Origin of the sequence: Ketobacter sp. (genome assembly GCF_003671495.1) — a bacterium.
Classification (GTDB): Bacteria; Pseudomonadota; Gammaproteobacteria; order Pseudomonadales; family Ketobacteraceae; genus Ketobacter.
Window position 1 is genome coordinate 57672 of the sequence record NZ_RCHN01000009.1, and the last position, 115343, is coordinate 173014.

Here is a 115343-nt window from a genome sequence, read left to right on the forward strand (position 1 = left end):
TGGGTTGCGACAAAATCTTCACAGCCTCTTTGCGGTTTTTGTTGTTCTCTTCATCCAGCCACTTGGCCGCGCGGATCATGGCTTTTACTACTGCCAGGTGTGTGTTGGGGTTGGCGTCAGCCCATTTCTTGGAAACACCGAACACTTTCTCGGGGTTGTCTTTCCAGATCTCATAGTCGGTGATGACCGGCACGCCAATGCCTTTAAATACTGCTTGCTGGTTCCAGGGCTCGCCTACGCAATAGCCGTAGATGGTGCCGGCTTCGAGGGTGGCTGGCATCTGGGGTGGCGGTGTAACCGACAACAGGGCGTCGGCTTGCAGGGTGCCGGACGTGTCGCCTTTGGTGGGGTTGTAATAGCCGGGATGAATACCGCCGGCCGCCAGCCAGTAACGCAGCTCATAGTTGTGAGTGGAAACCGGGAACACCATACCCATCTTGAAGGGTTTGCCTTCGGCTTTGTATTTTTCTACAACGGGTTTCAGGTAGTCGGCCTTGATGGGGTGGACGGGTTTGCCGTCCTTGTGGGGAACGTGCTTCTTCATTTCTTCCCACACGGCGTTGGACATGGTGATGCCGTTACCATTCAAGTCCATGCTGAAGGCGGTGATGATGTGCGCCTGGGTACCGAAACCGATGGTGGCGCCCAGCGGTTGGCCGGCCAGCATGTGGGCACCGTCCAGTTCGCCGGTGATCACGCGGTCCAGCAGAATTTTCCAGTTGGCCTGGGCTTCCAGAGTGACGTACAGGCCTTCGTCTTCGAAGTAACCTTTTTCATAGGCAATGGCCAGTGGTGCCATGTCGGTCAGTTTGATGAAACCGAATTTCAGATCTTCCTTTTCCAGTTCCAGCTCTTCTGCGTGAACCGGCGCGGTCATCATGCCGGTGGCGGCAGCCCCAATCAAAATGCTTTTGGCAATAGACTTCAGGGAAAATGCCTGCAGCCATGTCTTTCCTGATTTTCTCATTGCTAACTCCAATTGCGAAAATGGTCCGAATTAATGAAGTACCGAAGCTCCTGCATCTTGAGGTTTCAACTTGTATGCCAAGTTCGCTAAATGGTTGGAATGTGAGGGTTGGGTGGGGGGTATCCGGTTTTTTGATTCAAGATGGGGCGATTATTTTGGGGGTGTGCACCAATGGAAAGCTGCTTGCTGCGGTGTTACCAATTGGTGACGAAACAAAAATGGGCCACAATCAGGCCCATTTTTTGATTTGTGCTCTTTTATGGTACGAAAAGCCTCAGCCTGGGTGAATTTGGCATTCCAGCACCCGGACGATGCTGTTAATGGGGCTTTTTGCCGGGGGCAGGGGAATCGGGAGCTGGTCGCGGAATTGCTCCGGTTGATACACGGCCACTTCATGGAAGCCGCATTGGTGCATTCCCTGTTTGATGTCGGCCGGCCCATTGAAGTGCAGATTGACGCTGGCACGGGTAGCAAGGGACAGCATCTTGGTGGCGGCATTGACCAGGGTTTTGCCGGTGTAATCCGGCTTGGGCACCAAATCGGTGAGATACCAGGCTTTGGGAAAGACCTGGCCCAGGCTGGCCAATTGGCTCCAGACCTGGCTGATGTCCTGCAGACTGAAGTAGTTCACCAGCCCTTCGGTGATGATCAGGGTGGGGCGCTTTGGGTCCAGCACCTCTGTGAAAATGTAATCCAGGCCCAGCGGCTTGCCTTGGGCGAACACGTCGCAGGCAACCACCTGGTGTTGGGGCCCGAAGCCTCGGTGTTGTTGCAGCAAGGTGCGTTTGCGCAGTGCCATATGGGGTAAATCGGCTTCGACGTAGCTCAGCTGCGGATACTTGCGGGACAGTTTATAGCCGCGCGGGGAATAGCCGCAGGCGATCTCCAGAATTTGCGTGACGCCGTCCCGGGTTACCCGTTGCTGGATCAGGTGGTCGATAATGTGGTGCCGCTGCAGCAGCATGTCCTCCACCGTGATGCCCAGCAGTTTGCGCCCGGCCGCTTCCACCGGTTGGGCGGCACGGTGCAATAGCCGCCCTTTGGGGGAGGTGAAGAACCGGGCCGACATACCATGTTCGTACCAGACATGCCCGGTAAACAGGGCAGTGAAGCTGATTCCGGTGGAATCCATCGGGCATCTCCTTTAAGCGGGGCCTAGATCAGGCGAAGCGTATCGCCATCAATTTCAAAGGGGGCGGCGGTCAAGGCCTGTCCGCTGCAGGGGCCGGCAATGCAGTCACCGGTTTCGATTTCAAACAGGGCGCCGTGGTTGGCGCATTGGATAAAGCGTTTCTCCATATCCAGGAACTCATCTGGCTGGAACTCCAGGGGAATGCCGATGTGGGGGCAGGAATTAACGTAGACGTAAATCCGGCCGTCTTTTTTCACCGCCAATACGGATCGGCCATCCACATCAAAACCGCGGGCGGAATCCTCTTCTATTTCGTGTACCTGGCACAGGACTGTCATGGCTTACCTCTCTGTGTTTGTATCTGTATCTGAGTCTATGTTTGTCGATCGAACGGCGGTCAACTGGAAACGCCAAAGATGGGAAGCAAGATACCATAATGAGAGTAAACTATCTGTATACGATTTATTTTTCGAAAATGTGTTGCATTCGCAAATGATAATTATTATCATTGTTTCCGTGTTGTGAAGAACACGTTTGGATTGAATGGCTCAGCGCCTGTCATGGCCCCTCTCTCCTCTCTACACCTGAATGGTGCTGAAACTAAAAACACCAAACGGCCTTCACAACTGTTCGTGGTGCGATTACCGGGGGCTTCGGCCCCCGGTTTTTTATTCATGGCCCTGCGAATCCCGCCTCCTTATAATACCCAGCTCATTTTTGTACGTGACCTCGCTGCTATGTTCCAAACCAGGCCGCTGGCCTTCCACTGTCTGTTGCTGCTGTTGCTATTGGGAAGTTTCATCCTGTCGTTGTCCCTGGGTTCCATGACGGTGGCAACCGGTTCCCTGGTGGAGGTGCTGCTGGGGCGGTTGAGCGGAGACGTGGTGACTGGCACCGCCGACATGGTGATCTGGCAGATCCGGATGCCGAGGGTGTGCCTGAGCATCCTGGTGGGGGCCTGTCTTGCCATGTCCGGTGCCATGGTACAGGGGTTGTTCCGCAATCCATTGGCAGACCCCAGCTTGATCGGGGTGTCTGGCGGGGCTGCAGTGGGCGCGGCGCTGGCCATTGTTCTGGGTGGCTCCTGGAGTTGGTTTGCCCCGGATTGGAACCTGCCCCTGTTTGCCTTCATGGGGGGCGCCCTGGTGACGGCGCTGGTTTATCGCCTGGGGGTGGGCCCATTGGGGACCTCGGTGGCCACCATGTTGTTGGCCGGTGTGGCCATCAATGCCATGACCAGTGCCTGCATCAGTTACCTGGCCACCACCGCCGAGGACGTCCGCCTGCGTAATCTGGTGTACTGGCTGATGGGCAGCTTCAATGTGGCGTCCTGGCAGAAAGTGAGCTGGGTGGCGCCCTTTGCCCTCTTGTCCCTGCTGATGATTCCTTTTCTCTGGAAAGGCTTGAACGCGCTGTTGCTGGGAGAATCGGAGGCCCGTCACCTGGGGATTCAGGTGGAGCGACTGCGGCGGAGGGTCATCATCCTGGCGGCATTGGCCGTGGGGGTGTCGGTGGCCTCAGTGGGGGTGATTGGGTTTGTGGGCCTGGTGGTGCCGCATATTGTGCGTCTGATGCTGGGGCCGGACCATCGCTGGCTGCTGACCGGTTCGGCGTTGCTGGGGGCAGCGTTGCTGAGTCTGGCGGATCTGGCGGCGCGTTTGGTGGTGGAGCCCCTGGAGTTGCCGGTGGGGGTGTTGACCGCAGCTCTGGGTGCGCCTTTCTTCCTGTTCCTGGTGGTGCAGCGGCGCAGGGGGCAGATGTATGGGGTCTGAACCGGTGTTACAGATGACGGGCCTGAGTTTCCGAGCAGCCGGTCGCACCCTGTTGCAGCCGACCGACCTGCACGTACTGGAAGGGGAGTGCATGGCCGTGGTGGGGCCCAACGGGGCCGGCAAGAGCACCTTGTTTCGCCTGTTGTCCGGTGAATGGGCGCCCAGTGCCGGACAGGTGATGTTTGACGGCACGCCCCTGGCCAAATGGTCCCTCGCTCAACTGGCCCAGGTGCGTGCGGTCATGCCGCAGAGCTCCAGTCTGAGCTTTCCGTTTGCGGCCCGTGATGTGATTTTGATGGGGCGCATGCCCCACGCCACGGGGCGCGAAGTCGACGCCGCCATTGTGGAGGAGGTGATGACGGTCTGTGACGTGCAGCATCTGGCACAGCGCCACTACACCGCTCTGTCCGGAGGTGAGCGGCAGCGGGTGCAGTTGGCCAGGGTGCTGACGCAAATCTGGCAGCCGGTTGCCCTGGGGCGGCGTCTGCTGTTGCTGGATGAGCCGACTTCGGCATTGGATCTGGCGCACCAGTTGGATTTGATGCGCCTGATACGGGACGTTTGCGGTAAAGCCGTGACCGTGCTGGTAATCGTGCATGACCTGAATCTGGCAGCCCGTTTTGCCGACCGCATTATGATGCTGCACAACGGTCAGCCGGTGGCGGTGGGCAGCCCGGATGAGGTCATGCGCCCGGATTTGATTGAGTGTGTTTTTAATGTGAAGGCGCAGGTGATTGAGCATCCGTTGTATGGGTGTCCGTTGGTGGTGAGCTAGGATTCCATTGTTAGACCCGACCCTCACTGTGTATGCTTAAGCCCGGACAGACATAATAAAAAAAGAGGGACTCCATGCCTACCCAATCCAGCACTTTGCCTTCTGCACTCATCGTGTTCGGTGGCACCGGTTTTGTGGGCACGGCGGTGTTGGCGCAGGCCCTGTCGCGGGACCCGCACTGCCACCTTTTTGTGGTGAGCCGAACCGGAGTGGCACCGGCCTGGGTGCAATCCAATCCCACCTACCAAACCCCGCGTCTTCACTTTTTGCAGGGCGATCTGCTGGCACCGCACACGGTCCTGGAGGCGTTGCAGCCGGTGTCACAACACTATCGGATTCGTGCCTGTATCTCCTGCGTGGGTGCCATCACACCCTGGTCCAATCAGAACATGGTGCGCACCTGTGGTGATGCCAACATCCATGCCTACACCATCAGCAAGTCCATCGGCGCGGAAAAGTTCGTGGTGATGACCCGGGATCGCTCCAATATGGACGATTGGTGGTATCCGTTTCCGCGCCTGATTCCCGGTTACTACGAAGGGAAAAGCAGAATCGAAAGCTGCATTCAGGGGGATGCGGACAATCTGGGTAACGCTGTCTGCCTGCGGGCGGGGTTTGTGTCCGGTACCCGCAGGACGGTGCCCGGTTTACCCACCTGGCTGAAGATTTCTCTGCCGCTGCAACCCATGTATAAAGTGTTGCAGCAGGTCTGCCCGGTGATTGATGTGGAGGTGTTGGCCGCCGCTGCGGTGCGCTTTGCCTTGTCACCACACAAAGCGCCGCGGGTGCTGGTGACCAATGACGAGATTCCCACTTATTTTGACAGTGCGACACCGGCCTGACACCGGTCATGCAGCGGGGTTAAGGTGGCCTCCTCGACCCTTTCGATTTCCCTCCCTTGGTGTGTTGTACTATTTTTTGAATGACCGTGTGTTGGAGGGATCAGATTAATGGGAGAAAGTATGAGGTATCTGTCTGCATTACTGGTGTGGAGTGTGTGCAGTCTGGTGCTGCCGGCCATGGCAGGCACGCTGGATGAAAGCCTGCAGGTCGCCCGCGAGATCAACGACCAGGGTGCGGCTTCCCAGAAGACAGTAGACTCGCTGGCGGCCAAAACCCAGAGCCTGCTGGAGGAATACCAGCAGTTGATGCTGGACAGCGACTTCTACGCAACCCGCAAGCAGCAACTGTTACTGGCGTTGGAGCAGCAGCAGGGCAGGCAACAGCAATTGCAACAAACGCTGGATCAAATTCAGGTGACGGAAAAGCGACTCGCCCCCCTGCTGTTGAGCATGGTGCAGGCCCTGGAGCAGTTCGTGGTGGCGGATCTTCCGTTTCACCACCCGGAACGGATTGATGCGGTATTGGTGTTGCGGGAACGCATTCTCGATCCCGGTCTGTCATTGGCGGATCGTTTCCAGCTGTTGATGGAAGCCTTCCAGGTCGAACTGGATTACAGCTATAACCTGGAAGCCTATCGCACGCAGATTCAGTGGCAGGGGGAGACCCGCAGTGTGGAGTGCCTGCGGGTGGGGCGCCTGGCGCTTTACTTTGTGACCCCCGACGGTTCCGAGGCGGGGTTCTGGCATTCGCAGCAACAACAATGGCAGCCATTGCCACAAGAGATTGCACGCTCTGCCATGGCGGGCATCCTGGACGGCATTAAAGTGGCACAAGGGCGGGTGGCACCCGAGTTGTTGCCGCTGCCTTTGGTGACGGAGTGGCATCCATGATGGGGCCGTTAAACACCACGTTGCCGGGGCTGGCAATGGGATTATTGCTGAGCCTGTTGCTGAGTCTTTTGTTGTTAGCGCCGCGGCCTGTGGTGGCGAATACACAATCCGGCCAGCCTTCCTTGCAGCAACTGCTGGATCAGCTGAAGCAGGAGCGGGCCCAGCAGAGAGCACAGTGGCAGGCCCGCGAGCAGCGTTTCCTGGCGGAGCAGAAAGACCAGCAGCGCAAACTGGAACAGGCCCGCAGCGCAAAGCTGCAGCAGGAACAATCGCTGCAACCCCTGCAGGCGGAACTGGAGCGGGTGACGGCTGAGGTGCGCGCCCTGGAAGACGCCATCGCCCGGCAGGGGCAACAGTTGCGCGCGCTGCAGGGCACGTTTTCCCGCATCGCCGGTGAGACCGCCGCCAGTCTGCAACAATCGCCGGTGTCCCTGCAGTTTCCACAGCGGTCGGCACAATTGCAGCGGCTGGCGGCCCTGGCAGACCTGCCTACGGTGGAGGACCTGGAAGCCCTGTGGCTGATTACCCAGGAGGAAATGACCGCCGCGGGCAGGGTGGTACAGTTTGACGGCCAGTTTGTGGATGGTGCCGGTCGCGCCCAGACCGCCCCGCTGACCCGGGTGGGGACGTTCACGGTGTTTGCCGCGGAGGGTTTCCTGCAGTATCTGCCGGAAACGCAGGAATTGCTGCGCCCGGCCATGCAGCCGCCGGCGCGTTACCTGCGCACTGTGGAGGCCGCATCCCCTTCGGGCGCCCCCGGTATGGCCATCAGAACCTGGGTGGTGGACCCCACCCGCGGTGCCCTGATCCGCCAGTTGGGACACAGCCCGGCGCTGGCGGAGCGCGTCGCCCAGGCGGGCTGGATCGGTGTCATCATATTGGCCCTGGGGGGCGTGGGGGCCTTGCTCGCGCTGTGGCGCATCGGCTATCTGCTGTGGGTCACCGCCCGGGTCAACGCTCAGTTGAAACAACTGCACACGCCTTCCGCAGGCAATCCCCTGGGGCGGGTGTTGTTGCAGGCCGGACGCGTGCGCACCGCGAACCAGGAGAACTATCAGTTCAAACTGGACGAGATGGTGTTGGCGGAACTGCCGGCGCTGGAACGGGGCCAGAATTTTATCAAACTGCTGGCCGCCGTGGCGCCCCTGCTGGGATTGCTGGGTACGGTCACCGGCATGATCCTCACCTTTCAATCCATTAGCCTGTTTGGAAACGGCGACCCCAAACTGATGGCCGGCGGCATATCCCAGGCCCTGATGACCACCGTGCTGGGTTTGGTGGTGGCCATCCCGCTGCTGTTTTCCCACAGTTTTGTGGTGTCCCTGTCCCGCAACCTGGTGCAGCGGCTGGATGAGCAGTCGGCCGGATTGCTGGCGGCGCGCCTGGAGCGCACTGAGGCTCCCCATGAGTGAATTGTGGCGGGCGCTCACCGACTTTGCCCATCAGGGTGGTCCTGTGATCTGGCTATTGCTGCTGGTGTCGGTGTTGATGTGGACTCTGATCGGTGAACGGCTCCTGTATTTGTTGTGGGTGTCGCGCCGCCAGAGCGCGATGCTGAGGCAGCAATGGTTGCAGCGCGTGGATCGGCAATCCTGGTTTGCCCACCGGGTGCGGGAGGGGTTGATTGTGGAAATGGCCATTCGCCTGAATCAGTGTTTAGGGTTGCTGCGCACCCTGGTGCTGCTGTGTCCGCTGTTGGGCTTGCTGGGAACCGTAACCGGGATGGTGGCGGTGTTTGATGTGATCGCCTGGGAAGGCACCAGCGATGCCCAGGGTATGGCACGGGGTGTGTACCGCGCCACCTTGCCCACCATGGCAGGATTGGTGATCTCCATCAGTGGTCTGTACATGCTGGCCCAACTGCAGCGCTGGACCCGGCAGGGGCTGCAACGCTTTGCCGACAGCCTGACGCTCTCCGGCAGTGCTGGCTCTGGCAATGCAGTGCCCGGCAATTCAGTCTTCGGTCACGGGGGAGCAGGCCATGGCAACCCGTAGACATCGTGCGCCGGAGCAGGACACTGAGCTGGACTTGACGCCCATGCTGGATGTGGTGTTCATCATGCTGATCTTTTTCATTGTCACCACCTCGTTCGTGAAGGAATCCGGCATTGCCGTGAACACGCCTCAGGCGGACACCGCCCAGCGGCAGGAGAGCGCCAACATTCTCATCGCCATTCATGAATCCGGAGATATCTGGATCGATGGCCGGCCCATTGATGTGCGGGCGTTAAAAGCCAAGGTGGCGCGCATGCATGCAGAGAGTCCCCAGGGTACGGTGGTGGTGCAGTCCGATGAGCGGGCCGACACCGGCATCCTGGTCAAAGTAATGGACCAGATCCGGTTGGCGGGCATCGACCAAATTGCCATTGCGGCCAGGCCGGGTACACCGTGATTCCCCGTTTGTTGGCGGGCGCGCTGCTGGGTGTGGTGGTGTCGATGTTGTTGTTCGGCTTTATGCTGCAGCTGGTCCGTTCCGATCAGGTCGAGGTGTTGCTGGCGGAAGCCGTTACCGAACTGCGCATAGTGGACTTGCCGGCCGAGCCGCCCCCGGACACCGCAGTGGAAACCTCCACGGCTACAGAACCTCAGTCTGCACCGCCACAGGCCAGTGACCTGATCCCGGTGTTGGCGGCGCCCCTGCAGGCGCAGGCGGCGCCACTCCCGCTGCCCGCGGTGGCGGTTCCGTCGCTGCGGGATTTTGCCCCCACCATCGCCGCGCCGCACAGTGGCTGGTCAGCGCCCCTGTCGGGGGATGGCTTGCAGGAAGGCGAAAAGGGGCGGGGCTACATCGAAGTGGTGCCTCTGGCGACCCGTCGCCCCAATATTCCGGAGCGGGCCTGGCAGCATAAAATTGATGGCTGGGTACGGGTGGCCTTTCGCTTGACCCGGGAAGGTCGCACCGCCGATGTCAGAGTGCTGGACGCGCATCCCGGTGGGGTTTTTGAAGAAAACGTGGTGCGTGCGGTGGAGGACTGGCTGTACGACATGCGCGATCTGGACCACGCCGGCGAACTGATCCTGACCCAGAAAATCCAGTTGTTCTGGCGCGATTACCCGGACAACAGTCCGTATTTGGACTGACCCAGTTTGGAACGAACTCGTTTGGAATGAGCCAGTTTGATATCGAGGGGCAAAACGTTGTGAAAAAGGGGCTCGCCCGGTTAATCAGAATGCCGCGTCTCATGGCATCGACATGGCCCATCGCCGTGCTCGGTCTGATGTGCGCGTTCCCCTGTGCTGCAGAGCAGTATCGCAGCAAGCTGCTGCTGAATCCGCAGACCTCCTTAACCGAATCCGCCCGCCTCAGCATCAGCGAACTGGAGGCGGGTTTCAAATCCCTTTCCAGCGCTTACGCCAAGGCCAGCGTGGGTTCCCAGTTGGCCCGCCATTTTGTCCAGCAGGGGGATTACGAAAAGGCGATCGAATATTACCAGTCCGCATTGCAGGCGGATGCCCTGGCGCCGTTGGTGGCACTGGAGCTGCGGCGGGAACTGGCGGAGATATACCTGTTGGACGGGCAGCCCCGGCAGGCTCGCCTGGTGCTGCAAGTCCGGGGGCCAGTGAACACCCTGACCGATGCCAGCCTGGTTTTGACCCAGGCTCGGATTCAGTTTGCGCTGGGGGAGTATCTGCCGGTGGCGGACACTCTGGAGTACTTCATGCAGATTGCGCCTCTGGTGCAAGCCGCCACGGTGCCGCTGTACCAGCAGGTGGTGGCGCTGGCTTACGGTATCCAGGATTTTGCGCTCTGCAGCAGAGCCTTGAAGCTGCTGCTGGAGCACGATCCAGCCAATCCGGAGTACTGGTCGCAGATGGTGTCGCTGCAGTTGAAGCAACAGGACACCGCAGCCGCCCTGCAATACCTGATGTTGGCACGGCGGCAGGGGCTGTTGCGGGATGAGGCCAATGGCCTGTTGCTGAGCAGTCTGTATGTGTTGCAGGGCAATCCCTTCGCCGGTGCCCAACTGCTGCAACAGGAGATGGAGCAGGGTATCGTTGCCGCCAGCGGGGAGCATTACAAGCGCCTGTTCGAGTACTGGTGGCAGGCGCGGGAGCAGGGGCCTGCCCTGTCCGCACTGGCGCAGGCGGCACAACGCACCGGGGAGGCGCCCCTGTACCTGTTTTGGGCGCAAACCCTGATGCAGCAGTCCCGCTGGCCGGAGATGCAACAGGCGTTACTGCAACTGTGTCAGAAACCGGTGGCCGCGGAATACCTGTCCAGGGCCAACCTGTTGTTGGGCATCAGCCGCTATGAGCTGGACCAGCCTGAGTTGGCCTTCCAGGCCTTCGCCAGTGCCACCTTGACCGGTGGTGCCAACACTCAGGCCGGCCACTGGTTGCGTAAACTGGAAGCAGAAGGCGTCAACGGCAGCCTGCCTGCGCGCCCCAGCGGGCCTTGCCAACCCCGCTCTTGAGGCGGTTCACCCTATTTGAATGGTCAATCCGGCTGGGCTGGTCTTGGCAGTGAGCGGCCGCTGAGATAGCATCCTTATCCATTGTCTCCATCACGTTAGCCCTTTTCGGACTTGCGCCCTATGTCCATTGCCGCCGCTGCACCTGCACCTGTTTCCCGCGCCCTGTCGGTGAGCAGCGTTGGCCTGCTGTCGCTGTACCTGGTGATGCCGGCGTTGCTGCTGTGGGTGGGGATGGACGCGCTGTTCTGGCAACACCAATGGCGGGATCAGTGGTTGCCGCAGTATCCCGCCGAGCTGCTGATCTGGGCCATCGTCTTCAACTTCCCCCACATTGTGTCGTCGCTGGTGACCCTGGTGGACCAGGAATACTGGCAGTTCTATCGGTGTAAGCTGGTGTTGGGGCTGGCGGTGATCGTGACCCTGGTACTGGCGGTGAATGTTATGGTGCCGCTGGTGGCGTCTCGCCATGTGGCGGACCAGGTGTATCTGGCCTTTTTCCTGTTTTATTCCACCTACACCGTGTGGCATGTGCTGTCGCAGCAATTCGGCATCGGCCTGATGTTGATGCGGGTGACGCCCCGGGCGCTGGCCTTTTACCGTTGGCGGGGTCTGTCCACCCTGGCGGGGGCCTTGATGTATGTGAAGGTGTTCGGGGGTATGTATCTGCAGGGGGAGTATCTGTTCGGAATGGAGCTGGAACGCCTGGTGCTGGACGCTGCCCTGATCTCGGTGGTGCTGGCTACCCTGGCAGGCATTCCATTGTGGCGACAATCCCGGCGCGCACTGGGCACTTGGTACGGCTTGGGTAATCTGGCCATCCTGCCGGTGAGCTATGTCATGCTGGTGCTGGATTACAATGTGTTTGTGGTGATGATTCCCCGCTTTATCCACGACCTGACGGCGTTCCAGGTCTATGCGGTGCACGATCACAATCGCAACCGGGAGTGTCATCGCAACCTGGTGTACCGCTGGTTGCGTTTCATCCCGTTGACGCCACTGTTGTTATGCCCGTTGCTGGCCATCCTGCTGGCCAATTCCATTGAATGCGGCTCAATGCTGGTGGATACCCTGCTGGGAACCAGCAATCAACTGCCGCAGAAATGTTTTATGGACCCTGCTGCGCCGCTGTCATTTTCCCGGGATCTGCCGGGCACCCTGTCGCTGTGGCTGCAGGTGTTGTTTATCTGCGGCTTCTTCCACTATTTCATTGAAGGTTTTGTCTGGAAGCGGGAGTCCATTCACCGTCACAGTGTGGGCTTCAATTAGCGCCGGGTCAGCCACTTCCGTAACACGCCCACGCTCGGGTCCCGCTGGCGCACCTGCTGCAGTTTGTTCATTTCCGCTTCGATGGCCTGCATGGTCTGGTAGCGCAGCTGCCACTGCATTTCCTTATCGTTTTCCTGCCCGTGAAACGCACTGGTATCAATGGGCTTGCCGATGGAGAAATAGAATTTTTCCGGGCGCGGCAGGAGGGTGGGCCCAACGCCCTTGCAGAGGGGCATGACCAGCTCGCCACCGCGCAGGGTATTGTGGCGATCGTGATCCAGAATCCAGCGCCCCACGGGGTTTTGCATGAAGTCATAGGCATCCCAGACAATGTCCAGGGCATCGTCGGCACCGATGGCGGCGATGGGAATGATGGGGTACTGGTACTTCATGGCCATATAGGCGAAGCCGGTGCGGGTTTTCCAGGTGAGTTTGCCTTGCTCGCCTTTGCGCTTGGCCACCTCGCGGCCGCCGCCGGGATACACCAGGATGTGCTCGCCCTGTTCCATCAGCCGGGAACAGTTTTCTCGCGTGCCCTCTACGGTGCCGGAGCGCTTCAGCAGTGTGCCCCAGAGCGGCACTTTAAAATGAAAGCTGTCCCCCAGGGCCCGCAGTACGATGCCTTTCTCTTCGTACAGTTTTTCGTACAGCAGCGGGCCGTCCAGCATGCCGTACAGGGTGTGGTTGCAGACATAGAGCGCCGGTTTCAGTGGGTCCACATGCTCCAGCCCCTGGAATTGCGGGTTGAAATAGAATCGGGCCAGGCGGTTGGCGGACTTGACTTGATGCAAAGGCGGGGGCGTGAAGCGGGAGGCCCGCTCCAGGGATTTCACGTCGGCGTTCATGTTGACTTACTTCCTCTCCGTGTCGAGCTGAGTCGAACAGACTGCGTGGCCTGCTATGCGTTGTGGTTGGCGGTAATCTGTTGGTTCAGGGCGACGATCTGCCGCGCCATGTTCTCCATCAGGCTCATGCAGATGCGCGGATGAGTCTTGATCATGATTTCAAACTGATGCCGGGGTACCACCATCACCAGGCAGCGGCTATCGGCCACCACGCTGGCGGTGCGGGGGCTGTTGGTGAGCAGGGACATGGCGCCGAAGATTTCATCTTCCAGCACTTCGCCTACTTTGATGCCCCGTACAAACACTTCGGCGTGGCCTTCCACGATGGAGTACACGCTGTCGGATTCGGTGCCTTCCTCGATGATGGTTTCACCGGCGGCGTAGGTCTGGAAGCCCAGGGAGGCTTTGTCGGTGGGGGTGTCCAGGGAGGCGATCACGGCGGAGTGGCGGGCACATTCCGCCAACAGGTAATCGCCCCACTGGCGGGCTTTTTCGGTATTTTCCATGGCGGCCTGCCACAGGGCGTCCCGGTCATAGGGGCGCAGCACCACCGGGGATTCGGCGTAGAATTTGGGGCGGGGCATGCCTTCCACCAGCTCCAGGCCGATGATGTCCCCTTCGTCGTAGTGGAACAGGGTCTTGCCTTCCTGTTCGTGGCCCACGGCGCCCTGCTCAATGTAGAAGGCGCGGTTCTGGTTGCTCTCGGTGGCAAACAGGTCGTCAAAGGTTTCGTAAGACAGCGCTTCTCCCAACGCTGGTATGTTTTCCATGGCCAGGGAAAGTAATTCTTTACAGTGGTTGTCCGTCTTCTCAAACAGCTCGGTGAAATTGGACTCTAGGAACATGCAGGTGCCCGCTTCTGTCTACTCGTTAATAGCATGAATTATGCTGCCATCCGGATCTGCGTACGCTCGACTGATTCTTACTCTCGACACAACGCATCGCCATCGCGCCCGACTACTAGATTAAGTGTAGCCAAACTTGCGCCATGGCGATGGATTTCGGTCAAGAAATGCTTAAGTGCCTATCCCAAAAGCGGTTTGTGTTGATCCGGTTTCAGGCGGGGGCCGAACTGGGTCACTAACTGAGCAGCCGCTTTGGTGGCCAGGCGGCCCGCCTGCTCGAAACTGTAGCCGTGGGTGAGGCCGTAGAGGAAGGCCCCGGCGAACATGTCCCCGGCGCCGTTGGTGTCCACCGCCTGCACCGGGGTGGCGGGCACCTGCAGGGTGTCGCTGCCGTCAAACAGCAGGGCGCCCTGTTTGCCCAGGGTGATGGCGAAGCGCTTGCACACCGCTTTGAGGGCGTCGGCGGCGGTTTCGATGCTGTCTGTGTCGGCCCAGGTGAGGGCTTCCTCCTGGTTGCAGAACAGCAGGTCCACCCCGCCCCCCAGCATTTCCCCCAGGCCATCCTTGAAGAAACGGACCATGTTGGGGTCGGAGAAGGTGAGAGCGGTTTTGACCCCGGCCTGCTCGGCGATCTGGCGGGCCTGTATGGCGGCGGCACGGCCACTGGGGGAGGTCACCAGGTAGCCTTCCAGATACACGTAGTCCGATGCAGCGATGGCGTCCGGGTGCAGCTCTGCCGTGGACACGGTTTCGGAGATGCCCAGGTGGGTGTGCATGGTGCGCTCAGCATCCGGGGTAATCATGACGATGCATTTGCCGCTGACTCCGGCCTCGCGCTCCTGGTGCAGGTTGGTGTCCACGCCGGCCGCCACCAGGTCCTGCACATAAAAATCCCCGGCGGCATCGTTGGCGACTTTGCAGGAATAGAAGGTTTTGCCGCCAAAATGACTTACCGCAATGATGGTGTTGGCCGCAGAGCCGCCACTGGCCATTTTGCCGCTGTGACCGGCCAGGGCTTCGTACAGCGCCTGCTGCTGATCCGTATCCACCAGGGTCATCACCCCTTTGTCGATGTTCATCTGGTTCAGGAACGCATCCTCAATGGCGAATTCCATGTCCACCAGGGCGTTGCCGATGGCATATACGTTGTATTTATTCATGATTATGGCTACCTGTTAGCTGGGCTTCCTTTTACAAGAGCGTATACTACCGGCCTTTTCACAGAAAGCCAGTCGTTGCAAATCCGGTCTCCAGGGCCATAGAACGTTCTCCAGAGGTGAGTGCAGGTGCCAGCCAAGCGCAGTACGCCCCGTTCGGGCGGCAGCCCCAAATCGTCCGCAAAACGCAAGCCACGAAAGTCTCCAGCCCGCCCGGCTGCTACCAAAAAGCGTTCCCGTAGCACCGCGCCCCCCCGGCGTCGGTGGGGCGCGCTGGTGTGGAAGCTGGGGTTGGTGTTCGGCCTGTTGGGGCTGTTGGGTGTGATCTACCTGGACGCCGTGATCACCCATCACTTTGAGGGCAAGCGCTGGTCCATCCCCGCCAAAGTCTATGCCCGGCCCCTGGAATTGTACGACGGCATGCCGTTGACGGAGGCCCAGCTGGCCTTCGAGCTCAGCCTGCTGAATTACCGGCATGTATTTGATAGGCCTGTGTCCGGCACCTTTTCCACGGCGGCGGGCGGTTATGAGATTGTCAGTCGCGGCTTTGATTTCTGGGAGGGGGCGGAACCTTCCCAGCGGGTGCGGTTCCGGCTGCGGGGTGGCCGGGTCACGGATCTGGACAGCGGCAGTCAGAGCGCTGCCATCGTGCGTCTGGAACCGCCCTTGATCGGGGGGATTTATCCTGCCCACAACGAAGATCGGGTGCTGGTGAAACTGGATCAGGTGCCGCAGCAACTGCTGCAGGCCCTGCTGGCGGTGGAAGACCGGGATTTCTTCGAGCATTTCGGGCTGTCCTTCAAAGGCATCGCGCGGGCGTTTTACACCAATATCACCGCCGGCGAAGTGCGCCAGGGGGGCAGTACGCTCACCCAGCAACTGGTGAAGAACTTCTACCTGTCCAGCGAGCGCTCCCTGACCCGTAAAGGGATTGAGGCGGTGATGGCGGTGCTGCTGGATTTCCACTATGCGAAAACCGAGATCCTGGAGGCCTATCTCAATGAGGTCTACCTGGGGCAGGCGGGCAAACGGGCGATCCACGGGGTGGGTTTGGGCAGCCTGTACTATTTTGGCGTACCGCTGCGGGAATTGACCACGGAGCAGATTGCCCTGCTGGTGGGGGTCATCAAGGGCCCCAGCTGGTATGACCCCCGCCGCAATCCGGAGCGGGCGCTGGAGCGACGCAATCAGGTGTTGCAGATCATGCTGCAACAGGGCGTGCTGGATCAGCGGGCCTATGACCAGGTGATCAATAAGCCGCTGGGGGTGATCAAAAAACCGTTGTATGAAGATGCCCGCTACCCCGCGTTCCTGGAATTGATGAAGCGCCAGTTGCGCAAGGACTACCGGGATGAGGACCTGCGCAGCGAGGGCCTGCGCATCTTCACCACGCTGGACCCCTGGGCGCAGGAAAGCCTGGAGCAGGCAGCCCAGCAGCAGATCCGCAACCTGCAGTCGGGGTATGGCAAATCCCTGCAGGAGCTGGAAGTGGCGGGATTGTTCACCTCCAGCAACACCGGCGAAGTGGTGGCAGTGGTGGGCGGCAAGGCGGTGCGGTATGAGGGTTTCAACCGCGCCCTGGACGCCTATCGCCCTATCGGTTCGCTGGCCAAACCGGCAGTGTATCTGGCAGCGTTGGAGGGCGGTGCGCACCTGGGCACGCTGTTGCAGGATGAACCGCTGCAGCATGTATTGCCCAATGGCTCAGTGTGGTCGCCGAAAAACTTTGAGAAAGAGAGCCACGGTGAGGTGCCCATGGTGGTGGCGCTGGCGCAATCCTACAACCAGGCCACGGCCCGGCTGGCGCTGTCCGTGGGGATCGACAAGGTGGTGGATGTGATGGCGCGTTTGGGCCTGCAGGACAAACCCCTGCCCCGGGTGCCGGCCCTGTCCCTGGGGGCAGTAAGCCTGTCGCCCTATGAGGTAACCCGCATGTATCAGACCATCGCCACCGAAGGCTTCGCCACCCCCCTGCGCACCATCCGCTCGGTGCTCACCGCCGAGGGTGAACCACTGCAGCGCTATGAGTTTGAGGTGGAGCAGCGCTTTAACGCGGCGGACATCTATATGTTGACCTATGCCATGCAGGAAACCGTGCGCAGTGGCACCGGCAAAAGCACCCAGAAGTGGTTGTCACCGGATCTGCAACTGGCCGGCAAAACCGGCACCAGTGATGAGCAGCGGGACAGTTGGTTTGCCGGTTTCAGCGGCAACTACCTGGGGGTGGTGTGGATGGGCATCGACAGCAACCAGCCTACGCCACTGACCGGGGCCAGCGGTGCCTTGCCGGTGTGGGCTAACACCATGGCCTCCTTGCCCCAGGTTCCACTGCAGGCAGCGCAGCCAGAGAACGTGGAGTGGGTCTGGATCGACCCGACCCGCCAGGCCCGCACCTCGGCCCATTGCGACAATGCCTTGTATTTGCCCCTGCGGAGCGATACCGTGCCGGAGGATAAGGTCTCCTGCAATGCCGGGGGGCGGGTGTTGAACTGGTTTAAACGACTGATACGGTGATGCTGAGTATGAAAGCGTGGTGTGTGATGTTGCTGGTGTTGTGGGTGAGTGCCTGTGCTGTGCGACCGGTGGACACCGAGATCAGTGATCAGGACCTGATTGAGAGCGAATCCAGCCTGCTCACCGGGGTGCCCGCCGCCGATAACCTGCTGCAACAGGGAGAGAGCGCCCGCCAGCGGGGGGAATATGGCGTTGCCGTGAATCATCTGGAGCGGGGTATCCGCATGGCACCGCGCTCACCGGCACTGTATCTGGCCCTGGCCAAAACCCGTCTGGCCATGGGGGAGTACGGCAGCGCAGCGCAGATGGCCCAGCGCACAGTATCCCTGTTGCCGGCGGCGCCCCGGGGCGCGGAGCAGACGGCCAAGGCGGAGGCCTGGATCGTGATCGCCCAAAGCCGGGAGAAGCAGGGTGATACTGCCGGCGCCGCCAACGCCCGGGCCAACGCCCAGGCGGTTTGGTAGCAGGTCATGTAAGCAAGCCTCAGCGGATGGTGAAGCCGCTCTCCCGACTTGTGTCATAAGGGAACCACTGGGCTGCGTTATAGGCATCGAGGGCGGTCATCACCAGCCGTGCCGGTTGATCCGTAACCCAGGCGCCATAGTCGTAGGCCGGGGAATCGTTGTAGTTCCGAATGGGGAAATGGGACGGGTTGCCAGGCCCGGACAGCACCGGGTTGATGCCGTAGCGGTGATCGAAGGCCTCGGCATACAGATAGCCGGCCACCCCGCCGTGCAAGCCATCGCTGAACTCCGACAGCCCCATCAGTACATTCTTGTCCGCCATGTATTCCAGATGATTGATGGTATCGATGCGGTCGATCACCGTTTGCATCACACTCAGGGTGGGATCGTTCAGGTTCACCGGGAACTCCACCCCCAGCACCCATTCCAGCGCGTTCAGGGACTGCTCCGAGATATAGTCCTCCAGCAGGCCGGACACCAGATTGTTGATGTGCTGGATACTGGGGCGCGGCATCAGGTAAGTCACCAGATTGCGATTGTCCTGGTACAGGGTATTGGCGTTCACCGCCGCCATGGCCCCCAGGCTGATGCCGCTGAAAGTCAGCTGCTGCGGGTTGATGCGGGTGCGGTCACGGTAATCCTCTTCGCCCCGCTCGGCAAAAAGGTGGCTCAGCCGCGCACCGACGTAGTAGGCATAAATCATGTCGGAGGCATATTGCAGGTACTGCGGTTCCACCGCTTTCCAGTTCACCGGATTGAAGTCCCCCAGGCCGAAGATGATCCAGCTGGTTTCAATCCCCAGCAACTCTTCCAGCCATTTCAGGTTGGCCAGGCCGCCGTCGTAGACCCGGTCCTGGGTATAGGGCGCGGGCACATACAGTTTGATGGCATTGTGGTTGCGCTGGCTGATCAGCTCGTAATACATGTAGTCGAACAGCGTGCCGCCGGTCTCCAGGGCAGAGATCTCAATGGGGTAGCCGCCGGCCGGGGCCGGGTTGCAGGGCATCACCAGAATCATGGTGGCCTCGGTGCCCGCCGAGCTGGTTTGCAGCTGGCCGCTCTGGTCCAGGTTCAGGTCGCCACCGGTGAACAGAAAGGGCGGTTTGCCTTGCAGAAAAAACGGCAGGCGCACTTTCAGTTCAAACAGGTCCGCATACCGGGATGCATCATCAAACCGGGTGCAGTTGCTGGCCAGCAGGTCCACTTCCAGCACGGAGTCCAATACCGCATCGTTATCCCACTGGCGAATGAACTCCCTCACCCTGGTCAGGTTGGGGCTCTCTTCCTGGGTGGTGAAGACGGTGAAAGCGGCCACTTCTGAAGGGGCATGCCCGGTGTGTCGCGTCAGGTAATCGGAGATCAATTCCCAGTGCTCTTGCAGCCGCCCAGTGGCGTTGCCCTGGATGATCTGCTCCATGGCGGCACCTTTCTGCACAGGGTATTGAAGGCTGCCGAAGGGGGTTTCCAGCATGATCAGGCCATAGGTGGTGGCCGCCTCCAGGCTGTAACCATGATCCGGCGTGATGCGCAGCAGGGCGTCTTTCTGCAGTTGTTCATCCCGGTGCAACGTGCCCATCACGGGAATGGTCTCCAGGTATCGGGGGGAGTCCGGGCTCAGGTTCACCAGACTGAAACCGGGCCAGTACAGGGGGTCGTCTGCCGGGTACCAGACCAGGTCGGTGGCAATGGGAATGTAAATGGCATCGTTGCGCGAGAATCCGTTCATCTGGGCAGCGTCCCGTTTCACCGCCCGTTCAAACAGGGAATTCCTGAACGGGTAGCCCGCCATATTCAGGCGGCCATCGGCTTTACGTTTCAGGTCGGACGGCCAGGGCCCGCTGAAGAAAAAGGCGTCGCTGTAGTTCATCAGGGGAATGACCTGATGGCGGGATTTGAAGGTGGCCACCACGGTTTTCTGGCCCAGGGTGCGAACCGTGCAGGTGCCGAGCCCCTCACAGGCGCCAGCCCAGCCGGTAAACACAAAACCCTCAGCGGGAACCGCTTCCAGCTCCACCAGCCGGTTGTAGCCGCCCTCCAGGCATTGCTCACCAGGGCCGCAGGGTTCGGCATTGCTGCTCAGTACGGTTACCCGGCCCTGGCCAAGGGTGACCAGTTCAATATTGCAGGCGGAGAGAAAAAACAGACAGCAGGCCGCCAGGGCGGCTTTGGCAACGTTCCCCATGATGATCATCCTTGAAGCATTCATTGTTGTTATGCACAAGGTGCCATTATAGGAAGCCCCCTTGCGGGGGCAATGGGCTGGTGGCGCCGAATTGTTGTCCTATTGCGACTGATTGTTTTTTCAGGAGCGCTTGGCTTTCTTGCCTTTTGAGCTGCCCCTGAAGCCGCTTCTGTCGTCGGCAAATTTCTTGGCTTTGGCGGCGGCGGGTTTGCGGCCGGGCTTACCGCCTGATTTGCCACCCGGTTTGCCGCCTTCTTTGCCGCGGCCGGCATCCCGGAACTTGCGTTTGTTAGGCGCCGGGGTGGCGTCCGGGGCTTCTTTGCCATAGCGGGTGATGCGGATCGGTGTGCCGCGCACCCGGATCTTTTTCATCTGGTTAAACAGTTCTTTGGGCATGCCGGAAGGCAGGTCCACGGTGGAGAACTCATCCCGCAGGATAATGTCGCCGATAAAGGTGGATTCGATGCCCGCCTCGTTGGCAATGGCCCCCACGATATCCCGCGGCTTGACCCCGGAGCGGCGGCCCACTTCGATACGGAAACGTTCCATTTCCACGTCCGGGTAATCCGGCAGGGGATTGGGGGCGGTTTCGATGGGGGCTTCATCCTCCTGCAGTTCACCGCGACGGTTGGCGTTCTCCTCCCGGCTGCGTTCGCGGTTCTGCTTCATTTCCTCGGTGGGCTCCAGGGGGTGCTCGCTGTGCAGCATATTGATGAGCACGCCCGCCAGGTATTCCGGTTCGATCTCCAGATCATGGCAGCACTGCTCCACCACCGACTGGATCATGGCAGAGGGGGCTTTGGCGGACTGTTCTGCCACCTGTTGTTTGAAACGTTCCACCCGTTGCTGCAGCACCACATCGTTGTTGGGAATCTGGGCTCGGGTGATCTGTTGCTTGATGTGACGCTCGATGGTTTTCAGCAGTCGGGTTTCGCGCTGGGTGATGAAGAGCACGGCCTCACCATCCCGCCCGGCACGACCGGTACGACCGATGCGGTGCACATAGGATTCACTGTCATAGGGAATGTCGTAGTTCACCACGTGGCTGAAGCGATCCACGTCCAGACCCCGGGCCGCCACATCGGTGGCCACCAGAATGTCGAACTTGTTTTTCTTCAGGCCGTTGATGGTTTTTTCCCGTTGGTTCTGGCTGATGGCGCCATGAATGGCTTCTGCCCGGTAACCCCAGGCATTCACTTTTTCCGCCACTTCGCTGGCGCTTTCCCGGGTACGTACAAACACAATCATGGCGTCAAAGCTGCGGGTTTCCAGGTAACGGCGCAAGGCTTCCGGCTTCTGGCGACCGTCCACCAGCCAATAGCTCTGGTCAATGCGATCCACGGTGGCGGTCTTGGCCTGGATCACCACGTGCTGGGGATCGGTCAGGTACTTGTCCGCAATGCGTTTGATGGGGGCAGGCATGGTGGCGGAGAACAGCGCGGTCTGCTGTTCGCCGGAGCAGTGGCTGAGGATTTCTTCCACGTCTTCAATAAAGCCCATGCGCAGCATCTCATCGGCTTCGTCCAGCACCAGGGTTTTCACTTCGCTGATGTCCAGGCTGCCACGGCGCAGATGGTCCAGCAGTCGGCCGGGGGTGCCAACCACCACCTGCACGCCCTGCTTCAACAGTTTCAACTGGGGGCGAAAATCCTGGCCACCGTAGATCGGAGCGATGCGAAAACCTTTGCGATAGCGGGCATAGCGCTGAAACGCCTCCGCCACCTGAATGGCCAGCTCCCGGGTGGGGGCCATGATCAGGCCCTGGGGTTTGTGCAGGTCGTCTTCCAGTTTGGCCAGCAGGGGCAGGGCGAAGGCCGCCGTTTTGCCGGTGCCGGTCTGGGCCTGTCCGATCAGGTCTGCACCACTCATGAACACCGGAATACTGGCCGCCTGAATGGGGGAAGGGGACTCATAACCCAGTTCGCTCAGGGTTTTAAGGACGAACTCGGGCATTCCCAGAGCTTCAAAGCTGGTGGTGTGTTCGGTGTCGGACATGGGGTGGACCTATCGGTGGGGCGAATTTCAAAGAGGCGCGATTATACGCACATTAATCAAGGAACTGAAACGAATTCTAGATGATCTTGCAGGGATTTGCCGCCGGCCGCAGGAATCCCAATTTAAACAAGGACTTCTCTTGGGGAACCCGTTTCGGCGGGGCATCGTCTGGTCCCAATGGCGCCCCTTCTTGGCCAGTTCAGGGTGTAGCGCTATGAGATACTTGCGCAATCTGGTTGAGCAAATCCGTTGAAAAAGGTGGCCCCGTATGCAGCGAAACGTTCCATTGTCCCTACTGCCCTGGCTCCTGGTGGGAGCGGCATTGCTGTCCTGCCTGTGGTGGCTGATGGTTGCTGATCCAGTCCTGGAGTCTGCGCCGTCGCCCACCCAGGCAATCCCTGGCAAGGTGGCGGAATCTTCGGCCATTTCCTCTGTACTCGCCCCGCCCCCGTCCCCGTCCCCTTATATGCACATGCCCGGCACCATCGCCGCCTCATGGGATTGGTCAAACATCCAGGCGAACAGCACGGCCGCTGCGGCCCCCGTTTTCGATGTGGAGGCCATCTATCGCACCCTGCAGCGGGTCAGGCTGGATGAGAGCGGTCACCTTATACTGGACCCGGTGGCCCTCCAGGCTCTGAACCAGGCGCTGGACTACTCCGGTGTGGACTGGACCGAGGCAAATCTCAAAACCTTTCAGGACATTGTGCAGCAGGGTCTACCCGCCACCGCAGGGGAACAGGCGGTGCAATTGATCGGGGATTTTCACCAGTATCTCAACGCCAAACAGCAATGGCTTGAGCTGATGGGGGATGCGGATTCCATGGCCGATCACATGGCCGGCTTTGAGGCGTTGGTGGAGCTGCGGCGCACCTACCTGGGGGAGGAGGTGGCCCGTCAGCTGTTTGCCCAGGAAGAAGCCGAAGCCCGTTACATGATTCAGAGCATGGCCATGGCGAGCGATCTCGCCCTGTCGACAGAAGACAAGCGACGGCGTCAGCAATCGCTGCACCAGGCGTTGTCCGAGCGGGTACCGGCCATTCCCGATTGGGAGGCTCGATACCAGTATTACGCGGCGGAAAAGGCACGCCTGCTGCAATCCGGGCTGCCACCAGCGGACGTGCAGCAACAGATGAACGAACTGTTGGACCGCCATTTCACCCTGGCGGAACAGGCCCAGGCGGCCCACCTGAAACTGGATCAACTGCGCTGATGCCAATGGCCGGGCCAGGGGGGAGGTTACGCACGCTGGCCTGCGTCCTGCTGGCCGTTGCCATGCTGGGGCAGTGGGCGCACTGGAAAGAGCAGCGCCATAGTCGGAACTTTAGCTTTGCTGCATCGGCCCACCAGTGGGTACAGCCCGACAGACTGGGGGGGGCCTTCCCCCAGCTTATTGCTCCACAACGTTGGTCGCTGGACTATGCCCCCCTGGAAAGCCGGCTCTGGTCCCGGTCGGCTGATCTCTTGAACGAGTTTGCATCGAGCGGATCTGTGTCGAGCTGGTCTGTTTCGAAATGGTCCGTGCAGCTGGATGAATTGGATGCGCTGGTGGCGTTGTTGCCGGAAACCCTGACCCACGGGGAGGAGCGGCGCCTGCAATTCCTGTTGCGCCGGAGTGTGCCCGGGCCACAGGGGGAGGCGTGGGCTGAGCTGCTGCCCCGTTATGCACGCTATCGGGCGGCGCTACGGGCAGTGACCATGCCCCCCAAACCAGATGGTCGCCACAACCGGTCGGCACTCGACGTAGCTCAGGCGCGATTCCTGCGCACCCGTGAGTTGCGGCGCCGCTATCTGGGGGAAACCTGGCACCGGCGCCTGTTCGCCGGGCAGGAAGCCACCACCCGCGATCTGTTGCAGCGGATGCAGGCCCAGCGGGCATCCCGTTGAGGTCCGGCACTGACCTTGACCGGGCGCGCACTTGGCCATGGGCCTGGCCCTGGCGCGCGGCAGTATCGGTGGTGGCCGGAATCCTGTTGGCGCTGCCGTATCTGCACGCCGATTTATACCTGCTCAGTTGGGTGGCCTTTGTGCCCTGGTTGTGGGTGTGCCGTCAGCAGTCGTTGTGGCAGCGTTATGGGTTGGGATTGGCCTTTGGCCTGGGCTGTTATGTCACGGCCACCTATTGGGTGGTGGATTTCCTCATGCTGTTCAAGCAGTACGGTGGTCTGCGTGCAGTGCTGTGGAGCGCGCTGTTCTGGCTTTACAGCGCGCATTTGCCAGCGCTGTTGGCGGTGGCTTTGGGGTGGTTCGAGCAGCGTCAAGGCTTGTCTAACCAGGCTCTGTCCAATCAGGCTGTGTCTAATGCGCTCCGCTGCGAGCTGATGGTGTTTCCCCTGCTGGTTGTGCTGTTGTATGCCCATTTTCCCATGTTGTTTCCCAGCCAGCTGGGGGAGAGCCAGAGCCGGTTTCTGTTGGCGTTGCAGGGCGTGGATCGGTTCGGTGTCTACGGCCTGGACGCAATCATTGCGCTGGTGAATATGCTGCTGTTACGGGCCCTGTTGATGGGGCGCAGCGGGTATCGCGCGGCATCGAACTGGCTAGGCCTGATGGTGGTGTTGGCGTGGTTTGGTTACGGCGCGCTGGCGCTGCCGCATTGGCAACAGCAGGTGGCGTTGTGGCCGCGGCTGGCCGTGGGCCTGGTGCAGCCCAATGAGCCGCCTTCCGTTGTGCCACCACCACCCTATGCCGGCTACAGTCGGGCTTATCCCCCGGCCATGGAGATGAGCGGGCGCCTGGTGGCTGCGGGGGCAGAACTGGTGATCTGGCCGGAGTCCGCCTACAAAGGCTATTTTGATGAGCCCGCGGTGGCGACGGCTTTCCGCAGTGAGGTGCAGGCCTTGGGCATCCACCTCATGCTGCAGGACATTGAACGCAGCGCCGACGTTCAGTTCAACACGCTGACGCTGGTGAATGCCGCCGGCGTCGAGCGGGGCCGCTATCGCAAAATGAAGCGGGTGGCCTTCGGCGAGTACGTGCCCCTGGTCAGCGACGTGCCCTGGCTGCGGCAGCGGGTGGAGGAGTTCTTCGGTGCCTTTCTCAATGAAATTGCCGCCGGCAGCCAACGGGTTCAGTTCCAGATGGGGCAACTCACCCTGGTGCCCCTGATCTGCTATGAAACCCTGTTTCCGCAGTTTGTGGCGGACAGCCTGGCGGCGGTGGACACACCGGCAGTGTTGGTGGCGGTGTCCAGTAACGCCTGGTTTGGTGCCACCCGGCAGCCGTTTCAGCATGTGGGCTCGGCGGTGTTGCGGGCGGTGGAAAACCGGGTGTCCATGCTGCATGTGGTGAACAACGGCCCGTCCACCGCGGTGACGCCGGACGGTCGGGTGCTGCTGCAGACCGACTTTCGCCAGGCCGGAGGGTATCGGGTGGACCTGCCTTATGAGTCTCGAACTGCGGATTCCTCAGGTGCGTCTTCTGCCGGCCATGATGCGGTGGGGCGACCGGTTTGGCATCCCCGTTGGTTCCTGGTTTGCACCTATGGCCTGGCGGGCCTGTGCCTGCTGTTGGCGCTGGTGCGGCGGCCTTGTGTCCACCGGGGGCCTGTATAACAATAGCCCCTCATGTAGCAACCGGTGACAGCGTTTGAATCAGCAACATCGCCTTGCATTACCCGCGGGGAACACCATTCATTGGTATGAGATTGAATCGGTGTTGGGGAAAGGGGGATTCGGCATTACCTATCTGGCCAGGGATAAGAATCTGGATAAAGCCGTGGCCATCAAAGAATTCCTGCCCACTGAGTTCGCCACCCGTGATCCGGATCTGACGGTGCATCCGGACTCTGCCCAGAATCAGGAATTGTTTCGTTGGGGATTGACCCGCTTCATTGAAGAGGCGCGGGTGCTGTCCCGTTTTGAACACCCCAATATTGTTCGCGTGTTCACGGTGTTCGAAGAGAACAACACCGGCTACATGGTGATGGCCTATGAACAGGGTCGCAGTCTGAAGGCGCTACTGAATGCTGAGGGAACCTTGTCGCAGGAGCGTCTGCTGAGTGTGCTGATGCCCATCCTTGACGGGCTGCAGCGAGTGCACGCCAAGCAGTTTATCCACCGCGACATCAAGCCCGATAATATTTATCTGCGGGACGACGGCACGCCGGTGCTGCTGGACTTCGGCTCTGCCCGGCAGGCCATTGAAGGCGAAAGTCGTACCATGACCACCATGGTGTCACCGGGCTATGCGCCGTTTGAACAGTATCATGCCAAAGGCGAAGAGCAGGGGCCCTGGACCGACATTTACAGCCTGGGGGCAACCGCCTTTCGCGCCATCAGTGGCATCAATCCGGTGGACGCGGTGACCCGCAGCCGGGCGTTGCTGGAAGGCAAACCGGACCCGCAACCCCTGTTGCAGCCGCAACAGTATCCCGATTATGCGCCGGCGCTGCTGGCGGCCGTCAACCATGCCCTGTGCTTCCGCATGGCGGATCGCCCCCAGAACCTGGAGCAGTGGCGGCAGGAGATGCAGGCCGGTGATGACGCCACGGTGATGGTCGATCACGGCTTGCGCTCTGCACCCACTGCCTTGGCTTCCAGTCATTCTGCTGGCAACAGCCGTCCCCTGCGTCCAGTCCCATGGGTTGCGGGTGCCCTGCTGGTGTGTGCACTGGCCGGGTTGGGATACTACCAATGGTCATCCCCTGAGGGACGTGACGCAGCGACCGCCGGCAGTGTCGTGAATAATCCAGTGCAGGTCGAGTCAGGTCAAACTGAGTCGGGTCGAACTGAGCCAGGCCCTGGCGAGGCATTGCTTATCCCGGAACCACATCAGCAACAGGCCCTCCAGAAATCCGAGCCGCAAGCCAAGGCAGAAAAAGAAGCGGCAGAACGGCTGACAGAAGAGGCCCGCGAGCAAGCGGAATTGCGCCAGGCAGAGGCAGAACGCAAAGCACAGGAAGCGCGCCAGGCAGAAGCGGCCCGGCAAGTCGAATTGAAACGCCAGCAGGAATTGGAAGCACGGATTGCCCAGTCCAAAGCGGAATTTGCCAAACGACAGGGCAACAAATTCGATCCTTACAGTAGCAATGATTACCCCGTGGCCAAACCGCTCACCGGCAGCACCACCATCAAGGTGCCCGCCAGCACCAAAGCCTGGACCAGCTCCGGCGTTTTGATTGAACGTGGAAAAACCTACAGTATTTCCGCCCACGGCCAATGGAGCGTCGGCAAATCCTGCAAGAGCACCGACGCCAGTGGTGAAGGTGTTTATACCCTGGCCTGTTGGGATCTCGGTGGCCAGGTGGTGGCGGGCTTTAGCCACAGTGCATTGGTGGGCAAGATCGGCAAAGGTACGCTGCCGTTCTTTGTGGGGAACCGTTTTACCTTCACCGCAGAGCAGGACGGCGGTTTGTATTTCATGGTCAACGATGCGGCGGCGACGTTCAACGATAACAGCGGTGCGTTGGATGTGACCATCACGTACCAACATTAGACCCAGGTTAAAACAACGGTCAGAACAGGGATTACCGGCCCGCTGCCCGCACCTCCTTGATCAGCGCGTTGAAGGCGTCCGGGTCGTCCAGTTGCTGTGGAATCAATTGATAGCGGACTTCGCCCATAGCACCCGCCACCGTCACATCCAGAATCCGGTCCCCGGTGAGAATGGCCTTGAGGGGGCCCTGCAACGGCAGATCCTGCCCGCTGTAAATGCCCTTGGCTTCCTCCTGGAACGGGGTGATCACCACCATGCCCGGTTTGATCTTGAAAATCAGCAGATGATTCCAACCCTCGATGGCGTAAATGCGGCCGCGGTCAATGCGCACAATCTTGGCCAGCGATGAAATGGACCACAAGCCATCCACCGGGGTGACCTTGCCCGGTTTGACTTCCACAATGGACGGCAGAAACGCACCCACTTCGGGGACTTGCATGGTTTGGGCGTGAGTCGTGCTGCCCAGCATCATGGTCAGGCAAAGGGTAAAGACGGTGATCAGCGGCAAGCGTGGCATGTGGTTTCCAATCAGGTTAATGCAAGGTTGCGGATTCAGTGTTGCCTAGAACCTAACCAGATGCCGGTGGGATTTCAAGCGCAAAGGCCCCCTGTGACACTATGCCCCAGGGGAGTTGTGAAAAATTACCGGGTTCACTCTTATAACTGTTTCATCACACCCCGTGCTGCTTCCAGGGTTTGTTCCAGCTCCAGATCCCCGTGGGCGGAGGACACAAAGCCCGCCTCATAGGCGCTGGGTGCCAGATACACACCCGCGTCCAGCATCAGGTGATAGAACTTCTGGAAGCGCTCCAGGTTGCACTGGGTGACTTGCGAGAAGCGACTGATGTTTTTATCTTCCGAGAAGAAAAAGCCGAACATGCCGCCCACCTGGTTGGTGGTAAAGGGAATGCCGGCTTCGTCTGCGGCGCTTTGCAGGCCCGCCATCAGGGTGGCCGCTTTCTGGCTCAAGGCTTTGTAGAAGCCCTCTTTGGACACCCCTTCCAGCATGGCGAGCCCGGCCGCCATGGCCACCGGGTTGCCGGATAACGTGCCCGCCTGATACACCGGTCCGGTGGGTGCGATGTAATCCATGATGTCTTTTTTGCCGCCGAAAGCGCCCACCGGCATGCCGCCTCCGATGACTTTGCCCAGGGTGGTCAGGTCCGGGATGATGCCGTAGTAGCCCTGGGCTCCCTGCAGGGATACCCGGAAGCCGGTCATCACTTCGTCCAGGATCAGCACTGCGCCGCTGGCGTCGCACACTTCCCGCAGGCATTCCAGAAAGCCGGGCACCGGCGGAATGCAGTTCATGTTGCCGGCTACGGGTTCCACGATGATGCAGGCAATCTGGTCGCCGATCTGGTTGAACACCTCGCGCACTTGCTCGCTGTTGTTGTATTCCAGGGTCAGGGTGTGTTCCGCCAGGCAGGCGGGGACGCCGGGGGAATTGGGCACGCCCAGGGTGAGGGCCCCGGAGCCCGCCTTCACCAGCAGGGAATCCGCGTGGCCGTGATAGCAGCCTTCGAATTTCACGATCTTGTCGCGGCCGGTATAGCCACGGGCCAGGCGGATGGCGGACATGGTGGCCTCAGTGCCGGAACTCACCATGCGCACCAGGTCCATCCCGGGAAAGGTTTCACAGACCTTGAACGCCATTTCCACCTCGATGGCGGTGGGGGCGCCAAAGCTCAAGCCGTGCTCGGCGGCTTCCTGCACCGCGCGAATGATGCCCGGGTGGCCGTGGCCCAGAATCATCGGCCCCCAGGAACCCACGTAATCGATGTACTGGCGATCGTCTTCATCAATCAAATAAGCGCCCTTACCGGACTTGAAGAAAATCGGCGTGCCACCCACGCCCTTGAATGCACGGACGGGGCTGTTTACACCACCGGGAATGTGGGTCTGGGCGGCGGCGAACAGGGTTTCAGATCGGCTCATATTGGATTTCCTGATGGCTATTGGCTTGCCCGTGGTGTTGGCAAACGTGACTCAAATCGACTGGTGAAAGCGGAAACTTCAAGCGGCTACCGGAACAGGTTGCTGTACTGCTGGCAATGTTGCTCGATGTCGTCACGGTCAAACACGTCGTTCACCGCCGCCACCATGGAGAAGCCGGCTTCAATCAGTTGGCCCGCATTATTCAGGGTTATGCCGCCGATGGCAACGGTGGGCAACGGGCACGCCTGGATGAAATCGCGCAGGCTCTCCAGGTCAGCGTGTTGCGCATCCGGCTTGGTGCGGGAGGGGAAAAAGCGCCCAAAGGCCAGGTAGTTTGCCCCCTGATCCATGGCGCTCTCGGCCAGCTCGCGGGAGCCGTGACAGGTGGCGCCGATGATGCGGGTTCGCCCCAGGCGCTGACGGGCTTCCCGTACCGGAGTGTCCTCCTGCCCCAGGTGCACACCATCGGCTTCACACTCCAGGCACAGGTTCACGTCATCGTTGATGATCAGCAACGCTCCCAGGTTGCGGGTCAGCTCCCGCAACTGTTGCGCCAATTGCTGGCGCAGGGGGGCGGGGCTCGTTTTGTCGCGGTACTGGATCACCCGGGCACCCCCGCGCAGGGCGGCCTGCACCTGGTGCAGCAGCGTGGGGGGAGGGGTCAGAACCGGGTCGGTGATGGCGTAAAGGCCTCGTAACATACGCTGTACTCCGCAATGAAAAGGGGTGAAAGGGTTTGGTCAAATCAGCGTTGTTGGCTGGTCCAGGACAATCGATCCGGAATCAGCTGGCCCATGCCAAGACGACGGGCATGGGCCACCGCCTTGGCGGTAAAGGATTGGGCATCCCGCACCGCCACCGGCATGCTGGCGCCGTGGGCCAGGTAGCCGGCGATGGCAGAAGCCAGGGTGCAGCCGGTGCCGTGGAAATCCCCCGGTTGGCGTTCCTGCTGATAGGATTCCAGAAAGCGGCGGTGCCCCCACAGGCGGTTTTCGATGTTGGCGCTGGCCTCGTGGCCGCCGGTGATCAGCACATACTCTGCGCCCTGGGCCATCAGCTGTTGGGCACAGGCCTCCAGGGTATCTGCATCACTGCACAGGGCCTTGGCCTCCAGGGTGTTGGGGGTGATGATGCTGGTGCAGGGCAGCAGCAGCTCGTGAAAGGCGTCGATCAGGTTATCCCGGGCCAGGGCGCCCCCGCCGCCGGCGGCCAGCACCGGGTCAAACACCACCGGAATATCGGCGTAATCCTGCAGCAGAGTATGGATGGCTTCGATGATGTCCTGGCTGGCGGTCATGCCGATTTTGAAGGCCGCCACGGGCATGTCCTCCAGCACCGCCCGCGCCTGTTCCACCAGAAACGTGGCGCTTGCCGGCTGGAAATCCTTGACCCCACTGGTGTCCTGGGCGGTCAAAGCCGTGATGATGGTGCAGGGGTGACAGCCCAGGCTGGTCAGGGTTTCGATATCAGCCTGAATGCCGGCGCCACCGCAGGGGTCGTGGCCGGCAAACACCATAACAATGGGTGCGCGCGCTGTGTTCATAGTCCCGTTTCCCTGATTGTTGTCCATTTTTCAGTACTATAGCGCGGATGGCCGGGGGCTTCACCTGCGCTGAATCCGGTCATCGGGAATCAGGGGGATTTTGCGGCAACAAAGAGGAAGTGGCGCCGATCTGGGTGTATAATTCACGGCACATTTATGATCAGGTTGTTTTTTGATCAATGGAAGTGCAAAGGAATTGATATAAAAAATGAATAAGCCAGATGCCATGTTCTCCCTGATGGTGAATCCGAGATTTTGTGACACGGACGCCATGGGGCACATCAACAATACGGTATTGCCCGTGTGGTTCCTGGAAGGCCGGGAATCCATTTTGCGTATTTTTAATCCCAATCTTTCAACCGAAGAAGTCAGCCTGGTGCTGGCCAAGATTGAACTGGAATACCTGGAAGAGACCTTCTTCGGCAAGCCGGTGGAGATCCGTACTTACGTCCTGCGCATCGGGACTTCCTCGGTGCTGGTGGGCCAGGAAGCCTGGCAGGAAGGTGAGCTGAAAGCCACCGGAACCGCCACCATGGTGAACTTCGACAAGCATACCCGAAAATCCGTGCCGATCCCGGCGGACGTCAAGAAACGCCTGGCAGAGCACTTGCTGGAGTCTGATCAGTGAGTACATTTGAAGTGGTCCACAAGCCGGAGCAGTGCAGCTTTGTGGCCGATTGCGGTGGCCAGCAGGCGCTGCTCACCTATCGACTGAAAGAGGGAACCCGGGTGGACTTCAACCACACCTTTGTTCCCAAGGTGGCCAGGGGCAGCGGTGTGGCGCTGAAACTGGTGAATACGGCGGCGGAATGGGCCCGCGGCCAGGGGCTCAGCATTGAAGCTTCCTGCTGGTATGCCCATAAAGTCCTCCGCCTCTAGCCTTCTATCCGCGCCACGCTCATTCCTCCGTCCAAGCCCTGCACTGCCCCTTAGACTAAAGTCTAAGCCCCTGTTTTCCCACCTGAATTTACAATGACTCCAGTTGAACTAAACTGGAGTTTATGGGGGTATCAGGCCACTGTATGCCCCCGTGTGCGCCAGGGCGGTGCAGTTTAAGTCCCCTGGTTTACAAAATGATGCAAATTACGCATAAAACGACATGATCTAAAGGGTGAAACCAAGCAGGATCAATGTTACACATAGGGGAATAATGAAAAGGGCTTAAACGCCTGAAATTTGTACATATTAGCTGTTTGTAGTACGGGGGAAGGTAGACACAATGAAGCGAGCTTTGAAAGCCTGTCTGGAAGCGATGGATCACGCTGAAGACTACCAAGCCTGGTGCGATGCCGCCCGGGAGTACGACCGTCTGGCTGGAAACGATGAATGGCGCGAAGAGGATGCTTCCCCCCATTACGATTACAAAATGATCCGGCTGCGCTACAACGAGCTGCGCACCGCCCGCCAACGGGGCGATGTTAACCAGCTGGTGTTCTACATCAACGAAGGCCTGCACGGCAACCTGGGCCGCATTGCCAACCCCATGCTCTATCAGCAGTGCTACTTCGGTACCAAAAAGCTGATTACCGATTACCTGGAAGAAGTCTGTACCTGCCTGCAGTGGATTTGCGAAACCGACTTCCCGAATTTCTCCCTGGTGCAAAAGCTGGATTTCCTGGAGCGCACCCATCAGGCGTTCGGTGAATCCGCCCTGATGCTGAGCGGCGGCGCCGCCCTCGGTATGTTCCACCTGGGTGTGTTGAAAGCCATGTGGGATAACGAACTGCTGCCCAGCATCATTTCCGGCTCCAGTGCCGGCTCCATCATGGCCTCGGTGGTGGGAACCCACTCCGACGAAGAACTGAAAGCCATGCTGGACCCGGAATACATCTATGCGGAAGCCTTCCGTGTGGTGGGGCTGCGGGGCACCCTGCGCGGCAAAGGCCTGCTGGACCCGGCCCAACTGGAGCTGTGCCTGGAGCGTAATGTTCAGGATCTCACCTTTGAAGAGGCCTACAAGCTCACCGGCCGCCGCATCAACATCACCGTGTCGCCGGCAGATCCCCATCAGGAATCCCGCCTGCTGAATGCGGTCACCTCACCTCACGTGTTGATCCGCAAGGCGTCCCTGGCCTCCTGCGCCATTCCCTACGTGTATCCACCGGTGATGCTGTGGGCCAAAAACATCAACGGCGAAAAGGTGCCATACATTCCGTCGCGCCAGTGGGTGGACGGTTCCATCAAGAACGACCTGCCGATTCAGCGCCTGGCCCGGATTTATGGGGTGAACCACTCCATTGTCAGCCAGACCAACCCCCATGTACTGCCGTTCCTGTCCCGGGCGGAAGCCGGTGAGAAAACCCTTGGTGCCTATGCCAAGGACATGCTGATCAGCAACGTGCGCTACAACGTGAATCAGGTGCTGGACTTCACCAAGAACAAGATCTCCAACCGCAGCCTGGCGCTGTTGGTGGACAAGGCCCATTCGGTGGTATCCCAGCGTTACCAGGGCGACATCAACATCGTGCCCCCGCGCCAGCCCATGAACGCGTTCCGGGTGCTCTCCAATGCCTCACCCCAGGATGTGGCCCGCTACATTCGCTCCGGTGAAACCAGTACCTGGCCCAAGCTGGAGATGATCCGCAATTCCACCCTGATCAGTCGCACCATCAACAGTTGTCTGACCACATTGAAGGTGGAAGAGGAGCGCGAACTGGAAGAATACTCCCAGAATCAGGCCACAGCCTGATATTGGGCGCCGGGCACACCAGTATGATTGTATAAATCGGGTTAGAATACTCGTTTGTTGTATGCGATCTGCTGGAGTAGCCAGGTGAGTGAGTCCAAACGTAAAACACCCTTGTCCAAGGCGTTGTCCGACAAATCTTTGCGCAGTCGGGCCACGCCATTGGACGCGTTCAATCTGGCGAAAAAGCACTGGCTGCTGACCCAGAAACTGAATGTGGGGGAGCTGGCGGAAGAACTGGGCGTGAGTCGCGCCACCCTGTTCCGCTGGATCGGAAACAAAGATCTGCTCATGGGCGAGATCATGTGGTCCCTCTACAAACCCACAGTCCTGAACGCCCGCAAAGTCTGTTCCGGGGAAGGGGTGGAATACGTGGTCAATGTATTCCGGGAAGTGAACACCCAGATCCTGAATTCCCAGCCCATGCGTACCTGGCTGCACTCTGACGGTCAGTACGCCGTCAGCATCCTTTCCTCCAAAAGCAGCCATTTCCATTCCCGCATGGTGGAGTTGAATTCGGAACTGCTGAAGCAGGAAACGGCCAAAGGCCTGATCCATCCCGCCATGACCATCGACAGCCTGTCCTATTTTATGTGCCGCATCGGCAACTCGTGCATTTTCAGCGAAATGATCCTGGGCCAGGAGCCGGACCTGAATCAGTTGGAAGAAGCCTGTACCGCTGTGCGCATATTGTTGGGAGGCCGCTGAAGCTGGCCCTGGTCAGTAGGGTTCCACCTTGTTACGGCGGCGGCGCGTCTTGGGCGGCTCCGCCAGGGGCTCATCCTTGGGGCCCTTGCCATTGGTGCCATTCAGAAACGGCAGGCGGCGGGTGATGCCGGCCACCGATTCCACACTTTCTGACAGGCCGGAAAAGCGCTTGGAGATCACCCGGATCTCTTCCATGTCTTCATAAATGTGGAACACCACCAGATAAAACTCCATCAAGGCCCGGGTGATGGTGGCCACCGTGATAAACCCCACCGGCCCTGCCACAAACAGATAGAACAAACCCCGCCACCAGGAGGTGAGAAACGCCTCCACCGTAAAGTAGACCACCCCGATCAGCGTCGAGGCCAGAATCACCCCGTACAGCACCGGGAACATCTGCACGGTGATGAACTTGGTGAAGGAAAAATCGAACAGGGCATTGAAGTAACCGTGGGCGGTGTTGCTGGCACGGTTGAAGCTGCGGCGACGATCCTCTCGCGACATCGGACTGATCCTGGGTTCTGGGCCTGCAGCCATTTTAATGAAGGCGCTGCGGCTTTAACAGCCATTGCTTAGCTGGATGTGGCTCTTTGGGACAGTTTCGGCAGGCGGTACGTCAACCACAGCACGGTGCCGATGCCCGCCAGCACGTTGGCCAGGGCAATGCCGCCGAACAGGCCGCGGTAATCAAACCAGAGTGTCCCCAGCCAGGCCAGGGGTACCGTGAGGGCAAACAAGCGCAGCACACTGATCAGGGTGCCAAACAGTGGCCGTTGCAGGGCATTGAGTGTGGAGCAGCTGAGGATCACCACACTTTGAAAGCCGTAGGAAACGGGCACCAGCAGCAGATACCAGATGATGGCCTGCTGCGTGTCGGCTTCGGTGGAAAATACCGACGCCACCGAATCCCCCGCCACAAACAACAGGGCGGCGATGCCCAGCTCCCAGAAAAAAGCGAAGGTCAGCGCCTTGCGCACCGCCTCCCGAATGCGTTGACTGTGATTGGCGCCGAAATTCTGGCCCACAAACGGGGTCAGGGCAGAGGAGAGGGCGATGATCATCACCAGGGCCAGGGCTTCAATACGGGTGCCCACACCAAATCCGGCCACGGCATGATGACCGTGGCGGGCCACCATGGCGGTGAGTACGGCGGCGGCCAGCGGGGTCATCAGGTTGGTGGTGGTGGCGGGGATGGCTACTCGCAAGATGGAGGCCCAGTGCTCACGCTTGGGGCCCAGCACATCCGCAAAACTCATCAGGCGCCGTTGCCGCACCAGCACCAGCAGCAGGGCGGCGGCTGCAAACACCCAGGACACTACGGTGGCAATGGCCGCGCCGCGAATGCCCAATTCCGGAAACGGGCCGATGCCAAAAATCAGCAGTGGGTCCAGAATGCCGTTCACCAGGCCGGCGATGGCCATAATGATGCTGGGGGTGCGGGTGTCACCGGTGGCCCGCAGGACGCTGTTGCCCACCATGGGGATCACCAACAGGAAGAAGCCCCCGTACCACAGAGTCATGTAGTCACGGATCAGGTCGATGGTCTGGTGATTGGCACCCAGCAGCAGGAACAGCGGGTCGAGGGTGAGATTTCCCAGGATACCAATGGGAATGGCAATGGTGACCGCCAGGGTCAGGGCGTGGGCGGCGGTGCGGCGGGCTTCCGTCAGGTTGCCCCGGCCAATGCGGGAGGCGATGTGGATGGCGGTGCCGATGCCGATGCCCATGGAAATGTTCATCAGCACGTTGGAGACCGGGAAGGTGAAACTGACCGCTGCCAGCTCGCGGGCGCCGATCAGCCCGATGAAATAGGTATCCACCAGATTGAACATCAGAATGGCCACGATCCCGAAAATGGTGGGGATGGTCATACTGGTGAGCGTGGGAACGATAGGAGCGTTCAGCAGGTCTCTGTGTCGGTGCCCGGACATGAAGCGTTCAATATTGGAGGTGGGCGCCGATTATGTCACAGCCGGGGCCACACTTCACCCGCTGGGCCCCCGCTGCGGGCGAATCCGGCTCAGTCCACAATGAAACTGGTGAACAGGATGTCCTCCACGTCTGCCGGTTCACCTTCCTCCTGGAGCGCGGCCACCACTTCAGACAGTGCGGTTTCTTTGAGCATTTCCTTGCCTTCCATACTGCTCAGGGCCTCTGCGGACTGGCTGCTGAACAGCATCACCAAGTGATGACGGATGGCGGGCTTGTGTCGATCCACGGCTTCGGCGGTTTGGCCACCTTTGACTTTGAGGGTGACATCGGCTTTCAGGTAACCCATTTTGCGGGATTGGTAATTGGTCACGAAAGAGGGCTTCAATTCCACGTAGACCACATCATTGCTGGGGGCAGCCCCCTCTTCAGCCTGTGCGCTGGCGACCATCAGAGCGGAAATCAACAGTACCATGTGCGTGATCAATTTCATGAGGCATTCCCCGTGCTAGTGTTGCGGATCTTCCTAAGCATAGACAGCCTTGGGCAGATTGCCGGGGTCGACGGCACTGAATTGTCAAAGTATGGTCGGGTTCGCACTCCGGCCTGTTATAGAATGAACACATTGAATCAAGGGCTTAGAGGTGTGACATGTTGTTTTCCTCGCATCTGACCGATGTCTTCGCCTTCCCGTTGTGGGCGGCAGCCTGTCTGGCGTTGCTGGGCCTGGCCCTGTGGCGGGCGCCCTGGCGTGCGGTGCTGACGGTGTCCGCCCGGCAGCATGCCTTGCTGGGGGGGCTGGTGGGGGTGTGCCTGATCTGGTCGTTTCGCTTCGAAGTGATCCCCGGGCTGCACTTTCACCCCTTCCTGATGACCACCGTCACACTGGTGTTCGGCTGGTGCTTCGCCCTGATTATGGCGGCGTTTGCCCTGCTGTTGTTGGTGCTGGTGGGTACGGTGGAGTGGCAGACCCTGCCCTGGAACTGGCTGTTCTCCGCTGTCCTGCCCGCGTCCATGGCCTATGGCCTGTTGCGGGTTATCGAGTGGTTCCCCACCCGAAACCTGTTTGTCTACATCCTGGGGTTGGGTTTTTTCGGTACCCTGCTGACCACCTTGTTGAACTGCCTGCTGTTGCTGGGGTTCTTCTGGTGGTGGTTACCGGACAAGGTGTTGCTGGCGCTGTGGGACAAGCGGGCCTTCGTGGTGCCGCTGTTGTATTCGGAAGGCTTCATCAATGGCATGCTGGTGACGTCGGTCACCGTGTTTTTCCCGGATCTGGTGAAAACCTTCGATGATGACCGGTTTTTGAAATCCGATTCCTAGAACCGGCTTCAACCCACCTGGGGAGCCGCCTTCTCCAGACATTCCACCCGGTTACGCCCATTGTGCTTGGCCGTGTAGACCGCGCTGTCAGCGTCGCTGAACAGGTCGTTGAAACTGTTGCGTCCGCCGGCCTGGCAGCAGGCCACACCGAAACTCCCGGTCACGGTCAGTTGGGCCGGGTTTAACTGCTCCAGCGCCAAGCGGATGGACTCCGCTTTGTCCAGAGCCTGCTGGCGGTCACAGTGGCTGAGCAGAATTACGAACTCCTCGCCACCGAAGCGGGCCACGATGTCCTCCCGTCGGCACTGGTTGCGCAGCAATTGGGCCGCTTCCTTCAGCACCGAGTCACCGGTGGCGTGGCCGTGCAGGTCGTTGATGTCCTTGAACTTGTCCAGATCCACAATCAGCAAGGCCACCGGAAAACGGTGGCGCTGGGCTTCGCTGAGCTTCTGGGGGGCGGCCTCAAACAGGTAGTGACGATTGTGCAGGCCGGTCAGCTGGTCAGTCATGGCCAGGTGCTGGAGTTTCTGCTGTTGATATTGCACCTGCTCAAACAGCCGCTTGGTCCGGATCAGGTTGTTGATGCGGGCGAGCATTTCATCCCGGCTGGCAACTTTCGACAGGTAATCGTTGGCGCCGGACCGCAGAATCTCCACCTTGATGTCCTCGCTTTCCTGTGCTGACAGCATCAGGATCGGCGTTTCGATGGGGCTGGCCCGGGTGCGCAGGGTCTTCACCAGTTCCAGGCCGGTCATGTCCCCCTCCAGAATGTAATCCACCAGCAACAGGTCGAATTTGTGCTGATCCATACATTCCAGGGCCGCCAGTCCGGTCCCCACCTGCTGCACTTTGTACCCGCTGTTTTTCAACAGCTCGCACACCAGCAGTGCCGTGGACTGGTTGTCCTCTACATAGAGGATGCTGCCGGAAGTTTGCTGCAGGCGGACTTTCTGGGACCAGGATGTGATGTGCTCCAGCACCGTATCCAGTTTCTGTTTGGGAAACAATTCGTTGACACCGGCTTTCATGGCCCGGCTCAGGATGTCGCGGCTTTCCTCAGTGGTGAGCATGACCACGTGGGTATTCTGCTGGTTTTCCAGCTTGCGCAGTGCCCTGACAAACTCGATCCCCTCCATATCCTCCAGGTACATGGCGGTGATGACCAGGTCGCAACGGGCCCGTTTCAGCATGTCGAGGGCTTCATCGCCCCGGGTCAGGGTAAGGGATTTGATTTGTTGCGATGCCAAATGCTGATTCAGCAAAACCGACAGGGATTTCGAAATGTCGATGATCATGGCCCGCATAGTGTGATTCCATTCCAGTGGATTCTATTCAGTGTAGCAGCAGTTGCGGCGGAGGCGCGCGCAGGGCGGGGGCTCTGTCATATTGTTGTTACATCCGGCTGATAAAAGGTTCAGTCAGGTATTTTGCATAAATGCAGGGTAAGAAACGTGCGCAACCAGGAACCATCAGCTACTTTTATGACTGACGTCTATAGCCGAATAGCCAGCAGCAAAGGAAATGTGGGTGTGCGTAAAGACCTGTCGCAAAGCAACCTGAAAGATACCTCCACCGTTGAAACCAATCTGGGCCCTTGTCTGCTGATGGGGCTGGCATCCTGGATTGTGTTGTACTCCCTCTACGGTTTGTTGTCCTGAGCCGCGGTTTTTCCCAATCCAAAATCGTTTGACGTCGATCATCGTATTGGCAATCATTGGGCTTATGATTAAAGCCGAACGAGTTCCAATCGAGAGTATTGCATGAGAACCATTCATAAATTCGAAGTCGCTATCTCCAAAGAAACCCAATCCATCGAGCTGCCTGAACAATCCAACATCATTCACGTTGAGTATCTGATGCCCCGTCGCACCATCTATATGTGGGCGGAAGTGCCGGCGGATATGACCGCCCCCAAGACCACCCGCCAATTCAGGGTCTTTTTCACCGGCGATGGCATTCCCAACAACGCCAGTTATCTGGGCACCACCATTGATCAGTATCTTCCGGAAGCCTATCACGTCTACGAATTGAAGGGCTGAGCGGCTGTCCATGAGCCAACCCCAAACACTCGGCAAGTACCAGATTCAGGGATTGCTCGGCAAAGGGGCTATGGGGGTGGTGTACAAGGGCTTTGACCCCAACATCGCCCGCCCGGTAGCCATCAAGACCATTCACGCTTCACTGCTGGACACGGAAATGGGGCGCGAGCTGCTGGACCGGTTCCGCAATGAGGCTCAGGCGGTGGGGCGCCTCAACCACGCCAACATTGTTTCCATCTATGAGTTTGATCAGGATAAAGGCACTCCCTATTTCGTCATGGAATACGTGGAAGGCCATGACCTCAAAACCCTGCTCAAGGACGGTCGCAAGTACAGTCCGGAGGAGGCCGTCCATATTGTGGCGGCCATCCTCAGTGCGCTGGAGTACACCCACAAGCTGGGGATCGTGCATCGGGACATCAAGCCGGCCAATGTGTTCATCACCCACAACGGCCAGATCAAGCTGGCGGATTTTGGCATTGCCCGGGTGGATAACGCGGAGCTGACCCAGATGGGCAGTGTCTTGGGAACGCCGTCCTACATGTCGCCGGAGCAATGCAAGGGGCAGCCGGTGGATGCGCGCAGCGACCTGTTCTCCACCGGTGTGGTGCTGTACGAGTTGTTGGTGGGCAAGAAGCCGTTCTCCGGGGATAACACCCACGCCATCATGCACAGTGTGTTGTCGGAAGATCCGGAACGCCCTACCAGTAAAAGCCAGGCGGTGCCGAAAGCATTTGATGCCATCGTTCGCAAGGCCCTGGCCAAGGACCTGAATCACCGTTATCAAACCGCAGCGGAGTTTCGTGACGACTTGCAGAAAGCCGTCGCCCCCAGCAGCACCCAGAGCAACAACCTGGTGATGATCGCTGTGGTGGCTGCGTTGGTACTGGCGTTGGCGGTGGCCGGCGGCATGTGGTTCAAGACTCAGCGGGATCAGCAGTTTGCCCAGCCTGGCGTGGAAACCACGGACGGCAAGTTGTCGGCGGAGGAACAGGCCAAGCTGGAGCGGCTGATCAAGGTGGCGGAAGCCCATTTCAAGGTGGGGCGGCTGGTGTCACCCCAGGGCAGCAATGCGTTCGAAGCCTACCAATTGGTACTGCAGGTGGACCCCCAGAACAGCGCGGCCCTGGAAGGCATCAATCGGGTGAAGAACCGGTTCTTCAAGCGCGCCCAGCTGTTGGCGCTGGAAGGCCGCCAGGAGGACGTTGAAAAACACCTGGAGCTGGCAGAAAGCCTGTTCCCCAATGATGATCGCATCATGTTGCTGCGCAATCGGGTTAACGAGCAGTAGCACTCAATACGTTGAAGGCCGCATCCAGCAACAATTGGGAGCGGTCCCATTCACCTTGTCCCTGAGCCCGTTTGCTGGCGTCCAGATAGGCATCTTTCAAAAGTTGCCGGGCTTCCAGTGTTTCCGTTGCTTGGGGGTGGTTGGCCAGCAGGTAATCCATCACTTCCTGGGCCTTGCCCGGTTGCTCCAGTGGCAGCAGTTCACCGGCGCTGATGCGGTCGATCAGCAGTGCCATGGCCTGCTGGGGTGACAGATCCGCCGGCAGCGGTTCCGCTGCGGCCGTGGCGGCAGGCTCGGCCTCCAGTGACCGGCTTTCCTGGGGTGCCGTTGTGGGCTCACCGATGACTGCCCTGGCCAGGGTTTCCACCGTAGCGGTGGGCGCGGGTGCCGCTGGGGGCATCACGGTTTCCTCCACCAGGGGGTGGGCATCCCAGGCGGATAAGCCCCAGTACCCTGCACCCAGGGCCAGAACCACTAACGCCAGGGACCCCCACAGCCAGATGGGCAGGCTGGTGCTGAAGGGGGCACTTGTGGATCGGCCGCTGCGAGGGGGCGTGGCGGTGCCCGCTGATTCCGGTGTGCCCCGTGGTCGGGTATCCACCAGGGAGGCATGGGTACCGCTGACCACGGTGGCGTCCTCCACGGCCGGGTCCGGGTTGGACGGTTGTGTTGGCGAGACTGACCGTGCAGGTGATGATTCGGGTGAAGATGCAGGAGGTTCCGGTGAAGCCCCGATCAGGGTCGCCGCGGCGTGCAGCCGGGCCATATCACTGGGCTGGCTGCCACTGGAAATTTCGGTGGCCTCGGGGTCCGCTTGCCGGGTGGCCACCAGGGTGGCCTCTTCGTTCCCCGCCACCAGCGTTTCTGCGTCGGGGCTGGTTTTGACCGGGCCTGGGGGCGGCACAATACGGGTTTGTTCGTCGTTGTCCAAGCTGGCCTCAATTTCCTTTCGCAGCAGAAGAAATTCCGTTACCGGAATCGGGTGCTCGTATTGTGCCTGATCCAGCCACCCCATGAAATGGCCCCGACGCAGAGGTTCTTTGCGAATGGCATCCTCCATGAACAGGCGCAGTTCTTCCCGTTGCCGTTTGCCTTTGCGAAAGTCGTCAAAGTAGGCGGAAAGAACGCGACTGGACATGAGTGATTGAAAGTCCCTCTAGCGGGTGGGTTCAGATGGTACTGCCGGAGCTGAAGAAGAATTCCCCGGCCTCGTGTCCGGCGTAGCGGGCTGGCGCATACTCCGGGATCTGTTGCACGTTGAGCGCCTTGGCCTTGGACTGTACCCGGCTCAACACTTCGCGATAGACGGAATGACCTTCGATGATGCCGTTGCTGCTGCGCAGGGTTTCAATGAAGGCACGGGAGAACACGGAATGGCCGTCACCGCCCCCATCCAGCACCGGAGCAATGCCACCGGAGGTCAGCACCGTGCGGGCGCGGGCCTGGGACATGGCCATGATCCATTCTTTCTGCAGGTCCTCGGGCATGGATTCGTCCACCCGCGGCATGGCGGCCACCGACAGGGTGCCGGCGTAGCAGGAGTCCGCCACCACCATCACGTGTTTGGCTTTGAGGGTGTTGAGAATGTCCGAGATGGCGGCGTTGGAGATCCAGTTACGGGGGTTGCCCTGTTCGGCGTCCACCGGCAGCCAGAAGCCTTTCTCGGTTTTATCATCCAGTTCCCCGTGGCCGGCATAGTAGATCAGCAGGTTGTCCTGCTCGGTCAGGGTTTCCCGCAGCTGGTTCATGGCCGCCAGGATTTCATAACGGGTGGCGTTCTTCAGCACCGTGGTTTTAAATCCGAATTTCTGCTCCAGCAGGGCAGCGGTTTCGCTGGCGTCGTTGACGGCGGTTTTCAGCTCGGGGTAGTTGCGGTATTCGTTGTTGCCGATCACCAGGGCATAGTAGCGGCCAAGATTGATGCCGGATTTCACCGCCAGCGGCGTGGGTTCAGCGGGCTTGGCCGTACTGCTCACGGCTGCCTGTTGATCCGGCACCACACTGAAGTTGAACGCCACCTTGTTGTTTTGCGCGTCCACGGCTTCCAGCTTGACGGTTTGACGGCCGCCGTCCAGGGGCACGTTGACCCAGAACAGGTTGTATTCGTCGATGGTCTGTTCCTTGCCGTTCACCTTGAAGCTCTTCAGGCCTTGGGGGGCTTTGATCTTGCCGACGATTTCTTTCTCTTTGCTGGAGGCCTTGACGGGGATGGTGGGCAGGCCCCGCATCAGGGTCATGGGGGGATCAATAATTTCGATGACCGGCATGCTGTCGGCGCTGGCGATCAGGGTTTCGGATTGCAGGATGCTGCTGTTGGTGGTGCTGACTTCGCTGTTGATCTGCTGCAGTTGCTGATTGGCCTGGGCCAGTTGCTGCTGCTGGCTGCTGACCTCCTGCTTGGCGCTGTCCAGCTCGGAACGCAGCTGTTTGATCAGGGCCTGACTTTGTTCATGAATGGCCTTGGACTCCTGGGCGAACAGGGCCAGCTCGGCATTTTTCTGGTTCTTCTCGGCGGCGGCCAGGGCCTGTTTGCGTTGGCCCAACTCTAGCTGCAGATTGGCCAGTTTGCCCTCGGCCGCCTGCAGTTGCTGGCTCTTGTACGCCACTTCGTCCTTCAGCCGGATCAATTCCTTCTGGTCCACGGCGCGCACTTCCACGGTGGAGGCATACAGCAGGTCGTCGCTCTGCAGTCCCGCCGCCTGGCGATACAGGTTAAGCGCCATGGCTTTGTCCTGGGCGACCCCCAGGCCCTTCTCATACAGGTTGCCCAGGTTGATCAGGGCGCGGGAGAAATTCTGCTTGGCGGCTTTTTCATACCAGATGGAGGCAGCTTGGTAATCCGGCTTCAGGCCCAGGCCTTTCTCATAGATTTCACCCACATAGGTTTGGGCTTCTGCATCGCCGGCCTGGGCCACCGGCAGCCAGATTTTGAGCGCGGTGGCGTAGTCGGCCCGGTCGAAGGCAACGTATTCCCCGCCGCGGATTTCGCAGTCGGTGGCGGTGGTTTTAATGGGGCGGCGGGCAGTGAGAAAGGTGGTCTGGGTGCCCAGCTTTTTCACCTGGCCGGGCAGCAGGCAGTCGATGATCAAGAGGTCATCCGCGTTCTTGGCTTCGGTGTCCGGTCCGCTGGAAGAGGGGGCGGGGTTGCTGGCGCAGGCACCGAGTATCACTGTGAAGAACCCGATGCAGACACCGCGGGCGGTCAACTGAAATCCGTTAGGAGCGCGCATTTTTCACCTCAAATAAATCCGTTATAAGCTTAAGTATACCCTCAGGGGCCGGGCTCTACCTCGATAGTTTCTCGTTACTATGTCACATCATGGAGTCTTAATAGTTGGTTCAAAACTGATCAGTGTCCACCAAAGTGGCCAACCCTGCCGATGACCGGTGCCCTGCAACAGCTGAAAGTGGGCATCGGGCTGCTGCCGGGCGTAGTGCTGAATCCAGCTGGGCAGCACTTCTTCATCCTGGGCACCGGCAAAGTGAAACTGTTGGATACCGGGCTCAAGGGGGGGCTCGGAACCCGGGTCCAGGGACAAAGTCAGTGGGCTGTAGTGGTGATGCCGGGTCCATTGCGCCACCTGCAGGTTACCCGCCAGTGTCACCACGCGGGTGACGTTGGTCAGTTGCGCTGCCAGCAACACCGCCAGGGTACCGCCGCCACTGTGGCCGATCAGCGTGAGGGTGGCGGTTGCGGGAATCTGCCGTCGGACCACCGCCGCCATGCTGTCCACCGTATCGCGGCTGTAGCGGCCCAGGGTCCAGTCCACCGGGCTGCAGTGGGCATCGGCGGTGTGAAAATAGCAAGGTCGCCCCAGATACAGGGCCGGAGCGGGGTCTTCCAGCACCATGGGCAGCAGCAGGGGCGTTCTGGGAGTGGGGTCCCGGCTCGGCCGGCCGTTTCCATCCACGGCGCGGCCATCCCCCTCAATATAGACATGCCAGTGCTCGGGCGCGGGGTGAGAGCGGCCTGCCGGGTTGATCAGCACCCGGTGTTGGTAGCGGGTGCCGGCGATCACCTGGTTGCTCAAGTCCCCCTGCTCGATCCAGCGCTGATAGGGGGTACAGGCACAGAGCAGGCACAGCACAAGCCCGCTGGCGACCCACTTTGCCACACTGTTTATTCCAGCCATGTCTATATGTCAGGTTTCAAAGGTTGAGAAATGGTATCCCATGAGTACACAGATTTCAGTGGGGCTGCACGGTAAATTGCCGCAGCAGGCGGATTTCGTCACCCGCCATCTACCCCTGTCCTTCACCACCGGCTGGGATGAGTGGATGCAGCGCGGCTTGCAGACGTCCCAGGAAGCACTGGGCAATCGCTGGCTGGAGGTCTACCTCACCAGCCCGGTGTGGCGCTTTGTGTTCAGCAGCAATATTGTGGATCAGCAGGTGTGGGCCGGGGTGATGGTGCCCAGTGTGGACAAGGTGGGTCGCTACTACCCACTGGTGCTGGCCCAGGCGCTGCCGGGGGATGCCCTGCCCACCGCCCCACTGCTGACCTCCTCGGACTGGTTCCAGTTGCTGGAAGCGCTGGCGATTCGGGCTTTGCAGGGGTCTTTACAGTGGCCTCTGCCCCTGGCCGAGCTGGAGCAGGAACTGGCCCGGTTACCGCCATTACAGGCGCCGCGCTCGGCAGCCAGTGGAAAATGGGAAGCGGGGCGTCCCCTTGCTCTGTTTCAGCAGCAGGATCTGAATCCCGTGCACGCCTATCCTTATCTGCTGCATGAGATGCTGGGTCAGCGCTATCCCGCTTACAGCCTCTGGAGCAGCGCCGGCTCCGAGCGCGTGTCGCCGGTTCACCTTATCAGTGGTTATTTGCCGTCCCCACAATGCTACACTTCCCTATTGGGGGGAGAGTGGTCCCAGCACGGATGGAGCACGCCGCTGGATGTGATCTCACCATTGGCCTTTTCTCTAAACACCTGTAACAATACACACGACATTCAGAACGAGTAAGAAACTGCATGGCGCAGACCCATTGGCTAAGCAGCGCGGCAACCCACTGCGGCGCCGTTCGAAACATGAATGAGGACGCGTTCCTCAACCGGAATAACGAAGGTTTGTGGGTGGTGGCCGACGGCATGGGTGGCCATGAAGCCGGTGAAGTGGCCAGTGAGATGATCACCACTGCCATGGGCGCGGCGGATCTCAACCAGCCCCTGGCGGAGGTGGTGGACAGTCTCGAGGACGCCCTGCTGGAAGTACACCACAAAATCCGCACCTATTCCCGCACCCACTGCGAAGGCCGAACCATGGGCAGTACCGTGGTATCCCTGTATATACGGGAGAGCGTGGGCATTTGCCTCTGGGCCGGCGATTCCCGCCTGTATCGCTATCGCGACCACACTCTGGAGCGTATCTCCGACGACCACAGCCAGGTTAATGAAATGCTGTCCCGCGGCATGATTTCACCTGCTGAGGCCATCAATCACCCGGCGTCCAATGTCATCACCCGCGCGGTGGGGGCCAGCGAAACCCTGTATGTGGACATCACCCTGGTGGAGCTGCGTCCCGGCGATTTGTATCTGCTGTGCAGCGACGGTTTGTATGGTGCTCTGGATGAGCCGGAAATTGCCCGCTACCTGACCAGCGACAACGTGGAAACGGTCACCCATGGGTTGATTGAGCGCTCCCTGGATGCCGGTGCCCGGGACAACGTGACGGTGATTGCGGTGAAAGTGCAATGATGACGCCTGAAAAAGAAAAGGAATTGGCGGCACAGATGCGCCTGGTGGCCCGCCAGTATTGTGATGGTGCCTTCAATAAAATTGAATATCGCCGGCGCCGCCGTGAGATCCTGGTGCAATGCGTCGATCAGGACGTCAGTCCCAACGAGCCCCCACCCATTCCAGCGGCGGAGGCTGCTCCACCACCCTCGGTGGCCAAAGCCTCCCTGCAGCAGCGGGACTGGGCACCTTACCTGATGGTGGGGGTGACCCTGGTGGTGTTGGGGGTGATGGGCTTTTTGTTGCTTTCGATGGCGTAGATTTTAGCGGGCAGGTGCTGGAACTCATGGATGAGCGTATACAGGTCTGGGTCGGCGACATCACCACACTCAAGGTGGATGCCATAGTAAATGCTGCCAATCGACAGTTGGCAGGGGGTGGCGGTGTTGACGGAGCCATTCACCGGGCTGCGGGTGTTGACGATCTGCAGGCCGCCTGCCGGCAGATCGGCGGCTGTGCCACTGGTCAGGCCGTGTTGACCCCCGGCTTCCGGTTACCGGCCCGTGCCATCATTCATACGGTAGGCCCCATCTGGCAGGGCGGTCAGCAGGGGGAGCCGGAGCAATTGCGTTCCTGTTATTCCGAAGTCATGACCCTGGCGGTACGGGAGGGCTTTCGCTGCATCGCATTCCCCGCCATCAGTTGCGGTGTTTACGGTTATCCCAAAGAGCAGGCGGTGTCCATAGCCGTGGAAGAGGTGGAACGCTGCCTGGAGACCTACCTGATGTTCAAAAAAGTCATCTTTGCCTGTTTTGATCAGGATATGGCACGCTTGTACCAGGCTGCGCTGGGCCGCGGTCAGGCCACCTGAATCTGTTCCCGGTGCAGTTGCAGATACTGGTGGCCCCAGAGTTTGATCGGCCGGCGCACCGGATAGTGGTCATAGTTCAGCGGTTTGCGTTTGGGCTGTTCCCGCACCTCCAGACACCACAATCCTTCCGGGAAAAAGGTGAACTCCAGGCGCTCCCCATAATGATGCTGAGGCTGATAGATGCCCGGGGTATAGGGCTGTGACAAATCCATCTCATCCAGAATATTCAGCTCCAGGTCCAGCAGGTAGATATGCAGCACTTCGTCAAATGGATTGTCGTCGGTGGTGATCAGCAGGTAGCGCTGCCCGGATGCATACTGATCCATCAGCTCCCGGCCCTTGAGGTGGCGACCGGTGGGATGGCCTTGTAACAGCAGCTGGATGTGAGGATGGTTGTCCAGCCGGTAGTGGCTAATGGAAGAGAACAGATTCACCTTTTTCATAAGCAGCCTGGGTCTTATGTTATTGAGTGGGGGCAGTCACTTGGGTTAGTTTAAAGGCGGCGTGGCTGTGGCGAAAACGGCACAGTGTGGCTTTCAAATCTGTAAAAATGCCAAAAATTATGAGGATCAGTACCCAAATGGAAAAACGTCAGCGCATACCGGTGGAAGTGAAACGTTTTGTGGGGGCCATGCTGGCCATCATTGTCTTCATAGCCCTGGCTGCGGTGGTGGTGGATTTGCTCTACGGTCAGTATTAGACCCACCGTTCGTAGTGGCGTATCCCCCTGAGGGCAACTATCCTTGCTGATAGACCCGGCGACGCGGGTCTGCCCATCTGCATGGCCGGGTGACCGGATGACGGAAGGATTCCGTCAGTTTCTTGGTTTCGAGGGATCGAATGCGCATCTTGTGTGTGGAAGGAAATAAAACGTTCCGTTCCATTCTTGAGCAACAAATGATGTTGGCCGGGTTGCATTGCCACTGTCTGCCCAAAGGGGAGGACGGCTTGGAGGCGGCCCGCCAGCTGGCCTTTGATTTCGTGTGCGTATCCATGTTCCCGGAGGATATGCAGGCCTCGTTCTTTATCACGGAATTGCGCAAGATCCCAACCTACAAGCACACCCCGGTGGTGTTGTTTACGTCGGAATACGACGAGCAATCCCTCACTGAAGTACTCAAGGCCGGTGCCACGGAAGTCTTCCATCGCCGTGACCTCGAAGAGCTGATTACGTTCGTCCGCCGTTATAACAGTCGCTATGAGCCCCTTACCGGTAACGTTTTATATGTGGAGGACTCCCTGGTGCAGCAGCAGGCCATTCGCCACATCCTGAAAAGTGTGGGGCTGGATGTGATGTGTGTGACCAGTGCCGAAGAAGGTTGGGAGCGGTTCCGGGAAAACACCTACGATTTGCTGATCGTGGATGTGGTGCTCACCGGCGACATGAGTGGCATTCGGCTGGTGAACAATGTCCGCCGCCAGTGTGGTGAACAGGGAGATGTGCCGATTCTGGCGGTCAGTGCCTATGATGAGCCCTCCCGCCGTATCGAGTTGCTCAATCGCGGCGCCAATGACTACATTTCCAAACCGGTTCTGCAGGATGAATTGATTGCCCGGGTGCGGGGCCTGATCGGGCAGCGGCGCCTGTTGGAGCAGGTGCGGGCTGAACAGGCAAGCACTTTGCACCGGTTTGAGTTCCTGGACAGCGCCACGGAACTGCCCAATCGCAAGATGCTGCTGCAGATACTGGAGCAGGAAATGGCCCGTGCCGTAAAGCATGGCTATTTCAGCGCGCTGTTGTACGTGGATCTGGACAGCTTTCGCGCCATTAACGATACCCTGGGTTATGACGTGGGGGATCAGTTGTTACGTCAGGTGGCGCTGCGGCTGGCACGCATCAAGCGCCGGGAGGACTGCCTGGCCTCCCTGGGGGGCGACGATTACGCCCTGGTGCTGTCTGAAGTGTCCGAGGATCGCAGTCTGGCCGCGGATCACTGCCGGGGGGTGGCGGACCAGATCCAGCGTGCGCTGTCCCGTCCTTTTGATATCGACGGCAAGCTGGTTCACACCGAAGTGACCATTGGCATGGTGCTGTTCCCGTGGCATCAAACCAGCAGCCTGGAAGTGTTGCGCCAGGGGGAGACCGCTTTTGAACAGGCCCGCTTGCAGTCCGCCAACCGGGTGTCGTTCTTTTCCATCGTGATGCAAAAGCAGGTGGAGCAGCGCTTTACCCTGCAAATGGCCCTGCGCCATGCCCTGCGTCAGGGGCAGCTGGAAGTCTATTATCAACCCATCTTCGGCCCGGACCGGCAACTGCTGAGTCTGGAGGCGCTCTCCCGCTGGCGCCACCAGGGGGAAATGATCGCCCCGGATTTGTTCATCAGTGTGGCGGAGGAGTGTGGCCTGATCCACCCCCTGGGGGACTGGGTGATTGATACCGTCGCCGCCCATATCCAGAGGTGGGAGCAACAGGGGCTGCCGGACGCCTTTGAGGGGGTGGCGGTGAACATCAGTCCTTATCAGTTGTTGCGGGAGCGTTTCTCGCTGCAGTTGATCAAGCGCCTGGATGAGCTGAATCTGCGCACGGACCGGGTGAAAATCGAGATCACGGAAAACGCCCTGATCGCCAACGTGGAGCGTACCAGCAAACAGTTGGAGCGGCTGCGGGCCCGCGGTATCCGGGTGGCGCTGGACGATTTCGGCATCGGCTATTCCTCTTTGTCCTATTTACAGGGCTTGCCTGTGGATCAGTTGAAAATTGACCGCAGTTTTATCTGGAACATGCAGGCCAACCCGGCCGCCATGGCCATCGTGCAGACCATCATCAACATGGGGCAGGCTCTGTCCATGCAGGTGGTGGCAGAGGGGGTGGAGACCCGGGAGCAACTGGATCGGCTGGTGGCCATGGGCTGTCACGGATTCCAGGGCTTCTTCCTGCAAACCCCCATGACACTGGGGGAAACTGAGCGTTTGCTGGGGTCCCTTCGCCCCGGATTGGCCAAGCCCGGCGCCTGAACCCCGTGATATAATCCCCCCACGGATGGCAACGGCAGGTTGCTGTGATTCAGTCAGTAACAGGTACAGGGTACAGGTAGAGCGATGGTTTGGTTATTTGCAGGGCTCGCGCTGGTGGTGATGGTCTTGGCCGGAGTGGCGGGTTGGCTCTGGTGGAAAGTGTGGCGCATGGGGCGCCAGCAGGCGCAGATGCAGCAACAGTTGGAACAACAGCGGGCCCGCAGCGAACAGGATCGTCTGGATTACATCCATGAAAGTCTTAATGTGATCGCCTCGGCTGTGCTGGACAACCAATGCCCCATCACCGAAGGTTGCATCCGCATGGCGGTGCTGCTGGATAACCTGCCTCTGGATTGCGACACCAAGCACCGTTTCTCTGTGGTGTTTGAGGTCTACAATGCCACCCGCCACATCCCCACCCACAGCCAGTGGAAAGCCCTGGAGCGTAAACACCAGCGCAAGTTTGAGCAGGAAATGTGGGCGTTGGAACGAAAACATAATGAGGCTGTCATGGATGTTATGGCGTATGTGAAAGGCCATCCCTTTGGTAAAGGGGTGGGGGCATCCATAAATTGACAGAATTCCAGCGGTAATACATTGGTATGAGTTCCCGTCTACTGCGTTTCACTCTGGTGGTGCTGTTAAGCTGGTTATTGACCGGCTGCGGCGTGCGCTTTGTCTATAACCAGCTGGACTGGCTGATCCCCTGGTATCTGGAGGATTATGTCGAGTTGGAGCGCGATCAGGAGGCGCTGTTCGGGCAACGGCTGCAAGCCTACCTGGCCTGGCATCGTACCGACCAACTGCCCCGTTACGCGGCGTTCCTGCACCAGGTGGCGGATCAGGCGGAGCAGGGGTTAACGCGCCCGGATATTGCCCGCATCGAGGCCCAGACCGAACAGTTTGCCCAGGCGCTGATGGACCGGATGCTGAATGACCTGATCGATCTGCTGGCCACCGCCACTGACGGACAAATCGAGCAGTTGTTCGCCCGCCTGCAGCAGGATAATGAAGAATACCGTCGGGAATACATAGAAGTCAGTGCCGACAAGCAGCGCAAGCAACGCTACAAGGAAGTGATCAAGTACGCCGAACGCTGGACCGGGCGGCTGTCCTCCGATCAGGCCCAACAGATCGCGGAATGGGTGCGGCAGTTTGAATTGATGGGGCCGGAAATCGAATCGGCCCGGCTGGCCTGGCAGGATGAGTTTCGCCGGGTACTGGCATTGCGGAGCGATCGACCCGTCTATGAGGCCGCATTCAGGAAACTGATTTCCGATCCCGATTTCGGCCGCAGCGAAGCGCTGAAACGCAAGCTGGCTTACAACAGTGAACTGGCCGTGGATTTGTACCTGCAACTGGATAAAACCCTGACCCCCAAGCAACGCGGCCACATGGTAAAAAAGCTGCGCAGTTACGCGGATGACTTTCAGTTGTTGTCCGCCCAGATTTGACCCCTTTCGATTGTTAGTAATTGATATTCTTGTATAAGTTTCATTAACGCGACTCGTCAGGCGCCTGTCCGGGCTCTATAATCCGCCGCCTTGGAGAGGGTTCTTTCCTATATCTGCACCGGCTTCCGGGTGCAGGCTGCTCGAGAGGTTGTTATGGTGAAGTTTCGTGATGGCAATGGATCTGCCTTTCTGTGTGGTGTGCTGTATGGTGTGTTGTTTAGAGTGAAATGGCTGCTGGTGGCGCTGTTCATCTGTGGGCAGAGTGCGTCGCTGCAGGCCGCCGCCGATTGGCGTTCCGGTTTGGCCCAGGCGGCCCTGACCCAGCCGGAAATCACCCTGTTCCGCGTGGCCGGTTCCAACACCGTGGGGGAAAAGCTGGCGCCCGCGCTGATCAGTGCATTCCTGCAGCAAGCGGGGTTCACCGACGTGCAGGTGGTGGCGGAGGCGGGCCGTGCCCACAGCCGCAAGGTGTTGGCCCGTCTGCAGCAAGGGGAACAGTCCGTGGTGGTGGCGGTGCCGGTGGCCGCCCACGGTTCCAGCACTGGTTTCAGGGCCCTGCTGGATGGCAGTGCCGACCTGGGGGCTTCCTCCCGCCCTGTCAAAGATACCGAAGTCAGCCAATTGGCCTCGTTGGGGGCCATGCGGGATCTGGGCAATGAACATATCGTTGCCATTGATGGGCTGGCGGTCATCGTGCATCAGGATAATCCGGTGAGCAAACTGCCACTGGAGAGCGTGCGTGACATCTTTTCCGGCAAAATCACCCAGTGGTCCGCCGTGGGCGGTCGCTCTGCCCCGATTCGCTTGCATGCCCGGGACGACAATTCCGGCACCTACGACACCTTCAAACACCTGGTGCTCGCTGGCGCTGCAGTGAGTGCCAAGGCCCGCCGCTACGAATCCAACGACGATTTGTCCGCCCAGGTGCAGGCGGACGTGGATGCCATTGGCTTTGTCGCCCTGCCCAGCATCGGCGCGGCAAAAGCACTGGCCCTGTCCGATGGTGAGGCGTTGGCCCTGGCCCCCAGTGAGATGACGGTGGCAACAGAAGACTACCCCCTGTCCCGGCGCCTGTACTTTTACTCGGCCAGCGGCGGCGCCCTCAAACCGGTGGTGGCGGAATTCCTGGCGTTTGTGCACAGCGATGCCGGGCAGGCCGTGGTGGCGGAGAGCGGTTATGTCGCCCAGGCACTCTATGCCCTGGCCATGAAATCCGAGGATGGCCGCCTGGCGGGCATGCAGCGGATGAACCTGAATATCCGCTTCCAGGATGGCTCCTCGGCCCTGGACAATAAATCCCGCCTGGATGTGGAGCGCCTGGCCCATTTTCTGGCCCAGCCCGGTCACCGCGACAGCCGCATCACCCTGGTGGGCTTCTCCAATCCGCTGGCAGGCACCGGCCGTGCCACCCTGTCCCGGCTGCGGGCGCAAAACGTCCGCTGGGCCCTGCGCTCGGAAGGTATCCGCAATCCGATCTCGGCCCTGGCCGGCAACGCGGTATCCGTGTCAGACCCTGCGAGCCTGAACGCCGACCGCAACCGCCGCGTGGAAATCTGGATTCAGTAAACGAAAAGGGCGGGGCAGGTCGACCACTTCAGCTATACTGAAAAGCAGGCTGACGAAACCGGTGGATTATGTCCCGCTCCAAACCCTTGTCTTCTTCCCCCCCTTCAGCGCAATCCCCCTGCGTGCGTAATTGCTGCCTTAATCAAGAGGATGTCTGCCTGGGCTGTGGTCGTACCCTGGAGGAAATCCGCAACTGGAGCCAATACAGTGCGCAGGAGCGCGAGCAGGTACTGGCCGGTGCCCAGCGACGGCGCAAGCACTTCCCTGGCTGGACCCGATAATGGTGCCCCTGCGGCGATTAGGCAAATAGCCGCCAGGAAATTACTGTTTTCCAGCATAAGCCGGTACAATAGCGCGCAGTTTTTTTAAGGAGACAAGGTAAATGAAAGCGAATCGGTTATGGGTGTTGTTGTTGTCCCTGTTGGGAACAGCCCCTGCGTGGGCGGCCGGGAGTTTGCAAATGATAGGGGATCCTCTGGCGATTACCGCGGTGGTGCTGTTTGTGGTGGCCTATGGATTCGTCATCGCGGAAGAATTCATCCACATGCGGAAATCCAAACCGGTTATTCTGGCAGCCGGCGCCATTTGGGTGCTGGTGGCCCTGGTGGCGCGCAATGTGGAAGGCGGCAAGGAGATGCTGGATCATGCCGTAGACCACAACGTCAACGAGTATGCGGCTCTGTTCCTGTTCCTGCTGACCGCCATGATTTACATCAACGCGCTGACCGAGCGCAATGTGTTTGAAAAGCTGCGGGCGGTGCTGGTGCAAAAGGGCTACAGCTTTCGTACCCTGTTCTGGATCACCGGCTGGCTGGCGTTCTTCATCTCCCCGGTAGCGGATAACCTGACTACGGCGCTGCTGATGGGGGCCGTGGTGATGGCGGTGGGTGCCGACAGTCCACGCTTTGTTTCCCTGGCATTCGTTAATATCGTGATTGCTGCCAATGCCGGCGGTGCCTTCAGCCCCTTCGGCGATATCACCACCCTGATGGTGTGGCAGAGTGGTAAAGCCGAGTTCCTGCATTTCTTCGCGTTGTTCGTACCCGCCGTGGTGAATTTCCTGGTACCGGCGGTGCTGATGAACTTTGCGGTGCCCAAGGTCACCCCAACCCCAATCGAAGAGAGTGTGCAGATGAAGCGCGGTGCCCGCCGCATCTGCCTGTTGTTCCTGTGCACCATTGCCACGGCGGTTTCCTTCGAACAGTTTCTGCATTTACCGCCGTTCCTGGGCATGATGACCGGATTGGGTTACCTGTTGGTCTTCTCCTATTACATCAAAATCACCCAGCACTCGGCAGACGGTCCGGCGGAGTTCAATATTTTCAACAAAGTGGCCCGGGCCGAGTGGGACACACTGTTGTTCTTCTTCGGCGTGATTTTCTGTGTCGGTGGGCTGGGCACCCTGGGTTACCTGTCCGAAGTGTCCCACATCATGTATGACGGTTGGGGTGCCACCACCGCCAATGTCATCGTCGGTGTATTGTCGGCCTTGGTGGATAATATTCCGGTGATGTTTGCAGTGCTGACCATGAACCCCACCATGAATCTGGACCAGTGGCTACTGGTGACGCTCACCGCTGGAGTGGGCGGCAGCCTGCTGTCGGTGGGCTCCGCGGCCGGCGTGGCGTTGATGGGGCAGTCGAAAGGGGTGTACACCTTCTTCAGCCACCTGAAATGGAGTTGGGCGATTGCCCTGGGGTATGCCGCCAGCATCCTCTGCCACATGCTGCTGGCGGATATGTTCTGATTCGTTGCGGGAAACCGTAATCGGCTGTGTGCAATCCGCTGACAAAAAAGGGTGCCTTGGAGCACCCTTTTTTGTTGGGGATTATTTGAGTTTATTGGCGGTTTGAATGGTCACCGGGACGCAGGCTCAGAATACCTTGTCGTGCCCCGCCTGCTTGATGACGGCGGACACCACACTGCGGACGCCTTTCTCCAGGGTGGCCTGCTCGGTGGTTCGGGTGCGCACCGACCAGCTCAGCTTTTCATTGGCGGCGTTGAACAGGTTGGTTTCCAGCAGGTATTCGGTGATTTCCACAAAGTCCCCTGGCACATGCTGCCCGCTGCTGCTGTACACCATGTACGTGTCGAAATTCCGGTATAGATTGTCCCCGGGGCCCACCTGCTGGGGTGGCTGGTAAGTCTGGGCTTTCTCCACCCCCCGCAGGCTGCTTACCAGCACTGATGTAATGCCGTTCTGCGCAACGATGGGGCGCAGGGTATCCCGGTTGATGGTGGTGCTGTCCGCAATCCACTGGTGTGAGGGCACCGCCAGAATGCCTTTCTGTTCCAGCTCCTGCACGAATGCCAACTCAAAACCTTTGCGCATGGTCTCCTGGGCGGCCAGGGTGACCACCAGCACCTTGCGTTGCTCTGCTGCCGGTGGGGTATAACCGGGCAGGGTCCAGGTTTCTTCAATCTGGGTGCTGGCGCAGGCCGCCAGCATTAGCACTAATGGAAGTAAAATCAATCGGGTAGCTTGGATCATAAAGTCTCTGCCGTTTCGTTCCTGTCAGCTCGGGATGGTAGGCTGGTGCTACCGGTTTGTCGAGCCTCCCCGCTTGGCATTGTCATGATTTGTTCACTGATCTGTCAGAAAAACGCCCTGTAAAGCGCCTAGTCTTCTTGCCAACAGGAGGCTGGATATGATCAAGACCCAAGTCCGTTCCGCGTTCGTTTCCGACGTTCATCTGGGTACGTCGGCCTGTCAGGCACAGTATTTGCTGGACTTTCTGAAGACCTGCAGGATGGAGTACCTGTATCTGGTGGGGGACATCATCGATCTGCTGCACATGCGCCGCCGGGTGAACTTCACCCCCCTGCATGAACAGGTGGTGGAACAGATCATGGCCCTGGCCCGGCAAGGTACCCGGGTCATTTATATTCCAGGCAATCACGATGCATTAATGCGACGCTTTTGCGGCCAGATGGTGGCGGGCATCGAGATACATCGTAACCGGGTTCATTATTGCGCCGATGGCCGACGTTTCTTTGTCAGCCACGGGGATGAATTCGACAGTGCACTGCACGCAGGGGTGTTCTGGTATGTGGTGGGGGATCTGTCGCATACCCTGTTGCTGCGATTGAATACTCTGTTGAACGGCACCCGCCGGCTGTTCAATCTGCCGTACTGGTCTTTGGCGGGTTTTTTGAAAAAGAGAATTGGCAAAGCCAATCAATTTATTCGACGGTTTGAAACCATCGCCGCACGTCAGGCACAAGAACTCAAATACGACGGTTTTATCTGCGGACATATCCATCAGAGCGGGATGCGCCGGATCGACGGTGTGTTGTACTGCAACGATGGCGATTGGGTTGAACATTGCACCGCTCTGGTGGAGACCAATGATGGTCGTTTCGAGCTGGTGCATTGGGCAGACCACAAGGAAGTGTTAGTGAGGGAATCCGATCTAGAAGAGGAATGGGTTGCCATTCCGCAGACCAACTGAGGTATTGAGGATGGAAAAGTCGGTAGCCGCCGTAGTAGAGAAAGTGGGGCACATGGATGCGTTGTATTGCATCCGACTCAATCGCTGGATTCGTGACAACCAGGTGCACCGCTTCTTCGGTGCCATCAGCCGCCTGGGGGATGGGGTGTTCTGGTACAGCCTGATGCTGTTGTTTCCTGTGTTTATGGGGGCGGAAGGGTTCGTGATCACCGCCCTGATGATTCTGATGGCGTCCTGGGGTGTGTATATCTACAAGCTCATCAAAAAGCGTTCCATGCGGCCACGACCTTTTGTCAGTCACCGTTGCATCCGGCAGGGTGCGCGCACCCTGGACAGTTACAGTTTTCCTTCCGGCCACACCATGCATGCGGTGGCATTCGGAATTCTGCTGATCTATGCGGTGCCGGTACTGGCCGTTGTGCTGATTCCCTTTGCGCTCCTGACCGGATTGGCGCGGGTGGTATTGGGGTTACATTACCCCAGCGATGTGTTTATGGGCGCGGTGCTGGGCATGGTGAACGCCATACTGATGCTGAATTTGTTCGGCTCTTTCCTGCAGTAGCGTGGCGGGGTTCGGTTTCTTGATATAACTCAATGAACCCGATGCGCCGTCGGCTTATGTTAATAAACAGATGGATTGCGCAGCCTGCCTGGCAGTTGTGCACCTATCTATCCCGGTGATAAGGGGAAGCGTCTGCTTCCCCTTTTTTTTGCCTGGTGTTTTCTGGGTGTGTGCCGGTGGCTATATTCAGGTCGCTATATTCAGGGAGCGCTGTTCTGGGCCTTAATGGGGCTGGGATTTGGGGCGCGTCACTTCCTTCGCCACTTCTTCTTTGAATCCGGTCAGGATCTGGCGCAGGCATTCGCTGGGGTCCATTTTTTCGGTTTGTTCGTAGATCTGTGAACTGTACAGGGCAATTTGCGCCAGCAGTTGTCCGAACTGTTTAGGCGAGCCCCCCAGGGCATTGCTGATGGATACATGTTGTTTGCCATCCACGTCCCACACCCGCACTAACTCCTGAGCGTCGCTATTCTGGACTTCGGGAGGCACGGGCAGGGTTTTGGGGTGATCGGACCTGGAATTACTGGACATAGCCACTCTCGAATTTTTTTAAGGATGGTTTTTCAGTGATGGTTGCTTTTCATTATTGGCTATAACGCAGCAGATTGCTAATGAAGCGCTCCAGCTGGTTGAGGGACTGGCAGGGCTCGGCCCAGGTGCAATAGGGCTGATAGCGTTTCATCTCTGAATCTCCACTGCCCCAGCGTAAACGGCTTTCGGGGTTCAGCCAGATCAGTTGGCGAGCCCGGTTGTGGACGGCCTGCAACAGGTCGGTGCGGGGGTCACCATAATTGTTGCGGGCGTCTCCCAGCATGATGACGGTGGTGCGATGATCCACCTGATTCAGGCACAGCGTGGTGAATGTATCCAGGGAGCGACCGTAATCAGTGGAACCACCGCCCAGGCGATCCAGGGTCAGGTCGATGGCGGTGTCCAGGTTCTCCCGTTCAAACCAGTCGGTGACTTCCATCAGGTCTGACGAGAAGGCAAAGGCGCGCACGTTGGAGATAACTTCCGTCAGGCTGTAGAGAAACATCAGCAAAAAGCGCGAGTACTGGCTGACGGAACCGCTGACATCGCAAATGGCCATGACTTTGGGTTTGTCCACCCGTTTGGTTTTCCAGTGGGTTTCCAGCAAGACACCGCTGTAAGGAATGTTATGGCGGATGGTGCTGCGCACATCCAGTTTGCCGCGCTGATACACTTTACGACGGCGGGAGTGGGTGGCCACTAACCGCTTGGCCAGTTTGCGCACCAGGCTTTGCACGTCTTTAAATTCCCGCAGGTTTTCCAGGCGGGTTTCCCGCATTACCGATTCCCGCAGGGCGCGGCTGTCACCGCTGGCCTGTAGCAGGTATTGCCGTTCCACGTAATGCTTGACCTCTTCCCGCAACCGTTCCCGGGCCTGGCGCAATTGCTGGCCCAGGGCGGCCTGGGATGGATCTTCCGCGGTCTCAGCAGCCCACATTTCCTGCTCCAGGGCCTCCAGGCCCATGGCCATCATCATGCGGCGCCCGTACAGGCCTTTCTGGGTGATGACGCGGATGTCACGTACATTGGCGGCGCTGGCTGCCTGGGCCATGGATTGGGCGATGTCCTGAGGCGAGCCCTGCAACAGCAGCTGACCCAATTCGGACTGGGGCTCGGCACCGGGCTGGGGTGTCGGGTTCAACAGGCTTTGCAACAGGGAGGCGGGGGGCGGCTCCGGCTTTTGGTTATCCTCAAACTGTTCAAAATCGTTGAACTGGAAGAACTGATCAAAGCAGGCATCAAACCGGGATTTCTCTTCTTCGGTTTTAGCCAGGGTGACGCCCAGGGCGGTTTTCAGGCGGCGGCGATCCCGGTAACCCACCGCCTGCAGTGCGTGCATGGCGTCCAGGGTTTCCGAGGTGGCGATGCGGACGCCGTTACCCCGCAGTGCCTTGACGAAATCCACCATCACCCGATCCATTGGCGTGCGCTCACCGCTTGAGTAGTGTGTTGAACAGGGTGCGCAGGTCGTCCTTGACGTTGCTGATGTCCTCTTCGTGTTTCAGCAGCACATTGAGGGTGGATTCCACCAGTTCCGGGGTCAGGGCTTCGGCGTGCAACAGCAGCAGGGTGCGTGCCCAGTCGATGGTTTCGCTGATGGCCGGCTGCTTCTTCAGATCCAGTTTGCGGATCTCCTGCACGAAGCCCACCAGTTGTGCCTGCAGCTCCGCGCTGATGCCGGGGACCCGGGTCTGGATGATGCTGCGTTCCAGGGCCGCATCCGGGAAGGGAATATACAAATGCAGGCAGCGCCGTTTGAGGGCGTCACTGAGCTCCCGGGTATTGTTGCTGGTCAGGAACACGATGGGGTGGCGCCGGGCTTTGATGGTGCCGATCTCCGGGATGGAAATCTGGTAATCGGACAGCATCTCCAGCAGGAAGGATTCGAACTCGTGATCGGCCTTGTCGATTTCGTCGATCAGCAGCACCGTGCCCTGTTCCGCCTGCAGGGCCTGCAACAACGGGCGCGGTTCCAGAAACTGTTCTGAATAAAAAATATCGCCGAACTCATGCAGGCGGTCGATGGATTCCGCCAGGCCATGGGCCCCCTTGAGCAGATCCCCCAGTTTGTCTTTCAGCACCTGGGTATAGAGCAGCTGCTTGCCGTACTTCCACTCGTAGAGGGCTTTGGCTTCATCCAGACCCTCGTAGCACTGCAGGCGGATCAGTTCATAATTGAGGTAGTGGGCGGTGGCTTTGGCCAGCTCGGTTTTGCCCACCCCGGGCGGGCCTTCCACCAGCACCGGCTTTTCCAGCTGGTAGGCCAGGAACATGGTCATGGCGATGTCGTCGTTACAGATGTAGCCGGATTGGGCAAAGCCGGCCTGGATCTGGTCCACGCTGATGGGGTGGGTGGGGGTGGTCATGGTGTTTGGGTTCTTCTCTGGCGAAACCTCCACCATACCATAAAAGCAGCACGGCCTGCCCACCGAATCCGGATGCGCAGGCCGTGCCTGGGGGTGAGGGGGGGCTTATTACTCGCTCTGCCTGCTTGATCACTCGCTCTGATAGTTAACCAGATATTCCTCGTCATACACCAGCTCCACCCGGCGGTTGTCGCGGTGGTGGGTGGCAGAGGCGGACGGCGCCTCGGCACCCCAGCTGGTGACCTCCAATTGCGCTTGGCTTACCCCTTCCTGCTGCAGCAGGTCCGCCACATACTCTGCCCGCTGCTGGGCCAGGTGCCGGTTGTAGTTGGCGTCCCCCTGGGGGTCGGCGTGGCCGTTGATGTGGATCTTCATCTCCGGGTGCGAGGCCAGGAAGCGACCGTGTTCCCGCAGCAGGGTTTCCCCCTGGTCATCCAGTTGCTTCTGGTCAAACCCGAACAGGAACAGGGTTTTGGCCGGGCGGGTGTCTTCCACCGTGGGGGCGACCACGTCCACGGTATCCATCGTCTCCTGGTCGTCTGCCATCAACTCCGGGGGCAGGTCCGGCAAGGGTTCCAGCTCGGCCTGGGCCAGCGGCTCGGGCCGGGGGGTGGGGGTGTTGATGTCCTGAGTCGTTTCCGGGGTGATGACCGCGACGGTTTCCGGAACCGGATGGGGGGCCGCTTCCTGGCGGGGGGTATAGGCGGTGTCCGGGGTGGGTTTATGGCTGCTGCAGGCGGTGGTGACCAATAAAGTGGAAGACAGCAAAACGATGGCGGATGTCAGTTGCAGTGGGTTCATGTTCATCTCCTGATGGGCTGTGTTGGTTACAGGATTCATTAAACACAGCAAAGCGGGCGATTCCCGGCTGAAAACCCCGTGCATTGATGAACAATTATGATGAAAAATGGCAACCGGGTCGCAGCTCTCCGGTTTCGGTTTGCGGGCGCCTGATTTAATATGGAGCCCTCGGTTGATCATCGCGCAAACAATAGGAGTGGTATGAAAACGATAAAGACAATGACCGTTACGGCCATGGGAACACTGCTGCTGGCAGGTTGCAGCTGGGTGGATCTGGACCCGAAAGCGGAGAACGTATTACTGTTAAAACCTTTCCAGACCAAGCAGTGCGAGCAGATTCGCCGCACCACCAGTCAGGTGTTGGACAAGGTGTGGTTTGTGAACCGCAATCAGGAAAAAATGGCGGACGAGCTGGCCACGCTGGCCCGTAATACGGCGGTGGAAATCGGCGGCAACGCCGTGGTGGCGGATTCTGAAATCAGTGAGGGCAAGCAGGCCTTCATCATCCTGAACTGCCCTCACTTACGCTGAACGGATTAAGCGCTTTTCAATTGGGAAGCGATGCGGTCGCGGGCGAGTTGGGCCAGTTCCAGCTCGTCCAGATCCGTTGAGTCGATGGGCTCATGAATCACGATTTCCACCACCCCGGGCATAAGGTTCAGGGTCTTGGTGGGCAGAATCCTGCCGGAGCCGTTGATGGTGACGGGTAGAATGGGCAAGCCCAGCTCCTTGGCCAGCTTGAAGGCGCCACGCTTGAACGGCAGCATCTGGCGGCGGTCGCTGCGGGTTCCCTCCGGAAAGAAAAAGATGGAGGTGCCGTCCCGGATCTCAGCTTTGGCGTTCTCGATGGAGGCTTTGGCCTTGCGCGGGTCAGAGCGGTCCACAAACACATGTCCCAGCTTTTCACAGGCGATGCCCAGCGCCGGCACCTTGCGCAGTTCCTGTTTCATCACCCAGCGAAAATCAATGCCCAGCCAGCCGTACACTGCCAGAATATCGAAATGACTGCGGTGGTTGGCCACGATTACGTAGGACTGCGTGGGGTCCACCTGTTCCCGCCCGCTGACCCGTACCCGTGACAGGGAGCCCATGGCATTGATGCGGGCCCAGAGCACCGGCAGCGAGCGTGCCAGGCGGTTCAGGCCCAGGGCCATGAACACCACCACCATGGCCCCGATGAGGTTGGTGCTGAAAATAAGAATGGGCAAAAAAATCAGTAGCTTATAGGGTTGATACAGAAGAAACCCCAGCTGCTTTTCCAGGCTTGAAAAGGCGTTGTTGGATGACGTGTGCAAGAGACTACCCGGTGTCTGTGTGCTTGGATGAATGACATACAATTGTAATGGAAATGTGATAACCGCCAAACACCATAGTATTTCTGATTGTTTCCGCTGGTGGCTGAGGCGCCGTCAAAGACATCCCCCACACAGGTCTGGACCCGGTACGGTGGCTTTTGGATAATGGCGGGGACATTTTTCAGGCCAGACCCCATGCATACCAGAACCCTGATTGTTTTCCTGCTGCCCTTTGCCGTTGCTGCCTGCCAGTCTTCCAATCCGGAGTGTGCTTGGCTGCCGGAGGATTCGCGGGTGGGTAACGCCGGTTGTATGATCATTCAAGACAACCGTCTGCTGATGGTGCAACAGCGCAGCAGTGGCCACTGGTCCATGCCCGGTGGTACTGCCCAATCCGGTGAGCGCGCCGTCTGTACCGCGCAGCGGGAAACCCAGGAGGAAACCGGGCTGGCGGTGCGGCCAACCTATTGGATCATCACCTTGCAGAATGGCTTCCATGTGTATCGTTGTGAGGCAGACACCAGCCTGGCGTCACGACCTGAAGACCGGCTGGAAATCCAGGGCTGGGGCCTGTTTGATGAGGCAGAGCGTCAGACCATTCCCTGGCGCTTTGAACGCCAGCATGGCCTGATTGATCAGTTGGTGCGGGAGCAATTGCAGCGGGATCAACCGGTGGCGGACCTTCCCTAGCCCGCCCCGGCTGTGGTGCGGATTTGAACTGGTCTTGAAGAACTAAAGCTTCATGCAGTTGGCGTAGTAGGTGGTGGTGGCAGGCCAGTCGCTGAACACGCCCAATACCCCCACATCCTGGGCCAGAACATGCAGCACCTGCATGGTGTCGCCGTCGTTATTGATGACGTCGCGAATGGACTGGTGGTACCAGCCGCCCCCATTGGCCAGGGGGCCGTCCCGTTCCAGGGTCCAGGTGATGATGTCCAGGCCGGCAGCCTTGGCATTGATGGCGTATTCCGAGGGCACAATGCGGTTGTCGCTGTCCAGGGTGAGCAAGGCCCACAGGGGCGGCGCGACAATGTTCACACCCTGGCGCTTCAGTGCTTCCATGCCAGCCAGGCTGGGCTCGAACGCGGCATCTTCGTACATGCGCGCATCCAGGAATACCGCCTGCTTCCCGAAGGCGGGCTCCTGGGCGATCCAGTATTTCACATCCTCCAGGTTGAAGGATTGAGCCCACACGTGCTTGGGCTTGATGCCGGCGGCTTTGTATTCATCGATCATCTGCTGGGCATAGTCCTGCTGGCTGTAATCGCCGTTGAAGGGCATGGCCACACTGGGGGACTTCAACTCCGGGGTGAACTTGGCGCCCAGGCTTTTGATCAACTCGATGCTTTCCGCGTGGGTCACCAGCGTACCGCAGGTGGCGTAGAGATCCGTCCGCCAGTCCGCCGTTCCGGCCATGTATTGCTCCGGGGTGGTGGCGCTGGGGTCGGCGGCGTCCATCTTGCCGCACAGGCTTTTGAACTCGGCCAGGGTAATGTCGCTGGTGCAGCAGCTGGCCTGGGCCGGGGTGCCATTGATGGGGTCAGCGGGGGTGAATGGCACGCTGCATTTGGCGGCCAGCTCAGGGATGCCCAGAATGTTGGTGGTGGTGTGCAGGTCGCACTGGGAGTGTCGGCACACCAGCTGTTTGTCCTGGGTGAAGGTGACATCACACTCGATGATGCCGGCACCCATCACGGCGGCCGCTTCATAGGATTCCTTGGTGTGCTCCGGAAACTGCAGGGCGGCGCCGCGGTGGCCGATGGAAAAATCGGTTTTGAAGAAGGGCCCTTTCTCACACTGCTGCAGGGCCTGTTTCAGCTGGCCTTCGTCCATGTCGTTGACCAGGTAGGATGGGCGCGGGCCTAACTGCACTGACTGGCCTTTCAGGTGTTTGAACAGCCAGTGTCCATGGGGGTGGCCAGGTTTGGCATCCTGTTTGTGATTGCCGGCCACGGCGGTGCCCGTCAGCAAGGCTAACAGGGCCGCGCAGAGAGTGATCGTGATGGTTCGCATGGGTGTAATCTCCGGAGTTCAGTTTAAACCAGAATGATTCAGGTTGTAGCGGAGAAAACAGCCTAGCGTCTGTTTATTGCGATGCCGTGCCGATGCAGTGACAGCTCAATGACAGAGCGGTGACGGGAATAAATTGATGGAACGACTTGGCTGTGGCTGACCCAGACACGGCTGGGTCACTCGCTCAGGACGCTTCCGTCTGACCTTTGATTACCGTGGGGCCGGCACCGGCTTCCACTTGCTCCTGCAAGGACTGCCGCAGGCCCAGCAGAAATGCCAACTCTGCTGCGACAAACAGCGGGCCGATGGCCAGGCCCATCACATCGTCGAAGAAGGCGGGTTTGCGCCGTTCATAGATGTGGCCGATGAACTGGATGATCCAGCCCACCACAAACAGGCCAACGCCGGCGCTCAGCCAGACGGCGGTGGGCTGGGCGGCGGTGAGGGTGGCGAGCCACAGGCACAGACCCAGGAACAGCGCCATGGCAATGCCGAGGGGGCGATCCAGTTTCAGGTAATACACGCTGGCGGCAATCACCACCAGCAGAGCCGGCGTGAGGTGGATGCCCAGCAGGCTGAATTGAGGTCGGGACAGGAGGATGGCCACCGCCAGCACAATCATGGGGATGCCCACAAAGTGGGTCATGATGTTGCGTTTGTCCCGGTGGTACTCGGCGTACTGGATCAGCTGTTGCTGCAGCGTTTTCATGTGGGATGCCCTCAATGATTGTTCTAGTGTAGTTAGGTGCACATGGACGGTCTATTGTAGCCAGGTTGCCGCCGGGCAGACTGTCATCTGCCCGACATTGGCGGCAGGTTACCCCGCTTTTGCAGGCCCGCCAGGTCCAGGATTTCGATGCCGCCGTAGACCAGCCGCAGCAATCCGGCGGCTTCCAGGTCCTTCAGGATCTGATTGGTGGTCTGGCGCGAGATCGACAGCATCCGCCCCAACTGTTCCTGCTGCAGGTGGATGGTCTGGGGGGTGTCGGTGGTGCGGTTGCCGTAGCCTTCTGCCATCATCACCAGGCGTCGGATCAGGCGCTGGGGCGCGGGCAGCAGGGCATAGTCTTCGATGGCATAGAAGGTAAAGCGGAGTTTCTGCGACAGTAACTGCCCGATGCAGCGCCAATAGGCCGGTGTTTCCTGCAGCAGCGGTTCCAGCGCAGACTGGGGCACGTGCAACAGCCGGCTGGGGGTCTCGGCGATGGCGTCGTGGGTGCGGGGCTGGCCGTCCACCAGGGACACCTCGCCGATCCAGTTGGGCGGGTCGATAAAGGTGAGAATGGCTTCTTTGCCTTCCTCGTTGACCATGCTGATGCGCAGGGCGCCTTCGATCATGGCGTAGAGGCCGCAGGGCGGGTCGCCCCGCCGAAACAGGGTTTCACCCCGCTGCAGGTGAAACTCCCGGCCGTGATGGATGAGGGCTTCCTGCAGCGGGGTGGGGATACGACTGAACCAGAGCCCTTCGTTGAGGAGCGTGGTGATTGAAGGATCCAAAGCGGAATGCGGCATGGCCTAGAGAGTACTCCACTGTCTGGGGGAAGCCAATACGTTCAGGGATGGGCCTGGAGCCATTCCGAAAAGCGCTGCAACACCACTTGGGTCTCCTGCAGCAATTGGTGTTGCAGGGCGGTGACCTGGCCGATGTTGTTGGCTTTCGCGGCGCTCTCCATGGCGGCAGTCAATTGCTCCACCTGGCCGGCCCGGATCTGGCCGGCGCTGCCCTTGATGGTGTGGGCAATGTAGCGGACCTTGGCCACATTCTGTTCCTCCACCGCGGTGGACAGCTCCTCCAGTTGTTGCGGAACCCGCTCGCAGAACGATTCCAGCAGGGTCTTCAATCGTTCCGGCCGCTGCCTGACCATGGCCAACGCGCCACTTTCGTTCCACACCATGCTGCCAGAGACCACCTCTGCCAGCGCGGGCTCAGCGCTTTCTGCCACGAGGGGCTCCTGCGGGCTTTGGCCCAGCACCCAGATGCGCAGCTTGTCCAGCAGGCTGTCGGCGCAGATGGGTTTGCTGAGGTAATCGTTCATGCCGGCTTCCAGGCATTTTTCCCGGTCACCTTTCATCGCATTGGCGGTCATGGCGATGATGGGAATGGCTTTGTAGTGCTCTCCAGCGGCCCCGCTGCGGATGCGGCGGGTGGTTGCGTATCCGTCCAGTTCCGGCATCTGGCAATCCATCAGAATCAGGGTGAAGGGGGGGCTGTCCGCGTTGCTGCACAGGTGTTCCAGTGCCTCAACGCCATTGCCGGCCACGGTGGGGCTCAGGCCCTGCTCACCGAGAATCATGTTGGCCACTTCCACGTTGATGGCATTGTCCTCCACCAGCAGGATGCGGGTGGACTCCGGCCAGGTGATCTCCGCCGGCGCCGGTGATTCAGCGCGGAGCGAGCGCAGGGTGTGGCGGGTGATCAGCGGTTGGGGCTGGGTGTGTTCCCGGGCGGCAATCACCGACAGGGCCGTGAGCAGATCCTCAGTGGTGACCGGCTTGGGAAAATAGGCGCAGAACCCCAGGTCCTCGAAATAACGGGCATCGCCCCGATGGGCCATGCTGGTCATCATCACCAGCTGGATGTATTGCAGGTGTGCATCCGCTTTCAGGGCGCGGGCCAGCTGGGCACCGCTCATGCCCGGCATGCTCATGTCCAGAATTGCGATGTCAAAAGGGCGCGCCCGCTGCGGTGCTGCCTGCTGTTCCTGCCGACAGAGTTCTAAGGCACGCTGGCCGTTTTCAGCGCAACGGACCTCTACGCCCCAGTGGGTCAGCTGGTCGTGCAGGGCTTCCAGGTTGGTGGCATTGTCGTCCACCAACAGTACTTTGAGTTGGCTGGTGTCGATGTCCGGCAGCACCGGCTGGGACTGCTCACTGGAGCCCAGCTTCAGACTGAGAAAGAAGCAGCTGCCCTGGCCTGGCTCGCTTTCCAGGTGAATTTCCCCCCCCATCATGTGCGCCAGTTGCTTGCAGATGGCGAGGCCCAGGCCGGTGCCCCCATATTGCCGGGTGGTGCTGGCATCCACCTGCGTAAACGGGGAGAACAGGATGCTCTGTTTGTCTTTGGGGATGCCGATCCCGGTGTCCCGCACGCTGGCTTCAAAGCGCAGGTCGTCCCCCTCCGGTTGCAGGCGGCAGCGGATGATGATCTCCCCGCTGGGAGTGAATTTGATGGCGTTGCTCACCAGGTTGGTGAAGATCTGGCGGATACGGCTGGGGTCCCCCTGCACCATGCTGTTGTCGATGCCGGTGAGGTCCAGGATCAATTCCAGGCCTTTTTCCTGGGCCTTGAAGGCCATGGTTTCACAGAAATCCCCCAGCATGGCGCGCAGATCAAAATCCAGGATCTCAATGTCCAGCTTGCCGGCGTCCACCTTGGAGAAATCCAGGATGTCGTTGATCAGCAAAAGCAGGGATTCGGCGCTGGACTGGGCCAACTTCAGGCGCCGCATCTGGTTGCTGTCCAGCTGGGTTTTCTGCAGCAGGTTCAGCATGCCCAGGACCCCGTTCATGGGGGTGCGGATCTCGTGGCTCATGGTGGCCAGGAATTCACTTTTGGCGCGGGCCGCCTGCTCGGCGGCTTCCTTGGCCTGGGTCAGATCCTGCTCCGCCTGGGCGCGGGCCTGCTGGTGACGATAGCTTTCAATAAGCTGGCCGATGGTGGTGAGCAGCGGGGCCAGCCACTGCACCATATTCTGGTTGTAACCCGCCGGCCGATTGGCCAGCCCGATCATGGCGACGCCCCGCTGCTGATTCTGGATGGGAATGCCGAGGAACGAATGCAAAGGCGGGTGGGCGTCGGGGGTGCCGTTGCCACGGGAGTCGGTTTGCGGGTTGTTGGAGATCACCGGCTGCAGGTGGGTGAAGGTCTGCCCGATGAGGGAATGGGGGTCCCGGAACACCATGTCTGTGGAAAAAAAGCGTTCATAGAAACCATTGGGGTCCTGGGTGGAGTCGCTGTACATGGAGCGGACGCGGAGCGAGGGCCGCCCCTGTTCGTCGTACTGAATTTCACCGATAAAACCCTGGTGGCTCTGGGTCAGGGCGATCAGGGTTTTCAGCAAACTGTCGGCCGCTTCGGTAAGGCTTTCGTTGGTGATGAAGGCGGCCTGCGCACGGCCGATGGCCTGCAGCAGTGCCATCTGCTGTTCCAGTTCCAGATGGGTTTGGGCTAACCGGCGTTCGTTGAGCTTGCGTTCCGAGATGTCCTGCAGGGAGCCGTATAAACGCACGCACTGGCCGTCACGGTGTTCCCCCTGGCCAATGCTGTTGACCCAGACTTCGCTGCCCTTGGCGGTGATCAGCTTGGCTTCCAGCTTCCAGGGCAGCGCTTGTTCCACGCACAATTCGATGGCCTTTTCCATGGCCTCACGGTGGATGCCGGCTTCGAAGAACTCCAGGGAACGCTCCAGCGAAGGCACGTAATCCGGTTCCACTTCCTGGATGTTTTTGGTCATGGGGGACCAGTACAGGGTGCCGGTTTCCAGGTTGGCTTCCCAGGCGCCGATGCGGGCCAGCTGGCTCATGTGTTCCATGGACTTTTGCTGGGAGGTGGAAAGGGCCACCAGGGCTTTCAGCCGCTGGTTGTCGGACTGGCGCCGGGCGTAGAGCTGGCTCAGCGCGACCATGGTGGCCATCAGCAGCAGTCCAATGATCGCCATGGTGCCCCGCAGGATCACCGCATTGTCGGCCCTTGCTGGCCACCCCTGTGCCGGCACCGCCGCCATTTGCCAGTAACCCGAAGGCAAAGTCACTTCCGCCAGCACCGGGTCCTGCTCAAACAGGGCGGGATCACCGAAAAACACGTCACCATCGGCGCCCAGGCCATCCTTGCCACGGATGGCGATGCGATAGGGGGAATCCGCTTGCCGCAGGCCTGCGTCCCGGTACAGGCGATCGGCGTCGATCACCGTGGAAATCAGCCCCCAGAAGCGCTGCTCTCCGTTTTCTTCAACGATGATGGGGATGCGGCCTATGATGCCGGTGCCACCCTGGACCAGTTGCAGGGGGCCGGCGATCACCATGTCGTTGCTGCTTTTGGCGGCCAGTGCGGCCTGCCGCTGTTGCGGGTTCCGGGCCAGGTTCAGGCCGATGGCCCCTTCGTTGCCTTCCAGGGGATACATCAACCGGATCACCATATCCGGTGCCCCGCCGATGTTCTTCAGCTGGTTGTCGGTCTCGAACAGGGGCTTGGCAAAGGCGGCAAAACGCGCCTGGTCCAGATCCGGCTCCACCTTGATGGCGGCCACCAGCCCCTGCACGGTTTTCAGGTTCGAACTCAGCTCCCCTTCCAGCTTGGCCCTTAACAGGCTGATATCGCTAAGGGTTTTGTTACGCAGCTGCTCGCTGTAGGTCTGGTAATTGAGGTGGTCGATGAACAGGCAAGCTGCTGAAATGACCAGCAGAGCCGTCGCCGGCACCAGCCACAGGTAGAATTTCGCGTACTTGCTCAGAGCGGGCACCTCGGTCCTTGGTGAACAGTCCTTTTATTTATAGATCAAGGAGGCCGCTTTGTCCGCCTGCGCTGGGTGGCAGCTGGCGACCTAAGCCCTTGAATGGTCGCCAGAATCTTCCCCCGCTAATGGTCTGCCGGGGGCTTCAGGGCCACCAGTTCCGGCCGCCCGAACAGGGCCCGGGTTACAGCCCGGGTCAACAGGGTCGAGGGCAGTCCCCGAATGCGCCGCGAGGCCTCCACATAGGCCGGACCGTTGCGAATGATGCCAGGGGTTACCGGTTCCGCCAGGCTCAGCATGCGGCGCCCGGTGGCAAACAGCAACTTCTCCCGGCGACCATACTGGAAGCCGAAATCCTCCCGCAGGCGAGCCGGCAGGGTGGCGGCGGTGGCGATTTTCAGCCAGGCCATGGCCGGCGTCAGGGTGAAGTGCAGGGGCTCAAACAGAAAACCGGTCAACTCCCGGGTGGCGGGGGTGACGGTGAGCTGGTCGGAGTTCCACATGGACCGGTTGTATTCCATAAAGGCGTCCCAGTCCGGCGGCAGGATGTGGTCTGGTATGCCGAACATGTAGGCGAACAGCCGGGTCTCCTCGTAAAAGCGGTTCTTTTCCTCCCGGGTCAGGGGGCGGCGGAACAGCTCGTACATCATCACCGTGGTATCCCACAGGGTGGCATGAACCCAGAGCATGGCGTGGGCCTCATTGGCCTGGTAATGGCTGCCCTTGCCGAACGCGCCGGCATCGTAATGCAGGTTGCCCTGGATGCGGCTGTGAATATTGTGCACGGCGCGGGCGTATTTGGTGGCCTGGTCCAGGTTGCCATAGACAATGGACAGTACCGAGGTGAAGGTGCGTTTGGCCCGGCCCAGCGGGTCGGCCCGGGTTTTGGAGTGCTCATCCACCCCCTGGGTTACCCAGGGATGGGCAATCTGCAACAGCAGGGCGCGCCCGGCACCGTGGGCACCGAACAGGGCATGGCGGGACAAACGCCACATCATGGAATCCGGGCCGAACAGGCCCACTTGGGGATCTTTCACCTTGGAGGACGCCAGCGCCAGCTGGGCTTCAAACATATCGCGCGAAATGGCAAGTTGCTGCATAACTTCAGACACCGACTACTACTGAACAACCTATAAACAGTTTAGTATTGACTTCAAACGATTGAAAATGATCGTTGGCCATGGACGACAGAAATTAGGATCACCGGTTGCCTAACAGGATTTTGAATTCTGTTTACTGGCCTGCGAAAAACTGCAACAGTTGATGCCTAATGTATGGTGTTTAGCGGATACCGCAGTGCACCTGCCCTGAAGTACACCTGCGCAATGGAGGTCTGTTGTGATGGAAATCAGCCGTTGGTTGCCCCCCGAGCCCAACACCCAAGCCGGTGCCGAACGGCGGGTGGGGGTGGAGCTGGAATTTGCCGGGCTGGAACCGGCTCAAATCATTGCCTGTGTGCAGAACCAGTTCGGCGGTAAACTGCAGCGCCGCAGCAGTTTCGAGTTTTTCCTGCAGGACACCAGCCTGGGCAAGTTCGGCATTGAACTGGATGCCGCCTACATCAAATCCCTGGGGGCGCTGATGGAGGAGAGCGGCGATCTGGAGGATGAATTTTCCATTGAGGCCGTGGCCACCGAGCTGCTGACCAAAGCCGCAGAGCAGTTTGTTCCCTGGGAACTGGTGACGCCGCCGGTGCCGGTGTCGCGCCTGGCGGAGGTGCAGCAACTGTTCACCCGTCTGCGTCAAGCCGGCGCCCTGGGCACCCGCAACAGCATCCGCTATGCCTTTGGCCTGCACCTGAATCCGGAGTTGCCCAACACCGACATCGCCACCATTCTGGCCTACCTGCGGGCGTACCTCTGCCTGTACGACTGGATTGCGGATCGGGATCAAATTGACCTTACCCGCAAGCTCACCAACTACATCAAGCATTTCAGCAAGGAGTACATCCAGTTAGTGGTGGACTGGGATTACCGGCCCGACCTGGCCCAGCTGATCGACGACTACATTGATCACAACCCCACCCGCAACCGCAGCATGGATATGCTGCCGCTGTTCACCTTTCTGGATGAACCCCGGGTGCGCAACCGGTTGGATGATGCCCGCATCAAATCCCGCCCCACCCTGCATTACCGTTTACCCAATTGCGATATTGATAATCCGCAATGGAATCTGGATCAGCCCTGGCAGAATTGGTTGCAGGTGGAACGACTGGCGCTTGCGCCGCAGCGGTTGCAGCACTTCTGCGCCCGCTATGGGGAATACCTGGATTCCTTTTTTACCACGCCGTTTGATACGGAGTGGTTGAACACCTCCCGCCGCCTGTTGCAGGAGGGGTAACTATCCAAGCACCCGCGCCTTCCCCCATGGATCATGTTCCGGTTGACTCCCCCCTGATTGCGGTCACCGGACCCCACAAACGCTTTCCCTTTGCCTGGTGGGCCACCCGTTTTATGTTGGGGTTGATGGGTTTGAAGTCCGTCTACGTGACAGCGCGCACCGGCATGCCGTCGATGCCGGTGCACGGCATAGTCATCGGTGGTGGTGATGACATTGAACCGGATCACTACGGAGGTGAATGGCACCCCCGGCGCCGTTACGATGTAGAGCGGGATCGTTTTGAAATTGCCATGATTCAACAGGCTCTGGAAGCCAACCTGCCCATGATCGGCATCTGCCGCGGTGCCCAGTTGATTAATGTGGTGTGTGGCGGCTCCTTGCATCAGGACATCCGGCCCCTGCGCCGGGTGACCCCCAATCGACGCAGCATCCGGCCGGTGAAATGGGTGGACCTGGAGGCCAGCAGTCGTTTGATGGCTGGCTTGCAGCGGCCGTCGATACGGGTGAACAGCCTGCATGAACAGGCCATGGAGCGCATCGGCGAGGGGTTGTCCGTGGTGGGGCGGGATCGGGACGGCTTTGTGCAGGCCATCGAAGGCCGCTATGGCTTTCTGCTGGGATTGCAATGGCATCCGGAATACCTGCCTTACCTGGCGGCACAACGTCGTTTGTTCGCCCTGTTTGCGCAGGCGGTACGCCGCAACGATGCCCACCTGCAGCTGCGTGATCCGGTGTTGTCGTGAGCAGTTATCTGGTGTTGTTCGGCAGTGCATTTCTGGCGGCCACACTGTTACCGTTTTATTCCGAAGTGGTGTTGGTGACCCTGTTGCTGGACGGCATGAACGTCTGGGCGCTGTGGGCGGCGGCCACCCTGGGCAATACGCTGGGGGCCTGGGTGAACTGGGTCCTGGGGCGCTACCTGCTGCATTTTGAAAACCGGCGTTGGTTTCCGTTCAAGGCGGATTCCCTGCATCGGGCCCAGGCCTGGTTTCAACGCTACGGCAGCTGGAGTTTGTTGCTGGCCTGGTTGCCGGTGGGCGGAGACGCCCTGACCTTCATTGCCGGTGTTATGAAAGTTCGCTGGTGGGTGTTGCTGCTGCTCTGCGGCATTGGTAAAGGCGCCCGCTATGCGGTGGTGATCTGGCTCACCCTGGCCACCGGTGAATGGGTTGGCCACCAATGACAAGTGATCTGTCCCACCTGCCCCTGATACATCGGCTTTCCCCGCTGTCATAATCCTGTTCACTATTCTAAAAATGACTCAGAGGGAAACCCTATGACTGCAGCTGCAAAACGGCCGGAAACCCTGGACGTCATGGACGTGGGCATCAAGGTCCGGCGCATGGATTTCGACTTCAGCGATGACATCCCCGACTACTGGTATGACCAGGATCCCCTGCTGACCTTGTTTCTGACAGCGTTGTCGGCCACCTTTCCGGAAGGGGAAAAACAGTTCATCCAGAGTGTGCGCAATTTTCAGGACCAGATCACGGACCCCGAACTGAGAAAGCAGATTCGTGCTTTCATCGGTCAGGAAGCCCATCATTCAAAAGAGCATGACGCCCTGAACGACTTGATGAAGCGCAAGGGCTTTCCGGTCCTGAGGATCGAAAAACGCATGACCAGAATGGCGCAATGGATGCGGGATAACTGGTCGGAAGAACGACAGCTGGCCAACACCGTATGCGCGGAACACATTACGGCCATCATGGCGGATTTCTTCATGACCAAGTCGCCACAGGAACTGGAAAAACTGGCGCCACAGGTGCGCAAGATCTGGGCCTGGCATGTGATTGAGGAAACCGAACACAAGGCAGTGGCGTTTGATGTGTACCAGCAGCTGGTGAACGATCCATGGTTGCGGCGATCCCAGATGGTATTGCTGACCGTTTTGTTTGTGGCGGAAACCGCTGCCAGTACCACCCAGCTGTTGCAGGCCTCGGACCAGATGCGCAACTGGAAAATGTGGCTAAAGGGAAGCCGCTATTTTCTGGGGCGCAAAGGCATGGTGTGGAAGCTGCTGCCGGAGTACCTGGATTTTTACAAAAAAGACTTTCACCCCTGGCAGCATCAACGGCTGGCAGAATTACGCGCCCTCAAAAGCCGCTATCTGGACGAGGGGGAGCATTAAACGCGCCCAGTCTGGCATACGCTTTGCTATCCCTCTTTTGTGTGCAACACATGCGACAATTTTTGGAGGAGCGTAATCATGTTTGAACATAAAAACCTGGATGGGGCCACTCATCGCGTACTGCCGGCCATCGACGCGTTTATCAACGAAGAAGTATTGGAAACCCGCGAGCCGAAGAACGGTTTGCCGGTGGATGCTGCCGGCCGTCATCAGCATGGTGTGGCAGGTGAAACCCTGGTGGAGCGGTTCCTGCCACCGGAAACCGTGGGTAATGCCTGGTCCTATGATCCACACACGCCCTGGTGGGTGGTGGTGGTGAACCCGCCCCACGCCGGCATTGTGGCGGATTTCAGTAAAGCCAAGGGCGGTCTCTACCGGCACAAATGGGTGACGGAGCGCAATGTGGTGGCCTATGCAGAAGGCGGTGAAGAGATCGTTCTGGATGGCACTGACTATGTGCTGAGCCGGGCCAGCGATGGCCAGGAACTGCGGGCAGCCAGCCTGATGAAATTGCGCAACGCCTATTACAGCGCTTAACTCGCTGCTGAACCCTGCTGTTTAACCCAACAGGAATTCGTAGGCTTCCCGCAGCAACTCGCGTTCCAGCGGGGTGAACAGCCAGCTCTCCGGCAGTCCGATCCATTGGCTGCCGGTGGGTGCCGGGAACGGGTCCGGTCCGGTGGCCGCTGCCATGTAGACCGGAATAACCTCTCCCGGCGCCTCGATCCAGCAGCGGAATTCCGGCACCAGTTCCAACTGACTTTCCTTCAGACCAAGATCTTTGCGCAGTGTTTGCAGTGACGCACTGGGGTGTTCGCTGGGGGCGGTGTTGCCGGCCGGAGGCGTGGTCAGCTCAACCAGTTTGGGCAGTGGGGTGGGGCCGCACAGGTAATCCCGAAAATTCAGGAAACGCAAACGCGCGCTGGTGCGGTGCAGGTGAATGACGATGTACCGAATCATAAGGCTCCCTTGGCTGTACAGTGCAATGCAGAGTGCATAGTCTGCTGGCATTAGGCGGGGCCGGCGGGTTCGAGTGGCTTGTTGGTTGCGCATGAAGTGGTTGTGACAAAGCCGACGTCGAGCACGATGTTCCAGTGGTGTTTACGACAAAATGGACGTTCCCCCCGGCAGGCTGACGGTCTCAGGGTCGTAACCGGCCCCACCGGCGTGACCAATGCAATCACTCTGCCAATAGGGTCGCTTGCAAGAGGGGGCGCTACTGGTCGCTCACCCAGCGATTGCGGCCGCGGTGTTTAGCCTGGTACAACGCGGCATCGGCCTTGCTGACCAGGGTGCCGGGGCTGGATTCCTGTTGCCTGGGGCGGGTGGCCACACCGACACTGACACTGATATGGAACGGGCGCTCCTCCCACACCAGTTCCTCACTGGCCACTCGGCTGACGATTTTTTCCGCCACGTTTTCGGCCCCCTTCAGCGGGGTGTCCGCCAGCAGGATGGCGAACTCCTCGCCGCCGTAGCGGGCGATCAGGTCCGTGGGTCGATGCAGGCTGTCTTCCAGCACCCGGGCGAACACCTTCAGTACATGGTCGCCGCAGACATGGCCTCGGGTATCGTTGATCTGCTTGAAATGATCAATGTCCACCAGTAACAGTGACAAGGGCTGTTGATTGCGTTGTGACTGATTCCAGTATTCTTCCAGTTTGATGTCGAACAGGCGCCGATTGTACAGCCCGGTGAGACTGTCCTTGCTGCTCAACATGGCCAGCTCGCGGTTGGAACGTTCCAGTTCCTGCAGTGTGCGTTCCAGGTCCGCAGTGCGTTCTTCCACCAGTAATTCCAGGTTTTCCCGGTGACGAATCTCGATTTTGAGTTTGTCCTCCTTGGCCTGGTTGGCTTCAATTTCCCGCTGCAGGGCCAGCTCCTGGGCCACCAGTTTTTCATTGCGCTCCCGGTTGGCCTGCTCCAGTGCCAATTCTTTGGCCTCACGTTCCTGGTTGATGCGGAATGACAGGGCAAAGGAGAAGATCAGGATCTCAAAGCTGATGCCGATACGCAGGCCATAGACGGCCATAAACTCGTTGTAGATGATGCCGGTTTTGGCCGCGGTGAAGGTGATGAGAAAAAACAGCAGCAGGGTCCAGCCTACCAGCACGATCTGGGCGGAGCGCGAGCCTTCCATCGCCAGGCGGATAATGGAACTCACGGCCATCAAGGTGGCCAGAATGGTATTGATGATGAGCAGGTAGATGGCCGTTTGGTAATCGGTCACCCAGAACAACAGACAATATACTGCGTGCATGCCCAGCAGTAGTTTGTAGATCAGCCAGTGCTTGGGCACCATCCGTGGCAGCTGCAACAGCTCACGAAAAAACAGGGCGATGGACAGAAAAATATAAAGCGAAATCAGAATGGGCAGGAAGTGCTGGATGGAGGGCGATTGGGGATAGACCAGCTTGTAGAGGATGCCCTGCTGATACAGGAAGAACGCCAGCATGGCGAGAATATATGAAACGTAATACAGATAACTTTTGTCTTTGAGGATGGCGAACAAAGCAATACTGTAGGCCGCCATGATCATCAGGAAGCCATTGAAGATGCCGTCGATCCAGGAGCGCAACGTGTTATAGGTGAGGAACTGCTCCGGGGTGAACAGGCGCGCCGGGAGTTCCATGGCTTCGGTATTTTCGATCAGCAGGTACAGGTCGTACTGGGCGCCGCCCCGCAAATGCAGGGGAAACACAAACATGGGGTGATCCAGCGGACGCTCCAGGTAGGGCTTGCCGTCCCCAGTGCTCCATTGCTGGTGCGGTTGGCCATCTTCCAGCAAGAACACCTGTAATGAATCCAGGTGGGAGTTATTGATTTCCAGAAGCCAGCGGGAGTCGATGCCGACTTCGGTCGTCCAGGCCACATGGAACCAGTAGGGCGCAGCCTGGTAGCCCAGGCTGATGGCATCGGATTCCGCGGCTTCCCAATGGGGGGAGCGGGCAATCACATCAGCCGGCCGGGTTTCATCCTGCAGGGCCGGGGTGTATTGCGTGTAATGCCCCAGAGTCAGTGGGGTTATGGTGGCATCCAGGCGCAGGTGTTCCTGAGGGTGAGGAGCATTGGGCGTACTTTGCAGCAGGAAAAACCCAACCAGAAACAACAGTAAAACCAGTCCGCCCAGCAAGCTGCTGCGGGGAAAATAGCGATCCCCGCTTATGGGCAGGTGCTCATCGCGCATGGTTTGCTTCCTCATGGTAAGGTGTGCCGCCAAGCCAAGGGCAAATCGTAATATGCTAACCCCGTGGCAAGAGGTTCCTATTGCCACAACGATCATTTAAATTAAGCGATGTTGCCATTCTTCGTTGCGATTCGCTCCAACCCTATGTGTCTGTTGAAACGTCATGATTTACCTTTTAGCCGCCGTGCTCCTGTGCGGTTTGATGTTCTACCCCCAATATGCCACCCGGCGCATCCTCCGGAAGCATAGCCAGCCCCGCTCGGACTTTCCCGGTACCGGTGGCGAATTCGCGCGGCACCTGCTGGAGCGTTTCTCCGTTCACGGCGTGGGTGTGGAGCCAACGGAAGTGGGCGACCATTATGATCCTCAACAGAAGATGGTGCGTCTGAGCCCCGAGGTGTTTGACGGTAGGTCGCTGACCAGCGTGGTGGTGGCGGCCCACGAGGTTGGGCACGCGATCCAGGATCATCAGGGCTCCGGTGGCTTGCGTACCCGGTATCGCCTGGCAGTGGTGGCGCAATGGTTTGCCCGCGGCGCCCAGGCCGCCACAATCTTGTTGCCGTTGGCGACGGTGAATCCCGGTTTGATGCGGCTGGCTCTGGTGGTCATTCTGGTGGGGGTGCTGTTGTCGACGCTGGTGCACCTGGTGACCTTGCCGGTGGAATGGGATGCCAGTTTCAATAAGGCGCTCCCCATTCTGCAGGAGGGGCGGTATTTGGCGGCGGCCGATATGCTGGCGGCCCGTAAAATTCTCCAGGCCTGTGCCTTCACCTATGTCAGCGCGTCATTGGGCAGTCTGTTGGGGGCGTTACGCTGGATTCGGTGGCTGCGCTGATGGGGGCATGGTTCGTTTATATCCTGCGCTGTGCGGACGACACGCTTTACACCGGCATCACCACCGATCTGGCAAGGCGTGCCCGGGAGCATGGCGAAGGCCGCGCCGGCGCCCGTTATACCCGGGTGCGCCGGCCCGTGCAGCTGGTGTATTCCGAGACGGTGGCCAATCGCTCCGAGGCAGCCCGACGGGAAGCCGCCATCAAGAAATTATCCCGCACCCAAAAGCTGTTGCTGTTGGAGACCTGGCAGGCGCCATCGCAGGAGCCCTGACCTGTTTTGCCGGAATATTGTCGGCTTTAACCGTTTCACCGTCTCTTCCAAAGCTTGCATAATGGGGGCTTCCAATGCAGCCAGAAAATGAGCATCAGCATAACCACAATAACAATGACGTACCCACAATAACTCTACCCGCTATCGGGAACTGAGACTCCAAGGACAAGAACGAGAGAGGACAAGAGGACTGCACTATGTATGAATACATGAATTTCTATATCAATGGTCAATGGGTGGCGCCGGCGACGGTCAACAGTCTGGAAGTGATCAACCCGGCCACCGAACAGGCGATGGGTGTGATTTCCCTGGGCAGCAAAGCGGATGTGGACAAGGCAGTCGCCGCGGCCAAGGCTGCGTTCCCCAGCTGGTCCCGCACCACGCGGGAAGAGCGCATGGCGTATCTGGAAGCCATTATCGCCGGTTACCAGAAGCGCATGGGGGATCTGGCCACCGCGATCTCCCAGGAGATGGGCGCCCCCATGTGGTTGGCGAATGCGGCCCAGGCACCGGCGGCACTGGGGCATTTTATGCAGGCCCTGGAAGTGCTGAAAACCTATGAGTTCGACGAAGTGCGCGGCAACCACCGCCTGCACAAAGAGCCCATCGGGGTGTGTGCCCTGATCACGCCCTGGAACTGGCCCATTAACCAGATTGCCTGCAAAGTGGCCCCGGCCCTGGCCACCGGCTGCACCATGGTGTTGAAGCCCAGTGAAGTGGCCCCCATCGATGCCATGATCTTCGCTGAAATTGTGGATGAAGCCGGATTGCCGCCGGGCGTGTTCAATCTGGTCAATGGCGACGGTGCCGGCGTGGGCACTGCGCTGACCTCGCACCCGGATGTGGATATGGTGTCCTTTACCGGCAGTACCCGGGCGGGGGTGGCGATTGCCAAAACCGCTGCCGATACCGTAAAACGGGTGGCGCAGGAGCTGGGTGGCAAGTCGGCCAACATCATTCTGGATGATGCGGACTTTGAATCCGCCGTGGCCGGCGGTGTGAAAGGCTGCTTCATGAACAGTGGTCAATCCTGTAATGCGCCGACCCGCATGCTGGTGCCGGCCGCGCGATTGGAAGAGGCCACCGCCATTGCCAAAGCGGCGGCAGCCACCATTGTGCCGGGAATGCCGGAAGCGGAGGGAACCGTCATCGGACCCGTGGCCAGTGAAGTGCAGTATCAGAAGATTCAGGCCCTGCTGCAAAAAGGCATTGCAGAAGGTGCTGAGCTGGTGGTGGGTGGCCCCGGCAAACCGGAAGGACTCAGCACCGGCTACTTTGTACGCCCCACCATCTTCAGCAACGTTAATAATCAGATGACCATCGCCCGCGAAGAAATTTTCGGCCCCGTGTTATCCATTCTCCCGTACGAGGATGAAGAGGACGCCATTGCCATCGCCAATGACACACCTTACGGATTGTCAGGGTATGTGTCCGGCAGTCAGGAACGGGCGCTTAAGGTGGCCAGTCGCTTGCGCACCGGTAATGTTCATATCAACGGTGCCGAAATTGATTTCTCCTGTCCCTTCGGAGGCTTCAAGCAAAGTGGTAATGGCCGGGAGTGGGGCCGGGAAGGTTTTGAAGAGTATCTGGAAGTGAAAACCGTATTTGGCGCCGGCTCGGCTGCAAGCGCATAACGCAACATCCATCACCCTGGGCTGGGACTGCTGCTACCGTCGCGATTGTAACGCAGTAGTTTCCAGCCTGCTGGCGCGTTTCAGATTGGCCACCCAAACCCCCAGGCTCACCAGCACCAGGCAGACAATCAGCGGAACCCCCAAAGGTTCGTCATACAGAAAGACCGCAGAAAACCCCGCAATCAACGGCACCAGTGCCATCATGGACCCCATGCTGGCCGGGCCGATGCGGCGCACCGCCTGCACATAGCAGAGCATCTGCACAATGGTGGCCAGAAAGCCCTGATACACGCTTTGCAGGGCTACGTGGCGCCAGTGCTCCAGGCTGATGTTCTTCTCCAGCAGGAAAACGTAGACCGGCAGATAGGCCAGCGCGGTCACCACCGCCAGGCTCACCGTGGCCTGCCAGGGGGAAATCTGCCAGCGCTTGATCAGCACCGAGAATACAGCCCAGCAGAACGCAGCGCCCACAAACCATCCCTGTCCGCCCTGAACGCCGTCCTCATGCAGAATCTCAAACCAGAACAGGCAGAAGATACCAGCGCTGATGGATGCCACCCCAATCCACTTCACCGGGGTGAAGGCCTCGGCACTGGAAGCGTAACTGAGCATGGCGATAAACAGGGGCAACAAACCGGGCAGCAGAATGGCAGCGTGGGAGGCGGGCGCCGATTGAAAGCCCTGGAACGCGCACAGAGCATACCCCAGGCCCCCGATCAAAGCGGCAACAATCAACCGGGGATTCAGCAGATTAAAGCGATACACGAACAGCCATACCGGCAGCAGCAACAGGGAACAGGTGGCGTAGCGGATGGCAATCACATCAGCGGGCAGCAAAGGGCCGATGCCGCCGAAGCGGGACACCAGAATAAAACCGCTCCAGATCAGCACCGCCACCGTCGCAAACACATAGCCCTGCATTCAGATGTGCTCCACGCGCTTGCTCAACCACGCCAGCGCCATCAGGCCAACACCGCCGAACACCAGAAAGCTGGCGATCAGGGGCACCGGGGTGCCGTTATAGTGCTGGCCCACCAGCGCCCCCAGGGGCACGGCGATCATGGTGGAAACCGCCCCGGACACCGACGCCCCCAGGCCCGCGATGTTGCCCAGGGGCTGCATGGCCAGGGCATTGATGTTGCCGAACTGCAGGCCCAGGCAGAAGAACAATGGAAAGCAGTACAGCATGAACAGCCACAGCGGTGGGACCTGGTCATACAGCCAGACACTGACCACCAGCATCACCAGAGACATCCCGCACTGCAATGACAGGGCCAGCACACACACCTGAAGAATACCCAGGCGTGACAGGATGCGGGCATTCGCGATGGAGGCGGCCCCAATCCCCAGCGCCAGCAGGGCAAAATACAGGGCGAAGGCATCGCCGGTTTGATACAACTCTCCCAGAATTTGCTGAGCATTGCTGAGATAGGCCACAAAGCCGCCGAACAGCAGGCCGGAAATCAGGATGGCGATGACGCTCACGGGTTGCTGAAAAATAAAACGGGTGCCTTGCCACAAGGATTTGAGGCTCAATCGGTGGCGCCGTGCCACCGGCAGGGACTCCTCCAGGCGCAATCCGAGCCAGAGCACTGCCACCAGCCCGTACAGCAGAATAAAGGCAAATATCAGGTGCCAATCACCGAAGAACAGAATGCTTTGCCCCAGCAGCGGCGCCAGTGCCGGAATAAAGATAAACACCGCCATCACGAAGGACATGACCCGGGCCATGGCGGCCCCTTCGAAGCGATCCCGCACAATGGCCAGGGTGACAATGCGGGCGCTGGACGCCCCCAGCCCTTGCAGGAAACGCCCCACCAATAACAACTCGTACGTCGGTGTCAGCAAACAGAGCACACTGCCCAGCACAAAAATTCCGATCCCGACATAGATGGGGCCTTTGCGGCCATAGGCATCGGATAATGGACCGTAAATCAGCTGGCCAACACCCAGCCCCAGAAACAGGCCGGTGATGATGTATTGCTGGTCGTTGGGGTCCACCAGGTTGAATTCAGCGGCAATGGCGGGGAGGGCAGGCAGCATGGAATCAATAGAGAGCGCCACCAGGGAAATCAGCATGGCGGCCAGGGCGATGAATTCCGCCGCGGCGGTGTTTTTCATAATCCGGGTTCTGCGTAATGATGGGGTTGGCATCATTACACAGGACCCGGGGTTAAAACAGGGTTAATACAGCCAGCTTACTGCACAGGGTTTATATGGCCTGGCTCAAGGCCGGCCCCACCAAATGGGGAAACAAATACGTGTTGACGTCGATCTTGGGCTGGTAATGCATGAACAACCCGCCCAGGGTGGTGAACACCCGGGCCAGCATGATGAACTCCGCCGGCAGCTTGTCCACCGGGTCGGCATCCGCCTGCGCCAGCAGTTTTTTGGCCTGGGCCAGCATGTCACCCTGGCTGGGCCAGCCGGGATTGTCCTGGCTCATTTCGAACGCGGCCCGTTGAATTTGCGACAATAGGGCATCGGCAAAGGCGAGCAGGGTATCCGGTTTGCCGCTGCGGGTGGCAAAGCCCATGGCCAGCAGCTCTTTGGCCATGGTGTCCCGTTCCCCCATCAGGGCGGCCCCCAATACATTGAAGTAGCCTTCCCGGAACGGCTCCGACAGGGTCATGGTGCAACCGAAATCCAGCAACACCAGGGTGTCGTCGGCGGTGACCAGCAGGTTGCCGGGGTGGGGATCGGCCTGGAATACCCCGGCCTGCAGCACCTGGCGCAGGTACAGGTCCAGCAGCCGACCCAACAGGTCGGCCAGGCCCGCCTCATCCCCTTCCGCTTGGCGCTTGTCCAGCTCGCCCATTAACGGCTTGCCGTCGATGAACGTGCTCACCAGCACCCGTTCACGGGTAAAGCCGGGAATCGGGCGCGGTACCGTGACCTTGGGCACATCCCGCAGGAAGTCGCCCACCTCCACCATGGCCCGGGCTTCACAGCGATAGTCCAGTTCCTCGCGGATGGTGCGCTCGATTTCGTTGGTGATGGTGTCCAGGTCGGTGGGGGGCAGCATGGACGCAATGCTGTTGGTGAACAGTTTCAGCAGGGTCATGTCCAGGTCGATGATGTGGGCCAACCCGGGCCGCTGGATTTTCACTGCCACCTTCTGGCCGTTGGGCAGATAGGCCTGGTGTACCTGGCCAATGCTGGCAGCGGCGATGGGCTCGGGGTCGAATTCCGCGAACAGGGCGTCCAGGGTGTTGCCCAGTTCCGTTTCAATCACTTCCCGCACCTCCTCAAACGGCACCGGGGAGGCCTGGTCCTGCAGCACCCGCAGTTCCTCCACCCAGGGTTTGGGCAGAATGTCGGCGCGGGCGGACAGCAGTTGCCCCACCTTGAGGAAGGCGCCTCCCTGACGCAGGGACACATCACGGAACAGGCGGGCATTCTTGCGGTGCAGCTCGGCCAGGGCGTCCGGAGCTTTGCGGCGGGAAATGAACGCGGATTTAATGCCCCACAGGCGATAGCTCGTGGTGATGCGGGTGAGCATCCAGCCGGTGTCTTTCATGCGTTTCACCCGGGCCGGCCATTGCGCGGCTTCCCGGACCAGGGTCTCGTATTCGTCCCGGGCCTGGTCCACGCCGTCGCCCACTTTCTGCAGGGTGCGAATAGCCTGTTCTGCCAGCTCCCGCCCCTGCCAGAGCGTTTGTTCCAGGGCGGAGAGGGATGCGTTCATCACATTGAGCCAGGCTTTGAGCCCGTCATTACGAGGGTCGCAAGAACGAGGGTTAGTAGCGTTGGGCGTGGTGTCCATGTTTGGGTCCTCGGTGGTCATTGTCTTTTTTTGTATTACATTTATGCGTCAAAAAAAGCCGGCGACGGGCCGGCACTGTTTGGGATTCCTGATCGGTTAAAGCTGCTCCAGGCAGTCACTGCACAGCCACACCGCCGGGGTGTCCGGCTTCTGCAGCGGGCTTAAACCGCGGTAGGCCCGTTGCCCACGCTGCAGCGGTTTGTTGCATTCAACGCAGTGGCCGGGCTTGTTCACAATCACATCCTGCCAGGCCTCCACGGCATCCAAAAGGGCCTGGGCGCTGGGTTTGCACAACTCCCCCTCACCGCGCACGCTGGCGGCCACCCGCTTGGCGTCCCGGCTCACCTGTTCCACCAGGGCGCTGGAATCCGCCACGATGTTGTCCACCAGGGTGAAGGTATCCTCCAGCACATTGCGGATCAGGTGGGATACGGACATGCGCCGCTTTTCCGCCGCCTGTTTCAGGGTAGCCTCCAGATCCTCCGGAACCCGGGCCTGGATCACCCGATCCTTGCGCTCCTCAGCGGCAGCCGGCTTGCGGCCGCGACGGCGGGTGCCCGGTTTACGGGGCTTGCGCTCAGGTGATTCGGGGGTGTTCTGGTCTGACACAGTGACGGCTCCGGCACGCTCTGGAATTAATGTAATACAAAATATAACAGGATTGCAGAAAGGTCAATCCTGCGCGGGCTTGGCAAAACCCGGCATCATGCAGGGGGGATTCCCAGCAGCGGCGCCACCGACTGGGCCACCCGGGCCTGTTTGCGCAGGATGTCGAGGGTGCCCATGGGCTCTGGGAGGTTCCTGAGCCGGGCCCCCCAATGCCGGTACAGGGTAAAGGCATTGGTCACCATGCGTTCGGCACAATCCCAGCGGGCATAGGGTGACTGCAGGAACGCCTTGCTGTGCATGACGTGGCTCGCTGCCTCGTGGGGCAGCATATCCTGCTGATACAGCGCGTGAATCCCTTCGTGGACAAAATCCCAGTAATCAATGATGTTCTGTATATCCTGGCGGCTGGCCAATGGCCCGTGGCCGGGCACCATGATGTCGGCCTTGAGGGACAGCAGCTTGTGCAGGCCGGCCACCAGATTCTCCAGCGGCCCACTCCACATCACCGGCGTGATGCCGATGAAGGCGATGTCCCCGGCGTAGACCAGTTTGTCATCCGGCACATGGACAATGGCGTCCCCGTCGGTGTGCCCTGGCCCCACTTCGTACAAGATAATGTCCTTGCCGTTGAGGCACAGGTTGTGTTCCTGCTGGAAGGTGATGGTGGGGTCGGTGATCTGTACGTCCTGGAAGTGATAGGGCGCCAGCATGTCATCCATGTAGTGGGAAAAACACTTCATACCGCCGAAGGGCACATACCGCAGTGCCTTGCAGCTGTGTTGCAGCGCGTTCAGGGCCGCCGGCTTGGTGTGGTGCATCTGTTCCTGGCAGGCGCGGGTGGCCACGATGTCGCGCCCTTTGAACAATTGGTTGCCCCAGCAGTGGTCGCCATCCGCATGGGTGTTGATGACGGTTTCAATGGGGGAGCGGGCCAGTACCGGCTGCATGGCCGACAGCATATGGCGGGTGAAATTCAGGTCCCAGCCGGTGTCGATCAAGACGCTTTTGCCGTTGCAATCGATCAGGCCGATGTTGGTTTCTCCCCAGGAACCGTTGGGCACCATCCAGGCATAACCCTGTTTGCTGACCTGATACAGTCCTTCCTGAAAACGCAGTGCGGCGCCGTGTCGCGTGGCAGTAATGCCGGTGTTCACCAACAATGTGGCTGATTCCATGGTTCCCCCTTTTCGCCAATGAGCGTTGCCCACAAAGAGGTGATTCTAGGTAAAACGGTGCTGGCCGTCATCCGCTATTACCCCCTGTACCGGAATGCGCTCACGGTTGTTCTGCAACGGTCACTGTGTTATCAAACCACGGTAGCGGCCCGCAACGTAATCAGGAATGAAACCGCCATGAGTGATCTGCCGGAAACCGAACAGCCAGACCCCAGAGATTACCTGCCGGACGTGCGTGACGGTTTGACGCGCCGTGAGCGAGTGGTACTGTACTGTCTGCATGAGGCCCAGAAAGAACTGGGTGGGCGCAATGTGCCCACGGTGATGTTGTACGGCCGGGTGGTGGAGTACATAGATATGAGCGAGGCGGAATTGCAGTCCATTTTGCAGCGTTTCATCGGGTTTGACCGTTAAACCTCACTTGAGGAACATGGCTGGCGTAATACAACGGGGAGTGGGTTAGATGCGGCGGATCAGGGCAACGAACGCTGGCAACATTTTATTGCTGCAACTGATGGGGTTGGTAGCCTGCCTGGCAGTGTCTTACGCGCGTGCTGACAATCAGGTCACGCAAATACCGTTTGCGGATTCCGCCCCCGGTTCTGTGGGGTTGGGCGCGGGCATTCGCAATGGCAGCAGCCCCTATCGCTATGTGGATACGGTGTCGAGCATGGAGAACGATAATGTCCGGGATATGATGCCGCTTTACCTGTATGAGGGAGAGTACCTGTTTTTTCACGGTACCCGCGCCGGCGTTCACCTTTGGGATGGCTGGGTGACCGGGGATCTGGTGGCGCAGTACCGGTTTGATCGCCTGGAGCCGGAAGTAAACGATTTTTACCGTACCGTCTCCAAGCGCTCGCAAACGGTCGAAGGCGGGCTGGCCCTGGAATTCAACCTGGATCGGCAATCGCTGTATTTCAGCCTGTTGAGCGATCTGCAATCCCGTCACAACGGCAATGTTGCAGATCTCACCTATCGTTACCGTTGGGACTATTCCCGCTTTGAATTTTCTCCCTATCTGAGTTTGATTTATCAGAGCCAGGAGCTGGTGGACTACTACTATGGAGTTGAAAGTGATGAAGCCAGGCCGGACTTGCCGGAGTATGAAGCGGATGCAGCGGCCTTTGCCCGGCTGGGGTTGAATACCACGTATCACTTGCTGGATCACTGGTATCTGTTTGCCAATTTCAGCTGGGAAGCATTACCCTCCGAGATCACCGACAGTCCGCTGGTGGATGAAGACCAGATCTACGCTGCGTTTGTGGGCTTTCATTATAATTTCGGCAATGTGTTCGAGCCCCGTTCCGGGCAGGACCATGGTCAGGTGATCACGGACTGGTCCTGGCGGGTGCAAGCCGGTTATCAGGCCCAGGGCACCTTCCATAAATCCCATCGTGGCGATTTGCAGCGCAGTGTTGATGTGCACACCTACTTGGCCGGAGTAACCCTCGGTAAGAAAGTTTATGATGGTGCCATCCTCGATTTTTGGGGCAAGTTTTCCATCAATCGGCGACTGGAAAACGATCTGCAGGATAATTTCTGGGATTTCAGTGTGTATGTCATGGCCATGGGCACCGGTTACTCGCCCTGGAGTGATCGGGAGTTGTTTCGCTATGGTTTTGGTTTTGGCTTTGACTACGCCCAGAGAATTCCCATGGTGGAGCAGATCAAGCAGGATAAAAAGGATCAGAACACGTCCCATTTTCTGAACTATCTGGAAGCGCAGGTGGATTTCCCGTTGCGCAATATGACCCGGGCGGAAAGCGTACGGAATTGTTATGTGGGCATGACGTTGATTCACCGGTCCGGCATTTTTGCGACCTCGGATATCCTGGGTAATGTATCCGGTGGTTCAGATGTGGTGGCCGCCCATATGGAGTGTGTTCGATGAGATATGGCCCTGGTTTTCCCGCCCTGGTGTTTCTGCTGTGCCTCACACTGGGTGCTTGTGCCTCTGCGCCGGTGCAACAAACGGAGCCCGGCGACGGCACTGGCGCCCATATTGATCCCGAAATTGAGCGGGCGTTGCAGGCGTTTCGTGCGCTGCCGGAGCTGCAGGTCTATTTTGACGAGGCCAAGGCCGTGGTGATCATTCCCCGTAATTTTCGCGCCGGTACGGGGTTTGGTGGGGCCGTTGGCAAGGGGTGGTTACTGGAGGAGGGCAGAGTCAGTGCCACGGTCTGGCATTGGCAGTTCCTGGCGGGCGCCGACCTGGGCTTTCAGTTCTACCAGCAGATTCTGTTCCTCAAGGATGCCGAAGCGGTGGCGTTCTTCAAAAATGAACCCTTTCAGTTTGCGGGTCAGGTCAATGCCACCGCCCTGGTCTGGGGAGCGGCGCTGACCCCTTCCTACAACCAGGGGGTGGCGCTGTTCACGGTGATCGATGGTGGATTGATGCTGGAAGGCAGTGTTGGCTTGCACAGCTATCATGTGTTCCCGCTATGACGCTGTGTGCGTTAGGTTCATCCCAACAGGTCCAGGTTCTTCAGTTCGCTTACATCGAAGTGCACCGCCAGGATATTCAGCAGCGAAATTAGCTTTAGGTTCTCATAGGCGTCAATCAGGTTGTTGTTCAGGGCGGCGTCCGGATATTCCAGGTGCAATCCGTAGCGCTCCGGCTCCTGGCCTGTGGTGAACAGATAGGCGCGCACGCCGGGCTCACTGGGGTGCTCCAGATAGATTCCCTTGGCATTGGCGTGGACGTTCTGATCCACCAAAAACGTATCCGCCCCCAGGTGGCTGTGCAGCAGCAACAGCACGTGCTTGATGCTGATGTCTTTGTCCATGGCCCAGATATTCATTGCACACTACATCGCTGACGTCGTTGCGACAGAATTAGCACAGATCCGCCGCAAAAATCCAGGTGCAATCAACGGGGGCGGTATTGCTCCTCGCCGAAGGAGTACGACCAGGTCTTGTCATCCAGGGCAAAAAACGTGTTGGGGGGCAACGAGTAAATGAAACCGTTGATCACATCCTTGCCCCGTTGCACCGCCTCCCGCTGGTCCAGGGTTTTGTACCAGCGATAAAGGTGGGGAAAATCCTGTTTCATGTGCACACCGATCAGGCGCAGGGCCCGTACCCAAGGCCAGGTGGCGATATCGGCAATGGAATAGTCGGAGCCAGCCAGGTAAGCGTGCTGCTGCAGTTGACCTTCCAGCACCCGGCACTGGCGCAGGGTTTCATTCATGTAACGGGTTTTGGCATAGGGTTGGTCTTCGCGGGCATAACGGATGAAGTGATGGGCCTGGCCTTGCAAGGGGCCCACGGCGGATACCTGGAACATCAGCCATTTCAGCACGGCGTAGCGTTGCTGTGGATCAGCGGGGAGCAAGCGGCCGGTTTTCTCCGCCAGATAGATCAGGATGGCGCCGGTTTCGAATACGCTGATGGGTTCTCCCTGGCCGATGGGGTCTGTATCCACGATGGCCGGAAGCTTGTTGTTGGGGTTGATGGCCAGGTACTCGGGCTTAAATTGATCCCCCTTGGTGATGTCGTACTCGATCACCTCATAGGGCAGTCCGGTTTCCTCCAGCATGATGGAGATCTTGTGCCCGTTGGGGGTGGGTACGGTATGCAGTTGAATCATGGACAGGCTCCGATCAAGGTCAATCATGGTTGTCTAAATTGCCATGGTACCCGTGATCCCGGGCGATCACAACGGCCATGGCTGCGTCGCAGGCAGCGGCAAATTTCATGTTGAAGTTGTGATACAAAAAAAATAAAATGTCTCAGCATGATTGCGCCTCGGTTTTGGGGTGTGCTCGAAGCCGGAGCAATTGGGTTGTAGTCCGTTTGCGGGCGAGGGGGAAGTCTGGCTACGTTAAGGGTTGGCACTGCAGTCAGTGTGAGTCTGGCCGCTGGGGCGGGTGTCGCGACGCGCCACCGTGACGGCATTGCCCAGCGTGGCCTGTTCGTTGCCATGATCGGTTTGGTGGCGGCCGCTTTTGGGGTCTGGCTGCCGCAACTTTCCACTTTCCTCTCTAACCAGCTACTTGAGTCACTGCAGTGGCTGCAGGCCTGGGCGTTGTACAGCAATCTCTGGGACATGCTCAACGACTATATAGCGCTACTGGTGCACGGACTGGCATTGGTGCTGCTGTTGGCAACGATCAGTATTTTCATTGTTTGGTATGAGCGGGCGTCAGGCTCTGGTTGAGTTTGCCGTACGCATGGATGTTGAGAAGTGGATGAAAACCTCATATACCCGCCGACTATCTCTGGCTGACCTTACTTACGCGGCCAGCGGATATCGCTTAAAGCACAAGAACCAACTGCTGTGTCAGTTGATCGTCCGGGGCGTGGGAAGGATACCCGAGCACCGGATGCTGGATGCCGCAGCGGAAGTCTCCCGCTACTGCCCGATCATGCGTTCCCGATTGAAAGGCTTCTGGTTCGCCAAATACTGGTCCGCCTCCGGCCCCTTGCCCCGGGTGCGAACCGTTAACCTGGATTGGGATGGTCAGTGCCAGGAAGGCCTCGATTTTATCGACACACCACTGGATCTGATGGTTGGCCCGGTGGCGGAGATCGTGCAGGTGGTGGGGCGCAGCACCTATATCGTGTTCCGGGCCCACCATGCGGTCACGGATGGTATCGGTATGCTGGAATTTGCCCAGGCCTTCTTCAAGGTGCTCAATGGTGCAGAGCCGGTCTATTACGGGTCACCGGTGATCCTGGAGAAGATGCCCCCAGGAAACCTGGCGGCGATTCCTCCCAGCGTGTCTGCGGCCCCTACGCCCTACCCCCTGGCGGAGGTGGACCCGGAGAGGGTCCGCCGCGAGCGCATCTGGCGCCAACTGACATTGCCCGGTAATGATAAAAAGATATTGTTGAAGGTGATGTTGGCGTTGTCCGCCATGGCGCGGGGTAAAGACAGCGGGGCAGTGCGCCTGCATATGCCGGTGAGCCTGCGCCGTTATGTGCCCAGCGAAAATACCCTGGCCAACCTGTTCGGCATGCTGCGCATCGATATTAACGTCGGGGACGACGAGAAAGTGCTGGTGAAGAAGATCAAGGGTGCGATGGCCGATCGTCAGGAGCTGCCCATTGCGGTGAATTCGGTGACTTCCAAGCTGGCTTTTGCGTTTCCGCTGCTGGTGCTGCACATGCTGGAGAAGCTGGCCATCAAACGCTTGTTGGGGCGGCCCCGGTTCCGCTGCAGCGCCACCACCTCCTACGGAGGCACGCTCAGTCTGCAGAGTTTTTCCACCGAGCATTTTACGGCCAAAACCGTATTCGGTATTCCGGTGTCACCGTTGGGCACACCGCTGATGGTGGCGATCATGAGCAACGAAAACAGCACCGAAATCGTCGTCTCGGCCAATCGCACACTGATTTCCGATGAGTCCATGGATCAGTTGGTGCAACAATTGCAAACCCTGATTGCAGGGTATGGTACGCGTTCCCGAACCACTAAAACCGAGTTGCAGGCGGTGGTGAACGGGTGATGCACTGGTCTTACTGATACCCATTCTGCTGATGACCGCTGGTTCTGGATATTTGACATTTGGAATGCCTGGCGCAGTGAAATGGTTGTGTAGTTCAGGGGGTTGAATTTTGAATACCGAAGCGCCTTACGCCGCTCAGGTAACGGGTCTGTTGCGTCGCATGGAATTGTCCTACGGCCTGGGCCTGTTTGTCGTACTGCTGATTGTGACGTTGACACACCTGCCTATGCCCTTCAACAGTCTGTCCACCGACGACTATCTGATCCGGGCTAACATAGAAGGGGAGGCGGTACTCTTTCAAAAGGGGTTCCCCCTGGCTGATCCGGACAAAAGCCTGGCCCGCGGGTTGGCGGACGCGTTTCATTTTTATTCCCCCGAAGCCGGAACCTTAGCGGCCTATACGGAGTACGGCAACCTGCCCTGGTGGAGCGCCGAGGCGCCGAAGATGAATCCCTGGCGTCCGCTGGCGGCATTGACCCACTGGCTGGATTTTCAGATAGCGCCGGCTTCCTACCCGTTCCAGTTATTGCACAGCCTGATCTATCTGCTGTTGTTTGGTTTCAGCGCCTATCGCCTGTTCTGGCGTTTGTCGCCCCGCGCCTCCGTGGCGGTGCTGGCCACCCTGTTTGTGGTGGTGGACTACAGCCATTTCATCAACTTCAGCTGGATTGCCGCCCGTAACGTGTTCATCACCGGTGCGCTGGGGTGTTTTGTGTTGGAGCGGTTCATTGCCTGGCGCCAGCAGGGGCAGCCCCTGTCGGCAGCCATGGCGTTGATGGCCTTTGTGCTGGCTTTGCTCAGCGCTGAGAGCGGTATTGCCGTCACCGGTTATCTGTTCGCGTATTTATGGCTGGTGGAGAAGACCGGTCTGCGCAGAATGGCCGCTGTATTGTGGCCCTACGCTGTAGTGGTAATCCTGTGGCGGGTGGTGTACAGCGCCGCAGGCTACGGCACCAGCGGGATCAGCCTGTATGTGGACCCGATGCGTTCACCGATGGAGTTTCTTGCGGCGCTGCTGACCACCCCCCCGGCCCTGTTTGCGGGGATCATGACCAGCATTGATGGCTATGTGCCTTCCCTGTCGCCCCAGTGGAGCCTGGTGGCGGTGGTGTTGTCCGCCTGCCTGGTGATGCTTGGCGTGTGGCTGATCCTGCCGTTGTTGCGCAGCAATGCCCTGGCCCGGTTTATGTTCCTGGGATCGGTGTTGGCTTCGATTCCTGCCTCATCCCTGATTTCCGGCAGCTCCCGCAGCGGGGTGTTCATTGCTATCGGGTTTTTCTGGATTCTGTCCATCTGGTTGCATCAACTTATGGACCGCCAGCGTGGCCGTGGCGTGCGGCTGTTTGCCAAGGGCTTGCTGGGGGTTCACCTGGTGTTGCCGGTGACCATCGCTTTTGTCGCCAGCTCCATGCTGCTGCCGGTGACCTACAGCAGTGACATGCAGTACGAGAGCGTGGCCAAGCGCTTGCATCCGGTGTCCGGTCAGCGTTCCCTGGTGGTGGTGAACAGCCGTGCTCCCAATCGGGAGTTCTATCTGCCGTTTACCTGGCACTATGAATACGGGGTGGTTCCGCAAGCCATCAATGCCCTGGCGCCGGGCATGAGCTCGTTTTACCTGACCCGGAAAAGTCAGCGGGAATATGAATTGCGGGCGCCGGTGGGGCTGGCGTTGGCGGGCAATGCCAAAATGACTGATCTCAACGGGGAGCAACCGGCGCTGTCAGAAGTGTACTACCTGCAAATGCTGCAGGGCTTGTTCACGGAATCCAACCAACCCTATCGACCGGGTGATGTCCACCGGGCCGGTGATCTGACGGTGACGGTGTTGGCGGCAGTGGACGATCGCCCCACCCGGATTCGTATCCGTTTTGACGCCGAAGTCGACCCGGATGACATGGCTTGGCAGTGGTATAACTGGGAAACCCGCCAATACCAGGCCATGAGCAAACTGGCGTTCGGTGAAACCCGTTTCTTCCCCGGTCCATTGGATGCTGACAAGCGGGATCTGGTGGACATTTGCTGGAACTGCTCGGAAGAAGGGGAGGCCGACGGCGCAGCGCCTTAGCGGCTATAACACCATCGGCGCAGCCACCTGGGCGCGTTTCTCCGGGCCCAACAGGGCCTCCACCAGGGCAAGGGCAAACTCCAATGCCGTGCCCGGCCCCTGGCTGGTGATGCAGTTCTGGTCGACCACCACCCGTTGGTTGTCAAAGTGCGTCAGCTGTTGGGTGAAGCCGGGATGGGCGGTGGTGCTCAGCGCCCGCTCCAGTCCGTGATGGGCAAACACCAGCGCCGGACTGGCGCAGATGGCGGTGAACCAGCGTCCGCTCGCCTGCTGTCGCTGCAGCATGGCCAGCAGGGTGGGGCAATCCCGCAAATGCTCGGCACCGGGCAGTCCTCCGGGCAGGGCAATCAGATCAAACTCCCGGTCTGCGCAGGTATCAATATGAGCATCCGCCAGAATCCGGGTACGGCGGGCTGCACAGATCTCCAGGCGCCCTTCAGGCATCACACTGGCCACCGTTACCTCCACGTCGGCACGGCGCAACACGTCAATAATGCACACGGTTTCGATATCTTCAGAGCCATCGGCGATGGGGACTAGTGCGGTTTTGGCAGGCATGGGCAGCTCCCTGATGATAAGTGTCTTCACATGTAGCAGAGTCTGGCCCCGGGTTCAATCACGCCACGCTGACAAACCCGGCCGCAGCCCGTATCATTCCTCTCCAATGAAGCATTGGAGGTGCCAGCATGCCCGATTCCCCCATCCGCCTGACGGAATACAGTCATGGTGCGGGTTGTGGTTGTAAAATTTCCCCCAAGGTCCTGGATCAGATCCTGGTGTCCCGTTTGCAGTTGCCCGAGTTTCCCCAGCTGTTGGTGGGCAACAGCAGCAAAGACGACGCGGCCGCCTACGCCCTGGATAACGGCCAGGTGCTGCTGAGCACCACGGATTTTTTCATGCCCATTGTGGATGATCCCTTTGATTTTGGCCGCATTGCCGCCACCAACGCCATCAGCGACATCTATGCCATGGGCGGGCAGCCCCTGATGGCCATTGCGATCCTGGGCTGGCCGGTGAATGTGCTGGCGCCGGACGTGGCCCAGCAGGTGGTGGACGGGGGTCGCCAGGCCTGTGCGGACGCGGGTATTCCCCTGGCCGGTGGCCACAGCATCGATGCGCCGGAACCCATTTTCGGGTTGGCGGTGAGCGGCCTCACCCGGCGTGAACACCTGAAGCAGAATAATCAGGCCCGGGCTGGGGACAAACTCTATCTCACCAAACCCCTGGGCATCGGCATACTGACCACCGCCCAGAAACACAAGAAACTGCAACCCGGGCACAACCATCTGGCGCGGGACATCATGTGCCAGCTGAATCGAGTGGGGGCCCAGGTGGCCAAACTCGAGGGCGTGTCGGCGCTTACCGACGTCACCGGCTTTGGGTTGCTGGGGCATCTGCTGGAGCTGTGTGAAGGTAGTGCGGTGCAGGCGGTACTGCAAGCGGATCAGGTGCCGGTGATACCGGAAGCCCTGGACTACCTGGCAATGGGCTGTGTGCCGGGGGGCACCGGGCGCAATCTGGAAAGCTATGGCCACAAGCTGGCGCCCATGGACGACCACTACCGTACGCTGTTCAGTGACCCGCAAACCAGTGGCGGGTTATTGATTGCAGTGCATCCCGGGCAGGCGGCGGAACTGGAATCGCTGCTGTCAGCGCAGGGTTTGTATGCCCGCAGCATTGGTTACCTGCAGGCGCCTGACGCTGATCATTGGGTGGCCCTGGCGTGACCCGTCCCGATGCTTGCCCCGACAGCGGGGATTTTCTGCGCCTCTTCCTTGATGACGTACCGTTGATTGATACCCGGGCGCCGGTGGAGTTTGAGCGCGGTGCGTTCCCCACCAGCGTCAGCCTGCCACTGATGACCAACGAGGAGCGGGCCCAGGTCGGCACCTGCTACAAACAACAGGGGCAGGCCGCCGCCATCGAGCTGGGTCGGGCCCTGGTGGACAGCGAAAAGCAGGCCCGCCGCACGGCGGCCTGGGTGGCGTTTGCGGCACAGCATCCGCAGGGATATCTGTATTGCTGGCGCGGCGGTTTGCGCAGCCAGATCTGCCAGGAGTGGATGCGGGAGGCCGGCTGTGACTATCCCCGCATCGGCGGTGGTTATAAAGCGCTGCGCCGTTTTCTGATCGACGAGTTTGAGCGCATTTGTCGCGGGCGCCCGCTGTTGATCGTGGGCGGCCGCACCGGCTGCAATAAAACCGCCCTGATTGAGTCCCAGGCCACGGCAGTGGATCTGGAAGCGCTGGCCCATCACCGGGGCTCGGCCTTCGGACGTCGCCCCGGTGGGCAGCCCACCCAGCTCAGCTTCGAAAACGGCGTGGCAGTGGCGATGCTGAAGGCGGAGCAACAAGCAATCCGCACGGGCTGCCCCATCCTGTTGGAGGATGAGAGCCGCCTGATCGGTCGTTGCGCGTTACCCCCCGGATTATCGCAGGCCATGGGGCGGGCACCGGTGGTGCTGGTGGAAGCCAGCCTGGAGCAGCGGGTGGAACACAGTTTTCGCAATTACATTCTGATCAAGCTGGAGGAATGGCAACACCAGCTGGGGGAGGAGGCCGGCTTTGAGGCGTTTGCCGAGGACCTGACCCGATCCCTGTACCGGGTGCGCAAGCGCCTGGGGGGTGTGCGCTACAAGGCCATCAGTACTCAGTTGCAAACTGCACTGGCGGCCCATCGCCGGGGTGAGCCGGAGTTGCATCGTGAGCTGATCCGGCTGTTGCTGGTGGAATATTACGACCCCATGTACGACTACCAGCTCAGCAAGCGCCGCGAGTTGGTGGTGTTTCAGGGCGATCAGCAGGCGGTGCGTGAATACCTGAGTCAATTAAATAACCTGAATATCAAGGAGCAATCATGTTAATGCTGCGACGCCTGTTGGCGTTATTGTTGTTGTTTCCCACCTTGGCCCTGGCCGAAACCTTTGTCTTTACCGCCATCCCGGATCAGGATGAGTCCCAACTGCAGCAGCGGTTCGACAAGGTGGCCCGTTATCTGGCCGCCCAGTTAAACACAGAGCAGCAGAAGATCGAGGTGCGTTACATTCCCGTGAAATCCTACGCGGCGGCCATCACCGCATTTCGCAACAACCAGGTGCAACTGGCCTGGTTCGGTGGCTTGTCCGGGGTGCAGGCCCGGCGCCTGGTGCCGGGATCTGAGGCCCTGGCCCAGGGCTTTGAGGATCAGTATTTCAAATCCTATATCATTGCCCACCATTCTGCGGGGATTGCGCCCGGGGAAACCCTCCCTGACAGCCTGAAGGGCAAAACCTTTACCTTTGGTTCCAAAGGCTCAACTTCCGGTCGTCTGATGCCGGAGTTTTATCTGCGGGAACACTTCCAGGCCGCGCCAGAGGCGATTTTTTCCAAGGTGGGATTCTCCGGTGATCACAGCCAGACCATTGCCCAGGTGCAGGCCGGTGCCTACCAGGTGGGGGCGGTGAATTACAGTGTGTGGGACACCGAGCTGGCGGAAGGCAAGATCGACCCGGCCAAGGTGAAGGTGATCTGGACCACGCCCACTTACCCGGATTACCAGTGGACCGTGCGCGGTGATGTGGATCAGCATTTCGGTGCCGGTTTCAAAGCGAGGTTGCGGGATGCGCTGCTGAATATGAAAGATCCGGATTTGCTGGCGAGTTTTCCGCGCCAGAGTTTTGTGCCGGCCAGCAATGCTGATTACGCCCCCATTGAAGACACCGCCAAAGCCATCGGCCTGCTGGATGAGTGACATCGTTTTTGAACTGTCCGGTTTTACGTTTCACCACGGTGAGTTGAAAGTACTGGACGACATTTCCCTGTGCGTGCAGCGGGGCGAAAAGGTGGCCTTGCTGGGGGCTTCCGGTGCCGGCAAGTCCACCCTGTTGATGCAGCTCTATCAGCAACAGCCGCAACAGTGTGCATTGCAACCGCAGAGCGGCGCGCTGGTGGACTTGTTGTCGGTGTACCACAATATTTTCATGGGCGGCCTGGAGCGGGTGGGAAACCTGGCGGCGCTGTGGAATCTGGTGCGACCCTTGCCGGCTGCCAAAGCGGATATCCGCGCCATTGCCCGTCAATTGGGCCTGGAGGATAAACTCTGGCAGTCCGTGGATCGACTCTCCGGTGGCCAGCGTCAGCGGGTGGCACTGGGGCGGGCCCTCTATCGGCGACAACCGGTTTTTCTCGGCGATGAACCGGTATCAGCGGTGGACCCGCTGCAGGCCAGTGCCCTGTTGGCCCACGCTCTGGCGCAGCATGAAACCGCTGTGGTCAGCCTGCACAACCGCCATCTGGCCCTGGAACACTTTGATCGGGTGATCCTGCTGCGGGCTGGCAAAATCGAACGGGATTGTGCGGCGGCGGAGATCAGCAGCGAGCAGCTGGATGCCCTTTACCGCCAGGATGAATCCGTGCGGGAGGCAAACCCGCCGCAGACAGGAACCGACGGTTGGGTGATCCGCACTTCATGACGCGGTGGGTGCAATACTCCAGTGCCCGCCGTTTGAATGTGGTGTGCCTGGCGCTGGTGGTGGCCGCCGTGCTGGCCCTGTGGGGTGTTGATTTTCAGATCTACCCGGTGGACCCCTGGCATGAACTGGGCCGCCTCGGCTGGGGTTTGCTGACCCCCGCCTGGTACGACCTTTCCTCCCTGATGTGGGCGTTGTTGCACACGGTGGCCTTTGCGCTGTTGGCGGTGGCGGTAGCGGCGCCGCTGGGATTGCTGTTGGCCATGCTGTTTCATTGGCGCGCTGTACGTCTATGCTGCGCTGCAGTGCGCTCCGTGCATGAGGTGTTTTGGGGGCTCATCTTCATGCAGCTTTATGGCATCAGTCCACTGACCGGTTTGCTGGCCATTCTGGTGCCCTTCACCGGTGTGTTTGCCAAAGTCTTCGCGGAAATTTTTCAACAACAGGATTTCGATACCGTTCACACCGTGGGTCTGACTGCCGGGCGTTTGAAACGGTACTGCTACACCCTGATTCCTCAATCCTGGCCGGCGCTGCTCAGTTACACCCGTTATCGTTTTGAGTGCGCGTTGCGTTCCAGCGCCATACTGGGGTTCATCGGTTTGCCCACCCTGGGGTTCCATTTGGAAACCGCCTTCAAGCAGGGTGACTACAGTGAAGCTGGAGCATTGTTGTGGGCGTTTCTGATGTTAATTGCCACCATCCGATTCTGGCTGCGACGTTGGCTGTTGGTGCCTTACCTCCTGTTGGCCCTGTGGGTGCTGCCGGCAACGGTGGGTTTTGATGGTGGTGGCTCCCTATGGCGGTTTGTGAGCGAAGACATCTGGCCAAAGGCCCTGCTGGAGCAGGATTGGAACGGCTTGCTGAACTGGTGGGTAGCCCTGTGGCACGGGCAGATCTGGCCCGGACTCTGGCAGACCTTGTTGCTGACGCAGATCGCACTGGTGCTTACCGGCGTTGTGGTTTTGCTCGCCTACCCACTGGCCTCCCGCTCCCTGGCCGGCCCGGTTGTGCGTTGGCCGGGGCGTTTTTTATTGTTGGTGTTGCGCAGTACGCCCGAGATGGTGCTGGCCTTTGTGTTTTTGCTGCTACTGGGGCCATCGGGATTGCCGGTGGTGTTGGCCCTGGCGCTGCATAACGGTGGTTTGATTGCCTTTCTGGTGGCCAATGCCAGTGATGAGGAATTCCGCAGTCGCCTGCGCCGGCCGGATGATCCTGCGAGTCTGAAACGGTACGCCTATCTGGAAACCCCGCGCCGGTTTCCGGCGCTGTTGGCGTTTCTGTTTTATCGCTGGGAAGTGATTCTGCGGGAAAGCGCGATCATGGGCATTCTCGGCGTGGCGACCCTGGGCTTCTATATCGATTCCGCCTTTGAAGAAATTCGCTATGACCGGGCTTTTCTGCTGATTGTGGTGACGGCATTGTTGAACATGTTGGTGGACGCTGTGTCCCGACGTTTGCGGGGTGCATCCGTGCGGATGGAATGATGATGACGCTGCGGTGGGCCCGCGCTATGCTTAAGCCAGTGGTATTCCATTGGCCGGAGCTGTCATGAATAAACCGATTGATAATGATGTTCACCATTCTTCCTCTGCTGCGCTTCCGTTTGGTGCGGTGATCGGGCTTGCTCCGGGGGGCGTGGCCAGCTACTCCAGTGACTACAACACCGTAAATTACGATGAATTCCCTGAGCGGCATGCCTTCAATCATTATGTGGCCGGCGTTTATACCGGCCACAAATGGCAATGCGTGGAGTTTGCCCGCCGCTGGCTGCTGGTGAACCGTGGCTATGTATTCGAAGACATTGCCATGGCTTACGACATATTTTATCTGCGCCAGGTGAAAGTGGTGGCGTCCGGCGAACAGCTGCCGTTGGCCTCGTATCTCAATGGCAGCAAGCATCCACCGGAGGTGGGGTGCCTGATGATCTGGCAGCACGGTGGCGAATTCGAAGTGACCGGGCACGTGGCGGTGGTGACTGAGGTCACTGAGCATTATGTGCGGATTGCAGAACAGAATTTTGATCACAAACCCTGGCCCCAGGGCGCGGATTATTCCCGCGAGCTGTTTGTGCGGATGGGCGAAGACGGCAGTTACTGGGTGCGTTGCAGTGCTGAGGGTGCCACCATTCTGGGTTGGGTGATTCAGGGTGAGGCGGACGAACACGCGGAGCACTTTGAAGGCACACATTCCAATTTGTTCAATCTGAAAATGCAGCACCTGAATGTGGCGGACCGTCTGCATAAGGCCTGGATCAATCTGGCCAACGACGATGAATACGCTTACGCCATCCGCAACGGTCAGCGGCTTTCCTGTGTGCCCGGGCGAGAGGACCGTTACGTCACTATTTCGCAGTCGGCATTGGACGAAGTGGAGCGGGCCACCAATGAGCTGAACGCGTTGTTTCAGCACGCCACGGATTATGTGTTCCAGAATCCGCAACTGCACAGTCGTTTCAATATTCCGGAGATTCTCTGGCCGCGCATGAAACAATCCTGGGATAACCGGCGCAATCAACTGGTGACTGGGCGCTTTGACTTTACCCTCAGTGAACAGGGGCTCAAGGTATATGAATACAACGCCGATTCTGCATCCTGCCATATGGAATGCGGCAAGATTCAAGGGGTGTGGGCCAATCACTTCGGTTTGAAGGATGGCAGGGACCCGGGTGGGGATCTGTATCATCGCCTGGTGGAAGCCTGGAAGCACAATGATATGACTGACCTGGTGCACATCATGCTCGATCACGACCAGGAGGAGAGCTATCACGCCCAGTACATGAAGAGCGCCATGGAGCGGGCCGGTTTGCAGGTGAAGTTGATTCAGGGCGTACGTGGGTTGCAGTGGTCCGGCAATGGCGACGTGCTGGACCAGGATGGCGTGCCCATTACCCAGGTGTGGAAAACCTGGGCCTGGGAAACGGCTTTGGATCAGTTGCGGGAGGAACTGGCGGGGGCTGAGTCCGGCACAGACCAGCCATCTGATCGGGCCCCACGCTTGAAGGATGTGTTGTTACATCCGCAGGTGATGGTGATCGAACCACTGTGGACCCTGATCCCGAGTAATAAAGCCATCCTGCCCATTCTATGGGAGATGATGCCCGATCACCCCTATCTGTTGGAGAGTTGTTACGAACTGACTCCCTCCCTGAAAAAAAATGGTTATGTGAGTAAACCCATCGCCGGTCGTTGTGGTCTTAATATCAGTCTGGTGGATGCGAATGATCATACGCTGGTGGAAACTGATGGCCGCTTCTCTCACCAGGATTACATCTATCAGCAGCTGGCACCGTTACCCCGCTTGGAAGACGTCAGTGTGCAGGTGTGCAGCTTTACTGCCGGTGGGCATTACGGCGGTGCTTGTGTGCGGGTGGATGAGAGCCTGATCATCACCAACCAAAGCGATATACTGCCGTTGCGTGTGTATCCTGACAGCGAGTGGGATGGGGGCTAGCGAAAGGGGAGTGGAGTAAGCACGCTCATATTTAATTTGCATGACGGTTGTATTGGATGTTTGCTTAATCTTTATTTCAATTTGGTTTCATTGCGCTGAAATCCCTTCAATTCAAACTGTAATATTTCATTGTCTGTCATCTTTCTTACACGGTGTGTACTTTTTTTCAGCATGAAAAATTCATGTAGGAATTCCCACCAAATTCAATAATTTTTCACATTTCTCAATCAGTATTGTGCCCCGTTAGCGCAGTGGGGAAGTTGCGCTGACATCCATTCCTACTAGGGTGTGCTGGCGCAATGCAGCACTCGGCTTGGTAGTTACGATTGTTACGAAAGTTACGAACATAAAACCTGTATTCGACCGAGGATGTGAATATGAAATTGAAAGCTATTGCTGCAACTGTTGCGTTAGCTGCTGTGTCTGCTTCTGCTAATGCCGCCTGGGAACACGGTGGTGGCCCCAGCTCCACCAGCGGTGAGCTGATTCTGTCTGTCTGGAACGCGGCTACTGAAACTTCCATGGCTGTTGACCTGGGCGTAACCACCACTGGCGCTATGGATCTGGCCATTGGTACTACCTTTGCTCTGGATCAGGCTGCCCTGGACCACATCGGTGCTTCTACTGCTGCTACCAGCGACCTGTACTTCAACATCGCAGGCGCCAACTATGACCTGAACGGGTTTGTTGCCAATCCTGAGTTGTTCTCCTTCTACTCCACTCAGGTTGCCCAGCCTAATCCGAGCTTCACCTATGTTTCACTGGCTAACATGACTGGTGCGTTGGATAACTATGCGCTGCAGTTGGGCGGTCGCCAGACTTCCAACGGCCTGGATAACCCAACTTTCCTGGGAACTGGTGGTGCTAACTATTCTGGGTCCGAAGCCTTTTGGGGTTCCGGCATGGCTGGTTTGACCAACGATACCTTTGGTGCTGGCGTTCTTGAGTCTGCCGCCAACGTGGGTGAGTCACTGTACGCCTACAGCTTCCAGTTCGCCAATGTTGGCCAGCAGGATTTGACTCCGTATGCGCTGCAGACTGCTGGCTACTGGGTACTTGATATCGATACTGCCACTCTGTCCTACGTACCGGTACCTGCCGCTGTTTGGCTGTTTGCTTCCGGCGTACTGGGTCTGGCCGGTGTAGCACGTCGTCGTCGCAAGGCTTAATGGCCAGGCGCTGATCGCGACAATCGGGTGCCGGCACTGCTGCGGGCACCCACCTTGTAGTGAACCTAACTGAACTCCGAACACAACCAATTGACCAAGGGATAATGCCATGAAATTCAATAAACTGGCGGTTGCCGTAGCAGCCACCGTGGCTTCACACGCCTACGCGTTGGGCCCCAATGTAACTCCTGATGTGGTTTTCCAGCTGTCCGGCGCTACCGCTGCCGACGTACAGGTACAAACCTATTACTCTACCCTGTGCGATATCTCCACTCAGGACAACTACGAATTCGACGGTAGCGGTACTGACGCTTCTGCCGTGTTCTGTACTGTACCTGCGTCTGCCGGTGTGTTCTCCACCGACAAAAATGTACTGTTTCACAAGCAGAGCGGCGGTTCCATTGACGGCGTAGCACCGGTATTCAACCAGACTACCGTTGCTGCAGTGAACATGTCCTCTTGTTCCCAGATCTCGGCCAACACCGGTACTGTGGCCGGTGAGTACACCTGTACTTCCACAACCCCTGCACCTGCCATGGTGGGTATCTCCGACGTGGAGCCTGAGCTGTTCACCATCGGTGCCAACAACGAAGCCGGTGTTCAGATCAACCTGAGTGCTCCCCGTAAAGTCAGCACTGTCAACGCCCAGACCTTCGGTGTGGTAGCCTCTCCTGGTTTGCGTGACGCGCTGCAGTCTGCTCAGGGTCTGTCTGTTGGTTCTGATGAAGTTCAGGATATGCCTTCCCTGTCTTCTGACCTGATCGCCAACCTGTTTGCCGGTAAAGTAGCTAACTGGTCCCAGCTGAAAAACGCTGCTGGCTTGGGTATCGACAGCGGCGCCGGTCTGAGCAACGGTGCGGTGAATATCTGCGTACGTACTCCCGGTTCCGGTACTCAGGCTCAATTCAACGCTTACTACATGGGCAACCCCTGTAACTACCGAGGCGCTGGCAACGGCGGCTATGTTGGTTTCAACACAGCCATTGACAGTAACGGTATCGAGAACGACAGCCCGGTGATCCTGATCGGTGGTTTGTTCCCGGCTCCTGGCCCTTACATTCACAAGAATGAAGGTTCCTCCGATATGGGTAAATGTGTGACCAACATTTCCAACGCTGGTCGTTGGGCGCTGGGTGTTCAGTCTCTGGAGAAAGTGGACGAAGGTCGTACCGATCGTAACCAGTTCAAGTATCTGGCAATCGACGGTGTTGCCCCCACTCTGGAAAACGTAGCCGCTGGTCTGTACCAGAACTGGGCTTCCATGACCATCCAGTGGCGTACTGATGTGGTTGCAGCGGGTTCTGACCAGGAAGCTCTGGCCGAGAAATTTGTTGAAATCGCCCGTAACATCAGCGACGTAAAAGACTTCAACCTGGGTCTGCAAACGGACGACGGCAACACCAACAACGACAACCGTCCTGCTGGCGGCTTCAACGCGCCTGAAATCCTGGCCACTGGCGGCGCTGCGCCGGTTAACGTTGGTAGCCTGGTGTTCGCCGACAGCAGCAACGTGCCTTCCTTCCCGTTTGATGCCAACAACCCGGTCATGCCTTTCAACAAAGGCCTGGTGGGTCAAAGCTCTTGCGCGGTTCCGGCTCTGGGTTCCACTGGCATTGACGTAAGCCAGAAGTAAACCCGCGTCGGTCTTCGTACCGAACAAGGCAACACCAAGACAGGAGTACCGCAGGGTGCTCCTGTTCTTGCGTTTTTGTCGGTTACAAAAAAGAAGTGATTTAGTGAATCAAGTGAAACAGTTGAGCAGCAGTGGTTTTTATGGGTAAGGGGTTACGTTGGTTCTGGGGCATCTGTGTGTTGTGGTTATCGTTGGGGGTCAGCGCCGCAGTTCAGTACATCGACATCTGGGAATTTCGCGTGCAGGGCAATTCCCTGTTGGCCGACGAGGTCATTCAACGGGAACTGGCACCGTATCTGGGAGCAGCGCGCACCCTGGAAGATGTGGAGCAGGCAGCCAAGTTGCTGCAGGATCTGTATAAAAAGGCCGGCTACCCGGCGGTGTTCGTGGAGATTCCGCCACAAACCGTGGTGCAGGGTGTATTTCGCCTGCAAGTCACAGAAACCCGGTTACGGAGACTGCGGGTCACCGGTGCCGAGTATTTTCTTCCGAGTCTGATCAAGCAGGCATTGCCTTCCCTGCAGACTGGAAATGCCCTCAACCTGCGGGATTTGCAGCAGGACATTCAGTACGCCAATGCCTTGAATCCGGATCTGAAACTGATGCCCATGTTGAAGCAGGGCCCCACCGCCGACACCATCGAGGTGGAGCTGAATGTGGACGACGAGATGCCGGTGTCCGCCGGGGTGGAAGTCAATAACTACAACTCACCCAACACCACCAATACCCGTTTGATCGCAGAATTGGGCTACAGCAACCTGTGGCAGAAACTGCACGACTGGTCGATTCAGATGCAGACCTCACCGGAGAACACGGATGAAGTGAAAGTACTGGCATCCACCTATGTGTTCCCGATGGGGTTGAAGGGCAACAAGGTGGCGCTGTATGGAGTGCTGTCCGATTCCGATGTGGCTACCGTGGGCAGCACGCGGGTGGTGGGTGACGGTTTTATTCTGGGTGGTCGTTATATTCATCCGTTCCAGCGTCGGGACACCGGCGTGAGCACCTTGATTTTTGGCTTTGATTACAAGGATTTTGACGAACAGATTCGGGTCACCGGCGCTGAGGGGTTGGAAACGCCTATTGATTATGTGGTGTTCACAAGCCAGTACAGCTCCTTCAACCGGGGTGATGGCTGGGCCGACAACCTGGGCCTGGCACTGAAATTCGGCGTGCGGGAAGTGTTCAATGAGAACGAGGAATTCGACAACAAGCGTTCCCGCAGTGAACCCAATTTCACCATCCTGAAGCTGGACTATGAGCGTAATTACTTCCTGGGTGAAGGCTGGTCGCTGCTGGGGGCAATGACCGGGCAGTGGAGCTCCGCGCCGCTGGTCAGCAACGAACAGATGTCCGCCGGTGGGGTGGACAGCGTGCGCGGTTATTACGAATCCCAGGTGGCAGCGGACATGGGCATGCGCTTGAGTTTTGAAATGGGCACACCCAGCTACGCCGGCAAGCATGGGGAGGTGTGGGGGTTGACCTTCGTGGAAGGCGCTTACCTGGAAAACTCCGACACCGGGGTGGAAGAGGACAGCGAATTCCGGTTGGCATCCTTTGGGTTCGGCTTGCGGGCTCAATCCAAAAAGCAATGGTTCTTCGACCTGGATGCGGGTTATCCACTGAAAGCGGTGGATGAGGTTGAGGAAGGTGACGTGCGGGTCAACGCCAAGCTGCGTTACGAGTATTAAGTTGCGTTATGAGTGTTAAGCAGAACGACTGCGGGTTAGGACTATGTTGAAGCGAATTATTGTCATTTATCTGGTGACCTATCTCAGTTGGCCAATGGGCACCCTGTATGCCAGAACGCTACCGGGGACCATGCATCAATCCCTGGTGGAGCGCCATGTAAATGTCCTTCCGCCAGAGGTGACGGCGCTGCCGGAGATTGCCAACGGCGACTTTGTGCGGGCCGGACAGGCATCCCTTACCCAGCGTGACAATACGCTGGTGATTGACCAGGAAACGGCAAAGGTGCTGCTGGAGTGGGCCACGTTCGATGTGGGGTCCGAGAGTACGGTGCATTTCAAACAGAACCCCAATGATGTGGCCGTTAACGTGATTGAGGATGCGCGGCCCAGCCGTATCTTTGGCAAACTCATCGCCGACGGTCAGATTTATCTGTTGAACCAGAACGGCATTATTTTTGGCGAGGGTGCCCAGGTTAATGTCAGGGGCATGATCGCTGCGGCAGCCAAACTCAATGGCTATGAAGATGTCTCTTCGCTCTCCGAAGATCAAAAGCTGAAGTTCCTGCAGAACTCGCTGCTGGATGTGATTGGTGAAGGTAAATCCCTGTTGGTGGTGGACGACGAAGCCATCCGGGCCATGGGAGAAGAAAACCTGCCGCGCATTGTGGTGGAGGCGGGTGCGTCCATTCATTCTGAAGATGCGCCGGTGGTGCTGGCCGGTCCGGAAGTGGAAAACTACGGGGATATTCTCGCGACTAACTCGCAAGTGGTGCTGGCGGGCAGCCGCAAGGATTTTTATCTGGCGGTGAGTGATCAGGACTATGACTTGCGGGGTTATCTGGTGGAAGTGAATTCGGGATCCGGGGAAGAGCGGGGCAAGGTCACCAACGCCGGCAGCATTGTGTCCACCCTGGGTAATGTGACCCTGGTGGCCAGCGACATCATTCAGGCCGGTGAAATCAAGGCCACCACCGCTGTGGATGTGAACGGCAGCATCTACATTATGGCACGCGACCAGGCGCAGGAAGTGGGCGATTTTCAAACCCTGGCCCGTAACTCTGCCTATTGGAGTGCGGCCAACTTTGATGTGGCGCGGGAGCAGAGCAGCCTGAAACAGGATGGCATTTCCAGTAGCACCGGCCTTACCCTGGACCCTCCTGCGGACCAGCAAACCAATCAACGCCCATCCTACGGCAAAGCCTTTATTGGCCGGGAGGGCGGCAGCGTCACCTTCGCCCCGGGCAGCGTTACTGAAGTGGCGATTCAGAATCTGGATCACACCAAAGTGGAACCCCTGCTGCAAAAGCACAACCTGGACCCGGTGGCCTTCTTCAAACAGAGTGAAGCAAAACAGATCGCCCAGTTGAAGTCCCTGGAGAAAAATGCGGGGCGGGAATTCGTCACCGCCAAAAACGTCAAATACGCCACCAACCAATCCGTGCAGCGGGATTCCCGCATTCATGTGGCCGGTAAAACCATTGATGTGCAGTCGGACAGCGTGATCCGGGCCAAAGGGGCCAAGATCACTGAGATCTCGGGCACCGGTGAGTGGGTCAACAGCGGGTCGTTGATCACGCTGGTGGCGAAGGAAGACCCCATGCCCGGCAACAATGTACGGGAGGTGGATTCCGAGGCCAGCATCACCCTCGGTGAGAACGCACTGATTGATGCCTCCGGTACTGAAGACGCCGTGCTGGGGGCTGAGCGCAATGTGGTGACCATGTTTGTGACCTCCAGTGAGGTGAAGGACAACCCCTCCCAAAAAGGCGGCGAGTTATTGCGGAAGACCGTGGCGGTGGACATTCGCAAAGGCACCGAGTTGTTCGATTGGACCCCTGCCCTGGATACCGTGCAAAAAACCGCGAGTGAACGCTCCGCCGGCGGCGGTCGGGTGGTGATTTCTTCTACCGGTGCGGTGGATTTGAAAGCCGGTGCTACGGTGGACGTGTCCGGCGGCAAGGTGACCTATCAGGCGGGGCTGGTGGAAACCTCCAAAGTGATCGCCAATGGGCGTCTGCTGGACATCGGCGAAGCACCGGCCAATGCCACCATCGATGACGTGATTGATCTGCAGCGCGATTCTGCCACCGATGCCAAATGGGGAGACCGGGATTCCCATAATGCGGGTACGATTCTGATGTCCTCGCAGAATTACTTTCCCACCTATGAGGAAGGTCATGATGCCGGCTCCATTCACATCGTCGCCAACCAGCAGACGTTCGCCGCTGACGTTAATCTGAAAGCCCAGGATTACATGGGGCTGTACCAGAAGAATGATTTCGGCGCCAAGGGCGGTTCAGTGCACATTGATCTGGCGGCATTGGGCGGCACGCAGAATGTGTATATCCAGGATGGTCTTGAACTGTTGGAAGACGATCTGGAAGCCCTTTACCTGAATACGGACACTATTACAGGCAGTGGTGCAGAAACCTTTAAAGTGTCCGGCAGTCGCGTGTTGACCATGCAGGATGATGCCAAGCTCGAGCTGGGGCGTCAGCAGGGCCTGAACCTGGTGGCCAACAATATTCAGGTGCAGGGGGATATTCGCAGTCTGGGTGGCGATGTCACTCTGGATGCGGCCGACTGGGTGGATGTCTATGGCACCATTGATGTCAGCGGCAATTGGGTCAACCGCAAACTCGATCCGTTGGCATTGAGTTCCGTGGCGTCGGTATTGGATGCCGGTGACATTGAAATTAACGCCGGTGAAAGTCTGGTGATCCACGACGCTGCACTGTTGCGGGCCAACGCCGGCGCGCGGCTGGATGCCCGTGGCAAACTGGCCGTCGGTGAGGCGGGCGCCGTGGCCATGGCGCTGACGGACGATGGCAGGCCCGGCGCCGGCAACAGTCCGGAACGGCCGGCCTTTGCGTTGCTGGGGCAAGTGGAAGCGCTGGACAATCAGGAGGGCGGCAGCCTCAGTTTAATGGCCTCTGATCTCAGCATCGGTGGTGAGCAGGCCACCCGCATTCTGGACAGCGGCGGTGCTGATCCGCAGACCGTGGTGATCGGCAACGACTGGTTTGCCCAGGCCCGGGTGGGTCATTTTGAATTCATTGCCAAAGAAGGCGACATCACCGTGGCTGGGGATGCCAATATCCAGTTGCAGCAACGGGGTGTGCGCACCAATATGACGACCGCCTCCACCGCCAACAGCGACAGCCTGTTTGCGGCGCTGGAGGAATATGACGTGCCCGACTATGAGGCCCGTGGGGGCTCCCTCACATTGCAGGCCGGCAAAACCGATCCGGTGTCGGGCAAAGGCTCCATCGTGGTGGAGCAGGGTGCCCGCATTCAGGGGCTGTATGAATCCGAGTTGTCTCTGATGGCCGATGAATCCATTCTGTTCGATGGCCAGCTGACCATGAAAGGCGGTGCCTTCAACGCAACACTGGATCAATACGACGAATCGGATCTGCCCACTTTGCGCAACAGTATCTACATCGGCAACAACGCGGTGGTGGATCTGTCGGCGGCCCAGGTGTCCCAGCCCGGGGCCCGTGCCAATGTGACCAGCGATATTGTGGAAGCCGGTTCTATGACCCTGGCGTCCAATCTGGGTTATGTGTTGGTGGACCAGGATGCAACGTTTAAATTGCAGGGCGGAGTGTTTAAGGGACACGAAGACATCCAGGGTCAGACGGTGGCCCTGAGCCGGTCGGTGGCGGCCGGAGACTTCCGCTTGAAGGCGGATGGCGGTTTCGTTATGGCGGCGGACGTGGACTTCGGTGCGGCCGGAGCCGGTTACCGCGGTGGTCGGTTGGAATTTGATTTGTCCTCCGGGCGCGGCTATTCCAGCGCCGAGCGTCCGTTGCTGCACAGTATCGTACTGGGGGCGGACCAGAGCGCGGAAACCGCAGGTGCCTTCACCCTGATGGATGGGGTGACACTGGACAGCTTCCTTAACAATGGCGCCGAGTTGGCGGACCTGGGTAACCAAACCCGCAACCTGGGTTTCATCGCGTCGGCCAACCTGGATCAGGGCCATGTCCGCTCCACCACGCTGAACACGGATCGCTATATTATTTCCAATAACATCAATCGCTCGGCTCAGGGCAATGTGCGTCTGGTGAATGATGTGAACATCAAGACTGCGGAATCCCTCATCCTGGATACTGCGGCTTTGGATCTGGGGGATCATCGCCTGGGATTGGAGTCGGCCTATGTGCAACTGGGTGACAGCGACAACCGATCTCTCACCGCCGACCCGGCGTTGGCACCGGTATCCCAGGCCGGCAATGGTTTGGGTGAGCTGAGCGTGAAGGCCGATCTGGTGGATGTGCACGGGGACTTCATTCTGTCCGGCGATGGCCACACCCGTTTGACGGCGGAACGGGGTGTGCGTCTGCGTTCGGTGCTGTTGAACAGTGCCAGCATTGATACCCTGGATGGTTTATTTGATGAGTCATTACTGCACACCAACGGCGTACTGGACATCGCCGCCCCGGTGATCTGGACCGAATCTTACGCCAATGGCACCTTGCATTCCGACAGTGTGATCAATCTCAGTCACTACGGAAAAAACGGCGACAGCATCCTCTCGGTTGGGTCACGCCTCAATATTGTCGGGGATGCGGTGAAGGTGGACACCAAGGTGGCCGCCAGTTTTGGTGAGGTGGCCGTGGAAGCGACCGGTAACCCGGGGGCAGAAACAGCGGCCCACGCTGACTACGAACTGCAGTCCGGTGATCTGGTGTTGGGGGAGCACGCACTGTTGGCGGTGGCCTCCAGTGAGAACGTGCCCATGGGGCGCATCAAGGCGGGCGGTGTTGAATGGGAGTTGTTGTTTAATTACCAGAACCCCACTGAAATCAACACGGCAGAAACCTCACCCATCAGCAAAGTCATCAACCTGAAGGGTAACCGGGTGCTGGCGGACGCCGGCAGTACGCTGGATGTGTCCGCCGGTGGCAGCGTTTACGGGCGCGAATTTGAAGCCGGCCTGGAAGGTTCGTCGGACATTCTTGCCGATGTTCACTACAGTGATCTGTTTGCCATCGTGCCCACCATGAACTCCGGCTATGCCAGCTACGACCCGTTAGAATTTCGTGGCAGTGGTTTGAGCCAGGAGTGGGGTACCCAGTTCCAGATCAGTGGTTCCAGTCAGATTGCCGATGGTACCTATACGGTGCTGCCCGCCAGCTATGCGCTGGTGCCGGGGGCGTATTTGGTCAGGCCGGATGGCAACAAACTGGTACAGCAGGGTTACGCCAGTGTGAACCGCAACGGTATCGAGGCGGTGTCCGGACGTCTGGTGCAAAACGGTGGCGTTGGGCAGACCCTGTGGAGCAGTTTTTTGGTTGAGCCGGATTCGGCAGTACTGAACTACGGCACCTATAACTTTACCCAATTGGATGATTTCTTTGCCGGCGTAGATTTGGCACCAGGGCGTCGTGCTGGTGAAAACGGCGGCGTGGGAATCGATGTCACGCAACAACTGGATTTGAAAGCCACGGTGCGGGGTGCCCGCGATTCTGCCGTCGCCACCTACGTGGATATCACCTCCCCTGGTGACATTGTGGTGAGTGACAATCTGGCAGGTGATGTGCTGGATGGCGTGTTGCAGTTGTCCGCGACCCTGTTTGAGGACATCGGTGCCGGCTCTGTCTTGCTGGGTGCCAATCGTACCTGGGAAAACGGACAGTGGACCATCGATGCCCAGCGTAATCTCAGCAACAGTGTGCGGATCGAGGATTCTGTTTCCGGGCAGGAGATTTTGCTGGTGGCCAACGACAGCGTCCAGGTGGAGCAGGGAGCCGAAGTGAACGCCACTGGCGCAGCGGCCTACCGCGGCAATCAATGGGATGTGAGCCAGGCCGGTGTCGCGTTGCTGGCGTCCAACTCCTCCGCCAGCCGTTTGTCGCTGGACCAACTGGAGAACATGAGCGGCACATTGTTGATGGGTGCCGACAGCCGGGTGCAGACCACGGGCTCGCTGGGGGTGGCGCATTCCGGAAATGGCGTGCTGGCCGACAGCCTGAACGCCGGTGCAGGCCGCTTGCAGGTATTTGCCAACCAATTGACGGTGGGCGATTCGCAAACGGCGGAGGTGAATCTGGATGCCGGCATTCTCGACAGCAGCCGCGACCTGGAGCTGTACTCCGGCGGCGGTCTGGTCTTCACCCACGATGTCAACCTGGAACTGGCCTCTCTGTTATTGAGCAGCAACAGCGTTGATGTGGCGGCCGGACGTCAGGTGGCGCTGCGTGCTGAGCAGCAGGTGACGCTGCAAAGTGGCCCTGGCAGTGCTGCGATGACGCCCGTGGTGGCAGATGCCTCCCTGCTGATCAGTGCATCCCTAATCAACCTCATGGGTGCCAACCCGGACAACGACGGTGCTGCCCCAACTGCTGTGGAGAGCAGGACTATTCGTCTTAACGCTGAGCAAGTTACGCTGCAAGGGCACGAGCGGGTGGACATGATGGGCAACCTGAATCTGCAGGCGGGTTCCGCGGCAGGCGGTTTGCACATTGATACCCCCTTGCTGGGCTCCAGTGTGGCCGGTTCCAAGCTGAACCTGAGCAGCCCAGGGGCGCTGACGTTGCTGAACAGCAGTGGCGCCGAGGTGACGACCGAACAACGCCAGGCCATGGCGCCGGGACATACTCTTGCCTTGCAGGGGCGTTCTGTCACCCTGGATACCACCCTGGCCAACCGCAGCGGTTATACCGAATTCACCGCCACCGAGGGTGACCTGGAGTTTGGTGCGGGGGCGCGCATCGATGCCAGCGCCTACCAGCAAACCTTTTTGGGTGAACAGGTATCCGGTCCGGCGGGCATCATCAGCCTGTTGGCCAATCAGGATATTCGCATTGCCGATGCCGGTGCGTTTGATTTTGGCAACACCGGGCAGAATGCTGACGGCGGTATGATTGAATGGATCGCCGGTAATCAATTGGATCTGGGCGCCGTGGACAACCTGCGCCTGGGTGATGGCGGAGTGGACCTGCGCATCCAGGCCGATCATTTTGCCCAGTCGTCTGGCGGGAATGTCGGTGGTGCCGGTGAGATGGATGCCATTGCGGCGTTGAATCAGGCCGGAGCAAACGGGGATCTGGACGTGATGCTGACCGGCGCCGGGCAGAACCTGCAGTTGGTGGCAGGTGCCCATGACCTTACGGCCCAGTCTGTGAACCTGGCGGCGGCTCGGGGTGAGCTGCACCTGGATGCGGCGCTGGTGGCCACGGACGCCCGTCTCCAGTCCGGGTTGTTCGGGCAGAACGGTGTGTTTGTGGGTGACAACGCGAGTCTTGAAGTACGAACCACAGATGACAGTGGCCAGGCGTTCAAGCTGCATTCCGGAACCGGGCCTGTGCAGGTGAATGCGGATGCGCGTATGGCGTTGGCAACAGGGCTGGAGCTGGTGACCGCCGTGCAGAACGCGGCGGCCACGCAAGTCGCCGTGAGCGGCAACGATCAAATCGGTGGCAACGGCATTACCCTCTATGGCGTCAGCGAGTTCAGCCGCAGCACCGTGAGTTCCCTGGATCAGGAAATCCAGTCCAGCCTGGATGCCATTGCCGGCTTGTCCACGGAGGATTTTGTGTCTGTGCAGGCCGGTGCGGCGGCGGTTGCAGTGGATTTGCGCCCGCAGATGGATATCCACAGTGACGCTGACCTGGCTATTGGTCAGGCCGGACAGGTGTTGGATCTGGCCGCGTTCCGCACCGACGATGGCGGCACCGGCCGAGTGTCTTTCCGTGCCACTGGAGACATCACGGTGCAGGGTGGCGTCAGTGATGGCGTGCGGGGATTGGTGGCCAGTCTCAGTCCGGCGGGCATCCGTTTCAGTTACGCCGACTCTCTGAACCAGGCCGGTGCCATTCCGGTGCTGGCGGTGGAGGATTCCAGCTCCCTGCAGCTGACCGCCGGCGCAGTGGCCGGTTCCGCTCTGGATCGTGCCCAGCGTTTGTCTGCGGCCGATATCACGCTGCGCACGGGCAGTTTTCTGCGAACCGGAACGGGCAATATTAACCTGCAGGCGTCCGGTGATTTCATTCAGGAAGGCACCGCCTATGTTGCTACCCTCGGGCGGGGTTTGGGCCTGGATGAACAGGGCCTGCCTGCCTGGGGGGATCGGCCTTATCTGGATGGCATCACGCCGGGCTCTGCACCTTCATTGTGGTTGCTGTATGGAAAATACGGCGGCATGGGGGTGGACGGAGGCGATATCGAATTTGACATCGCCGGTGATGTTATCGGCAACAGTGCCAACGTGACCACCGCGGATTACATGATCCGCTACAACACCCGTGATGATGCCAGCGTGCTGGGGATCGATTACGGCGGCATCACCACCTGGTATGCCGCGCTGGGTGACATCGGCAGTGGCATCAATGCCATCGGTGGCGGCAATATCCGTGGCACGGTGGGCGGCGCCATTGAACAGGGTGGCTTTGCCACCCCAAGCCAGGGTGTCTGGTATGGTGATGCGGCCAACAACGGCGGTGAATCCCTGCGGGAAATCGCCGGCGGCAGTATTGAGGTGAGTGCGCGGGATGGCATTCACGGCGGATATTACCACGTGGATAATGGCGCCCTGGACGTGGTCTCGCGCGGGGATGTGTCCGACAGCTTGATCATTGCTTCTGATGCTTCGGTTGCGGTTACCGCCGTGCGGGATCTGAATTTCAGCGGAATGGTCAACACCTTTATGGTGCCCGGTGACCTGAGCCTGTATGCCCAGCCTTTTGTGCCACCGGAAGCCATTGATTCGTTGAGTTCATTCTACTTCGATGGCTATGACAGTACGTCACTGCACCTCACCAGTGTGGCCGGCGACGTGAATCTGCAGGCGGATATGGACGCCGGCGGTGCGTTCAGTCAGCATTTCTCCCGCTTTGCCAATCGTTATGCCCAGTTGCAGCCCGCCTACTACGTGTTGCCCAGTGAGGTTACCGCCGCTGCACTGTCCGGCAGCATCAACATTGATGAACGGGATATTCCACTGGCATCCGGTTCCCTGACATTGTCCACCAATGTCTTGACCCTGTTCCCAGCGGTGTCATCCCACATTAACCTGTATGCTCTGCAGGATATTCAGGCCCGCTCCACCGCTGCGAATGTATTTGAAAGCCTGGAGATCTATTTGCCGGACTATTTGGCGCAGGATCTGCCGAATCGCGATAACCCGGTGAACGCATTGCGCAATCAGAATACCGTGGCCGGCATTCTGGTGCCCTATGGTATGAACTCGGACAACCTGCAATTCAATCACAGTGCCTCTCTGATTCAGCGGGACAACAGCGTGGCCAGTCACATCGTTGCGCTGCTGGGGGATGTGGGCAGCACCGACGAAGCCATCATGTTCCGCCTGCCCCATCAGGTGAATGCCTATGTCGGCGGCGACATGGTGAATGCCAGTTTCGTGTTGCAGCACAACAACGACAACGATCTCAGTACCCTTGTCGCCGACGGCAGTATCCGCTTCACGCTGGATAACCGGGGCAACAACCTGGAAACCACCGGCGGCACCCAGGTGATTCAGGTGGGTGGTGCGGGTGATCTGCTGATTCAGGCCGGGGGGGATATTGAGCTGGGGGCATC

Annotated in this window: 104 protein-coding genes (2 of these 104 cut by a window edge); 63 read left to right on the plus strand and 41 right to left on the minus strand. The window is 59.1% G+C overall.

Annotation, left to right across the window (positions count from 1 at the left end):
- Positions 1–880, minus strand: the 5' portion of a protein-coding gene (locus D9N14_RS03710; protein ID WP_290577332.1) for a CmpA/NrtA family ABC transporter substrate-binding protein. 431 nt of this gene lie to the left of the window's left edge; only the first 880 of its 1311 coding nucleotides appear in the window; its start codon is at positions 878–880; its stop codon lies beyond the left edge, outside the window.
- Positions 881–945: 65 nt separating this feature from the next.
- On the opposite strand from D9N14_RS03710, the gene D9N14_RS03715 reads away from it, so the two are divergent.
- Positions 946–1254 carry a hypothetical protein gene (locus tag D9N14_RS03715; RefSeq protein ID WP_290577048.1) on the plus strand — a complete coding sequence of 103 codons (309 nt, stop codon included), beginning with the start codon at positions 946–948 and terminating at the stop codon, positions 1252–1254.
- Here the strand turns inward: D9N14_RS03715 and D9N14_RS03720 are convergent.
- Both D9N14_RS03720 and D9N14_RS03725 read right to left on the minus strand, forming a co-directional pair.
- Positions 1242–2099 carry a class I SAM-dependent methyltransferase gene (locus D9N14_RS03720; RefSeq protein ID WP_290577050.1) on the minus strand — a complete coding sequence of 286 codons (858 nt, stop codon included), beginning with the start codon at positions 2097–2099 and terminating at the stop codon, positions 1242–1244. The genes D9N14_RS03715 and D9N14_RS03720 overlap by 13 nt on opposite strands.
- Positions 2100–2122: 23 nt before the next feature.
- Positions 2123–2437: a Rieske (2Fe-2S) protein gene (locus D9N14_RS03725; RefSeq protein WP_290577052.1), complete on the minus strand. Its 315-nt coding sequence runs from the start codon at positions 2435–2437 to the stop codon at positions 2123–2125.
- Positions 2438–2836: 399 nt separating this feature from the next.
- On the opposite strand from D9N14_RS03725, the gene D9N14_RS03730 reads away from it, so the two are divergent.
- The 10 genes from D9N14_RS03730 (at position 2837) to D9N14_RS03775 (ending at position 12060) form a co-directional block, all read left to right on the plus strand.
- Positions 2837–3871, plus strand: coding sequence for a FecCD family ABC transporter permease (locus D9N14_RS03730; RefSeq protein WP_290577054.1), 1035 nt, complete (start codon positions 2837–2839; stop codon positions 3869–3871).
- 13 nt (positions 3872–3884) lie between these two features.
- Complete coding sequence (locus D9N14_RS03735; RefSeq protein ID WP_290577056.1) at positions 3885–4646, plus strand: heme ABC transporter ATP-binding protein; 762 nt, start codon at positions 3885–3887, stop codon at positions 4644–4646.
- 74 nt (positions 4647–4720) lie between these two features.
- Complete coding sequence (locus D9N14_RS03740; RefSeq protein WP_290577058.1) at positions 4721–5488, plus strand: NAD-dependent epimerase/dehydratase family protein; 768 nt, start codon at positions 4721–4723, stop codon at positions 5486–5488.
- Between the two features lie 120 nt (positions 5489–5608).
- Positions 5609–6379: a DUF3450 domain-containing protein gene (locus tag D9N14_RS03745; RefSeq protein WP_290577060.1), complete on the plus strand. Its 771-nt coding sequence runs from the start codon at positions 5609–5611 to the stop codon at positions 6377–6379.
- Positions 6376–7791: a MotA/TolQ/ExbB proton channel family protein gene (locus D9N14_RS03750; protein WP_290577062.1), complete on the plus strand. Its 1416-nt coding sequence runs from the start codon at positions 6376–6378 to the stop codon at positions 7789–7791. Before D9N14_RS03745 ends, D9N14_RS03750 begins: the two co-directional genes overlap by 4 nt.
- Positions 7784–8374, plus strand: a complete 591-nt coding sequence (locus tag D9N14_RS03755) for a MotA/TolQ/ExbB proton channel family protein (protein WP_290577064.1) — start codon at positions 7784–7786, stop codon at positions 8372–8374. The genes D9N14_RS03750 and D9N14_RS03755 overlap by 8 nt, the downstream gene beginning before the upstream one ends.
- On the plus strand, positions 8361–8771 hold the full coding sequence (locus D9N14_RS03760) for an ExbD/TolR family protein (RefSeq protein ID WP_290577066.1): 411 nt from the start codon (positions 8361–8363) through the stop codon (positions 8769–8771). Before D9N14_RS03755 ends, D9N14_RS03760 begins: the two co-directional genes overlap by 14 nt.
- Positions 8768–9460, plus strand: coding sequence for an energy transducer TonB (locus D9N14_RS03765; RefSeq protein WP_290577068.1), 693 nt, complete (start codon positions 8768–8770; stop codon positions 9458–9460). The genes D9N14_RS03760 and D9N14_RS03765 overlap by 4 nt, the downstream gene beginning before the upstream one ends.
- A gap of 101 nt (positions 9461–9561) precedes the next feature.
- Entirely contained in the window at positions 9562–10794 is a 1233-nt protein-coding gene (locus D9N14_RS03770; RefSeq protein ID WP_290577070.1) for a tetratricopeptide repeat protein, read from the plus strand.
- Positions 10795–10914: 120 nt separating this feature from the next.
- Complete coding sequence (locus D9N14_RS03775) at positions 10915–12060, plus strand: hypothetical protein (protein ID WP_290577072.1); 1146 nt, start codon at positions 10915–10917, stop codon at positions 12058–12060.
- Here D9N14_RS03775 and D9N14_RS03780 read toward each other — a convergent pair.
- The 3 genes from D9N14_RS03780 to D9N14_RS03790 all read right to left on the minus strand — a co-directional run bounded on the left by D9N14_RS03780 (position 12057) and on the right by D9N14_RS03790 (position 14910).
- Positions 12057–12905 carry a lysophospholipid acyltransferase family protein gene (locus D9N14_RS03780; protein WP_290577074.1) on the minus strand — a complete coding sequence of 283 codons (849 nt, stop codon included), beginning with the start codon at positions 12903–12905 and terminating at the stop codon, positions 12057–12059. The genes D9N14_RS03775 and D9N14_RS03780 overlap by 4 nt on opposite strands.
- Before the next feature lie 53 nt (positions 12906–12958).
- Positions 12959–13750, minus strand: coding sequence for a Crp/Fnr family transcriptional regulator (locus tag D9N14_RS03785; RefSeq protein WP_290577076.1), 792 nt, complete (start codon positions 13748–13750; stop codon positions 12959–12961).
- 179 nt (positions 13751–13929) lie between these two features.
- Positions 13930–14910 (minus strand): adenosine kinase, encoded by a 981-nt coding sequence (locus D9N14_RS03790; protein WP_317622569.1) that lies wholly within the window; start codon positions 14908–14910, stop codon positions 13930–13932.
- A 126-nt stretch (positions 14911–15036) separates the two neighbouring features.
- Between D9N14_RS03790 and mrcB the strand changes: the two genes are divergently transcribed.
- Complete coding sequence (gene mrcB / locus D9N14_RS03795; protein ID WP_290577078.1) at positions 15037–17421, plus strand: penicillin-binding protein 1B; 2385 nt, start codon at positions 15037–15039, stop codon at positions 17419–17421.
- Between the two features lie 8 nt (positions 17422–17429).
- Positions 17430–17885, plus strand: coding sequence for a tetratricopeptide repeat protein (locus D9N14_RS03800; protein WP_290577080.1), 456 nt, complete (start codon positions 17430–17432; stop codon positions 17883–17885).
- A gap of 19 nt (positions 17886–17904) precedes the next feature.
- Here D9N14_RS03800 and D9N14_RS03805 read toward each other — a convergent pair whose 3' ends face one another.
- Positions 17905–20067, minus strand: a complete 2163-nt coding sequence (locus D9N14_RS03805) for an InlB B-repeat-containing protein (RefSeq protein ID WP_290577082.1) — start codon at positions 20065–20067, stop codon at positions 17905–17907.
- Between the two features lie 120 nt (positions 20068–20187).
- On the minus strand, positions 20188–22062 hold the full coding sequence (locus D9N14_RS03810; protein ID WP_290577084.1) for a DEAD/DEAH box helicase: 1875 nt from the start codon (positions 22060–22062) through the stop codon (positions 20188–20190).
- Positions 22063–22330: 268 nt separating this feature from the next.
- On the opposite strand from D9N14_RS03810, the gene D9N14_RS03815 reads away from it, so the two are divergent.
- The 4 genes from D9N14_RS03815 to D9N14_RS03830 all read left to right on the plus strand — a co-directional run bounded on the left by D9N14_RS03815 (position 22331) and on the right by D9N14_RS03830 (position 27495).
- Entirely contained in the window at positions 22331–23275 is a 945-nt protein-coding gene (locus D9N14_RS03815; protein ID WP_290577086.1) for a lipase secretion chaperone, read from the plus strand.
- Complete coding sequence (locus D9N14_RS03820) at positions 23275–23949, plus strand: lipase secretion chaperone (RefSeq protein WP_290577088.1); 675 nt, start codon at positions 23275–23277, stop codon at positions 23947–23949. The genes D9N14_RS03815 and D9N14_RS03820 overlap by 1 nt, the downstream gene beginning before the upstream one ends.
- 68 nt (positions 23950–24017) lie before the next feature.
- A complete protein-coding gene (lnt, locus tag D9N14_RS03825; protein ID WP_290577090.1) occupies positions 24018–25613 on the plus strand; it encodes an apolipoprotein N-acyltransferase in 1596 nt (531 codons plus the stop codon).
- A 34-nt stretch (positions 25614–25647) separates the two neighbouring features.
- Positions 25648–27495: a LecA/PA-IL family lectin gene (locus D9N14_RS03830; protein ID WP_290577092.1), complete on the plus strand. Its 1848-nt coding sequence runs from the start codon at positions 25648–25650 to the stop codon at positions 27493–27495.
- A 31-nt stretch (positions 27496–27526) separates the two neighbouring features.
- Here D9N14_RS03830 and D9N14_RS03835 read toward each other — a convergent pair whose 3' ends face one another.
- The 4 genes from D9N14_RS03835 to thiD form a co-directional block, all read right to left on the minus strand.
- Positions 27527–28012 (minus strand): hypothetical protein, encoded by a 486-nt coding sequence (locus tag D9N14_RS03835; RefSeq protein WP_290577095.1) that lies wholly within the window; start codon positions 28010–28012, stop codon positions 27527–27529.
- A 140-nt stretch (positions 28013–28152) separates the two neighbouring features.
- Complete coding sequence (hemL, locus tag D9N14_RS03840; RefSeq protein WP_290577097.1) at positions 28153–29433, minus strand: glutamate-1-semialdehyde 2,1-aminomutase; 1281 nt, start codon at positions 29431–29433, stop codon at positions 28153–28155.
- Between the two features lie 86 nt (positions 29434–29519).
- Positions 29520–30134, minus strand: a complete 615-nt coding sequence (gene thiE, locus D9N14_RS03845; protein ID WP_290577099.1) for a thiamine phosphate synthase — start codon at positions 30132–30134, stop codon at positions 29520–29522.
- A gap of 44 nt (positions 30135–30178) precedes the next feature.
- Complete coding sequence (gene thiD, locus D9N14_RS03850) at positions 30179–30976, minus strand: bifunctional hydroxymethylpyrimidine kinase/phosphomethylpyrimidine kinase (protein WP_290577101.1); 798 nt, start codon at positions 30974–30976, stop codon at positions 30179–30181.
- A 208-nt stretch (positions 30977–31184) separates the two neighbouring features.
- Here thiD and D9N14_RS03855 point away from each other — a divergent pair, with 208 nt between their 5' ends.
- From D9N14_RS03855 to D9N14_RS03870, 4 genes are all read left to right on the plus strand, one after another.
- On the plus strand, positions 31185–31604 hold the full coding sequence (locus tag D9N14_RS03855; protein WP_290577103.1) for an acyl-CoA thioesterase: 420 nt from the start codon (positions 31185–31187) through the stop codon (positions 31602–31604).
- Positions 31601–31855 carry a GNAT family N-acetyltransferase gene (locus tag D9N14_RS03860; RefSeq protein ID WP_290577105.1) on the plus strand — a complete coding sequence of 85 codons (255 nt, stop codon included), beginning with the start codon at positions 31601–31603 and terminating at the stop codon, positions 31853–31855. Before D9N14_RS03855 ends, D9N14_RS03860 begins: the two co-directional genes overlap by 4 nt.
- A 340-nt stretch (positions 31856–32195) precedes the next feature.
- On the plus strand, positions 32196–33665 hold the full coding sequence (locus D9N14_RS03865) for a DUF3336 domain-containing protein (RefSeq protein ID WP_290577107.1): 1470 nt from the start codon (positions 32196–32198) through the stop codon (positions 33663–33665).
- 84 nt (positions 33666–33749) lie between these two features.
- A complete protein-coding gene (locus D9N14_RS03870) occupies positions 33750–34370 on the plus strand; it encodes a QsdR family transcriptional regulator (protein ID WP_290577109.1) in 621 nt (206 codons plus the stop codon).
- Between the two features lie 12 nt (positions 34371–34382).
- Here D9N14_RS03870 and D9N14_RS03875 read toward each other — a convergent pair whose 3' ends face one another.
- From D9N14_RS03875 to D9N14_RS03885, 3 genes are all read right to left on the minus strand, one after another.
- Complete coding sequence (locus tag D9N14_RS03875) at positions 34383–34874, minus strand: DUF4282 domain-containing protein (protein WP_290577111.1); 492 nt, start codon at positions 34872–34874, stop codon at positions 34383–34385.
- A gap of 68 nt (positions 34875–34942) precedes the next feature.
- Positions 34943–36301, minus strand: a complete 1359-nt coding sequence (locus tag D9N14_RS03880) for an MATE family efflux transporter (RefSeq protein WP_290577113.1) — start codon at positions 36299–36301, stop codon at positions 34943–34945.
- A gap of 89 nt (positions 36302–36390) precedes the next feature.
- Positions 36391–36792 carry a flagellar basal body-associated FliL family protein gene (locus D9N14_RS03885; protein ID WP_290577115.1) on the minus strand — a complete coding sequence of 134 codons (402 nt, stop codon included), beginning with the start codon at positions 36790–36792 and terminating at the stop codon, positions 36391–36393.
- A 158-nt stretch (positions 36793–36950) separates the two neighbouring features.
- Between D9N14_RS03885 and D9N14_RS03890 the strand changes: the two genes are divergently transcribed.
- Positions 36951–37622 (plus strand): energy-coupling factor ABC transporter permease, encoded by a 672-nt coding sequence (locus tag D9N14_RS03890; protein ID WP_290577117.1) that lies wholly within the window; start codon positions 36951–36953, stop codon positions 37620–37622.
- An 8-nt stretch (positions 37623–37630) separates the two neighbouring features.
- On the opposite strand, the gene D9N14_RS03895 is transcribed toward D9N14_RS03890, so the two are convergent.
- Positions 37631–38926, minus strand: a complete 1296-nt coding sequence (locus D9N14_RS03895; protein ID WP_290577119.1) for a diguanylate cyclase — start codon at positions 38924–38926, stop codon at positions 37631–37633.
- Positions 38927–39103: 177 nt separating this feature from the next.
- On the opposite strand from D9N14_RS03895, the gene D9N14_RS03900 reads away from it, so the two are divergent.
- The 3 genes from D9N14_RS03900 (at position 39104) to D9N14_RS03910 (ending at position 40952) form a co-directional block, all read left to right on the plus strand.
- Positions 39104–39280 carry a hypothetical protein gene (locus D9N14_RS03900; RefSeq protein ID WP_290577121.1) on the plus strand — a complete coding sequence of 59 codons (177 nt, stop codon included), beginning with the start codon at positions 39104–39106 and terminating at the stop codon, positions 39278–39280.
- 102 nt (positions 39281–39382) lie between these two features.
- A complete protein-coding gene (locus D9N14_RS03905) occupies positions 39383–39661 on the plus strand; it encodes a hypothetical protein (RefSeq protein WP_290577124.1) in 279 nt (92 codons plus the stop codon).
- Positions 39662–39671: 10 nt separating this feature from the next.
- Entirely contained in the window at positions 39672–40952 is a 1281-nt protein-coding gene (locus tag D9N14_RS03910) for a serine/threonine protein kinase (RefSeq protein ID WP_290577126.1), read from the plus strand.
- Here D9N14_RS03910 and D9N14_RS03915 read toward each other — a convergent pair.
- From D9N14_RS03915 to D9N14_RS03925, 3 genes are all read right to left on the minus strand, one after another.
- A complete protein-coding gene (locus D9N14_RS03915) occupies positions 40939–42090 on the minus strand; it encodes a hypothetical protein (protein WP_290577128.1) in 1152 nt (383 codons plus the stop codon). The genes D9N14_RS03910 and D9N14_RS03915 overlap by 14 nt on opposite strands.
- 31 nt (positions 42091–42121) lie before the next feature.
- On the minus strand, positions 42122–44182 hold the full coding sequence (locus D9N14_RS03920) for a caspase family protein (RefSeq protein ID WP_290577130.1): 2061 nt from the start codon (positions 44180–44182) through the stop codon (positions 42122–42124).
- 87 nt (positions 44183–44269) lie between these two features.
- Positions 44270–45067, minus strand: a complete 798-nt coding sequence (locus D9N14_RS03925) for an alpha/beta fold hydrolase (protein ID WP_290577132.1) — start codon at positions 45065–45067, stop codon at positions 44270–44272.
- Between the two features lie 58 nt (positions 45068–45125).
- Between D9N14_RS03925 and tagF the strand changes: the two genes are divergently transcribed.
- The 4 genes from tagF to D9N14_RS03945 are packed head-to-tail and all read left to right on the plus strand — an operon-like array spanning position 45126 to position 47492.
- Positions 45126–45911 carry a type VI secretion system-associated protein TagF gene (gene tagF, locus D9N14_RS03930; RefSeq protein WP_290577135.1) on the plus strand — a complete coding sequence of 262 codons (786 nt, stop codon included), beginning with the start codon at positions 45126–45128 and terminating at the stop codon, positions 45909–45911.
- Between the two features lie 8 nt (positions 45912–45919).
- Positions 45920–46642, plus strand: coding sequence for a PP2C family protein-serine/threonine phosphatase (locus tag D9N14_RS03935; RefSeq protein WP_290577137.1), 723 nt, complete (start codon positions 45920–45922; stop codon positions 46640–46642).
- Entirely contained in the window at positions 46639–46941 is a 303-nt protein-coding gene (locus D9N14_RS03940; protein WP_290577138.1) for a hypothetical protein, read from the plus strand. Before D9N14_RS03935 ends, D9N14_RS03940 begins: the two co-directional genes overlap by 4 nt.
- 26 nt (positions 46942–46967) lie before the next feature.
- Positions 46968–47492: an O-acetyl-ADP-ribose deacetylase gene (locus D9N14_RS03945; RefSeq protein ID WP_290577140.1), complete on the plus strand. Its 525-nt coding sequence runs from the start codon at positions 46968–46970 to the stop codon at positions 47490–47492.
- On the opposite strand, the gene D9N14_RS03950 is transcribed toward D9N14_RS03945, so the two are convergent.
- Positions 47480–47935, minus strand: a complete 456-nt coding sequence (locus D9N14_RS03950; protein ID WP_290577142.1) for a hypothetical protein — start codon at positions 47933–47935, stop codon at positions 47480–47482. The two genes, D9N14_RS03945 and D9N14_RS03950, sit on opposite strands and share 13 nt — an antisense overlap.
- Before the next feature lie 397 nt (positions 47936–48332).
- On the opposite strand from D9N14_RS03950, the gene D9N14_RS03955 reads away from it, so the two are divergent.
- From D9N14_RS03955 to nhaD, 6 genes are all read left to right on the plus strand, one after another.
- The gene (locus D9N14_RS03955) at positions 48333–50447 is read left to right on the plus strand and encodes an EAL domain-containing protein (protein ID WP_290577144.1); all 2115 of its coding nucleotides are present in this window, start codon (positions 48333–48335) and stop codon (positions 50445–50447) included.
- A gap of 84 nt (positions 50448–50531) precedes the next feature.
- Positions 50532–51023: a DUF2489 domain-containing protein gene (locus D9N14_RS03960; protein WP_290577146.1), complete on the plus strand. Its 492-nt coding sequence runs from the start codon at positions 50532–50534 to the stop codon at positions 51021–51023.
- A gap of 26 nt (positions 51024–51049) precedes the next feature.
- Positions 51050–51901, plus strand: a complete 852-nt coding sequence (locus tag D9N14_RS03965; RefSeq protein ID WP_290577151.1) for a DUF6279 family lipoprotein — start codon at positions 51050–51052, stop codon at positions 51899–51901.
- A gap of 153 nt (positions 51902–52054) precedes the next feature.
- The gene (locus tag D9N14_RS03970; RefSeq protein ID WP_290577153.1) at positions 52055–53467 is read left to right on the plus strand and encodes a substrate-binding domain-containing protein; all 1413 of its coding nucleotides are present in this window, start codon (positions 52055–52057) and stop codon (positions 53465–53467) included.
- A gap of 68 nt (positions 53468–53535) precedes the next feature.
- Positions 53536–53748 carry a DUF1289 domain-containing protein gene (locus tag D9N14_RS03975; RefSeq protein WP_290577155.1) on the plus strand — a complete coding sequence of 71 codons (213 nt, stop codon included), beginning with the start codon at positions 53536–53538 and terminating at the stop codon, positions 53746–53748.
- Between the two features lie 179 nt (positions 53749–53927).
- A complete protein-coding gene (nhaD, locus tag D9N14_RS03980; protein WP_290577157.1) occupies positions 53928–55214 on the plus strand; it encodes a sodium:proton antiporter NhaD in 1287 nt (428 codons plus the stop codon).
- Between the two features lie 126 nt (positions 55215–55340).
- Here the strand turns inward: nhaD and D9N14_RS03985 are convergent, their stop codons facing one another.
- Positions 55341–55958, minus strand: coding sequence for a hypothetical protein (locus D9N14_RS03985; RefSeq protein ID WP_290577159.1), 618 nt, complete (start codon positions 55956–55958; stop codon positions 55341–55343).
- Positions 55959–56115: 157 nt separating this feature from the next.
- On the opposite strand from D9N14_RS03985, the gene D9N14_RS03990 reads away from it, so the two are divergent.
- Both D9N14_RS03990 and D9N14_RS03995 read left to right on the plus strand, forming a co-directional pair.
- Positions 56116–56919, plus strand: coding sequence for a UDP-2,3-diacylglucosamine diphosphatase (locus D9N14_RS03990; protein WP_290577161.1), 804 nt, complete (start codon positions 56116–56118; stop codon positions 56917–56919).
- A 10-nt stretch (positions 56920–56929) separates the two neighbouring features.
- Positions 56930–57481: a phosphatase PAP2 family protein gene (locus tag D9N14_RS03995; RefSeq protein ID WP_290577163.1), complete on the plus strand. Its 552-nt coding sequence runs from the start codon at positions 56930–56932 to the stop codon at positions 57479–57481.
- A 222-nt stretch (positions 57482–57703) separates the two neighbouring features.
- Here D9N14_RS03995 and D9N14_RS04000 read toward each other — a convergent pair whose 3' ends face one another.
- The 4 genes from D9N14_RS04000 to D9N14_RS04015 all read right to left on the minus strand — a co-directional run bounded on the left by D9N14_RS04000 (position 57704) and on the right by D9N14_RS04015 (position 61179).
- Positions 57704–58012: a DUF5076 domain-containing protein gene (locus D9N14_RS04000; RefSeq protein WP_290577167.1), complete on the minus strand. Its 309-nt coding sequence runs from the start codon at positions 58010–58012 to the stop codon at positions 57704–57706.
- Between the two features lie 52 nt (positions 58013–58064).
- Positions 58065–59432: a vWA domain-containing protein gene (locus tag D9N14_RS04005; RefSeq protein ID WP_290577169.1), complete on the minus strand. Its 1368-nt coding sequence runs from the start codon at positions 59430–59432 to the stop codon at positions 58065–58067.
- 10 nt (positions 59433–59442) lie between these two features.
- Positions 59443–60378, minus strand: a complete 936-nt coding sequence (locus D9N14_RS04010) for an AAA family ATPase (RefSeq protein WP_290577171.1) — start codon at positions 60376–60378, stop codon at positions 59443–59445.
- A gap of 129 nt (positions 60379–60507) precedes the next feature.
- Positions 60508–61179 (minus strand): OmpA family protein, encoded by a 672-nt coding sequence (locus D9N14_RS04015; protein ID WP_290577173.1) that lies wholly within the window; start codon positions 61177–61179, stop codon positions 60508–60510.
- Positions 61180–61380: 201 nt separating this feature from the next.
- Here D9N14_RS04015 and D9N14_RS04020 point away from each other — a divergent pair, with 201 nt between their 5' ends.
- Positions 61381–61710, plus strand: coding sequence for a DUF4156 domain-containing protein (locus D9N14_RS04020; protein WP_290577175.1), 330 nt, complete (start codon positions 61381–61383; stop codon positions 61708–61710).
- Positions 61711–61715: 5 nt separating this feature from the next.
- Here D9N14_RS04020 and D9N14_RS04025 read toward each other — a convergent pair whose 3' ends face one another.
- Positions 61716–62474 (minus strand): lysophospholipid acyltransferase family protein, encoded by a 759-nt coding sequence (locus tag D9N14_RS04025; RefSeq protein WP_290577177.1) that lies wholly within the window; start codon positions 62472–62474, stop codon positions 61716–61718.
- Between the two features lie 195 nt (positions 62475–62669).
- On the opposite strand from D9N14_RS04025, the gene D9N14_RS04030 reads away from it, so the two are divergent.
- A complete protein-coding gene (locus tag D9N14_RS04030; RefSeq protein ID WP_290577179.1) occupies positions 62670–63164 on the plus strand; it encodes an NUDIX hydrolase in 495 nt (164 codons plus the stop codon).
- A 42-nt stretch (positions 63165–63206) separates the two neighbouring features.
- Here the strand turns inward: D9N14_RS04030 and D9N14_RS04035 are convergent, their stop codons facing one another.
- The 5 genes from D9N14_RS04035 to D9N14_RS04055 form a co-directional block, all read right to left on the minus strand.
- Entirely contained in the window at positions 63207–64487 is a 1281-nt protein-coding gene (locus tag D9N14_RS04035) for a glycerophosphodiester phosphodiesterase family protein (protein WP_290577181.1), read from the minus strand.
- A 184-nt stretch (positions 64488–64671) separates the two neighbouring features.
- A complete protein-coding gene (locus D9N14_RS04040) occupies positions 64672–65196 on the minus strand; it encodes a DUF962 domain-containing protein (RefSeq protein ID WP_290577183.1) in 525 nt (174 codons plus the stop codon).
- Between the two features lie 83 nt (positions 65197–65279).
- Positions 65280–65999, minus strand: coding sequence for a Crp/Fnr family transcriptional regulator (locus D9N14_RS04045; protein WP_290577186.1), 720 nt, complete (start codon positions 65997–65999; stop codon positions 65280–65282).
- 41 nt (positions 66000–66040) lie between these two features.
- Positions 66041–69946, minus strand: a complete 3906-nt coding sequence (locus tag D9N14_RS04050) for a response regulator (protein ID WP_290577187.1) — start codon at positions 69944–69946, stop codon at positions 66041–66043.
- 116 nt (positions 69947–70062) lie between these two features.
- On the minus strand, positions 70063–71037 hold the full coding sequence (locus tag D9N14_RS04055) for an oxygenase MpaB family protein (RefSeq protein WP_290577188.1): 975 nt from the start codon (positions 71035–71037) through the stop codon (positions 70063–70065).
- A 241-nt stretch (positions 71038–71278) separates the two neighbouring features.
- Between D9N14_RS04055 and D9N14_RS04060 the strand changes: the two genes are divergently transcribed.
- The 5 genes from D9N14_RS04060 to D9N14_RS04080 all read left to right on the plus strand — a co-directional run bounded on the left by D9N14_RS04060 (position 71279) and on the right by D9N14_RS04080 (position 74945).
- The gene (locus tag D9N14_RS04060; protein WP_290577336.1) at positions 71279–72277 is read left to right on the plus strand and encodes an amidoligase family protein; all 999 of its coding nucleotides are present in this window, start codon (positions 71279–71281) and stop codon (positions 72275–72277) included.
- A gap of 26 nt (positions 72278–72303) precedes the next feature.
- The gene (locus D9N14_RS04065; RefSeq protein WP_290577189.1) at positions 72304–73020 is read left to right on the plus strand and encodes a gamma-glutamyl-gamma-aminobutyrate hydrolase family protein; all 717 of its coding nucleotides are present in this window, start codon (positions 72304–72306) and stop codon (positions 73018–73020) included.
- On the plus strand, positions 73017–73460 hold the full coding sequence (locus tag D9N14_RS04070; protein WP_290577190.1) for a YqaA family protein: 444 nt from the start codon (positions 73017–73019) through the stop codon (positions 73458–73460). The genes D9N14_RS04065 and D9N14_RS04070 overlap by 4 nt, the downstream gene beginning before the upstream one ends.
- A gap of 93 nt (positions 73461–73553) precedes the next feature.
- Positions 73554–74408, plus strand: coding sequence for a metal-dependent hydrolase (locus D9N14_RS04075; protein ID WP_290577191.1), 855 nt, complete (start codon positions 73554–73556; stop codon positions 74406–74408).
- A 78-nt stretch (positions 74409–74486) separates the two neighbouring features.
- Complete coding sequence (locus D9N14_RS04080; RefSeq protein ID WP_290577192.1) at positions 74487–74945, plus strand: hypothetical protein; 459 nt, start codon at positions 74487–74489, stop codon at positions 74943–74945.
- 21 nt (positions 74946–74966) lie between these two features.
- Here D9N14_RS04080 and D9N14_RS04085 read toward each other — a convergent pair whose 3' ends face one another.
- Together D9N14_RS04085 and D9N14_RS04090 are read right to left on the minus strand one after the other, a co-directional pair.
- Positions 74967–75368, minus strand: coding sequence for a hypothetical protein (locus D9N14_RS04085; protein ID WP_290577193.1), 402 nt, complete (start codon positions 75366–75368; stop codon positions 74967–74969).
- Between the two features lie 256 nt (positions 75369–75624).
- Positions 75625–77595, minus strand: a complete 1971-nt coding sequence (locus D9N14_RS04090; protein WP_290577194.1) for a diguanylate cyclase — start codon at positions 77593–77595, stop codon at positions 75625–75627.
- 163 nt (positions 77596–77758) lie between these two features.
- Between D9N14_RS04090 and D9N14_RS04095 the strand changes: the two genes are divergently transcribed.
- The 3 genes from D9N14_RS04095 to D9N14_RS04105 all read left to right on the plus strand — a co-directional run bounded on the left by D9N14_RS04095 (position 77759) and on the right by D9N14_RS04105 (position 80336).
- Positions 77759–78430 carry a zinc metallopeptidase gene (locus tag D9N14_RS04095; protein ID WP_290577195.1) on the plus strand — a complete coding sequence of 224 codons (672 nt, stop codon included), beginning with the start codon at positions 77759–77761 and terminating at the stop codon, positions 78428–78430.
- Positions 78430–78702, plus strand: coding sequence for a GIY-YIG nuclease family protein (locus D9N14_RS04100; protein ID WP_290577196.1), 273 nt, complete (start codon positions 78430–78432; stop codon positions 78700–78702). Before D9N14_RS04095 ends, D9N14_RS04100 begins: the two co-directional genes overlap by 1 nt.
- A 197-nt stretch (positions 78703–78899) precedes the next feature.
- Positions 78900–80336 (plus strand): aldehyde dehydrogenase family protein, encoded by a 1437-nt coding sequence (locus D9N14_RS04105; protein ID WP_290577197.1) that lies wholly within the window; start codon positions 78900–78902, stop codon positions 80334–80336.
- Positions 80337–80369: 33 nt separating this feature from the next.
- Here the strand turns inward: D9N14_RS04105 and D9N14_RS04110 are convergent, their stop codons facing one another.
- The 5 genes from D9N14_RS04110 to D9N14_RS04130 form a co-directional block, all read right to left on the minus strand.
- Positions 80370–81257: a DMT family transporter gene (locus D9N14_RS04110; RefSeq protein WP_290577199.1), complete on the minus strand. Its 888-nt coding sequence runs from the start codon at positions 81255–81257 to the stop codon at positions 80370–80372.
- A complete protein-coding gene (locus D9N14_RS04115) occupies positions 81258–82457 on the minus strand; it encodes a multidrug effflux MFS transporter (RefSeq protein WP_290577201.1) in 1200 nt (399 codons plus the stop codon). It abuts the gene before it with no gap.
- Between the two features lie 91 nt (positions 82458–82548).
- Positions 82549–84102 (minus strand): ABC1 kinase family protein, encoded by a 1554-nt coding sequence (locus D9N14_RS04120; RefSeq protein WP_290577203.1) that lies wholly within the window; start codon positions 84100–84102, stop codon positions 82549–82551.
- Positions 84103–84198: 96 nt separating this feature from the next.
- A complete protein-coding gene (locus tag D9N14_RS04125; protein WP_290577205.1) occupies positions 84199–84711 on the minus strand; it encodes a hypothetical protein in 513 nt (170 codons plus the stop codon).
- A gap of 95 nt (positions 84712–84806) precedes the next feature.
- Positions 84807–85886 (minus strand): MBL fold metallo-hydrolase, encoded by a 1080-nt coding sequence (locus tag D9N14_RS04130; RefSeq protein WP_290577207.1) that lies wholly within the window; start codon positions 85884–85886, stop codon positions 84807–84809.
- Positions 85887–85904: 18 nt separating this feature from the next.
- On the opposite strand from D9N14_RS04130, the gene D9N14_RS04135 reads away from it, so the two are divergent.
- Genes D9N14_RS04135 through D9N14_RS04145 form a run of 3 tightly spaced genes read left to right on the plus strand, consistent with a single transcriptional unit; the run spans position 85905 to position 88334 of the window.
- Positions 85905–86300 (plus strand): hypothetical protein, encoded by a 396-nt coding sequence (locus tag D9N14_RS04135; protein WP_290577209.1) that lies wholly within the window; start codon positions 85905–85907, stop codon positions 86298–86300.
- A gap of 49 nt (positions 86301–86349) precedes the next feature.
- Positions 86350–87780, plus strand: coding sequence for a MipA/OmpV family protein (locus D9N14_RS04140; RefSeq protein ID WP_290577211.1), 1431 nt, complete (start codon positions 86350–86352; stop codon positions 87778–87780).
- A complete protein-coding gene (locus D9N14_RS04145) occupies positions 87777–88334 on the plus strand; it encodes a hypothetical protein (RefSeq protein ID WP_290577213.1) in 558 nt (185 codons plus the stop codon). Before D9N14_RS04140 ends, D9N14_RS04145 begins: the two co-directional genes overlap by 4 nt.
- A gap of 17 nt (positions 88335–88351) precedes the next feature.
- Here the strand turns inward: D9N14_RS04145 and D9N14_RS04150 are convergent, their stop codons facing one another.
- Both D9N14_RS04150 and D9N14_RS04155 read right to left on the minus strand, forming a co-directional pair.
- Positions 88352–88690 carry a hypothetical protein gene (locus tag D9N14_RS04150; protein WP_290577215.1) on the minus strand — a complete coding sequence of 113 codons (339 nt, stop codon included), beginning with the start codon at positions 88688–88690 and terminating at the stop codon, positions 88352–88354.
- 68 nt (positions 88691–88758) lie between these two features.
- Positions 88759–89478 (minus strand): glutathione S-transferase family protein, encoded by a 720-nt coding sequence (locus D9N14_RS04155; RefSeq protein WP_290577217.1) that lies wholly within the window; start codon positions 89476–89478, stop codon positions 88759–88761.
- Between the two features lie 258 nt (positions 89479–89736).
- On the opposite strand from D9N14_RS04155, the gene D9N14_RS04160 reads away from it, so the two are divergent.
- The 3 genes from D9N14_RS04160 (at position 89737) to D9N14_RS04170 (ending at position 93404) form a co-directional block, all read left to right on the plus strand.
- Positions 89737–90048 carry a hypothetical protein gene (locus tag D9N14_RS04160; RefSeq protein ID WP_290577219.1) on the plus strand — a complete coding sequence of 104 codons (312 nt, stop codon included), beginning with the start codon at positions 89737–89739 and terminating at the stop codon, positions 90046–90048.
- Positions 90049–90079: 31 nt separating this feature from the next.
- Positions 90080–91339, plus strand: coding sequence for a hypothetical protein (locus D9N14_RS04165; protein WP_290577221.1), 1260 nt, complete (start codon positions 90080–90082; stop codon positions 91337–91339).
- 109 nt (positions 91340–91448) lie between these two features.
- Positions 91449–93404, plus strand: coding sequence for a hypothetical protein (locus D9N14_RS04170; protein WP_290577223.1), 1956 nt, complete (start codon positions 91449–91451; stop codon positions 93402–93404).
- Between the two features lie 3 nt (positions 93405–93407).
- Here the strand turns inward: D9N14_RS04170 and D9N14_RS04175 are convergent, their stop codons facing one another.
- Positions 93408–93962 (minus strand): DJ-1 family glyoxalase III, encoded by a 555-nt coding sequence (locus tag D9N14_RS04175; protein WP_290577225.1) that lies wholly within the window; start codon positions 93960–93962, stop codon positions 93408–93410.
- 128 nt (positions 93963–94090) lie between these two features.
- On the opposite strand from D9N14_RS04175, the gene selD reads away from it, so the two are divergent.
- The 10 genes from selD to D9N14_RS04225 all read left to right on the plus strand — a co-directional run.
- Complete coding sequence (gene selD, locus D9N14_RS04180; RefSeq protein WP_290577227.1) at positions 94091–95131, plus strand: selenide, water dikinase SelD; 1041 nt, start codon at positions 94091–94093, stop codon at positions 95129–95131.
- On the plus strand, positions 95128–96267 hold the full coding sequence (gene mnmH, locus D9N14_RS04185; protein WP_290577229.1) for a tRNA 2-selenouridine(34) synthase MnmH: 1140 nt from the start codon (positions 95128–95130) through the stop codon (positions 96265–96267). Before selD ends, mnmH begins: the two co-directional genes overlap by 4 nt.
- Positions 96261–97133 carry a putative selenate ABC transporter substrate-binding protein gene (locus D9N14_RS04190; RefSeq protein WP_317622570.1) on the plus strand — a complete coding sequence of 291 codons (873 nt, stop codon included), beginning with the start codon at positions 96261–96263 and terminating at the stop codon, positions 97131–97133. Before mnmH ends, D9N14_RS04190 begins: the two co-directional genes overlap by 7 nt.
- Positions 97126–97854, plus strand: coding sequence for an ATP-binding cassette domain-containing protein (locus tag D9N14_RS04195; RefSeq protein ID WP_290577231.1), 729 nt, complete (start codon positions 97126–97128; stop codon positions 97852–97854). Before D9N14_RS04190 ends, D9N14_RS04195 begins: the two co-directional genes overlap by 8 nt.
- Positions 97851–99338, plus strand: a complete 1488-nt coding sequence (locus tag D9N14_RS04200) for a PhnE/PtxC family ABC transporter permease (RefSeq protein ID WP_290577237.1) — start codon at positions 97851–97853, stop codon at positions 99336–99338. Before D9N14_RS04195 ends, D9N14_RS04200 begins: the two co-directional genes overlap by 4 nt.
- A 64-nt stretch (positions 99339–99402) precedes the next feature.
- Positions 99403–101304, plus strand: a complete 1902-nt coding sequence (locus D9N14_RS04205; RefSeq protein WP_290577239.1) for a glutathionylspermidine synthase family protein — start codon at positions 99403–99405, stop codon at positions 101302–101304.
- A 377-nt stretch (positions 101305–101681) separates the two neighbouring features.
- Positions 101682–102473, plus strand: coding sequence for a VPLPA-CTERM sorting domain-containing protein (locus D9N14_RS04210; protein WP_290577241.1), 792 nt, complete (start codon positions 101682–101684; stop codon positions 102471–102473).
- A gap of 109 nt (positions 102474–102582) precedes the next feature.
- Positions 102583–104106, plus strand: a complete 1524-nt coding sequence (locus D9N14_RS04215) for a hypothetical protein (RefSeq protein ID WP_290577243.1) — start codon at positions 102583–102585, stop codon at positions 104104–104106.
- 140 nt (positions 104107–104246) lie between these two features.
- Complete coding sequence (locus tag D9N14_RS04220) at positions 104247–105797, plus strand: ShlB/FhaC/HecB family hemolysin secretion/activation protein (RefSeq protein WP_290577248.1); 1551 nt, start codon at positions 104247–104249, stop codon at positions 105795–105797.
- A 43-nt stretch (positions 105798–105840) separates the two neighbouring features.
- Positions 105841–115343, plus strand: the 5' portion of a protein-coding gene (locus tag D9N14_RS04225) for a filamentous haemagglutinin family protein (RefSeq protein ID WP_290577250.1). 1945 nt of this gene lie beyond the right edge of the window; 9503 of the gene's 11448 nt are visible here — the first part of the coding sequence; it begins with the start codon at positions 105841–105843; its stop codon lies off the right edge, out of view.

Coding starts and splice junctions, on each gene's coding strand:
- D9N14_RS03715 (WP_290577048.1), top strand. CDS start 946: ATGTCTTTCCTGATTTTCTCATTGCTAACTCCAATTGCGAAAATGGTC.
- D9N14_RS03720 (WP_290577050.1), bottom strand. CDS start 2,099: ATGGATTCCACCGGAATCAGCTTCACTGCCCTGTTTACCGGGCATGTC.
- D9N14_RS03725 (WP_290577052.1), bottom strand. CDS start 2,437: ATGACAGTCCTGTGCCAGGTACACGAAATAGAAGAGGATTCCGCCCGC.
- D9N14_RS03730 (WP_290577054.1), top strand. CDS start 2,837: ATGTTCCAAACCAGGCCGCTGGCCTTCCACTGTCTGTTGCTGCTGTTG.
- D9N14_RS03735 (WP_290577056.1), top strand. CDS start 3,885: ATGACGGGCCTGAGTTTCCGAGCAGCCGGTCGCACCCTGTTGCAGCCG.
- D9N14_RS03740 (WP_290577058.1), top strand. CDS start 4,721: ATGCCTACCCAATCCAGCACTTTGCCTTCTGCACTCATCGTGTTCGGT.
- D9N14_RS03745 (WP_290577060.1), top strand. CDS start 5,609: ATGAGGTATCTGTCTGCATTACTGGTGTGGAGTGTGTGCAGTCTGGTG.
- D9N14_RS03750 (WP_290577062.1), top strand. CDS start 6,376: ATGATGGGGCCGTTAAACACCACGTTGCCGGGGCTGGCAATGGGATTA.
- D9N14_RS03755 (WP_290577064.1), top strand. CDS start 7,784: ATGAGTGAATTGTGGCGGGCGCTCACCGACTTTGCCCATCAGGGTGGT.
- D9N14_RS03760 (WP_290577066.1), top strand. CDS start 8,361: ATGGCAACCCGTAGACATCGTGCGCCGGAGCAGGACACTGAGCTGGAC.
- D9N14_RS03770 (WP_290577070.1), top strand. CDS start 9,562: ATGGCATCGACATGGCCCATCGCCGTGCTCGGTCTGATGTGCGCGTTC.
- D9N14_RS03775 (WP_290577072.1), top strand. CDS start 10,915: ATGTCCATTGCCGCCGCTGCACCTGCACCTGTTTCCCGCGCCCTGTCG.
- D9N14_RS03780 (WP_290577074.1), bottom strand. CDS start 12,905: ATGAACGCCGACGTGAAATCCCTGGAGCGGGCCTCCCGCTTCACGCCC.
- D9N14_RS03785 (WP_290577076.1), bottom strand. CDS start 13,750: ATGTTCCTAGAGTCCAATTTCACCGAGCTGTTTGAGAAGACGGACAAC.
- D9N14_RS03790 (WP_317622569.1), bottom strand. CDS start 14,910: ATGAATAAATACAACGTATATGCCATCGGCAACGCCCTGGTGGACATG.
- D9N14_RS03800 (WP_290577080.1), top strand. CDS start 17,430: ATGAAAGCGTGGTGTGTGATGTTGCTGGTGTTGTGGGTGAGTGCCTGT.
- D9N14_RS03805 (WP_290577082.1), bottom strand. CDS start 20,067: ATGGGGAACGTTGCCAAAGCCGCCCTGGCGGCCTGCTGTCTGTTTTTT.
- D9N14_RS03810 (WP_290577084.1), bottom strand. CDS start 22,062: ATGTCCGACACCGAACACACCACCAGCTTTGAAGCTCTGGGAATGCCC.
- D9N14_RS03815 (WP_290577086.1), top strand. CDS start 22,331: ATGCAGCGAAACGTTCCATTGTCCCTACTGCCCTGGCTCCTGGTGGGA.
- D9N14_RS03820 (WP_290577088.1), top strand. CDS start 23,275: ATGCCAATGGCCGGGCCAGGGGGGAGGTTACGCACGCTGGCCTGCGTC.
- D9N14_RS03835 (WP_290577095.1), bottom strand. CDS start 28,012: ATGCCACGCTTGCCGCTGATCACCGTCTTTACCCTTTGCCTGACCATG.
- hemL (WP_290577097.1), bottom strand. CDS start 29,433: ATGAGCCGATCTGAAACCCTGTTCGCCGCCGCCCAGACCCACATTCCC.
- thiE (WP_290577099.1), bottom strand. CDS start 30,134: ATGTTACGAGGCCTTTACGCCATCACCGACCCGGTTCTGACCCCTCCC.
- thiD (WP_290577101.1), bottom strand. CDS start 30,976: ATGAACACAGCGCGCGCACCCATTGTTATGGTGTTTGCCGGCCACGAC.
- D9N14_RS03855 (WP_290577103.1), top strand. CDS start 31,185: ATGAATAAGCCAGATGCCATGTTCTCCCTGATGGTGAATCCGAGATTT.
- D9N14_RS03865 (WP_290577107.1), top strand. CDS start 32,196: ATGAAGCGAGCTTTGAAAGCCTGTCTGGAAGCGATGGATCACGCTGAA.
- D9N14_RS03875 (WP_290577111.1), bottom strand. CDS start 34,874: ATGTCGCGAGAGGATCGTCGCCGCAGCTTCAACCGTGCCAGCAACACC.
- D9N14_RS03880 (WP_290577113.1), bottom strand. CDS start 36,301: ATGTCCGGGCACCGACACAGAGACCTGCTGAACGCTCCTATCGTTCCC.
- D9N14_RS03885 (WP_290577115.1), bottom strand. CDS start 36,792: ATGAAATTGATCACGCACATGGTACTGTTGATTTCCGCTCTGATGGTC.
- D9N14_RS03890 (WP_290577117.1), top strand. CDS start 36,951: ATGTTGTTTTCCTCGCATCTGACCGATGTCTTCGCCTTCCCGTTGTGG.
- D9N14_RS03895 (WP_290577119.1), bottom strand. CDS start 38,926: ATGCGGGCCATGATCATCGACATTTCGAAATCCCTGTCGGTTTTGCTG.
- D9N14_RS03900 (WP_290577121.1), top strand. CDS start 39,104: ATGACTGACGTCTATAGCCGAATAGCCAGCAGCAAAGGAAATGTGGGT.
- D9N14_RS03905 (WP_290577124.1), top strand. CDS start 39,383: ATGAGAACCATTCATAAATTCGAAGTCGCTATCTCCAAAGAAACCCAA.
- D9N14_RS03910 (WP_290577126.1), top strand. CDS start 39,672: ATGAGCCAACCCCAAACACTCGGCAAGTACCAGATTCAGGGATTGCTC.
- D9N14_RS03915 (WP_290577128.1), bottom strand. CDS start 42,090: ATGTCCAGTCGCGTTCTTTCCGCCTACTTTGACGACTTTCGCAAAGGC.
- D9N14_RS03920 (WP_290577130.1), bottom strand. CDS start 44,182: ATGCGCGCTCCTAACGGATTTCAGTTGACCGCCCGCGGTGTCTGCATC.
- tagF (WP_290577135.1), top strand. CDS start 45,126: ATGAGTACACAGATTTCAGTGGGGCTGCACGGTAAATTGCCGCAGCAG.
- D9N14_RS03935 (WP_290577137.1), top strand. CDS start 45,920: ATGGCGCAGACCCATTGGCTAAGCAGCGCGGCAACCCACTGCGGCGCC.
- D9N14_RS03940 (WP_290577138.1), top strand. CDS start 46,639: ATGATGACGCCTGAAAAAGAAAAGGAATTGGCGGCACAGATGCGCCTG.
- D9N14_RS03945 (WP_290577140.1), top strand. CDS start 46,968: ATGGATGAGCGTATACAGGTCTGGGTCGGCGACATCACCACACTCAAG.
- D9N14_RS03950 (WP_290577142.1), bottom strand. CDS start 47,935: ATGAAAAAGGTGAATCTGTTCTCTTCCATTAGCCACTACCGGCTGGAC.
- D9N14_RS03955 (WP_290577144.1), top strand. CDS start 48,333: ATGCGCATCTTGTGTGTGGAAGGAAATAAAACGTTCCGTTCCATTCTT.
- D9N14_RS03960 (WP_290577146.1), top strand. CDS start 50,532: ATGGTTTGGTTATTTGCAGGGCTCGCGCTGGTGGTGATGGTCTTGGCC.
- D9N14_RS03965 (WP_290577151.1), top strand. CDS start 51,050: ATGAGTTCCCGTCTACTGCGTTTCACTCTGGTGGTGCTGTTAAGCTGG.
- D9N14_RS03970 (WP_290577153.1), top strand. CDS start 52,055: ATGGTGAAGTTTCGTGATGGCAATGGATCTGCCTTTCTGTGTGGTGTG.
- D9N14_RS03975 (WP_290577155.1), top strand. CDS start 53,536: ATGTCCCGCTCCAAACCCTTGTCTTCTTCCCCCCCTTCAGCGCAATCC.
- nhaD (WP_290577157.1), top strand. CDS start 53,928: ATGATAGGGGATCCTCTGGCGATTACCGCGGTGGTGCTGTTTGTGGTG.
- D9N14_RS03985 (WP_290577159.1), bottom strand. CDS start 55,958: ATGATCCAAGCTACCCGATTGATTTTACTTCCATTAGTGCTAATGCTG.
- D9N14_RS03990 (WP_290577161.1), top strand. CDS start 56,116: ATGATCAAGACCCAAGTCCGTTCCGCGTTCGTTTCCGACGTTCATCTG.
- D9N14_RS03995 (WP_290577163.1), top strand. CDS start 56,930: ATGGAAAAGTCGGTAGCCGCCGTAGTAGAGAAAGTGGGGCACATGGAT.
- D9N14_RS04000 (WP_290577167.1), bottom strand. CDS start 58,012: ATGTCCAGTAATTCCAGGTCCGATCACCCCAAAACCCTGCCCGTGCCT.
- D9N14_RS04005 (WP_290577169.1), bottom strand. CDS start 59,432: ATGGATCGGGTGATGGTGGATTTCGTCAAGGCACTGCGGGGTAACGGC.
- D9N14_RS04010 (WP_290577171.1), bottom strand. CDS start 60,378: ATGACCACCCCCACCCACCCCATCAGCGTGGACCAGATCCAGGCCGGC.
- D9N14_RS04015 (WP_290577173.1), bottom strand. CDS start 61,179: ATGAACCCACTGCAACTGACATCCGCCATCGTTTTGCTGTCTTCCACT.
- D9N14_RS04020 (WP_290577175.1), top strand. CDS start 61,381: ATGAAAACGATAAAGACAATGACCGTTACGGCCATGGGAACACTGCTG.
- D9N14_RS04030 (WP_290577179.1), top strand. CDS start 62,670: ATGCATACCAGAACCCTGATTGTTTTCCTGCTGCCCTTTGCCGTTGCT.
- D9N14_RS04035 (WP_290577181.1), bottom strand. CDS start 64,487: ATGCGAACCATCACGATCACTCTCTGCGCGGCCCTGTTAGCCTTGCTG.
- D9N14_RS04040 (WP_290577183.1), bottom strand. CDS start 65,196: ATGAAAACGCTGCAGCAACAGCTGATCCAGTACGCCGAGTACCACCGG.
- D9N14_RS04045 (WP_290577186.1), bottom strand. CDS start 65,999: ATGCCGCATTCCGCTTTGGATCCTTCAATCACCACGCTCCTCAACGAA.
- D9N14_RS04055 (WP_290577188.1), bottom strand. CDS start 71,037: ATGCAGCAACTTGCCATTTCGCGCGATATGTTTGAAGCCCAGCTGGCG.
- D9N14_RS04060 (WP_290577336.1), top strand. CDS start 71,279: ATGGAAATCAGCCGTTGGTTGCCCCCCGAGCCCAACACCCAAGCCGGT.
- D9N14_RS04065 (WP_290577189.1), top strand. CDS start 72,304: ATGGATCATGTTCCGGTTGACTCCCCCCTGATTGCGGTCACCGGACCC.
- D9N14_RS04075 (WP_290577191.1), top strand. CDS start 73,554: ATGACTGCAGCTGCAAAACGGCCGGAAACCCTGGACGTCATGGACGTG.
- D9N14_RS04080 (WP_290577192.1), top strand. CDS start 74,487: ATGTTTGAACATAAAAACCTGGATGGGGCCACTCATCGCGTACTGCCG.
- D9N14_RS04085 (WP_290577193.1), bottom strand. CDS start 75,368: ATGATTCGGTACATCGTCATTCACCTGCACCGCACCAGCGCGCGTTTG.
- D9N14_RS04090 (WP_290577194.1), bottom strand. CDS start 77,595: ATGCGCGATGAGCACCTGCCCATAAGCGGGGATCGCTATTTTCCCCGC.
- D9N14_RS04095 (WP_290577195.1), top strand. CDS start 77,759: ATGATTTACCTTTTAGCCGCCGTGCTCCTGTGCGGTTTGATGTTCTAC.
- D9N14_RS04100 (WP_290577196.1), top strand. CDS start 78,430: ATGGGGGCATGGTTCGTTTATATCCTGCGCTGTGCGGACGACACGCTT.
- D9N14_RS04105 (WP_290577197.1), top strand. CDS start 78,900: ATGTATGAATACATGAATTTCTATATCAATGGTCAATGGGTGGCGCCG.
- D9N14_RS04110 (WP_290577199.1), bottom strand. CDS start 81,257: ATGCAGGGCTATGTGTTTGCGACGGTGGCGGTGCTGATCTGGAGCGGT.
- D9N14_RS04115 (WP_290577201.1), bottom strand. CDS start 82,457: ATGAAAAACACCGCCGCGGCGGAATTCATCGCCCTGGCCGCCATGCTG.
- D9N14_RS04120 (WP_290577203.1), bottom strand. CDS start 84,102: ATGGACACCACGCCCAACGCTACTAACCCTCGTTCTTGCGACCCTCGT.
- D9N14_RS04130 (WP_290577207.1), bottom strand. CDS start 85,886: ATGGAATCAGCCACATTGTTGGTGAACACCGGCATTACTGCCACGCGA.
- D9N14_RS04135 (WP_290577209.1), top strand. CDS start 85,905: ATGAGCGTTGCCCACAAAGAGGTGATTCTAGGTAAAACGGTGCTGGCC.
- D9N14_RS04140 (WP_290577211.1), top strand. CDS start 86,350: ATGCGGCGGATCAGGGCAACGAACGCTGGCAACATTTTATTGCTGCAA.
- D9N14_RS04145 (WP_290577213.1), top strand. CDS start 87,777: ATGAGATATGGCCCTGGTTTTCCCGCCCTGGTGTTTCTGCTGTGCCTC.
- D9N14_RS04150 (WP_290577215.1), bottom strand. CDS start 88,690: ATGAATATCTGGGCCATGGACAAAGACATCAGCATCAAGCACGTGCTG.
- D9N14_RS04155 (WP_290577217.1), bottom strand. CDS start 89,478: ATGATTCAACTGCATACCGTACCCACCCCCAACGGGCACAAGATCTCC.
- D9N14_RS04165 (WP_290577221.1), top strand. CDS start 90,080: ATGAAAACCTCATATACCCGCCGACTATCTCTGGCTGACCTTACTTAC.
- D9N14_RS04175 (WP_290577225.1), bottom strand. CDS start 93,962: ATGCCTGCCAAAACCGCACTAGTCCCCATCGCCGATGGCTCTGAAGAT.
- selD (WP_290577227.1), top strand. CDS start 94,091: ATGCCCGATTCCCCCATCCGCCTGACGGAATACAGTCATGGTGCGGGT.
- D9N14_RS04190 (WP_317622570.1), top strand. CDS start 96,261: ATGTTAATGCTGCGACGCCTGTTGGCGTTATTGTTGTTGTTTCCCACC.
- D9N14_RS04195 (WP_290577231.1), top strand. CDS start 97,126: ATGAGTGACATCGTTTTTGAACTGTCCGGTTTTACGTTTCACCACGGT.
- D9N14_RS04200 (WP_290577237.1), top strand. CDS start 97,851: ATGACGCGGTGGGTGCAATACTCCAGTGCCCGCCGTTTGAATGTGGTG.
- D9N14_RS04205 (WP_290577239.1), top strand. CDS start 99,403: ATGAATAAACCGATTGATAATGATGTTCACCATTCTTCCTCTGCTGCG.
- D9N14_RS04210 (WP_290577241.1), top strand. CDS start 101,682: ATGAAATTGAAAGCTATTGCTGCAACTGTTGCGTTAGCTGCTGTGTCT.
- D9N14_RS04215 (WP_290577243.1), top strand. CDS start 102,583: ATGAAATTCAATAAACTGGCGGTTGCCGTAGCAGCCACCGTGGCTTCA.
- D9N14_RS04220 (WP_290577248.1), top strand. CDS start 104,247: ATGGGTAAGGGGTTACGTTGGTTCTGGGGCATCTGTGTGTTGTGGTTA.